This is a genomic window from Vibrio glycogenivorans (assembly GCF_051660965.1).
Lineage (GTDB): Bacteria > Pseudomonadota > Gammaproteobacteria > Enterobacterales > Vibrionaceae > Vibrio.
Window position 1 is genome coordinate 288,358 of sequence record NZ_JBPVIS010000006.1, and the last position, 109,899, is coordinate 398,256.

Genomic DNA, 109,899 nt, shown 5'->3' on the forward strand with positions numbered 1-109,899 from the left:
AAAACGAGCAGCAGGGCAACAATGATATGCGGGCGGACAATATGGGAGTCAAAATAGGTCTTGTCGAGCAACTCCCCCTTATCCGTCACGTTAAACTTACCTTTGTGTGGAAATAGGATAGTGATCAAGGTCGGAATAACGAGGTGTAATGACAGTGTGATGTCATAAATATCACCCCAAAAACTGTATCGATGCGGGCCATTGAGTCGCGACGTCACCACAATCGAGGTAATAAAGTGTGGCAATGCGTAGGCAAAAATCACCGGGGCCGAGGCGTGAATGATTTTTAAATCAAACAATAAATAGGCAAGCGGCGCAACCAAGTAGACGACTCTTGGCAATGGAAATAAAAAATACATCATCGCGCTGAGATAACACAGTCGCTGCTGGATGCTAAGCCCTTTACCAAACAAGGGATTATCCAGGCGAAATATTTGTATCATTCCTCTTGCCCAGCGGTTGCGCTGCACGACGTGAACGCCCAAACGCTCGGTGGCGAGTCCGGCGGAAATCCTGAGCGGCAGGTAGGCTGTGCTCCAGCCCAATCGCTGCATTTTTAGCGCGGTGTGGGCATCTTCGGTTACCGTTTCAACAGCAATGCCTCCAATTTCCTCAATCGCGGTGCGTCTTAATACCGCGCACGAACCACAGAAAAAGGCCGCATTCCACACATCATTACCTTGCTGAATTGGGCCATAGAAGAGTTCGCCTTCATTGGGAATATCTCGGCCACCATAGAGATTGCGCTCAAAAGGATCGGGCGAGTAGAAGTGGTGCGGCGTTTGGATCATGGCCAATTTGGGGTCTTTGACAAAGGCACCCACGGTCGACTGTAAAAAAATCCTGGTTGCGACGTGGTCACAGTCAAAGATACAGATCAAATCTCCGTTAGTGAGTTTTAATGCATTGTTAAGGTTACCGGCTTTAGCGTGGGTGTTGTCCGTGCGAGTGATATACCCCACCTCGGCACTGGCGGCGAAAATAGCAAACTCCTTGCGATTGCCGTCGTCAAGTAAGTAAATATTGAGTTTATCGCGTGGGTAATCGATACATTGCGCCGCTAGAACGGTGTCTTGTACCACATCCAGCTCTTCGTTGTAGGTTGGAATATACACATCCACCGTCGGCCAAAGTGAGGTGTCTTTGGGCAAAGGTTCGATTTTTCGCTCAAGCGGGAAGGTGGTTTGCAAGTAGCCAAGCAGCAACATTATCCATGAGTAAAGCTCGGCAATGAACAGTATCGTGCCTAAGATGGCTTCGAATTGCGTTTCAAAAAATAGGGTTTCAGTCACGCGGTAATAAAGATAGCGAGTTGATGTCAGGATGGAAAACACCACCAACACAATTGAGATCTTACGGCTTTTGTTGAAGTTCAGCAGCAATAATGCCGCGATACTGAACAGGGCAAATAAGTACTGCTTCTCGCCGTCCATCGGTGTCATGATCACCAACATCGCTACAGGAGCGACAACGACCAGGAGTAAAATCAGTCTAATAGTCTTCATAATAGATTCGCTATTGAAGTTCAGATTATTTTTATTAAGAGGTCACTCCATCGCCAATTTTAATACTTAAAATCTGGGCGACCTTATCGCTAATAATGTCAATGTCAAAAGCAGCTGAAGAGCTAGGGTTAAACTCATAGATAGATTTTTGTGAGGCGTTGGCCTCTACGACGCTCTCATCTTTATGGATTTGACCCAACAACTTATCTTGAAGACGGTTCTCACTGAATATGATCACCTCACTGCTCACCCTCTTTTTCAGATCAATTTGGTTAAGCAAAAAATAGTGCGGGCAGGGGGTGTTGTCTGCGATATGCTTTTCAATTTTAGGTAAAAGGTGTATCGAGGCAGTATCAGCAAGAAAAGGGATAAGACAGATATCAGCAATACTGGATATTGCATCGAGCGCCGCTAAATTGCCTCCAGGCACGTCGGCAATGATCACTAACTTAGGGTCTTGCAATAATGAGTTCAATCCCCTTGAAACGAACAGCGGGTCCTGAGCTAATCGAGTATCAAATGACGCGCTTTGTTGTTTGCTGATTTCGCCGTAAGGTAGCACAAAAATATTGTTTTTATACGACAGGGCCATCTCACCCCAGCTCGAACGCTCTTGACTTAATGCGACATAGCCGCGTTCATCTGAAATGGGCACCCCAAAGTGAAGTCGAAGGGCATTTTGGCGATCAAAATCAATGGCTAACACCTTAATGCCTTTATTAGATAGCGCATAACAAAGGTTAGCGACAAGGGTGGTACAACCCACTCCTCCCTTTGGTGAGGTTACGGATATTAAGGGCATGGCGCGACACTCTCTGTTGGTGAGGGGTGTGTATTGTCAGTCTTCTCTTGGCTTTGTTGACCGTCTATGTCAGCAGGCACCTCTGTGGCTAGGTTATGTGCAATCGACACCTTACTCAGACTGGATAAAATCGTCTGATCTTCGCTAAGGTGTTGGGGTGAGGAGACAAAAGGCTGCTGCTCATTGGCTTGAGCGCTGTTTATTGCCGCAACATCATCGCATCCTTCTACTGCTTCGATTGAGTCATGACAAGACTTTTGGTTGAGCTGATCTAACAAAGCGTAACTACGAGTGTTACTGTGACGGGTACGCCTTGGCATACTGACGAAGCTAGCAGCATCGTACCCGGTGGTGATTTCAAACTGCTTTAGGTCATCATAGACATCCATTGCTCATTAAACTCCCTAAACAAGACTTTAGATAAGTATCAATAATGAAACAATATTTATTGATAGGCACTATGGTTATTTACAGCGTTTACATAAGCGTAACATGCACTTAGCAGCATGTGAAGTATTGGTTGCATATTAGTTTGTTGCATAGCCGAAAGAGAGTCTCTAGTTCGCTCCGGTCATTGCTTAACAAAGGTGTAAGAGTTTTGTAGAAATTGATTAGATACCTGCTGTAGGGCTAGGGAAAAGATCGGCTTTAGAAATTTATGAAAATAATTATCATTTGCACTTGAAATAATGAGTGACATTTTTATAATTTACAGACATGAAATGTAACAGATGTTAACATTTGCCACCTTCAAGGATAGATGCAATGCCAGTTATCAAACAGAATACCAAGCTCGTTGCCTTGGCTTGTTGTGCCGCTCCTTTCGCCTTTGCCGAAACTACCGTTACCGAACAGCAAGTCGTAGAGCACTATGCCGACCTTGCACATGCTGTTTATCAAGACTCACGTATTACTGCACAAAGTCTTCGCCAGCAAATTGATAGCTTCGTCGCAGCCCCATCAGAGAAAACGTTTCAAGATGCTAAAACAGCGTGGTTGAGTGCGCGGGTCCACTATCAACAATCAGAAGTGTTCCGTTTTGGTAATGCGATCGTTGATGATTGGGAGGGTCAACTCAATGCATGGCCACTTGATGAGGGCCTGATTGACTATGTTGCGGCCGATTATCAATATGAGTTGGGTAATGAGGGTGCAACCGCGAACATTATCGCAAACACGCAGATACAAGTCGGGGGGGAGGTGATGGATGTCAGTGAAATCACTTCAGAGTTGATTGCCAGCCTTAACGAGGTGGGTGGCTCAGAGGCAAATGTCGCCTCGGGCTATCATGCGATTGAATTTTTGTTATGGGGGCAAGACCTCAATGGTACCGACCGTGGCGCGGGTGAGCGCCAGTACACAGACTATGTTATTGGTGAAGCGTGCACCAACGGAAACTGCGAGCGGCGGGGACAGTATCTCAAAGCAGCGGCTCAACTGTTGGTGGATGATCTAGAGTGGATGGAATCACAATGGGTACAAGGCGTCGCCAATAATTATCGCAGTGAACTTTTGGCTGAGCCATCACAGGAGGGGCTGCGCAAGATGTTATTTGGTATGGGCTCGTTATCCCTCGGTGAACTGGCGGGCGAGCGCATGAAGGTGGCCTTGGAAGCCAACTCGACAGAAGACGAGCACGACTGTTTCTCGGATAACACGCATAACTCTCACTACTACAATGAACAAGGTATTTACAATGTGTACTCTGGTTCGTATCGTCGCCATGATGGCACACAGCTTTCAGGCCCAAGCCTGCATGATTTAGTCATGCAAACGGACCCGAAAGCGGCCGAGGAGATCCAAGCCCAGTTTGAAGCGACTCGCAGCCAGGTTTATCAATTGGTCGATTCCGCAGCACAAGGGCTGTATTTTGATCAACTGATCGCAGCACAAAATTCAGCCGGTCATCAACTAGTCAACGAATCGATCATTGCCTTGGTTGCGCAAACCTCTTCGATTGAGCGCGCAGCAGGCTTGATTGGCGTCACTGATTTGAGCCCAGATACTGCTGATCATGAATTCTAATTGAGAACATTGCTCAGGTACAAAGGGCGCATGATGTGGCCACTTTACTGCTGTAAGGAAGCGGACTTTGAATGATAACGACCAAGTCTTCGCCGCCTACCCACGCCGAATCGTTCAAGACATCGTCGTGTTACTGAGCACGCTTTTTCTCAGCAGCACATGTTTTGGTTACGGTGTATTGTCGGGCGGTAAGACGACAACCGACAAAACAGGCCCTAACGCGTTCTCAATGCCAGCGAGCAACTTGCCGATGAGTGAGCGACTTAACTTTAGCGTCGGTAACAGCTTTTTCAGAAATCCTTGGGTAGAGGCACCGGCCTCAACCGATGCGCGCGATGGATTAGGGCCCTTGTTTAACACCAATGGATGTCAGAATTGTCACATCAAAGATGGGCGTGGGCATCCACCAGAGGAAGGGGAAACTCAAGCAGTATCACTACTGGTGCGATTGTCTGTTCCTGCCCTGAGTGAAGAAGATAGGCGTAAATTACGCACCATGAGCAACATTCCAGAGCCGAGTTATGGAACTCAACTCCAAGACTTCGCGATCCCCGGCGGCGTTCCTGAAGGGAAAATTGTCATTGATTACACAGCGGAGCAGGTGACCTTTACTGACGGCTATGTTGTTTCGCTTCGCAAGCCGAGGGTAAAAATTGATGACTTGGCCTATGGCCCGATGGCACACAATGTTGAGATGTCGGTACGCATTGCCCCGCCAATGATTGGCCTTGGCTTACTCGAAGCTATTCCACAGCAAACCTTGCTGGACTGGCAAGATATCGACGATCGCGATGGGGACGGTATTTCTGGCCGGGTGAATAAAGTTTGGGACCTCGATAGGCAACAAACGGTCATTGGTCGTTTTGGGTGGAAAGCTGGGATGCCGAGCTTGATGCAACAAAATGCGAGCGCGTTTAACGGAGATTTAGGCCTAACCAGTCGTCTGTTTCCCGAGGAAAACTGTACCGCTGACCAGCGTGTGTGTCACGAGCTCCCCAATGGTGGTAAGCATGAGGTGAGCGAGAAAATTCTCTCCTTTGTCGAGTTTTACACTCAACATCTTGCTGTGCCGAAGCGCAGAAATACGCAAGACCCCAACGTATTGCTCGGGCAAGAGTTATTTCAAAACACGGGCTGTGAGTCTTGCCATAAAGTAAACGTTAAGACTGCCAAAGTTGCACACAGACCAGCGCTGTCAGAGCAACTTATCCACCCGTATACAGATTTACTCTTGCATGATATGGGAGAGGGTTTAGCTGATCATCGTGGTGAGTATATTGCCAATGGTCGTGAATGGCGAACGTCGCCTCTTTGGGGCATTGGTTACACCCAAGAAGTCAACCAACATACCTACTTTTTGCATGATGGTCGCGCTCGTAATCTTATGGAGGCGGTATTGTGGCATGGGGGAGAAGCGGAAAACGCCAAACAGCAGGTATTGAAATTTAACGCCCAGGAGCGTGAAGCCTTGATTGCATTTCTTAACTCTCTTTGACACCACTGGGGATTAAACATGTCGATTGTTGCAGCCCATTCTATTTTGGCCAAGTCGCGCTCGATACGCTCGCTCGTTTTGCCGATTGCGCTCTTGCTATGGTGCTATCTGCTCTCTATTGATGCCAGCGCAAATGAGCAACCAAGTAGAGATGCTTTGCAGCGTTTAGCTGAAGAGACGTTACTACCACAGCCGACAGGGCATGAGAGTCAGTCCCTGTATTTATTGCAGTTTGAGCGTGCTAAGGCGCTTCTATCCGAGGCAGAGCAACTAGTTGGCATATCAGCGCTATGTGTGACTGACCGTGATGAATTAATTCAGCAGTGGCACACAGTAGTATCGCACTATATGGCGCTACAAGGTCAACAAAAGGGGCCGCCTTTGGCCCTTGAGCAAAGTTGGAACATGCTTTTTTGGCCAGATAAGAAAAATACCTTAGGCCGACAAATCCAGCGCCTCATTAGAGATTATCCAGCTATCTCTGTGGAGGAATTACGTGCAAAAAGTGTCACGGTTCAAGGATTAGGTGCGTATGAGTGGCTATTATTTGATTCTGCCACAAGTAAGCTAGATGCGAGTGTTCGATGTCACTGGCAAGCCGTTGTTGCGCAGAGCATCGCAATCAGTAGCAAGATCATAGCGAAGAGTTGGACAGAGAACCCTTGGGCGGCACTGAATACAGAACAGTGGCAGCAGGAGCGTTTTAGCCTGGTCAATAATCAGCTGGATTTTATGCTCAAAAAGCTCGCTTTGCCCTTAGGTAAAGTGGGCAAACCCAAGCCGTTTTTCGCCGAAGCATGGCGCTCACAAAGCTCTTATCGCAACCTGCACCACAACCTCAGGGCTATCAAGGATACATTGATGGTCGAAGGTGGGCTCTTAGCCAGTTTACAAGTCGAGGAGCCAAAGTTGGCTAGATTGATCCGAGAGTCACTTGCCGAGGCGATTGAAGCTTGGCCACTGCAAGTCAGTCTATTTTCGACGTTATCAACCGATGATGGTTACCGTAACGCGCTCAATGCCTACAACCGTCTAGATTACCTCAATTACTTAATTTCTGAGCAGGCTGCGCAGACTTTGGGTGTGCGCGTTGGTTTTAATTCAAGTGATGGTGATTGATTCATGCTTGAGGCGAGCTTATTAGACAACCCCCTAGGGCGACGGGATGTGCTCAAACTACTGCTCAGTGGCCTTGCGTTAAGTGTTTGGCCTGCAGGCGCGCAGCCGCGCATTAATCTGGCTGGCAATACACCGTCGTTGCTAGTTGGAGCAACACTTAGTCATGATGGCGTTTATGCTCTCACCGCTCTAAACGCCTCAGGTAAGATTAAATATCAACACCCGTTACCTGCAAGAGGCCATGGCCTTGCATACAATAAGCAGCAAGAGCAGATTGCGGTCTTTGCCCGTCGTCCCGGTGGTTTCTTTGATGTGCTTGATAAGGGAACGGGTCAGTTAATCAAACGTGTTTATGCCCAAGCGCCAAAATTCTTCTATGGTCACGGCTGCTATTCGAGTGATGGCGCATTATTGTTTGTGACGGAGAGTCGAGACTCAAGTTGCCGAGGTGTCATTGGCGTTTATAGCGCACTTCAAGGCTATGCAAGGCTCGCTGACTTCGAGGTAGGTGGAGTCGGCCCTCATCAAATTGAGTGTTTGTCGAGCGATGTACTGGTGTGTGCCGTAGGTGGTATCAAAACCCATCAGCGCAAAAAACTCAATCTTGATCGCATGCAGCCGAGCCTTCGCTACTTTTCATTTGATGGCCTATTGTTGCAGCATCATCAGCTGAATGACCCACAGTTATCGATACGACACTTGACAGTCACCCAGGATGACACCGTTTACTTTGCCCAGCAGCACCAAAGTCCACTGGGTGTGATTGAGCCTTTGGTGTATCAACATCGCTTGGGCAGTGCGCCAAAACCTTTAATCGCGAGTGAATCGCAGTGGCTTATGTTCGAGGGCTACATCGGCAGTGTGGTCGCGACACCGCAGTCGATATTTGCTAGCAGCCCTAAACGGGGCGTTGTCGGGGTGTTCAGCCGTGACAGTGGTGAGTTGAGTCATTTATTGTATGAAAACGATGTGTGTGGTATTGCAAGCCATGGTGAACAGCTCAGCTTTTCATCTGGGCTTGGAAAGGTCAATATAGCGGCATCCACTAAGATAGCGCAAAGCTCACAGCATCACTTCGATCTTGCCTGGGACAACCATTTATTGTGGGTGTAACAGTCGAAAGCAAGGCAGTACATAGAAGCGCATCTAGTCCCCAACAGGGGACTAGAAAAAAGAGGCCGAGGTATAAAGCTTAACTCAACAAGTTGATAAATTGAGCCTAGCTAACGCGTTTGAATAGCTTGGCAATAAACCTGACCATCGTAGCTTTACCCTTATCTCATAAGCTCATTGGGCCTTTCATAGCGACTGTATGCGCGCAAAGCCAGGTCACGGACAATGATCACTGCGAGTACGATGGCACTACCCCAAGCAATCACGTCTGGGACTAGGTGATGGCTTTGGCTTAGTTGGGTTTGAATGTCAATTGCCAACGTATCAACTAGCGAATTGGTCAGATAACCGAATAGGATGGCCACACCAATGACCCCGACCAGATAGCCGGCGAGCACCCGTTTACCTAATTGATGATACACGACGCCGAGGGTTGCCATATTGGTTGCCGGTCCCGCCAGTAAAAAAACCAGTACCGCGCCAGGCGATACGCCAGCCAGCATCAAACCAGCTGCAAGTGGGGTTGAGGCGGAGGCACAAATGTACATAGGGACTCCAATAACCGCCATGACCAACATCGCCGCTGGGCCACGGCTGATCTCTGCCAAGGCTTCTGGTGGAACAAAGGTAACGACAATAGCCGATATGGTCAGGCCGATGATCAGCCAAATAGACAGGTCAGCAATTAATTCGGTAAACGCAAACTGCTGTCCTTGCCAAAGGCGCTTGGTCCATGATTCTTTTGTGTCTTGAACGGGTTTCGACCCGCAACAACTCGAGGTACACCGACTAGTTTCAGATTGGCTTGGTCTCACGGCCAGACTCTCTTTATCAGTCAATAGAACCAAAATGGCGGCAACAATGGCGGAACTCATGGCAGCAATGGGGCGGATAATCGCCATAAAGGGCCCAAGTAAAGCGTAAGAGATGGAGACCGAGTCGACACCGGTTTCAGGTGTTGAGATCAAAAAAGCGACCGTCGAGCTTTTTGATGCCCCGGCGCGTCGCAGCCCCAAAGCGGCGGGAATAACACCACAAGAGCACAACGGCAGAGGTGCGCCTAATACGGTGGCTTTTACAGCAGGCCAAAGCCCTTCACCTTTAAAGAGTAAGCCCAGTTTATCGCTGTTCATCAGACTTTTTAGGATACCCGCGACAACCAGACCAATGATGATCCAAAAGGCGGCGTCTAGCCACAAGTCGAGCAATGTCATGAGGAAAGCGTCGAGTGTGTTCATGCTAATTTCCCTCTGGCTGTGTATGTGCAAGCGCCGTCAAAATGGTGCAGTTTTTCGCTGAATGTGCACCACCACAGCAACGCTGATTGATGACCTGGAGGGCATCATGCATATGTTGGAGGTGTTGGATCCGTTGCTCAATGTCTTGCAGTTTTGACTGCGCGATACTCTTTACCTCTTGGCAGGTATGTTGCTCAGGCTTGATATGAATTGAGAGTAATTCACGGATATCTTCCAGCGAGAAGCCCAAATCTTTGGCATGCAGAATAAACGACAGCTTAGCCACGCAGTCACTGTCGTATTGACGATATCCGTTCTCTGCCCGTTGTGGCACTAATAACGCTTGTTGTTCATAGAACCTAATTGCTTCAATTGATATACCCAGCTGTTTTGCCAACTGACCTCGGGTTAACGGTTTCATTTCCTTGTGCCTTGCTACTGATTTCGATTTCTCGATTATAAACCCTGTAGCCTACTACAGGGTCAAGTGGAAATCGCAGGCACTATTAACCTAATTTACAAAGCAGCGTCGTATATCCAGGCACAACAACGAAATAACCATCAAGTTCAAGTTACATCGACATTAGTCAGAGGAGTGGAGGCGATGAGGAAAGGGCGATTGGCCTGAGCCGAGACATCCATCACCAACTCAAATTTTAGGGAAATAAGATTCACATGCACCTTTTTGAAGGGGTATAAGCGTTGATGCGTTAGAGGGGACTAAAGCACTTTACCAATATTTGCAGATATCAGGTGACATTAGCTCACATTCTGGGTCAAGTAACTCGAGTTTTGTGCTCAGCAATAAGAGCTAGGTGAGGGGCGTTGATGCGGATTTAACGTCGAAAAGCGGTTATGAGCGTAAGTGAGTTCACTTAATCTGTTCTGCCACTCTTGGTTATGTTGCGATCGACACAATGCGTCCAGGTGCGATAGCAGTTGATTGGTGGTTTCTTCTATAACGGGGAAGGTCGCTTTGACTAATGGGATTTGCTCGAGTGCAAGGAACTGCATCAACGCATAGCTTTGGCGCAGTGTGTTGTAGGCCTGCTCAGGCTTACCAAGACTATTGAGAATTGTGGATTGATACATCGCGGCATCGCGTTGCCCTGCGACCAGGCAAACAAATTGACACGGACGAGTGTTTTTGCTCTCTAGTGCCTGATAAATGTGGGTTGGAAGATGATCAAGTACACGCTGAAACAAGGGTAGGGCACCTCGTCCATTGCCTTTCTTGAGTAATTTCTCTGCGGTAATGAAACAGTTCCAGCATTGTTGAATTTCCATAGCTTGAGCCTTCTAATCCGAAATTTGAATCTCCATTAAAGTCGAAATATCACCCAAATACAAGTGATTATCATTTGTATTAATTGTCTATGTAGCGTTTGCGACACTGTTCATATGAGAGAACTAGCGCAAGGAGCCGTCATTCTTCCTTCGTGGGCAATCGGTACAGAGGTTTCCTTCTTTACATTTGTACACCAGGCAGCAGCTGGTTCGAATTAACTCCGTCTTTCCAGTCTCTGAGTTAACATATAGTCCTGATATAGGTCGCTGAGGTAGCTCTAGTGCTTTAAACCATAGCTGTGCTTGTCCAAGAAGGTATTGGTGAGTGAGTGCTGGTGAATAGTGTTGAAGTTTTATGATACAGCTCAAAACAAGATCTGCTAGCAAGTGTTTGACAAAGCCAGGGCGGATTCTGATGCACTTGTTCATCGTGTTTCGATAGTGTTCAAAAAGCTCAATCAGCTCTTTTCCAGAACTCGTAATAAGAGCGGGCACTTCATCCTGCGTATGTTTTGTGGTAGAGAATTCGAAACCTGCGACAAAATTGCCACAGATCTTTTGTGACATATCACTGAACACAGGCTTAGTTTTGAGGGCATAAATAGAGATGAATGCAACATATATTGGTTGCCATGCAAGGAGGTCCCATGTGCGAGTCATCCAATATGCCGCACCGGCTTCCGGTGTTTCACCTGCGATAGAGTGATAGAGTTCATCTAGCTGTGGTGAAAAGTCGACCTCCAGTTTTATTGGGTATTCGGAGTCAGGGTTCAAATGTCCTTCCAAGTATGGAGAGACTTCCTTAGCCATCAAAAATAGCTGAGTATAAAATGAGTTGCTCATTATTCTAAAGCGCTGTCAACTGGGCCTCTTGGCAAACAAGATAAGTGTAGTTGTTTGCAAAAGCAATTAATTCTCATTTTAATATTTGCTAAACTGATATCTCATGATGAAGGTAGAGATTATGAGTATCAGCCATGACGAAGCGAGCAAGATCAACGGTCGCGAGCGAATAGCTCGTGTTCTTGCTTACATACATCAGCATATTTCAGAGCCGATTTCTCTGAATGATATCGCTGAGCATAGCTGTTGGTCTCGTTGGCAGTTACAGCGAGTATTTCAAAGTCAAACGGGTTTGAGTGTGGCCACTTACGTCAGAGAGCTTAAGCTCAGTGGTGCCGCTGAGCGTATTCTCGACACTCCAGACAAGCTGATCGATATTGCTTTTGACTACGGTTTCAATTCAGAAATTAGTTTTAGTCGAGCCTTCAAGCAGATGTTCGGTCTCAGCCCGAGGGCCTACAGAAAAGCGGGAGTCAGGACGGGTTTACGAAAGCCTCTACAGTATCACTCGATTAAACTTGGCTATGGAACACAAGGTTCTGCGTTAGCCGATGTTAGGATAGAAACACGGTCCGCCTTCACAATAGTTGGAGTAAAAGGGCAGATCCAAGGTTTGTTTTCACCACAACCAGATTTCGAACAGCGCGTCCCGGAAATCTGGCAGAGTCTTACTGACAAACTTGATTTGGCGAATGCTGAACACTTTGGGGTGTTCGATCTTACCTCTGTAGGTAATGAGAATTTGAGCCTCACTTATTGGGCAGGCATTCTTGGAGAGAAATTCGATTCAATATCGGATGCTCGCGCTCTAGAATCATTGACTGTTCCCCCTCAAACTTATGTGGTCATGAACCATAAAGGTTCCATTGAAACCTTATCTGCCTCTTTGGAATGGGTGCTGCTTAGTTGGTTACCCAAGTCTGGTTATCGAGCGATAGACGGCTATGAGTTTGAGCGCTATCCTCCGAACTATAACGCGACTCAAAATAATGATGGTAATAGTATGGAGTATTGGTTACCTATCGAGCGAGCGTGAGTGGCTCAAGACCTCGGTAAGATGAGTACAAAAGATGAGTTTTGAACACTTAACAGAACAAGAGATTTTGGCAATAGCAAACCCGATCATGGATAACCTAATGGATGCATCGAGCGAAATTAATCACGCGAAGCATGTCCAAGTTTTTACTGAGCGTTTGAAGGGTATCGTCACAGAGGATTATCTCAAACAAGTGTGTAAAACGTATCAATCCGAGAAAGGTAACTTCTTCAAACGAGAAGTAGTCGCGGTATTTAAGCGCCCTGAATCAGCAGCGGTAGTTTGGAGGCAATACTTTACAAAAGCACAAGGTGAATTTGTCGCCGAAATGGTGCTTGTCAAAGTAGACGGTCAATACCAGGGCGACCATGTCATGGTTTTCTAGTTCTATTCGTCTCCGGGTCAATAAACCATCTCAATCAATGTCTAAATAGTGTTTCAAAGTGTCCCTATTGCTTGTTAGGTCAAGATGCACCAAATTGTTAACTATTGAAAATATTAATGCGTAGAATCCAAACGATATTAATTATCATTTAGAAGCAGCATTGGTATAACACGATGGAAAGGCCTGAACTATTCAAACGCTCAACGCTTTCACTGGCTCTATTGGGTGCAATCGCATCACCAGTATTTGCCCAAGAGGAAGTATCAAATTTGGAAACGGATACGTTGACCGTTTTCGGTAAAGCTTATCGAAACACGGCAACCAAGACCGCACTGGAGCCAGAGGAAACCCCCCAAGGCATTACGGTTATCGATAATGAGCAGTTAGAGCAGCGCTCAGTGAAATCGCTGAACCAGGCCCTTCGTTATGCACCAGGTGTTGTAACAGAGACCAAAGGCTCTTCTGTCACAATGTACGATACTTTCACCATTCGTGGTTTTGGCGTCGATCAAAGTTATTATGATGGTTTGGTATTGCAATCACTAAAAGGCTGGAACCTACAACCCCAGATTGACCCGATTGCAATGCAGCAAGTCGAAGTATTTAAAGGACCAACGTCGGTCCTTTATGGTTCAATGCCACCTGGTGGTATGGTCAATATGATTGCTAAATCACCGCAGCTAGATCCGAGCACGACGGTTGGGGTAGCGACAGGTTCGCGTAACCTGATGGAAGCTTCCATTGATACGACCGGGCAGATTGGCGACAGTGATTTCTCTTATCGTTTTATTGGCCTTGCACGCAAACAAGATAGTCAAGTCGACAATGCTAAAGAAGAGCGTTACGTCATTGCACCTTCGATAGATTGGCAAGCAACTGACCGCACGTTAGTTAACTTCAATCTTTATTATCAGAATGATCCATCGATGGGAATTAACTCATCGCTGCCAGCGTCGGGTATGTTCATTGACAATCCAAACGGTTCGACATCACCTTCAACTTCTGCAGGGGATAAGAACTGGAGCAAGTTTGAACGTGAAGTACTAATGCTCGGCTATAAAATTAACCATGATTTCGGTAACGGGTGGTCATTGTTGCAAAATGCGCGTTTTACCGATGCAACGCTATACCAAGAAAACACTTATCACACGGCTGACCAGTTTGATCAGGGTACCGGAAATCTAGATCGTTACATCTACAGCACAGACGAGAGCTCGAAAGGCTTTGTAATTGATAACCAATTATCGGCGCAGATCCACGCAGCTAATATAGAGCACAACCTTCTATTTGGTTTGGATTATCAAAAACTCGATGGTGACTCGCGTTACCTGAGTTTTGGTACAACGTCACAGTTTGGCGACTTTAACATCTTCAATCCAAATAATGACATGATTGATCGTAGTCAACTTGAGAAAGATGCAGACTATTTAGACAAGGTTTCTGTTGAGCAGTTGGGTATTTATTTTCAAGACCAGATGCGAATTGACCGTTTAGTGCTTATCGCTGGTGGACGTTATGATTGGTACCGTTCAACCAGTGACTACACTGGCGAGTATGAATATGACGGTGACTGGTATGACTACGCACTCTATGAAGAGGCTAAGCAAGAGAAATTCTCTTATCGTCTTGGCGCACTGTATGAGTTTGACAACGGTATCTCACCATTTCTAAGCTATGCAACAAGCTTTGAGCCAGTAGCGGGCTTAGACCGCAACGGCAGTGCCTACAAGCCTGAGTTAGGTCAGCAAGTAGAGGGTGGCGTGAAGTATGTCTCCGCAGATATGTCGAAACAAGCAACGGCATCTCTATTTCATATCGTGAAAAGTGACGCATTGATGGCAGACCCAGAAGATCCTTGGGGGCCTCAACTCCAAGTCGGAGAGTTGACGTCTCAAGGGTTAGAGCTAGAAGGGCGCTGGTTTATGACTGAATCTATTGATTTGAATGCAAGCTATACGTACATCGATATTGAGATAACCGAAGATAGTGGTAACGATTTAAAGGGCACAACTCCAATCTATGTTCCCGAGCATGCCGCAAACTTGTGGGCTAACTACTACGTTTATGGTGGTCCCCTTGCAGGGGCGCGCTTAAGCGGTGGCGCAAGATATGTAGGTGAGATGCAGATGGATGCGACCAATACTCAAGGTAAGGTGCCGTCTTACACCGTGGTCGATCTTTCTTTGGGCTATGACCTTGGCTACCTAAGTGATTCACTTTCAGGGGCAACAGCAAACTTGATCGTGAATAACTTGTTTGATGAGGAATACTATACCTGTTATGACCAGGCGAACTGTTGGTATGGAGCTGAACAGTCGTTTGAGTTGAATATGAACTACAATTTCTAGTTTTGAACGCAAGCGCACCCCGTGGGATTGTGGTGCGCTTGCGTTTTACTATGCGTCCTTACGAACAAACGAAGGGAGAGTTAAAGTAAAAACAGACTATGTTTCGTCAACACCATTGGTTCTTTCTATGCTTGTTTACTTGTTTACTTGTTTACTTGTTTACTTGTTTACTTGTTTACTTAGCTAGCTTTTGCTTTTTCACTAGTGCTTTGACACCTGCCTCAGCGGCATCAATCGCGCCGGCAACATAGCCCGGAAATCTTTGAGACCACTCACTACCGATGCCAAAGATCTTGTTACTCCAAAGACCAACTTCAATAAACGCTGTTGGAGGCTGAATATGCTCTCCGCTATCTTGAGCGTCTAACTCTGTCGATGTCCAAACATCTTGCGACCAGTCTTTAATCACATCAACGATAGGGACAGCTTGTTCACCGTATAAGCGAATGATCTGCCCGCGACAAGCGTGTTTTAGCTCATCCTCAGTGACTGTCTTTCTTACCGCAGCTGGCACACCGAAAAAGCCGAGTAGGGCAGCTTTATCATCAGGGATAGATGCATCACGGATTTCAACCAGTGGTCCGACGGAACTGCGTGTATCACCAGATAGGTTCTGCTCGCGCCAAAATGGTTTATCAAAAATCGCAAAGTATTTTGCATGAGGAGCCATCCAAGTCGCTGTGGCTTGCCATTGCGAACTAACAGCGTCGGGCAAGCCTGGAGTGAACTCAATCGACTCCTCAACCAATCGAGGCGGCAGAGCAAATAACACATGCTCTGTTTCAACGCTGAAGTTCTTGGATGAATTGGTTGACTCACATTCAATGTGTACGAGGCGATCCACTGTTCGAGTGGTAACCTTTTTCACTGCACTATTGAGCAAAATATGGTCATTCGATTGCAGCCTATTCGCTAGAGCATTAACAATTTTCCCCATGCCACCAAGAATGCGTCGTGACTCTGGTGCAGCTTGATAAGCAGGGTATCTGGTAGGCTCTTGATTGGCAGAGCGTTCAATCAGCATATCGCCGAGTTCATATTGTGGGTAATGCTCGATATCTAACTCTGCGAGCAAATTGGTCAGGTCAGGTTGGAACTCTGGCCAAAACCATGATGGACCAAGGTCGAAAACACTATTTTTATCCTCGCCTTCAGCAAAGACAGGATAATCAACGATTCGCCCGCCAATCGAGTCTTTCGCTTCAAGGATCACATAATCTGTAATGCCGTATTTCTCTAATAGGAAACCAGCATAAACACCACTTAGACCTGCACCGATAATTGTTACTTGTTTTTTCATAGCTTAAACCATCAACTTTTGACTCAGTGGGATCATGCTCCGAGAGCGTTACCCCTACTACAGTTAGCCCTAAAAACTCAAAGCCCATCAAAATCGAGCTTTTCTTTACGATTTTGATGGGCGGATATTTTGCAAGAGTTACAATTGATCGTGAGCTTCTAGAACTCGCGCGCTGTAAGTCATCGCTGCGCCGGCATTAAGTGCAACTGCAACGCCAAGTGCTTCAGCAATCTCTTGCTTAGTCGCACCGTGCTCTACCGCTTTTTTTGTGTGCACAGCAATACAGCCATCACACCGTGTTGTTACGGCAACCGCTAAGGCAATAAGCTCATGAATTTTAGGCTCAAGATGACCTGTTTTTGCTGCGGCTGAGTCCATTGTCATCAAGCCTTTTACAACATCAGGGCTCTCTTTTGCGAACTCGCCTATTTTACCCATAAGCTGATCACGGTATTCATTCCAATCGTTATTCATTGTTTCTCTCTTTACTTTACTTCGATGATTGCGGTTTATTCAGATAGATGATTAGTTACGACCAGCCATTACGCCGCCATCAACATCCCACACTGCGCCCGTTACCCAGTCAGCTTTTTCAGACAATAGGAAGACGATTGAGTTGGCCACATCTTGCGGTGTACCGAAGCGACCGATTGGGTGGAATTCGTTGAAGCCTTGTAGTGCGGTATCTACTTCTTCTTTTGCAATGAAACCTTCGTAGATTGGCGTATGCACAACCGCTGGAGATACCGCATTCACACGAATGTTATGTTGTGCAAGCTCCATCGCTAAGTGTTGCGTTAAAGAGTGCAGACCCGCTTTCGCCATTGAGTAAGCAGACGATGGCGTTGCAGCAATGGCTTGTTTTGCCCACATGGAACCGACATTTACAATCGCACCTTGACGCTTATTTGCTACTAGATTTGCCGCCACTTTTTGTGTGATGAAGAACGTAGCGCGGTTGATGTCCATGTATTGGTCGTAATCATTCGCGTCATGCTCCAGGAACGGTTTAGGGAAAAAGACACCCGCTGCGTTGACTAGCATGTCGATATCGGAGTGTTTCTCATCAATCACATTGAGTAGGTTTTGCACGCCATCTTCTGATTTTAGATTCGCTGTCAGAGCTTCTACTGGACCGAACTCTGCGAGCGCTTTTTGCGCTGCTGCGGCTTTTTCTAGGCGGTTACCAACGATGACAGCTTCACCACCTTGTTGCAGAACCATCTTCGCGGTTTCGAAACCCATGCCGCTTGTGCCACCAATAACCAGAAGTTTTTTACCAGAAAATTGATTATTCATAATGCAATCTCTCTTAATCCGTTGTGATTGTTTGGATTGAACCCTCTGCCATCAGTTAGTGATGCCACGAGGTTCAACCTACAGTGTGATTGAAGTCAATACACTCACTGTTTCATGACACAAGCCGTTGAGGTGCCATGTCGTGTCAGGTGCATTTTTGTGGAATTTACTCAACTCTACAAACGAGTTAATCTGTATCGACGATAAAGAAAATATTTACCGACATGCAGATACCCGTTCATTTAAATGCACTTAAGGCGTTTGAAGCCAGTGCACGACATCGAAGTTTCTCTGGTGCAGCGGCTGAGTTGTACGTTACCCCGGCTGCGGTAGGGCAATTAGTTCGTTCATTGGAAGAGTGGTTGGGCGAGCCATTATTTATTCGCTCGAATAGTGGCAAGTACCGCTTAACATTAACGGAAGCCGCTGAAAGAGCACTGCCTGATATTCAATCTGGATTCGAGCAATTGGCGTTAGGGCTTGAGAAGATGAAACAGAGCCCAACTTGTGGCGTTTTAAACGTGACGGTTAGCCCCGCGTTTGCCGCCAAGTGGTTACTGCCAAAGCTGCATCGCTTCCAAAGTGCATACCCAGATACGGACGTGCGGCTTGATATGAGTCGGCACTCGATTGATTTCGTTACGCAGCATATTGATATCGGCGTGCGGTATGGTGTTGGACAGTGGGCCGGGCTGAGTGCTGAGAAGTTGATGGATGAAGAGGTATTCCCTGTCTGTTCCCCAACGTTACTCAAAGAGAAAAGCTTTGCAAAACCAGAGGATCTTTTGAATGAGACCTTGATTCACGATACCTCGATTGAAAAGCACCAAGCCTTTCCAACGTGGCAACAATGGCTCGAGAAAGCCGGGTCAGCTGAACACACTGCCGAGCATAATCTTAAAATCAATAACTCTGCAGGTGTGCTTCAATCTGCAATTGATGGTGCTGGTATTGCTCTGGCTCGTAGCGTAATGGCAAAAGATGACTTAGCTGCAGGCCGCTTGGTGCGCTTGTTCCCTGAAGTCTCTTTTGAATCATCGCTAGCGTATTACATTGTCTATAAACAAGAGGATGTTGAGCTAGTGAGAATACAGGTGTTTAAGGCGTGGTTACTGCAAGAGGTGGCTGATAATGCCGCACACTAAAGTTTTTCTATCCGACAATTAAAGATCTTCTTGTTTGTTGATGTGGGCTATCAGCATTAAGGTACACCTTCACTTAACGCAGAAATAAGAACCGAATCATGGCTGAAGCAGCGCAATTACAACTCGAACAAGAGCAAATAGTCTCTAAATATCACCGTTCTAATTTATGGCGATTGACGCTTTCTCAGGCATTGGCAGGAGCAAACTCGGTTGTCATTTATGCCACAGGCGCGATTGTCGGCAGCATGCTGGCGCCGAGCGCGATGTTAGCAACCTTACCGCTTTCTATTTTTGTAGTCGGTATGGCGGCGTGTGTTTTGCCAGCAGGTGAAATTGCACGACGCTTTGGCCGCCGAACGGCCTTTATGGTCGGGACATCCACCGGTGCATTGACTGGCATACTGGCAGCACTGGCTATCTACTTCGGCTGGTTTTGGCTGTTTTGTTTTTCTGCCTTTTTAGGTGGTGCTTATGCTTCGGTTACGGTGTCATTCCGATTTGCTGCCGCAGATGGTGTGCCTGCTGAAAAGAGAGCACAAGCCTTATCGTTTGTCATGGTTGGTGGTATTGCCGCCGGGGTGATTGGTCCTCAACTGGTCACACATACCATGCACCTGTTCCCAGAGAAAATCTACGTCGCAACTTTTATTGGCCAAGCAATGGTTGCGATGCTTTCTGGCTTTATTTTGTCGGGTGTTCGTGTGCCTGATATTAAGCAATCACAGGTAAAGATTGAACGGACTCTGACTGAAATCGCCACTCAGCCACGTTTTATATCAGCAGTGATTTGTGGCGCAGCTTCTTACCTGATTATGAACTTCCTAATGACGTCTGCACCACTGGCAATGCATATGCACGGTCATAGTCATGAATCTGCGAACCTAGGTATTCAATGGCATGTTATGGCGATGTATGTACCGAGCTTTTTTACTGGCAAATTGATTAGCCGCTTCGGCGCGACCTCGGTCTCTGCGGTTGGTATTGTCCTAACTGGCATTTCGGCAATGATTGGCCTGCTTGGTAGTGATGTATTGCACTTCTATACACTCCTCATTTTACTGGGTGTTGGCTGGAACTTTGGCTTTCTTGGTGCTTCAGCATTGGTCCTTGAATGCCATCGTCCTGAAGAAAAGAACCAAGTTCAATCGCTGAACGATTTTATTATCTTTGGCCTAATGGCGATCGGCTCATTCTCTTCTGGTGGCGTGTTAAGTGCTTATGGATGGGAAATTGTTCTGTGGCTATCGCTGATACCATTGGTTTTAGCTGCGGCAACTCTTACTGTGACAAAAGTAAAGTCTGCTTAACAACTTAAGCTAGAGTTTAAAGTAAACAACCAATCCATGTTTTTTACGCTAGATACCTCATGTTCAAGGGAAGTATCTAGCTTGGTTAGTGGTAAGCTCGTACAAGTCTTAGATCAATATCAATCAATGAGTTTACCTATGTAGGCAGTGCTTAAATCCGATGATTACCAACCCTACCGAGTTAGGGCATTTATTGATTTTTTGATGAAGTATTTTAAATCGGTTGAAAGAACCCTTTAATCACTGATGGAGTTAACTCACCTATATCAAGCAAATGATGACAACCACCTTGACAAAAACCGTTGTCATGTAGTTGATATACTGGGAATATTAACTGGGCGTGAGGCCCGTAATATAGTAACTTGTCAATCCAGATTGAGATATTCAACACATTGAAAAAGTCAGTAACTATGTTAAGAAAAGTGTTTCCTCTTGTAGCGCTTGTTTTTGTAAGCACCACAACTGCTGCGCCTAAAATCGACCAAAAGAAACTCGGCCGCATCCATGTTTGTCACTTGAGCCCATTTAGCGATGACTTTATTGATATCGGCCTTACTAAAGCGATTGCTCAGCAAAAAACCGCCAAATTGTGTGAAGCAAAACATGGCCAGTCGAGTATGTTCTGCCGACCGGAAAAGGCTGTGTGTAAGACTGCCTCACTGCTCTAGTTTAATTTGATAGATGAACAAAATAAATCACCACAGACAGATACAGTTAGGAACATAGAGTAGCGTTGATCATCAACGCTATTTACTCGTCGGGCCAAAGGAACAGGCAACATGCAAGACAAAAGCAAATTAGTTAAAATCCAGACGATTATTGATCAAAAAACCAAACCTGCCGGCGCTTTGGGACAAATAGAAGACGTGGCGAAACAACTAGCGCTACTGGGGCACAATGACACCGTTGAACAGATTTGTGTTGAAAGTCCAGCGTTACTCGTGTTCGCAGGTGATCATGGCATTGCCGAAGAAGGGATCAGCATTGCACCGAGCATTGTGACCACACAAATGGTGCAGAACTTTATTGCGGGCGGTGCGGCCATCAACTGCTTTTGCCGCTCAAACGCTATCCCTCTCACGATTGTCGATTGTGGAATTTTGACCGACATCGACCATTGCTCGCCAAACTTTGTCAAACAGCGATTGGGCACGGTGACGAAAAACTTCGCTTACCAGGCAGCGCTTGACCCGCTGCAGCTTGCCCATGGATTAGAGTTTGGCCAAGCCATCGTTGCTCAAAAGATTGAGCAAGGGTGTAACTTGATCATGTTTGGCGAGATGGGGATCGGCAATACCAGCAGCGCCTCGGCGTTATTTGCTGCCTTGAGTGGTCTTTCGGTCCGTGACTGTGTTGGCAAAGGCACCGGCATTGATGATGCTCAACTCGAGAAAAAAGTCAGAGTAATTGAAGCGGGGGTGGCGCGAGTACAGCAAGGGACTCCAGCAGTAAAAGAAATACTGCGCCAGTTAGGCGGCTTTGAGATAGTTCAGATGGTGGGTGGATTTATCGAGGCATCTCAACGTCGCGTGCCAGTGTTAGTCGATGGCTTTATTGTATCGGTTGCGGCTTATGTTGCGGTGCAAATCCACCCTAGTGTTCGTGAGGTGCTATTGTTTGCTCATCAGTCAGATGAACACGCGCACCAAAGCGTATTAAAGTCGTTGCACGCCCAGCCACTGTTATCGCTGAACATGCGTTTAGGCGAAGGGACAGGGGCAGCGTTGGCCTATCCACTGGTGAAAGCCGCCGCAGAATTTTACAACAATATGGCAAGCTTTGAAGATGCTGGTGTGACCGTGTAACTTCAGATGGAGCAAAAGCCATCGGCACCCGGTTAGTTTCGGCTTCGGGCTCGACTTCGTGATATTTATGTCACTACCATGGCATCAGTAAGCTATTGATGGCTTGAGCTATTCTAGAAAATAGGTATATTGTCCTTCAATAGATAGATTACCAATCAGGAGCAGTCACTGTTCACCTTGGTTAAGGGAGCCCATACAAAACGGCAATGGTAATGATGCATCGAAAAACGCCTCAGGATGTCTTGAGCGTTATGCGTCAACCCACTCATCCAGAGCAGAGAATACCTGAGCTTGGAATAAAACTGTATTTAGTGGCTGAATTCGTTCAGCCTCCAGTGAATCTGGTGAAAATCCAGAACTGTACCCGCAACTGTAAGCGAAACTCGTTTCGTAAGTCAGATCCTGCTAAATACATCAGCACCAACACCAAAACTACCTGGGCGGGAGCACTCAGCGTCGTTTATCTTTCGATATCGACACCTGCCCGCATAACTTTTTTTAGGCGGACTCAGTGCATGCGCTGAGCAGAAGTAACTTGTGGGCAAACTCAAACGTTCAACATCCAATCAAGACTTACGCGGTGGTTACACCACAGGCGCGTGCGCGGCAGCGGCGGCGCGTGCGGCGGTGCGCGGCTTGATTGATGGTCAAGTTTCTCACCAAGTCAGTATTCAAATTCCCAACCGAGAGTGGGTCAATTTTACCCTTGCTCGCACCGAAATTGTGGCCAATCAAAATGCGGCGAAAGACGCGGTTGCTGCACGCTCTGAGCGCTGCAATGTTAATCGGGCCGCTATCAATTCAGTGCTGTGCGGCGTGATTAAGGATGCGGGAGACGATCCAGATTGTACCCATGGACTGGAAATACAGTGCCAAGCCCGTTTAGTCAAAGCGCCAGGTATCCACCTTAAGGGGGGCTTGGGCGTCGCCGTGGTGACCAAGCCGGGCCTTGAACTGCCCGTGGGGGAGCCAGCGATTAACCCTGTGCCACGCGCCAACATCATCGAGATGGCCCGCCTGGAATGGCTAAACGCTAGCGAATTATGGCAAGACCACTATGGCGTAGAGCTAACCATTATCGTTCCCAGCGGCAGAGTCGCTGCCAAAGAGACCATCAATGAGCGCCTTGGGTTAATCGGCGGGATATCCATCTTGGGCACTCGAGGCACAGTCAAACCTTATTCAACCTCAGCCTTTGCCGCTTCTGTGCGTCAATCTATTCAAATAGCCCAGGCAAACGGCTTGTCACATGTGGCATTGACCACAGGCAGTCGCTCGGAAAAAGCCGCTCAGCAATTGTTACCGCGTCTAGAGCCGATGGCCTTGATCCAGGCTGGGGATTTTATTGGGGTTGGATTACGGGCAGCAAAGCGTTACGGGCTTGCAAGCGTCACCTTGGTGGTAATGATCGGCAAAATGGGCAAGCTGATTTCAGGGCGAATGATGACCCACGTTTCGGGCCATCGCATCGATTTCACGCGAATGGCCGTGCTAGCAGAGCAATCGGGCATGCCCAGCGAGCTTTGTCAGCAAATCGCCCAGGCCAATACCGGGCGACATGTCCTCGATTTGGTGCGCAAGCACAGCCCAGAGCATTATTTCAATCGCCTGTGCGATGAAGCCAAGGCGCACGCAAGCCACTACATAACAGATGCACTGGCCATCGATGTCGTGCTGGTCGACTTTAATGGTGAGCCGCTCGGGCGTAGTGCTTGTAGCCGTTCACATCTATAGGATTAATTTGGATCGAGTTATCGATTCTTTCACTACGGACTCACACAATGGATACTGTAAAAGCCCCCGTCAGCATGCAACAAATGACGGTGCAAGGTCATCAAATCGAAACTGATTCGTTTTCAATTATCGACCGTGAAATGGAGACGTTACACGGTGGGCATCGCTTTGAGCCAAAACAATGGCAGGTGGTGCGTCGCGCTATTCATACCACTGGCGATTTTGAATTTGCCACGCTCTATCAATTTAGTCGTGGCGCAGTCGATGCTGGGATAACGGCGCTGCAGCAGGGCTGCGCGATTGTCAGTGATGTCAGCATGATCATCAGCGGTATCAGCCCAATGCGAACTAAGGTGCATGGTAATCAAACCTACTGCTTTATAAGCGACCCAGAGGTGATCGCTAAAGCCAAGCAAACCGGAGAAACCCGCGCGATCTGGGCAATGCGCAAGGCGCGTGATCTCGGGCTATTAGATGGTGCGATTATTGGGGTTGGCAACGCACCGACCGCCTTATATGAAGTGCTGCGCATGGTCGATGCTGGGGAAATCACTCCAGCCTTGATCATTGGCATCCCGGTTGGCTTTGTCAAAGCGCAAGAGTCCAAGCAAGCGTTAATCGAGCAAAACAATGTGGATTACATTGCCAGTGTCGGTCGCAAGGGTGGCAGCTCGCTGGTGGTATCTACCATTCATGCCTTGCTCTATCAAACGGTGGAGGTGTCATGAACGCGATTGTCAATCGTCCTCAGCCCAACATCTATGTCGTAGGCGTTCCCGAGGACGGCTGCGTCAGCTTGACCAGTAAAGCGGTCAGTATCGTCAGTCAATCTCGCGTGGTTGCGGGCCATCCAAGGCACAGAGCGTGGTTTCCGCAGTTTGATGGTGTGTTTCTCGATATGACGCAAGGGTTCAGCACCTGGCTCAGTCAAGTGATTGATGAGAGCGAAGAGGGCGGTGTGGCGATTTTAGCCTCCGGAGACCCGCTATTTTTTGGTATCGGCTCGACTCTGTTAAAGCACTTACCGGCCGAAGAGCTTGGTTTTATCCCTACCTCAAGCTCTCCCCAATTGGCGTTTGCTCGCCTTGGCCTTGCGTGGCAACAGGCGCAATTTTTATCGGTGCACGGGCGAGCGCTTAACGGCATCGTGGCGAGGATGCAAACTGGCGACCTGTTTGCGATTCTGACCGACTATCAAAACACACCACAAATACTTGCTGCTCATTTGCTGCAATACGGCCAAGTGGACTGGACATTACATGTGTGTGAGCAGCTAGGGGGCATTGACGAAACCGTTCGGACATTTACCCCGCAAGAGCTTGCCCACAGCATGATAGCGTTCGATAAGCTGAACCTGGTCATTGCCCAGCGCCAGCCATCCACTGTTGGCGCGGCTCAGCGCTGGGGTGGGTGTGGACAGTTTGCATCGGACCAAGATTTTTCCAAACGCATGCCGAAAAACGGCCTGATCACCAAGCAATCGGTGCGCAACCTCGCCCTGACGCAGCTTAAAATCTCCGCCCAAGATGTGGTTTGGGACATTGGCGCAGGCTCTGGGTCGATTGCGATTGAGTCGGCCAAATTTGCCATCCAGGGGCAAGTGTTTGCGATTGAGTGTAACGCCGCCTGCTTTGAGGCGATTGAAGCCAACTGCTTCGCCCATGCGACCGACAATGTCCATTTAATAAAGCACAAAGCGCCGCAAGCGCTGGCAGAGCTTCCCGCGCCCAACGCCGTGTTTATTGGCGGATCACGCGGGCAGATGGCCGATATTCTCAATCACACATGGCAACGGCTACAACACCATGGACGGCTAGTGGTATCCGCAGTGACCGTGGATACCATAGGGGAAATTTATCACTGGGCCAAGCAGGCCAACGCGCCGTTTGAGGCTCAGCTGGTCAATGTTTCGTCGCTCAAACCCTTGGCCCATTACCACAGTTACCAAGGTGAAAACCCAATCCATCTATTCACCTTTACTAAAGCACCGTAAGCGACGTCAGTTTGACAAATCGGGGTCAACCGACCCGACATTATAAGGCTCATCAAAGCCAGGAGAAATTTCATGAGCAATACATCAAGTTGTCAATCAGGACCACAGGGGCAACTTTACGCGGTTGGCGTGGGCACGGGTGACAGTGAATTATTGACATTAAAAGCCGCGCGCCTGATCCAACAGGCCGATGTGATCGCTATTCCGGAAAAGAATAAAGGCACGGCCGATTCTTTTGCCTGGCAGATCGTCACCGGTGCCATCGCAGAGACTGACATCCCAGGCGAGCGCTGCTTTCTCCATTTTCCGATGACGCGCGACCCGTCAATTAATGTACCAGCATGGCAGGTGGCTACAGCGACTATCTACCAGTACTTACTGAGCGGCAAGTCGGTGGTGTTCATTACTGAAGGCGACCCCTCGGTGTTCAGTACATGGGCTTATATTCAAGAAGAGCTGGCAGTCCTGGCGCCGCAGATTGAGCCGGTTATTGTCCCAGGGGTTACCTCAATCACGGCCGTGCCAGCGGCGACGAAAATCCCGCTGGCCGACGGGAGAGAGCGTTTTTGTGTGGTGCCTGCCACCTATGGGATTGACTGTCTGGAAACTCTGGTCAAAGACTTCGATACCATCATGTTAATTAAAGTAGGGCGCACGATCCCAGCGCTGTCAGCCCAATTGAAAGCTCTGGGATTAGAGCATTGCGCCACTTACGTCTCACACGCCAGCTGCGATAAACAAGAGATCTACACCAATTTAGACCAGGTGCCACAGGAGCACCGTTACTTTTCGATGGTGCAACTGTCGATTCGTGAGCGCCGTGGCGTGCTGCGCGGCAAGCAGCCAGCCAAGCCAGAGTTGGTGGCTTAAGCGCGATAATGGAATACTAATATGAAAAAAATTGCGATATACGCGATTACCAAGCAAGGCGCAAAGCAGGGCCAGAGGTTAAAAAACAGCTTGCCGTTTGCCGAGCTGTTTGTCGCCCCTATAGGCTTGACGGATGACATGCACGCCACACCGCTGGTGCGGCCGCTGTCCTCCTTTATTGCCCCGCGTTTTGATCAATTTGACGCGCATATCTTTATCTGTGCCACTGGTATCGTGATGCGAACGATCGCACCACTTATCAAGGACAAGCGCACTGACCCTGCGGTGGTGTGCCTAGATGAGCAAGCCACCTTTGTCGTGTCGATGCTATCGGGCCATCGAGGCGGCGCGAATCAATTAACCCATCGGGTAGCACACATAGTCAAAGCCACTCCGGTCGTCACTACCGCGTCGGATGTGTCTGAAAACGTCTCGGCCGATATGCTGGGGGCCCGTTTTGGCTGGCAACTCGACGCCGCATGTGAGGATGCTGTGACTAAGGTGAGTGCGGCGATTGTTAATGATCAATCAGTGATCATTGCGCAGCAAACCGGAGAAAAAAATTGGTGGCAATATAACAAACGTATGCCGTCCAATATCTTGTGTCATCACACCCTTGATGGCATCGACCCGGCTGACTTTGACGCAGCGCTACTAATAACCGATCAAGCCAGGCCGAACCTCACTCAATGGCAGCAAAAGGTGGTGCTATGGCGACCAAAATCCCTAGTGATTGGGATTGGATGCGATCGTAATACCCCAATCTCGACCCTGTTAGCCGGGCTTGAGGCGTTCAGCGGCGAGTTCAACCTCTCAATCGACAGCATTAAGTCGATGACCAGTATTGACCTAAAGGCGGACGAAGTGGGGTTGCAGCAGCTTTCAAAGCTCAAACAATGGCCATTTACTACCTTTGCCCCCTCACAACTCGACAACCGTGAGGGCATCCAGAACCCATCGGAATACGTGAAAAAAGTGACAGGCAGTAACTCGGTTGCCGAGGCTGCAGCACTCGCGCTGAGCCAAACCAAGCAGTTGTTGGTGCCGAAATGGACGTTTAAAAAAGACGGCTACAACATGACTATCGCCTGTTGCCGCTTAGAGTTCGCCGAGCCGCTGGTAAAACACAAACGCAAAAACTGGTGGGGGGAGCGTCATGGAAATGCCATGCATAATACACAGCCAATTAAGGTCAATTTACACGGCAGTGAAGTGGTGGAGGGTTATCAATGTAAGCCCAAGCATGTCGATCTTGATCGTCCAATGCTGTTTCACACTCATCATGTCTTGCTGTGTGAGGGAACGCGCTGCGCCAAAGCCGGGGCAAAAAATTTAGCCCACGATCTGCGCGGCATTCTTAAAAGGCTTGGGCTTGGCGAGGGTGATAAGCGCATCAAGATCAGCCGCACTATGTGCGCGGGTGCGTGTCGCAATCGAGCCACAATGGTGATTTACCAAAGAGCGACGCCTGATGAAGGCCGTTTAACCAACCACGGGATTTGGCTGCGCGGTATTGACGAGTTCAGTGAGTCTCAATGGCGAGCGCTGTTTAAGGCGCTTGCCACCCACCAACCCCTTCGTGAGGTGATTGAGCCTCGCTATTTTGCACCATTTGAGGAAGCGAAAGCATGAAACGATTACGACACTACACTCAGGGCACGGCGATTGTATTGAGCTGTTTTGGCTCAGTCGTAGAGCAAAAAAGATACATAGAGCTGCAACGCCAAGTGCAAGCTCGTTACCCGGCTTGCGATGTTCGTTTGGCGGTGAGCTCACGTATGGTGATCAAAAAATTGGCGCAAGACGAGCAGCGTTATATGCACTTACCCGCTGTAATGGCGCAATTGGACCTGGAAGGCTATCAGCGCATTTTAGTCGTCTCATGCTACCTGTTTCCAACCGATGAGCATAAACAGGTTGAGATGATCACCGAGGGCTTCAAGCAATTTTCTTTGTCAGCCATAGAGCACACCCCAGCGATCATTCACCACACCCACAATGCCACGGCATTGCTGAGCGCCCTAAACGAACGCTTTAGCCAAGGCAGTGATGTGAACCTCTTTGTTCACCACGGTGCGCCCTATTTAGACAATGCCGGGCACCAGGCCATCACCTACTGCGACACTTTACTTGGGCAGTTGTCTGATAAAAATGTCTCTTGCTCGCTAGAGGGGGCGACGCCGTTTAATTTGGTCAAAGGCGTGTTGCGCAATTCACTGACCCAAAGTCGTAGGCCAACCGTGCGGGTTATTCCGTTGCTGCTGGTTTCTGGCAACCATTTTGTTAAAGATATGCACAGCATTAAGCAAGAACTAGAGGCGTTTTGCGATGTTGAGCTGGCGCAAAGTGACAGTGATGATGCCTTCAATCTATTGGCACTGACTGAGGTGACCGACATTATTGGTAAGCAGATCGACCAAGGCCTGATACGACTGCGAGCGCCGCAAGAGGAGAGGTCTCATGGCTAAGTTGTATCTCGTGGGTCTTGGCCCTGGTAGCCTCGATCTGATGTCCGTCAAAGCGCAGCAAGTCATCAAACAGGCTGATGTCGTGGTTGGTTACGGCCCATACGTAAAGCTCATTACTCCGCTGATTGACCAGCAGACGCTAGTGCGCACCGGTATGACTCAAGAGTGGCAACGCGCTGATGCGGCGATTGCCCATGTTCTGCAGGGTAAAAATGTGGCGCTGGTGTGCTCTGGTGATGCAGGGATGTACGCCATGGCGCCGCTGGTGTTTGAGCTGATTGCGGCGAACAACACCGCGATTGCGGTAGAAACCGTTCCGGGTATCACGGCCGCCAATGCCTGCGCCTCACTGGTAGGGGCACCGTTAGGACACGACAGCTGCACGATTTCACTGTCTGATTTGTTGACGCCGTGGGAGGTGATTACGCGGCGTATTGAAGCCGCAGCGATGGCCGATTTTGCGATTACTTTCTATAACCCGCGTTCTAAAAAGCGCCAGCAGCATATCATTGAAGCGCAGCATATCTTGCTCAAACATCGCCCGGCTGATACCCCCGTGGCGGTCGTCAATGCTGCTTATCGGCAAGAGCAGCGCGTTGAACTATCGACCTTGGCTGAGTTTACTCAGCTGGAGTTTGGCATGAACGCGGCAGTGATTGTTGGCAATGAAAGCAGCTATCGTTTTGATGATTGGATTGTGACCCCGCGAGGCTACAAAAACAAATATCGTCTTGAAGATGGCCAAGCCAAAACAGGCCAGACGCCCGGGCGCTCACTGATTGACACCTCAAAGCCTTTTGCAGCAAAGGCCCAAGCTGATAAGGAATTAGCATGACCGTCTATTTTATTGGCGCAGGACCGGGTGACCCAGATTTAATCACGGTCAAAGGTGCAAAACTGATAGAAACCTGTCCTGTGATCTTATACGCAGGGAGTCTGGTGCCCAAAGCGGTGATTGAACGCGCCAAGCCAGATGCCCAAGTGTTTAACTCGGCGAGCATGGATCTTGATGAGATCACTAAGGTGTATATTGACGCTCATGCCCAAGGGCAAGATGTGGCTCGCGTGCAAACCGGGGATCTGTCAATCTATTCATCACTCGCCGAGCAAACGCGTCGCCTAGATGATTTGGCTATCGACTACCAAGTGATCCCCGGCGTATCGTCGTTTCAGGCTTCGGCGGCCGCGCTAAAGCAAGAGTTGACGCTACCAGAGGAGTGTCAAACCATCATTCTGTCTCGCGCCTCGGGGCGCACGCCTGTGCCGGACAAAGAAACCCTCAAATCACTCGCCAGCCATGAAGCCACGCTGTGCCTGTTTTTGAGTGCCACCTTGATCCGTAAAGTCGTGCGTGAGTTGAGTGAGGTGTACCCACAAAACTGGCCGGTGTGTGTGGTCGAGAAAGCCTCACACCCAGAGCAGCGTATCCTGCGTGGCACCCTGGCAGACATCGCCGATAAAATGCATGCTGCTAATATTCGCTCTACCGCGATGATCATTGTCAGCAAGGTGTTTGCGATTGATGATTTCGTCGATTCTAAGCTGTATGACCCGAGCTTCTCTCATGCTTGCCGTAAGGCAAAAGTGGTGGAATCGAATGAGGCCTAAAGGAGTGACGATGAGCCGAGATAAGCTACTGTTGATGGGAACTGCCTTAGTTAGCCTTGGTGACGTTGTCACTAAGGTGAAAGGCTCACAATGCGAGTCGTCAGATGCTACTTGAACTTGGTACTTATTGGCTCAGTAGCGCCTTATCGTTACTCCTCGCGCTGCTTTTGGATCGCTGGTTAGGCGAGCCCAACCGGTTCCACCCTTTAGTGGGGTTTGGTTGGTTAGCCAATCAGATTGAGCGCAGGATAAGAAGCCTAAATCCCAATCCTTCATCATCTGCGCTGAGGCTGCAAGGGGGGATCGCATGGCTACTGGCGGTAGTGCCCATCACGGCGACAGTGGCAACCTTGACTGTGGTTGCGAGTCAAATCTCGATGTTACTGTTTTTTGTACTCAATACCTCTGTCTTGTATCTCACTATTGGTGGCCGCAGCTTAGTTGAGCATGCTGAGCGTATTTATCAGCCATTGGTGATGGGTGATATAGAGCAGGCACGTTTTGCGGTGTCGATGATCGTCAGTCGCAACACTGAGCGGATGGGCGAATATGACATTGCCTCAGCCGCCATTGAATCAGTGCTGGAAAATGGCAACGATGCTGTGTTTGCGCCGTTGTTTTGGTTTGCGCTACTTGGCGCGCCGGGAGCCGTCGCACTTCGTTTGTCCAATACCCTTGATGCGATGTGGGGCTACAAAAATCAGCGCTACCGCGATTTTGGTTTTTTCAGCGCCAAGCTGGACGATGTACTTGGCTATGTGCCTGCGCGCATTACCGCTGTGGTGTATGCACTCCAAGGACAGTCGAGAGCGGCACTGCACTGCTGGCGAACCCAAGCCAAGTCCTGCGCAAGCCCTAATGGTGGTGTGGTGATGACGGCGGGCGCGGGCGCACTGGGCATAACTATTGGCGGCCCGACCTATTACGACGGTGTTCTGCACGATAAAAAACCGATGGGGGTGGGAAAGCTTGCCCAAGCAGAGGCAATCAAAAAAGCCAACGCACTGGTGACATCAGGTAGCTTTGGCCTAGCGATTGTCTGGCTGTTGGTCTGTATCGGTTGCTACACACTGATCACGAGTTAAAAGGAAACGGTATGATTCATCACGGCGGTAAACTTCTCAACGCCATCGCCCAGTATGGGGGCAATCAAGAGACATGGGTGGACCTATCCACTGGGGTAAGTCCTTTTACTTATCCGATTCCAGACATTCCAGCACAGGTGTGGAACCGTCTGCCGCAAGAGCATGATGGATTAGAGACCGTCGCGCAGCGTTATTACGGTGCGGCTATTGAGCCGCTTGCGGTGGCGGGCTCTCAGGCGGCAATTATGTTACTGCCTGCCACACTCAGCGATGCTTTGGGTAGATGTGGGCGCGTATGCTTGCCCGCGGTGGGTTATAAAGAACATCAGCATGCGTGGCAGAGCTTTCAAGCTGATGGTCAGCGTTGGAGCGTAGAGTTTTATCATCAGTTCCCGACACCAGAGCAAATCGCCGCGTGTGATGTGGTGGTGCTGATCAATCCCAATAATCCGACCGGTGACGTGTGCAGCGCACTGCAATTACAAGGGTTGCAAGCGAGTTTGAGTCAGCGCGGTGGTTATTTGGTGATTGATGAAGCCTTTATGGATTGCACTCCACAGCACTCATTGCTGAGCCAAGCAGAACATGCCGACTCACTGATTGTGCTGCGCTCAATCGGTAAGTTCTTCGGCTTAGCCGGCGCGCGGGCCGGTTTTGTCTTTTGCAGCGCCAGTATTATGCAAGGGCTTAAGGAGCAACTCGGGCCTTGGACAGTGACAGGGCCGACTCGGTGGGTGGTTACTCGGGCCTTGCAAGATACCGATTGGCAGCAACAGACTCGAAGTAGAATCAGTGAGTCAATGCGTCGCTTGCGCTCGCTACTGCAGCAGTATTTCGATGCACCTCTTGCCTCGACTGATCTGTTCGTCACCTTACCGACACGCAATTTACCAACACGCAATGCGCCTTGGCTGCATCAGCAGCTGTGCCAGCAGCAGGTGTTCACCCGCCTGTGCGATGAGGGCGACGCGATACGTTTTGGTTTACCGCACACTGAGCAAGAGTGGGCTCAACTCCAACAGGCACTCAGTATCATCACAACAACCCAAGTGGAGGTGAGCCATGCCGAGTGAAGGTGTCAATAAGGTTGAGCTTGTGCTTGGAGGCGCACGCTCAGGAAAAAGCCGTTATGCCGAGGGCGTCGCGAGCGCATCGTGCAAGCCCGTGGTGTACATTGCCACGTCTGAGGTGCGAGACGACGAAATGGCGAAGCGAGTGCAATTGCATCAGCAGCAGCGCCCCAAAGAATGGACAGTGGTGGAAGAGCCCTATGGCTTAGCCGACGCGCTGCGCAAACACAGCCATGCTGACAATTGCGTCTTGGTGGATTGTCTCACTCTCTGGCTGTCCAACAGCTTATTTGGACAGTCACAGCAAGCCTGGGCCGATATTAGGCAAGATTTTCTGCAAGCGTTGGTAGAGGTCCCCGGACAGGTGTTGCTGGTAAGCAACGAAGTGGGCTGCGGTGTGGTGCCGATGGGCAAGGAAACGCGCCAGTTTGTTGATCAAGCGGGATGGCTGCACCAAGCCATCGCCCAGCAGGTGGCAAAAGTGACGCTGGTAACCGCAGGGTTACCAATGACACTGAAAGGCGGAGAATCATGAGTCGGTAGACTCACATTTAATCTTGCTGTGTGATAGAAGCCAATAAAGGAAAAACAGATGCAATCAAGCGCAAAAGTACTCATGGTACAGGGCACCACATCGGACGCGGGGAAAAGTGTCCTTGCCACAGGCTTGTGCCGAGTATTAACCCGCAAACAGATTGCAGTGGCCCCATTTAAGCCACAGAACATGGGGCTAAATAGTGCGGTCACCAGTGACGGCGGCGAGATTGGTCGAGCGCAAGCACTGCAAGCGTATGCGTGTGGCATTGAGCCGACTACGGATATGAATCCGATTTTGCTAAAGCCCAACACCAATACAGGCTCGCAGGTTATCGTGCAGGGTAAGGCGCTGCAGAACATGGACGCGGTGAGTTACCATGCCTTCAAGCCAAAGGTCATGAAATACGCCATTGAGTCATTTGAACGTCTCAAGCTGCAATACGACACTATCGTCGTTGAGGGTGCAGGCAGCCCTGCCGAGATTAATCTGCGTGACCATGACATCGCTAATATGGGTTTTGCGACAGCGGTGGATGCCCCCGTGATCATCGTGGCTGATATCGACAAAGGCGGCGTTTTTGCCCATCTGTTTGGCACCTTAGCTTTATTGAGTGAGTCAGAGCAGCAGCGAGTCGTAGGCTTTGTGATAAACCGCTTTCGTGGTGATGTTGCTCTGCTAAAAAGTGGCTTAGATTGGCTAGAGGAGAGAACGGGCAAGCCAGTGCTCGGCGTGTTGCCATTTTTGCATGGCTTGATGCTAGAGGCCGAAGATGCGATTAACGTCTCACAGTTAAAGTGTGGTGAGCCTAAATTGAAAGTCGTGGTGCCTATGCTGCCGCGCATCAGTAATCACACCGACTTTGACCCTCTGCGTATGCACCCCAATGTTGACCTGATATTTGCGCACAAGAATCAACCGTTGCCCCATGCAGATTTGATTATTCTACCGGGCTCTAAGAGTGTACGCAGCGATCTCGCGTTTCTTCGTGAGCAAGGGTGGGCAACGCAAATTGAGCGCCATTTGCGCTTGGGAGGCAAAGTGATGGGGATCTGCGGCGGGTATCAGATGCTGGGCGAATCGATCTCAGATCCACTTGGCATTGAGGGTTCACCCGGAGAGAGTCGCGGCTTGGGCTATCTTGCGATAACCACAGAACTGCACAATACCAAGCAGCTTAAGCGTAGCCAAGGCTCTTTGAGCATGCCTGACCAAGACAGTGTTGATGTGCATGGCTACGAAATCCACGCCGGGGTGACCCATGGCGTATCGAGCGACGCACCGCTGAAGCTAGAGTGTGGCCCTGATGGTGCTATTGGGCTCGATAATCAAGTATTTGGTTCATACCTACACGGTATTTTTGAGTCACAAGCGGCATGCGGCGCAATCTTAAAGTGGGCCGGCCTGGAAGAGGCGACAGGGGTTGATTTTGAGCAGATGCGCGAAGAGGGCATCAATCGCGTGGCCGACGCCATAGAGAAGCATTTGGACCTGAGTAAGCTATGGCCCGATTTGAAGGAGTTTGCCTAATGAGTAGGGTTCGTTGTCCAGCATTGGTGGTCGCCGCACCAAGCTCAGGGAGCGGCAAAACCACGGTGGTCGCGGCGCTAGCGCGCTATTTCACCCTACGGGGTAAGAAAGTGCGAGTGTTTAAAACCGGGCCTGACTTTATCGATCCGGCATTTTTAGCATTGGCCTCTAAGCATCCCGTCTATCAGCTCGATTTTTGGATGTGCGGAGAGGCACATTGTCACAACTTGGTTACGCAAGCGGCAGCAGAGGCGGATCTGATTTTGATCGAAGGCGTGATGGGCATGTTTGATGGTAAGTGTTCAAGCGCCGATATAGCGGCAGCGCTTGGCATACCGGTGTTGGCCGTGATTGATGCGGGCAAAATGGCCCAAACCTTTGGCGCGGTGGCGCATGGGCTCGCCACCTATAGAAGCGATGTTACTATGTTCGGTGTATTTGCCAACCGCGTCGCCTCGTCTGGCCATTCCGCTATGCTTGAAGCCTCGCTACCCGAATCACTGACTTATTTGGGCTACCTGCCCAAAGATGCCCAAGTATGTCTGCCAGAGCGCCATCTCGGGCTGGTGCAGGCTCAAGAGCTCAGCGATATCGAAGCGCGCCTTGATCAAGCGGCGAGGTTACTGGCGGAGCATACTGACATTGCTCTGCCACCCGTGGTTGAATTTGAGCTTTCGTCTCAAGCGCTAAACCCTACCAACCTAGCTGAAAAAAACATCGCAAATTCGCTAAAAGGTAAACGCATTGCTATCGCCAAAGATGCGGCTTTTAGCTTTATTTACCCTGCCAATAGCGAATTGCTACAGCAGTTAGGGGCGCAGCTATGCTATTTTTCACCGGTGCGAGGTGACCGTTTACCAGAGTGTGATGCCCTCTACCTACCGGGTGGTTACCCAGAGCTGTATTTGACGGAATTGGCTGACAACAGTGCCCTAAAGGAAGACATTCATCAGCATGTCAATGCTGACAAGCCCTTGTTAGCGGAGTGTGGCGGCATGCTCTATCTCAATCGCACCTTAACCGATACCCAAGGCAGTAGCGCTAAGATGTGTGGCATCTTAGCGGCCGACTCTGTGATGCAATCGCGTCTGGCGGCGCTGGGAATGGTTGAGGGGGAGTTGATGCCCGGCGAGACCTTACGCGGGCATACCTTCCATTATTCCACCACATGTTCGCAAGAGCGACAGCGTTGTCAGCCTATCTCACAGCGGGGCAAACCGCTTGACCCAGTATGGCAAAAAGGCAACCTTGTCGCCTCATATATCCATTGGTATTTTCCGTTTAACCCAGGCCTAGTGGCGAAACTGTTTTTAGGCCAAGGGGGCATAGCGTGAGGCTAGTGGTAATGCGACATGGTCAAACCGAATGGAATCGAGATCAGCGACTACAAGGATGGCAAGACAGCACGCTAACTTCGCAGGCGAAAGAGCATTTGGTGAAAATACCTTTGCCAATCATGGCAAACCCTGTAGTGATAAGTAGCGATCTGGGGCGAGCGGTACAAACTGCAGCGATTATTGCTCGTCGGCTTGAGTGTGATGTGATCACTGATCCTCGACTTCGCGAGCGTCAATTTGGCCTGTTTGAAGGCAAGGTGATTGATTGCCAGCAAGAGTTACCAGATTCAGCATGGCGCGATTACCATGCGCGGCATCGTATCCCTCTGGGGGATCGCTATCAGGTCGAGCCTGAGCCAATGTTTGAAGCGAGAATCGTTGAGTTCACAGCTTCGCTTAAGGCCCAATATCATCAGCAAGACGTTTTGTTAGTGTCTCACGGGGAGTGGATACGTGCTTTGCACAATATTCAATCGGGTACGCCATCGTGGAAATTGGGGCAGGGGATTGAAGCCAATGCTCGTCCGATAATCTTTGATTTAGGGTAGATTACATTCGCGAGAGTGAATAGCAGTAAGGCTTGCTGTAGGAGAGTACTGAGATCACCAAGTAAGCACTGATCAACTATATGAATTTATAAGGACAACTGATCCGCACCTACTATAAAGATGTGTAGTAGGTGCGGCGTTTTTTGCTTTACATCTTCAGATTCAAGAATGTAATGGTTGAGCTAGAATCAAAATCCTGGGTGATGTCGATCCCCAAGCCTAGCCACGTCTTGAAGTAATAAGTTGTGCCAATTGACGCACGACTTCTTAATTCCTCATCGACTAGCTCACCGATATAACCGCCACCTATTTCCCACTTTTGTGTAATCCCATGACGGTACTCTACAGAACCCCCATAGATTGGACCATGGTACTCATCATCGAAGAAGTCCCAGTCATCATATTCAAATTTGTAGCCACCATGCGCACCCAAAACAATGTCAGATGACTCGGTCACACCGAAACGGTATTTAATGCCTAAAATTGCTTCATTATCGTAGCGATCAAATCGATCATAGTCTTGTATACCACCATCGTACTTCAGAGCTAGTATCCAGTTTGCCGAGAGCATACCTTCCATAGCAAGCTTCCATCGTACATCACTAGAAAAATTATCATTACCAGACGTAGAACCAATTCCTAATTCATAGAAACTGTAGTTAACTGGGGCTGAGTGCCTTCTGTAGTTTCCTTCATCGGCAAATGCATTAGATGTACATACGCATGTTGTGAATAGCATTAATGTTTTTTTCATGAGTTCGACCTATCGAGGTATGTACAGCGCGTTGTATGGTTGGCCTGGCGGGTTGTTTTCGTGGTACATCGTTCTTATAACTAAATCAGCATTTGCACTGAACGCCCCCGCTTTGTCGCCGAAACCATTAAAATGATTGGCAGCACCAAGAGCATGCATAAGCTCGTGAACGGCAACGTCCTTCCCTGCATTTCCTATAATGAGTGGGCTGTCAGCGGAAGTCCTACCATCAATAGAAACCCACCCGAAACCGTTCCCTGAAGGTCTTAAAATCTCATTATCTTCAGACATAATAAAGCGTACAACATTCCAATTAAAAGGGTGTTCGTGGAAAGTGCCTCCACAATGAGTGCCACAGATGGTTGTGCCACGACCAAGAATTAGACCGTAATCAGTGTCAAGGTGGCTATAATCTATGTTGCTTGGATCGGAAATATCGAGTGCAACAGTACCTTTGATATCAAATAACTGCTTACCCACCATTTCTTCTAACTTGGCAAGGGCAAAAGTGAAACGTGGGTCTTCCTTGTCATAGAAGTAAATGGGAATCGGTTCAGCCCACACAGTTAACCCTTGATTTTCTGGCTCAGGGTGAGCTGAACCTTCAGGTAGACAGTAAACGTGATAATCGCATTGATTGGGCCCCCAGGTGTTGTCTGCCACTCCCCATGTGCCCAGTGAGTTTGGGGTGCTGCATTGACTACCGCTAGAGTCTTCATTAGTATTTGAACAGTATATCGCAGAGGATATTTGCTCATCCGTATAGCGCTCACTGTCATTACAGCCACCCAGTGCTACTACAGTTAGAATTGATAGGGTTTTAATATAATCCATTACTAGTCAATCTCTTATAGAGTTTTAGAGTAGCGACTATATGGTAATTCCGAATGACAAACCGTAACACTATGTATTAGCAAATGACAAACTGTAACATTATGTGTAAGATTGCATATCCACAAATCTGTAACTAGTCATCCGCGAGGTCTTGATACTAAAGTTATGTGATGACGTTAACTTGATCCCAGATTCAGTGAACTTGGCCGTTGAATTGAAAGACCAAGACTAGATAACCGTTCGTCACTTATTCAAGCACAGTTCGCCCAAAAGGCCGGAATCAGCCGGTCAACATAAAAAATAAAATAAAGGGTAAATCAACTCTAATATACGGTATCAAGGTACTCAGAGTGTTAAATTGATTGGAAGGCATTGAATCTTTCCTACAAGACTCTGGGATTAGCCCAGTACAGCTTCTCAAAATGAAAACACAGCAAAAGTCAGTATATTTGGTAAATATGTCGGCGCTCTTGCTGAAAAGACAGCGACCGGATTCGTTAGCTTTGAATATTGTGATTAGTGGCTAAAAACAGGGTTTGCCATTTCACAAGAACTCCTTCTTATTGATGGTTATTTTTAATTAATAATATCAAGTGATATAACCGCTTACATGTTCACCCTACAAGATGACTTCTAGGTCAATACATACATGATTTGATGAGTACTCTTCGATCAACAAAGATGTTCAATAATGAATTTAATAAGAATCGCAGGGCTTTCGCTCACGCTGATGCTATTAGGGTGTGAATCTGACCCCGACGATAAGAGTGATGACAACTCACAAGCTAAATTGCCTTGCATCACTAACGACCACAATTACTGCCATTTCGGTATGATACTTTTACTCAGTATGCATCTTAATTATTTGCATATGAGACTTTATTACTCTCCTGCACTTACTTAAACTGCGCGGTGATTTTGAGAAGCCACTTATGCCCTGCAGTCAAAGCGTTAACGCCATGAAAAAAGCCGCCCTAAAAAGGGCGGCAAACGGCTACAGCGAACTGAGTTTAAAGTCGATAGTGCAGGAGATAAAACACTACGTCAGTTTCTTGGGCTGATGGATTATGTGATCTACGTAGCCAATAATGACAGTTTAACTCGTCAAACTGTCGTACAGCTGTCAGCGATTTAGCTCATAACAAATAAAGGTATCGTTTGGTTAAATAACAGCTTTTTGGTTACCCCGCCAAACACTAATTTACGTAAGTTTCGATGAGCAAAAACGCCAGCAACGATCAAGTCAGCGGGTAATTTCTCAGCGTGTTCGAGCAGTGCTTGAGGTGTTTTCAGTCTGCCCGTTTCAAGCACGGAGTGAGAAACCTCAACCTCATGGGACTCCAAATAGTGTGCTAGAGCATATTGGTCCGGTTTGACCGCCAAGGAGCGTTCACTACTGACGATCACCACCTGCTTCGCTCGTTTCAGTAGGGGCAGGGCGGCATGAACGGACCTAGCCGCAGGGGCATCGCCATTCCAAGCAATCATGATGGTTTGTGGATTAAAATGATCTTGGGTGCGTGGCATCAGCAATACAGGCCTGGTGCTGTGTTTTATCGCCGCTTCAAAACTGACGCTGGTTTTGCCGTTTTCCGGCTTGGGAATAATGATCAGGTCGGACACTTTTCCGTGTTCGCTCACTACTTCGGCGCGATAACGAAAGATGTCATGCCACAGAGCGGTCGATTTATCGCGAATTGGCTCGGAAACTAACACTCTATGCTCATCACAAAGCCTGTCGAACATTTGCTTGGACTCAGAAATACTGTCCTCGATGTATTCATTGACCATTTGATCAATGCGTTGATAGAGGCTTTTGCTGATCAATCGATCTTCGCTGGGTAATAACTGCTTGGCGCCAACTTGCGCATGCATAACTTCCAAATGGGCCTGAAAGAAGTTGGTCACCTCGAGTGCCCCAGCAAGGCGCTCTTGCGCATTTTGTGTGGTGGCAAAGGGCATCAAAATAGTTCTAAATGACATAATTCACTCCTTTACATTATCCAATCGGCCATGGAAGACTGACGCTGTCTTGCAGAAGTCCGACCGGAAGATCCAAGACCATTAAGTGAGTCAAACCGAGCAAAAATCCCGAGGCAACCGCAGACATCGAGGCTGCGCGCCAGAGCGATAGACCGGCTTTATTAACCAGAAAGACGCAGAAGAACAGGGTGATGGCAATCATGTAACCCACGAAGTATGAGCCGATAATTAACCCAGCCAACCAGTACAAGTAATGCCATAGACTGGTTGTGTTGGCATCAAAGGCGTAGCCTTGCTCAATCTCATTATCGAAGTAGATAGGGTTGTGATCAGGGTCGGTAAACAATCGATAACTGATGACAGCTGACATGAGCCACATAAATGACGCGATAACAATGGTAAAGATGCCGCCTAAGAAGCTTTGCTGAAAACCATCGTAAACGGCATAGGCAAAGACCAAATTCACCGCGATGGCGAACAACTGCTGCGGACGTCTCAGACTTGGCTGAGCGCTAACAATAGGTTTAGGTGTGTCAGCAGCTTTTTTCTTCGAGTTTTGACGGATCATGAAGAATAATGAAATTAACGTAATGGCACCGATAATCATCACTCCTGGGCGAAGCAAGAACGCCGGCCCGTCAAACTGCACCGCTTGATAGAGGTAAGTCTCCATGCCACTGGCTAACACAAAACCGATCAAAAACGCTGGGCGCGGCCAGTCAAAGCGCTTCATTAATACGCCCAAAACACTGATGGCGAGTAGAGCAACTAGGTCGCCCAAATCTCGGGTGGCCTGATAGGCGGCAAAACAGATCACCATCACCATAAAGGGAGCAAGCAGCGTATAGCGAATCGTGGTCAGTTTCGCGACCCAAGGTGAAATCAACATGCAGGCACCGGCGCCAAACAGGTTGGCAATCGCAAGCGACCATACGATGGTGTAGGTGATGTCTAAATCGGTACTGACCATGGCAGGGCCGGGCTCAAGACCGACTAATACCATACCCCCTAGGAACACGGCCATACCGCCAGAGCCAGGGATGCCAAACAGCAAGGTGGGTACTAAACCACCGCCTTCTTTGGCGTTATTCGATGACTCTGGAGCAATGACGCCGCGAACATCGCCATGGCCAAAATCCGCGTCTTTCTTGGTTGTTTGTACGGCATGACCGTAAGCAATCCAGTCTACGACACTGCCGCCAAGGCCAGGCAGGGCGCCGACGACGCAACCAATGATACTGCAGCGCATTGCCAGCCATTTGTTCTTGAAGAAGTCCTGGATGCCACTGAGCCAACCACTGCCTAACTGACTGGCATTGGCGATCGGTTTGTTTTGACGCAGCAGATCGATGATCTCGGGCAAGGCAAAGATGCCCAAGCCCACGACAACCAGAGGTAAGCCATCCATCAGATAGAAGTTGTCGAAGGTCATGCGATACTCGCCTGTCGCTGGCGCGCTGCCAACACTGCCAAGCAGAACCCCAAGCCCACAGGCGGTCAGCCCTTTAATCAAGCTCTTTCCAGCCAGTGCACCGACCATGGTTAAACCAAGCAAGGTCAGCATGAAGAGCTCAGCAGAGCCAAAAGCGAGGATGACCGGGCGAGCCACCAGAACAAAGCCGGTGAGGATGACCGCGCCAAATAAACCGCCAAACAGAGAGGAGGTAAATGCGGCGGATAACGCTCGGGCCGCTTGACCTTTTTTGGCCATAGGAAATCCGTCTAGCACGGTGGCTTGCGAGCCGCTCGAGCCCGGTATCCCCATTAAAACAGATGTGAAAGTGTCAGAGGTAGGGATGACCGCGACCAGGCCGATCAGCATAGCGAGTGCAGAGATCGGGTCCATGCCATAGAGAAAGGGTAGAAGCAAAGATAAACCCGCAATACCCCCTAAACCTGGGAAGATACCGATGGCGAGCCCAAGGACAACGCCACCGAGCATAAATGCCATATGCTGAACACTGAGTATGGTGCCCAGTGCGATAAATAGTTCATCTAACATCACTGTTGCCTTTTTTTTGAAATCAGCGTTACTTGAAATGAGCAGCGAGTTACCAGAGCCACTCTTTTCAGCGACCGATAAAAATGAGAAAAAGGGAGCCCAACATGTCAGGCTCCGAAAGGGTGATTAGAATCGAGTGTTATAGTTATCAGATAGCCAAGTACGAACCCATTGAAGGTTGCGCTCTTCTAAGGAAAGCGCGGCTTCTAACGCTTTTACCGCTTCTTGACCGGTGAGCTGCGGATAGTCACCCAAGACTTGCAGCGATTGCTCGGAAAACTCTGGCGAGCTGATTGCATCAGAGGCGGCTTGGCGCCAGGCCTGAACTAGCTCTTCGGGGGTATTTTTAGGCACAAAAATCATCTTCTGAGCGGCAAAACCAGCGATAAAGAACGAACGCCATGCTTGGTAACCTTGGCTAGGCTCCTCGTCGGGGTGCAGCTGTGCATAGACCTCACTGAAATGAGGTAGGTCAGGGAAGTTCGGGTCACGCTCAAGTTGCCCCTCTTCATTGAGGACACCAAAGCTAAATAGCGGGATGGCTTTTCCTTCGTCAATCAATGGGGTAACTTTTTTCAGGTAAGCCGAGCTGGTTTGATAGTCGATATTGACCTCACCACGCTCAAAAGCGAGACGGCCCGCGCCACGACCCTTCATGCCAAACGTTGGCTGTACATCTAAGCCGAGTAAATCCATGGCTAAGATAGGCACAAGGTCAAGTGATGTAGCGCCTTGGCTGCCATACTTAAACTTGATTTGATCCCGTTTAGCGATGAGGTCGTCAACATTGTTGATGCCGGTAGAGGGAGAGACATACACGACGCCACCGGTTGGCGAGGCAAGGATGACGCTCCAATCTTTATAGTCGTATTTTACTCGGCGGTCTTTTAAGAGATAAGGAAACTGAGTTGATGCTGAGCTGGCGAAGATATTGAGTCCATTGTTTTTGCCGCGGCGAGCGAATTGGTTTGCGCCCTTGGTCGAGCCGCCGCCGGGGATGTTTCTGACCACGACGACAGGCTGACCTGGCAATGCCTCGCTCAGATAGGGCGCATAGAAGCGGCCCCAAGTGTCAGTGCCGCCACCTTCTTTATAAGGCATAAACAGCTCGACGCGCTCACCTGAGAAGGAGACGTCTTTTGCCTGAGTGGTTGTAGGTAGGGTTAGCGTGCCGAATGATACGATGAGCAGGGTTTGAAGCAAACGTCGCCCTGTCATTGCTTTGAGTTTGCTGCGAGATGTTATGTTAAGCATGTTGCCTCCATGGATACTTTCTCGTGAGTGATCGCTCTTGGTTACTCGGCGATTAACCTCAAACTAGAGCGTCAACCTGTCACTAAACTGACATGAGGCAAATGTTTATTAAAAAATGTTATCCCCTTCAAGATAAGGAAATCTAAATAAAAAAAAGCCACCTCATTGGTGGCTTAATCAGGTTAGGTCGCGGGGTAGACCAGGCCTTTAAACAATGGACGTGCGGTTCGCACCAGGGCGGCTTGTTTAACACTGGGTTCAGTGTCACCCTCTTCGATCTCTATTTGTACATCGATACGCCCGCTTGGGTGCTCTATGGTGACGCCGTTGTTATCTAGAGGGGTGCTTAACCGACTGGCTACGGTGCCCGGTATCGCGCAAGCGGCGGCGACAGCGATCGCACCCGTTACCGCGTGACTGGCATGACAGTTGTGCGGGACAAAATATCGCGAGCTAATCGTTCCGCCGTTTTTAGCGCGAGTTAAAAGAGACACCTTGGGCACAACGCTGCTTGCCACATCACCAAGGCCCATCAATTCTCCAGCGATGCAACGGAGCGACTCAATGCGCTCGAGTAGGGCGTGGTTGTTGTCGAGCTCATGTTTGGTTTCATGCCCCGTGACTCCCACAGATTCAGCGGCGATATGCAGCATAGGAACGGCAGCATCTATGCAGGTGACTTCCAAGCCGTCGATGATATCGGACTTCTTGCCTGTCGGGAAAAGACGACCCGTTTTAGCCCCACCCACATCCAAAAAATTAAGCATCACCGGAGAGCCAGTACCAGGAACGCCATCAATCTTCATCGAGCCCTGATATTGCACTTGGCCTTGAGGTGTTTCTCCAGAGACTTCAACGATGGTATTGGTGTTGGTGTTTTTAACTCGCAGTGTTGTGGTCGGTGACTCAAGGGGCACCAGCTTATTCTCGCTGGCAAAAGCCAAAATACCGGAAAGGATATTGCCACAGGAGGGTTTGGTATCGACGATTCTCTCCTCAATACCGACTTGAGCAAACAGGTATTCTAGGTCGATATCTGGCTCTTGAGACCTCGATACGATCGCCACTTTACTGGTTAGAGTAGTACCGCCTCCGATGCCATTGATTTGGCTGATATCACCGGAGCCCATCACACGCAGCAAGACGTCATCGCGCGCTTGAGTCTCCTTTGGCAGGTCATCGCCCAAGAAGTAGGCTCCCTTGGAGGTGCCCCCTCTGATCAGCATGCATGAAATTTGGCTTTGACTCGACATCACTTCACTCCTTTGTTTGACTTGCTGCTCTATGGCAGCCTGTGAAGTGAGGGTAAGAAATGAACCTGTCGCTAAGCTGACATGATGATTATTCGTAGTCTTTAAGTGCGTTTTCCCATTCGGAAATCACAATTTTCTTCTTACTTTGGTCGGAAATGACTAACAAGCTCACATCCAGTGGCAGGGGTTTGAGCTGTTCTGCGTAGCGATGCCTCATAAAATGCGCGGCATTTTCGCTCTCGATGTCGGTTCGAATTGGCGGCATGTTGGTTTGCTCTGCCATGACTTTTTGCCCCTGATAAGAGAGCAGATAATTGATAAATCGCTGGGCTTGATGCGCTTTGTCAGTAGTTCGGTTGATGAATACACTACGAATGATCACCGGGGTATAGTCTGAAGCCGAAACAATCACGACATTGTTATTGCTCTTGGCAAAGGTTTTGGCGTAGGACCCCACAATGTTATAGGCCATGGCTATGTCGCCGCGGCTCACGGCCTCAAGCATGGCGGCCGAGCTGTTGAACGTACGAGCGTCGTGAGAGTTAAATAGCTCAAGAAACTGACCATAGTTGGTGGCCTGGGCCCGCTCAAAGGACCAAAGCAGATACCCCATACCCACCTTACGGATATCAAACAGTCCAATTTTCGCCTGCAGCTCATCACTGTATCGACGAATAAAATGAATCAGTTCCACTCGGTTGGTTGGGGTACGTTTGCCGTCTAAAAATGTTTTGTTAAACACAATCACCGCGGGCTCGTAGCTGAATCCGTACAGCTCATCGCGCCAGTGCGTCCAGGGCGGGAGTACTTGTTGGTTAGGGTAGTGATAAGCTAGGGCAAAGCCATCATTGACTAGGCGAATTTGCTGATCCATTACTGAGCTGATCGTGACATCGGGTTGAGGGCTAGATTGCTCTCGAATGAGTTGCGTCAGCACATTACTGCTCAGCGCCGTGTAGTCAATTTTGATATCGGGATTGCGCCGCTCAAAATCGCTCAGTAAAGGTTGCATCTCAGACAAGTAAGCGGCAGCGTGCACCTTGAGTGTTGACGTGTTTAAAGGCTCACGCTTAAAGCTCGGTTTTGCTTGTACGTCGGAAAAGCAAACACAAACGCATAGAGTAAATAGCATTGGGAGAAAGCGCATCAGTTTTTCACCTCTTGCCAATAGGAGAAAGGAAACTGCAGCTGGACGGTGAGACCATGTGGCAAGGTGTCCAACAAGATTAATCTGCCATTGGTTTTTTCTGCCACATCCAGCGCGATACTCATGCCAAGCCCAGTTCCCCCAGCCGTCGCGTTCGGGCTGCGATAAAAACGCTCAAATACTAAGGGCTTATCTTGGTCAGCAATCCCCTCGCCATAATCACGAATGGTCAGGGTTGCCTTGGTACCTATCACCATGACTTCAACCTCAACACGGCCTCCTTTTGGCGAGTATTTGATCGCATTTTCGATTAGGTTATTGAGCATTTGCGACAGGGCAAACTCGTCGCCCCTTAGGGTAAATTCAACCGACTCGTCATAGTGAAGTTCAATGTTTCTTTGCAGGGCATTGATTGCCAGCTCTCGACAGCATTGCTTAACCAGTCGATTGAAATTAATCTCAACCGGTTCAACCCGACGATAGCGGTGCTTGATCGTCGCGTGGTTGAGCAACTGAAACACCGTACGCTCAAGGTGCTCGTTTGAGTGCGATATTTTTTGGATATAGGTTAGGGCCTCTGGATCAGTTACTTTATCCTGAGCAACATCAAGTTGGGCTTTGATACCTGCAATAGGCGTTTTGAGCTGGTGGGCCGCCTCACTGGTGAAGCTTTTGAGGTTATTCAATGTCCCGTCGAGTTGGGCCATAAAGACATTGATGGTTTCGATGAGATGGTTAATCTCTTGCGGGCCATCAACCGAGATAGGGGTTAGGTCGAGGTTGGATCGTTTGGCGATTTTGCGGTTGATTTCATTGACGGGTTTTAACACCTGCCAAATTAGCGCGGTGATCACCAGCAGTGAGCAGACAATCACTACTAGGAGCATTTTGAGGGCGTGACTGGATATCTCAGCTTCCCAGTCGATGCGCGATTGCAGAGTTTGTCCCAGAACCGCGTAAACGCTTACTTGTCCTTGCATGGTATTGATAGCGCGACTGACAAGGCTAAACCTGACGGACTCGCCCATAAAATCGAGATAGAAGTAATCGGGCTGTGGCTCGAGGCGAATTTTGTGCTGCGAGATTTGTTCTCTTACAGTAGGGTCGTCGAGGAGCTGCTCATAACCGGTCACGACTTGGAGATCATTGGTCGTCACTAAATAAAACACCCGATCATGTGGAGAGTCGGTCAGGCTTTTAAACGCTGAAAACGGAATGTCGACACTAAAGCTGAGATTATTAAAGTGAACGTGGTCGATGATCTGTAATGCCGCGCTACTGAGGCGTTGGTCAAAGGTCATTTGAGCGGCGTTATAGGCGTAGCGCTTGACTCCCATAAGCGCGAAGATCGCGACCACACATAAAGAAAGGGTGGCAGCGACTAACAGTTGAAATCTTAGTGAGCGAGTAGAGAAAAACATCACACCTCTGGCGTTCAACTGGCGTTGTTAAGCACGTAACCGAGCCCACGCAGTGTTTTGATCTCGACACTGCTCCCACTGAGGGATTTTCGTAAGCGACCGACATAGGTTTCGATTGCATTGAGGTTGGGCGCAGTGCTATAGCCGTAGAGATGCTCGATTAACTCCTCTTTGCTCATCACGCGATTCAAGTGGGTAATGAAGACTTCCAATAGTCGGAACTCTCGCTGCTTGAGCTCAATCGGTTGACCCTTCACCTTGACGGAGCAGCTGACGCTATCAAACTCAATATCACCATAAGTGATCACGTTGTGGTCACTGCCTTGGCGGCGGCGCACGATCGCTCGGCAGCGCGCTTCTAGCTCACCAAAATCAAAAGGCTTGGTCAGATAGTCATCTGCGCCGAGATCAAGCAGGTTGATCCTGTCAAAAACATCGCTTCTCGCCGTCAGAATTAAGGTGGGAGTATCGGAAATCTGACGAATTCGCTTGGTAATTTGCTCGCCAGATTTATAAGGCAAGTTCAGGTCAAGGATAATTAAGTCAAAGGGAGTATGACTGACCATCGCGTACGCGACATCACCGTCATAGGCGCAATCCACGCCATGGCCAAGGTCAGTAAAACGCTGCTCAATCGCTTGGCTGATCATTCGATCGTCTTCAACAACTAATACTCTCATCCAGCCTCCGTGTGTCGGTTGCGTGTTAATTTAAGACCTGTTGTTCACTAATGATGCGCTGTTAACGATTAGTTTACATTGTCGCAAACAGTTCCTCTGCCAAAACGCTCACGCTTATGATGAGTGATTTGATAACAAAGGTGATGAGACACAAAAAACGCCCCAAAAGTGGATTCATTTTGAGGCGTTGTTTTTTGAGGCACTGTATTTTGAGACGTAGCTAGGGCCAGTTTTCTAGACTGTTTGCTGCTCTGGCGTATCGGCGCCGACAATCGCAGCGTGACGCTCCTTTTCTACCACAAAAGTAATGATGGCGATGAGTCGATAAAATCCGTGAACAAACTTACCGTAGGGCATGGTTAAAAATAGCGTCAGAACGATGCCTAGGTGAAGAGTCAGTGTGATACCGACCCAGTCGGTGTCACGGACTAACATCAGACCAAGCCCCGAGACACTGGTCAGAAGCAGTAGCATCAAGAAGCTGGTGTCCATCCCTTTATTGGTCTTGCCTTTGGTGTCTGCAATCGCTTGGCGCTTTAATGTCATCAGTCCAATTGGGCCAACAATAAGGCCAATGCCACCCAAAACGCCAAACAGCTTAGGCAAGCTAATGTAATCATAAGGTGCGGGTAGCGCGAGTGCGTAGTGCATGACGGTAGCACTTGATGTGGCCGCAAAGCACAACATAAAGCCCCAGAACGTCATTTGATGGAAATAGCGACGTGCCATCGAAGGCTTTTCAGAAGGGTAAGAGCAGCCTTGGCCATTGCCACCATCTAGGTATTTGAGCGTCAGGGCATCTTTGACGCCTTTACCCACGATACGCCAATCAAGTCGCCACGGGGCAGGCAGGCGCATGACTTTCCAGAAGTTAATGATGGACATGGTCATTGCAATCGCAACAAACAGTGCCACTGTGCCGAACACCGCAACAAGGGCATTATGAGAAATGACGCCATAGAACGCATTTTCGTGCGCACTGAAAAAGCTGTCGCCAGTAAAAAATGCAGTAAGTAGTACAAAAGCACTGACCAAAAAGAGCAGCAAGGCGGTGACCCAAAGGCCATTGTTTTTAAACGCGACCCCCATAAAGTTCGGCCAAGCGTATTGGGCATAGGTCTCCTCTCTAAGCTCTGCCATGGCACCCGGTACATTCAATTCAAACTCGTGAGGCTGGGCGTATTGGCAGTTGTGATAGCATGCCCCGCAGTTGTGACAAAGATTAGACAGGTAGTCTAGGTTGTCTGAATTAAACTCCAGTCTCAGCTCCATGGCCTGAAACACGGCGCAATGTCCCTCGCAGTAGCGACACGCATTGCAGATGGTCATCACTCTATCGACTTCTTTTACTTTAATTGTTGATCGCATAATCGGCGGCCTCGCTTCCTGCTATTCGTCCAAATACATTCCCTATGGTCATTCCTATACCGGCTAAATACCCCTGGCCTAATACGTTACCCGCCATAATTTCACCTGCGGCGAAGAGATTGTCAGCCACCTTGCCATCGGACATTTTCATCTGGGCTTTGTCGTTCACTTCGACGCCGAGGTAGGTAAAGGTGATCCCAGGCTTGAGTGAGTAGGCATAAAAGGGTGGGGTGTCGATGGCGCGCGCCCAGTTGGTTTTATTAACTTCAAGCCCCTTGGTATGAACTTGGTCGAGCTCGGTATGGTCAAACTCACCCGGTTGAACTGCTTGATTGAACTGGCTTACCGTGTCAGTAAAGGTCTTAACATCCAACCCGACTTTTTCGGCTAACTCCTCAAGAGAGTTGGCGGTAACCGCAGGAAAAACCGGGGGCATAAAGGAGCCTTTCGCCTTGCTATCGATAATCACGTGGGCAATCTGATCTGGTTGGGCAGCCACAAGTCGGCCCCATATCGCGTAGCGCTTAGGCCAAAAATCCTCACCTTCATCATAAAAGCGCTTGGCGTGCTTATTCACTACGATTCCGAGCGAAACGCAGTCCACTCGGGTACAGATCCCGCCGTCAAATTGTGGGGCTCGACCATCGATAGCCACCGCATGACATTGGTTAGGCTCACCAATCGAATTCACCCCAGAGTTGAGTAGCATTTTTAGTAAGGTGCCTTTGTTGTATGGCGTCCCCCGAATTAGGAAGTTTTCAGCGATGTCCCCCCAAGCCTCTTTGAGCCATTCAACATTGGCTTCAAACCCGCCGGCCGCAGCAACAAAGGTTTTTCCCTTGAGAGTGCGCTCGCCAACAGCAACACTTTGAAACTGGCCATCGGTGATCTCAATGTCGGTGACCATGGCATCATAGTGGATTTCAATCCCGAGCTGCTCTGCATGTCGATACAAGGCGTTGGCTAGCTGTTTGCCTCCACCCATAAAAAAAGCATTGGTGCGGCCGAGATGAAGCGTACCACCAAGAGGAGGTTGAAACTGAACCCCACGCTGCTCAAGCCAATCAACGGCCTCTGTCGAGCGATGCAGGGTTAATCGCGCCAACTCTTCATTGGTTTTGCCTTTGGTAACCCGCATCAGATCTTGCCAATACTCTTCTTCATCATAGGTACCGCTCAAAACCGACATTGGTCCGTCATGCATGGGGCGTAAGTTACGCGTATGTCGCGTGTTACCACCACGATGGGTTTTCGGCGCGCCCTCTAGCACACACACCTTGGCCCCTTTTTCTGCCGCAACAATAGCCGCAACAATCCCGGCCTGACCGCCGCCAGCAACAATCACATCGTAATACTCTTTTGCAAAGCTCATTCGATACTTCCTTGTTCTTGGGTTTTATTGTGTACGATTGTATACAATTGTATATTTAGCTTGAAACTATTCGATTACTGTGTCAAGTTTGCAGTAACAAAATATTTACAACTGAGATCTGGCGCACTGCCAGATGAAGGCCGAGGTCGACATGGCACAAGAGAAAAAACATAATCAATCCCGATCAGAAGTTGCCTATCAAAAGCTATTGCACGCGATCCGTCATGGTGAGCTCACGCCAGGCACGAGAGTTAGAGAGATTGAGATTGCCGAAAAGCTCGGCATCAGCCGAACACCGGTAAGAGACGCCATTCGTCGCTTGGAAAGTGATGGGCTGTTGATCCACATGCCAAGGCAGGGCGCGGTGATCAAACAGCTCGAGCAAAAAGAGGTAGTCGAGCTGTATGAAGTGCGCGAAGTTCTCGAGGGCACAGCGGCGCGTTACGCTGCCAGACATGCCAATGAGATTGAACTTGCAGAGCTAGAAGACCTTAACGACATCATGCTCAGCCACGCCGATGACCCAGTCAAAGTCGCCGAAGCGAACCGCCTGTTTCACCAAGCCTTATACCGAGCGGCAAACAACCGATACTTAGTGGACGCTTTAAACTCGTTATCAAACGCCTTACCTCTGTTAGGCAAGACAACCTTGCAAGTCGATGACCGCACACAAACCGCCTATCAAGAGCACCAAGCCATTATCGATGCAATTCGATTGAGAGATGGGGATAAAGCTGAGCAAGCTGCTAGGTATCATATTCAGCAGTCGCAGAGGATTAGAATGCGGATGCAAAGGGCGGCTCAGGTTGAGTTTAGTTCTCTAGGGTGAGCACAAGCTAGGTTCGTCAGTGATAGGCGAAAGGAAATTGGTTTTACACCACGCCACTTAAGGATGACCATGCAATTTGTTGGTTTTTTAGCATGCTCTGGATAGTTAAGGTAATTTCATTGCTAAACGCACATATGTGAAGTAAAAATTCCCAAAAATTAGAATGTTACAAAGAAATATATATCGACCTTGAAGCACAGAACTCGAGGAAATTTGGGTTATATCTATTGAAAACAGTTTCTTAGCTACTCTACAAACGAAACCGGTGGCTTCATCGGTCGCATTAGCCAACTCCCACTCTATCCGAGTTTTAAGGTGTTGGTCGTCTTTTTTCATTTATACCACCCAAAAAATGAGTGACTTAATTTGCAATAGAGTTTCAAATAAGTGCTGATTCTCCAGCCTTCGTAGACCAACACTCTTGTTTACTCCCATTTTGTCGAAAACCTCATGTAATTCACCATGGAGCCGTACATATACAGTTGCATAAAAGCACTGTGAGTGACTCAAAAAGCCCATAAAACGGGTAACAAGCAAATTAAGTTGATGGTAGTCACGTTTTGTATGTTGACTATAAATTATTGGTTTTAAAATAAAAAATATTGAGATTATATGAAGGTGCTCATGGTGCACAGAATAAATTCTTCGGGGGATAGATGCAGAAATACAGTGTTCTCAGCTTAGATCTAGAAATTACCAAGGATGGGAAATACTGCCAACATATTGGAGCCGTTCTCGAGCGAAATGGTGAAGAGATAGAAACTCTCGATATCAAGCGAGATGATGCTTTGATGCTAGAAAAACTACTTCCCCTGGCCCATAAAGCAGATGTCTTACTGGGCCACAATATTCTAGACCATGATCTCTCTTGGTTGAAACATCGCTTTGGAGATAAAATTAAGGCGTTAGCAGATCTTCCAGTCATCGATACTTTATATTTAAGCCCACTCGCCTTTCCGAAAAACCCGTATCACCGCTTGATCAAAGATTACAAAATAGTCAAAGATAGCTATAACAACCCCGTTGAAGATGCACGCCTTACTCTGGCCGTATTCAAAGATCAAACATCTGAGTTCATCGAGCAATACAAGGCATCTCCCTCGCTGATAGAAACTTACCATGAGCTGTTTAAAATGGATGACAATATGCGAGGTGTTTGCTTATTGTTCGAGAGTATTTTTGCTCGTGAAGTACCTAAAGCTCAGCAAGACATCAAGTCGGGTTTGGCGGCCCCAATGAGTTCAAATAACTTGAGTATCACGATTGGGGAGCTTTGCTCAGACAAATGTTGCCCAAATCAGTACCAAAGCCTTATGAGTATGTCTGCTTCCAACATTGCTTTTGCTTATGTGCTCGCCTGGCTGCAGGTGAGTGGCGGTAACTCGGTTCTTCCACCATGGGTTTGGCGGCGTTTTCCTCAAGTCAAAGTGATTCTCGACCAGTTGCGCAATCGGCATTGCGGAGATGAGAGCTGCCCTTGGTGCGCTGAAAACCATAGCCCTGAACGTTGGCTTGAGCGTTACTTTGGATTTGATAGTTTTCGACCACTTCCAGATAATCGGCCATTGCAAAGACAGATTGTCAAAGCGGGCATGGAGGGGGAGTCAAGCTTAGGTATTTTGCCGACAGGAGGGGGTAAAAGCTTATGTTATCAGCTGCCCGCGTTAGTAAGAAATTGTCGCAATGGCTCACTGACGATAGTGATTTCGCCCCTGCAGTCTTTGATGAAAGATCAGGTTGATGGTTTAAAAAACAAAGTTGGCTTGGAAAATGTTGATGCCGTCTACGGTATGTTAACGATGCCAGAACGTGCTTATGCGTTGGAAAGGATCAGAATGGGCGATACTGCCATTTTGTATTTATCTCCAGAACAACTTAGAAACCGTAATGTTAAGAAAGCCTTGGAGATTCGCCAAATAGGTGCTTGGGTATTCGATGAGGCGCACTGTTTATCTAAGTGGGGGCATGATTTTCGACCGGATTATCAGTACTGCGCTAAAGTCATTAAGCGAATTGCCGACGAGCAGAATACTGCGCCTGCGCCAGTGTTTTGTTTTACAGCGACGGCCAAACTAGATGTGATTGAGGATATTTGTGACCATTTCAATCACCATCTTGATATTGAGTTAACTGAGTTTGATGGTGGTGCGGACCGGACCAATCTTCAGTATGAGGTAATTGAGACTCCTGGACATAGTAAGCTTGAACATATTCTTAACTTGCTAGAACAGTACTTTGCTGACGGCCAAAAAGGTTGCTGCGTCATTTTTTGTGCCACACGTAAACATACACAAGAGCTGTCAGATCTGTTAGAACAACATCAGGAGCTGACGGTTGAAGCCTTTCATGCTGGTCTAGATACAGTTGACAAAGTCTCGATCCTTGAGCGATTTTTGGCAAGTAAAACACGAGTTATCGTTGCGACCAATGCATTTGGTATGGGGATTGATAAAGAGGATGTCCGCTTAGTCATCCATTATGAGATACCTGGCTCGTTAGAAAATTACCTCCAAGAAGCTGGCAGGGCTGGCAGGGATACCCAAGCCGCTAACTGTGTTTTGCTGTTTGACCAGCAAGATATTGAACAGCAGTTCCATATGCTCAAGATGAGCGAAGTCCGTCATAGGGATATTAGCGCGATATTAAAGGAGCTCCGCGGCCGAGCTCGAGTCACGAACGGCACGGTCGTTGCGACGTCAAGAGAGCTGTTAGGCTCGGAGACCAACAGTATTGAGCTTGACGATAAGATGGCCGATACCAAAGTAAAAACCGCCATTGCTTCACTTGAGCGAGCCAACTTACTCTCAAGAGAGGATAATGTAACCAGTGTATTTCAGGGAAAGCCGAAGTACTCAAGTGTCGAGCAAGCAGTGGAGACTATTGAAAAACTTGGCCTCTCATACCCTGCAGCACAACGATGGGAACACATCGCACACGCTTTAATTAATACCGATGCTGACAAGGGCTTAAGCGCTGATGATTTGATGGTCGAGCTCTCACAACTCTACAAAGAGCGGAAAATAGCTTCCGACATTACCCCTGATGTTGTGATGAAAACCCTTTCTCAAATGGCTGATGTTGGATTAGTTAGTAAAGGCTTCCTACTGACCGCCTTTGTCTGCCCAAAGGGGCGCAATAATAGCCTCAGAGCCTTTGAGTTAGCCTGTCGTCTTGAGTTGATGGTGTTATCACATATTCAAGAACTAGCCCCGGACGCGAGTGACGATGGTGTTCAAATCGTTGACCTAAGACAATTAAATACGTGGGCAGAGAAGCACAACCAAAAGAGTTCGACACACCTATTACGACGTATTTTCTCGGAGTGGGCTGAGGATGGAAAAATAAGCCAAAAAAATGGCTCAGTCAGCTTTAAAACAATATCTCAAGATACATTGAGGGTCCAAGTTAACCGGCCTTGGTGCCTGATAAAACAGATCATTGAGCGTCGCCAACTCTATACCCAACGTGTGATCGAGGCTTTGTATTTGCGATTGCCGCCCGAGCAGGCGTCTGCACAAAAATTCATTTTGTGTGAGTTCTCAATTGAAGAGTTAATGCCGCAACTGAAAGAAGATCTGGAAATTACATCTAGCCTCGCTGACAAAACACCTGTTCGCCAGCGAGAAATTTTGGTTGATGGAATTCAACGAGCTCTATTGTTTCTCAATGCACTTGGGGCTATTCGTTTGCAAAATGGAATGGCTGTGTTTAAACAAGCTATGGAGATCAAGGTTTCTCTTGAGAACACGGATCGCTATTTAAAACGGGACTATAAAGATCTCTCACATCACTACGCGCAAAAAATTATACAAGTACATGTCATGCTGGAATACGCCAACGTTGCTCTGCGCAAATTATCCCAAGCTCAAGAGCTCGTAAAAGACTACTTTTCAAAAGAAAGTGAATCGTTTATTGGCCAATATTTCAAAAGTCGAAAGAAGATACTCGAACTTGCCTGTAGCCAGGAAGCATGGAAGCAGATAGTCACTTCGCTCAATAATAAGGCTCAAGAAAATATAGTTACCGCCAAAATTGATAGCAACCAATTGGTTTTAGCGGGCCCAGGTTCAGGAAAAACCAAGGTCATTGTCCATCGAATTGCTTACCTAATGCGGGTCGAGCAGGTGCCAGCAGATAAAATACTTGTGCTCTGCTACAACCACAATGCCGCTGCCAGTTTACACCAGCGTCTTATTGGCCTTATTGGCAAGCCTGCGCGGGTAATCCGTGTCCATACCTTTCATGGCTTAGCCATGCGTCTTGCTGGAATAAGCATTGAGCCAGATAAAGTCGATAACTTGAATTTTGATGATCTGATAACCAATGCCACTTCTTTACTTGAGGGGAAGGAAGTGACGCTGGGGGTAGAAGAGCACGCTCAGCGAACCGCTATCCTTGGCGGGCTTGAGCATGTTCTGGTTGATGAGTATCAAGATATCGATGACAAGCAATATAAAATGTTACTTGCATTGACTGGCAAACACTTAGAAGAAGAGAATGATAAGCTCGCGATTATGGCAGTCGGTGATGATGACCAGTCGATATATGGTTTTCGCGGTGCCAATATCGCGTGTATTCGTAGCTTCGAACGAGATTACTTAGCCACTCGCCATTATCTTACTGCAAACTACCGCTCGACTAAGCATGTGATTGAGAGCTCAAATGCGCTGATCTCACTAAACTCTGACAGAATGAAAGTCGAGCGTGATATTTGCATCGATGAGCGACGAAAAGGACAAGCCGCTGGAGGGGCACTTTCTGTTCTAGATAACTGCTATCGAGGAGAGGTCGTTAACGTTATTTGTGCAAATGCCGAGCAGCAGGCTAATGAGGTGGTGCGGTTCATCAACCATTTCGCAAATGTCGACCCTGAGTTCGACTATCGTCAAGTAGCGGTACTGGCACGTCATGGGATGCAGCGACCGGTGCTGATTAAAGTGCGCAGTGTTTTTGCGAAACACAATATCGCTTGTTGTTATGCGCTTGAAGGAAAAGATGGGATTAGTCTCTATAGGGTCCGAGAGGTCGTCGAATTTTTGAGGAAGCTTGAGGTGAGTGTTCGTGAGCGATTATCACCTGACAACATACGACAGTGGTTACCGGCTACGGAGTTAAGAAACAATTGGCATTGGTATCTTGATGAGTGTATTGATTCTTGGGAGTCACGATTTGGTTCAGGCTTGATTGAAGTACCACGTTACCTTCAATTATTCAAAGAGCAGCTTAGCGAAAATCAACGCCAAACACGATTTGGTGATGGGGTGTTACTCAGTACTGTTCATGGCGTAAAAGGTGAGGAGTTCAAATACGTATTTGTACTTGATGGTGACTGGCAAGCAAGTCGGGATATAGGAACTAGTGAGGATGAACGCAGATTATATTATGTGGCTATGACCCGTGCTGAGAAGCAGTTGGTTCTATTTCAACGCCAAGATTGCGATAACCCTCATATTATCGCAGTGCAAAGTCGAACAGAAGAAAAGGTACTGCACAAAGAATACAGTAATCAAAGTAAGTACTTGGAAAAACTGACTCTATTTTCTGTTTCGGGGCTTCAAAGCCTGGTATTGAGTTATCCATGCTGGCAGGCTGAGAATGCATTGATTCATGAGCGCTTGAGGAGGCTTAATGTAGGTGATCAGGTCAATTTAAAGCTTGAAGCCAATGGCGTATTTATCACCAGCGATGGTATAAAGGTGGCCAAATTATCCCAGAAAGCCACTGAGCACTTCAGCAACTTAAGTCGTCAACATTACACTGCTACCGTTATCGCTATGATCGAACGCCATCATGATCCTGAGAATGAGTATGAGAGGGGTGCAAAAGTTGAAACATGGTGGGTGCCAGTGGTTCAGGTGGAGTCTAATATCGTGCAGTCGATAAACGCCTAATTTGCGCAGAGAATCAGAATAGATCACAAATGAAGAAGAGTTAAATTAGAATTACTGGCTCTTTAGGGTACTTATATTTATTGCCTTCAGTTGTTTATATAAATTTCCGGAACTAATCACTTGGTTATGAAAGTCACATCCTCATTCTACAACGACAATGCAAAAGAGTTATCCGAGCAATACAATGCTCTCGATTTCGAATCGGTACACCAGTCTTGGCAACAATTTTGGCCAGAGTCAGGGGCTAATGTACTTGATATAGGTTCTGGCTCTGGGCGTGATGCTGCTTGGATGAGCCAGCGTGGCTGCGAGGTCATTGCCGTAGAGCCGAGTGAAGCTTTACGTAATATTGGCAGACTAAGTACCGGCGTCGAGGTAACTTGGTTGGATGACTCTTTACCAGCATTGAAAAATGTCCAGAGCTTGGGGATGCGTTTTAATCTTATTTTAGTCAGTGCGGTTTGGATGCATTTAGTCCCATCATCCCGTCGACGTGCGTTTAGAAAACTTGCAAATTTGCTAGCACCGAATGGGAAGTTAGTTATTAGTTTGCGCCATGGAGAGTTTCCTGATGGACGCAAAGCATATGCTGTCTCTGCTGATGAGCTTAAAACACTAGCAAAAGATCATGCTCTTCATGTTCAGAAGGTGTCAGATAGTGCAGACGTTCTTAATAGGTCAGATGTTGCATGGCAGACGGTAGTAATTAGTCTGCCTGACGATGGCACCGGTAATCTGAATACTGTTCGCAGGATTATCGTCAATGACAGCAAGTCAGCGACATATAAGCTTGCTTTATTAAGAACGCTTTTACGTATTGCTGATGCCCATCCCGGCGCCGTGCTCGACCGAAGTGATGGAAAGGTCGCGCTTCCTGCGGGTTTAATTGCTTTGTATTGGGTTCGACAGTTCAAGCGTTTAATCGACATTAATATTAACGGAACCGGAATTCAACAGAGTGCCAACTCAGAAAAAGGCCTAGGTTTTGTAAAAGCAGACGGGTGGGATAAGCTCAAACATCTCAGCGCAGATGATTATTCGATTGGAGCGCTCTTTGTCGGGGAAGAAGCCATTGCATTGCAAAAATTGCTTAGCCAGACGTTAGCTACCATCAAAGCGGGACCAGTCACTTATATCTATCAAGGCGAAAGACACAATCGATTGTTTGATTTGCAATCACCAGCCAAGCGCAGGAAGCGTTTGAGCACGGTAATATTGGACAATGACTTATTCTCTAGCTTCGGTCAGTTTGTTCTCGATGAGCGGCTTTGGGACTGTTTTCGACTTTACCATTCTTGGATTGAGCCTCTGGTAGTCAATCAATGGATTAAGGAGATGCAGCGCTTCGAACTGAATAGGGCACGTGATATAAAGCTTCAGACCTATTACGATTGCCTGGTTTGGATAGACCCTACGCGTGATACGAGGGAAGTTCGCACACGAGTTGGTGAATTGAGAGCAAATGGGATGGAGATAAATAGTGTTTGGAGTAATACGCAGCTAACCAGCCAGTTCGATGTAGATCATTGTCTTCCCTTTGCTCATTGGCCAAATAATGACAAGTGGAATTTGCTGCCAGCCACCACGGATGAAAACCGGCGTAAGAGTGACCGAGTCCCCAGGGCTAAGCGCCTTCACGAATCAAGAGCAAGAATCCTAGATTGGTGGCAGATGGCCTGGGGGAGTGACTCCCATTATCAGCAGAGGTTTTTTATCGAGGCAACACTCTCATTACCCAACTTAACAGCAGATTGTGATGACTTTGAGCAAGTGTTCGAGGCACTAGGTTTGCAAATACGAGGGGTAAAGAGCCGCTTACTTGTTTCTGAGTGGTGAGGAAATACTTTATGTTAATTGGTTCGGTCGTTGAGGGTCTCAGGTTAAGTAACTAGTGGTATAGATAGTGCTTAGTTTGGAGAATGAATAATTCCCCCTTATTGTCGTCTTTTGACTAATGAAACATTTGGGAGCAGAAGTAGGGTAGTCGGCTTTATATAGCGTAAGGTTTCTGTGTGCAAAAGCCCTAATTTGATAGCAGCGCCAAATACAACAAAGCCCGCTAAAAAGCGGGCTTTGTCATTGTTCTATAAGAACGAATATGGTGGATCCGGGCGAACTCGAATCGCCGACCCCCGCCATGTCAAGGCGGTACTCTAACCAACTGAGCTACGGATCCAGAATGTTGTTCCTGAATGACTATGCAACAAGAAGTGGTGGGTCCGGGCGAACTCGAATCGCCGACCCCTACCATGTCAAGGTAGTACTCTAACCAACTGAGCTACGGACCCACATTTTCTTGCGTTCAACTACTTAATAAGTAGTAGGAAATGGTGCGTCCGAGTGAACTCGAATCACCGACCCCCACCATGTCAAGGTGGTGCTCTAACCAACTGAGCTACGGACGCATTTCCTTGGGAACGAGATGAATATTAGCGATTGCTTGGGGGAGGCGCAAGTACAAAATTGCTTTTTTATGACTGTTTGCTTTGATTGTGAGCAAAGTGATGATTTTGTACGCTTTAGTGAGTAAAAAGGGCCGCTTTTGCGGCCCATTTAGATTTGAATTACTGTGATTACAGCACTTTACACGCAAAGCCTTTGAGGTAAAAACCTTCTGGGTAGGCGGTATCGGTCGGGTGATCGGCTGCTTGCTCAAAACGTTCAACAAATTTTACTGAGCGACCGGCATCGACTGCTGCATCAGCGATGATTTTTTGGAACAAGTTTTGGTCCATCAAGCCAGAGCAAGAGTAGGTCAGCAGTGTGCCGCCTGGTTTTAGGATTTGCATCGCCAGCATGTTGATGTCTTTGTAGCCGCGGCATGCACCGTTAAGCTGCGCCTTGGTGTCGGCGAACTTTGGTGGGTCCATCACGACAACATCAAATTTCGTGCCTTGGTCGCGGTATTCACGCAGTAGTTTGAAAACGTCTGCGTTAAGGAATACTGCGCGTTTCTTCGAGATGTCGAAACCGTTTTCGATGGCGTTCTGCTTGGCTTTATCCAGTGCTGGCTGTGAGACATCGGCGTTGATCACGCGCGCCGCGCCACCTTTCAATGCATAGAGGCCAAAACCACCGGTGTACGAGAAGCAGTTCAGTACTTCTTTGTCTTTGACGTACTTCATTGATTGCTGACGGCTATCGCGTTGGTCTAGGTAAAAACCGGTTTTGTGACCGTTTTGGATATCGACGCCAATCTTGATGCCATTTTCTTCAATCCATACGTTCTCTGGCGGCATGTCGCCGTGAAGTACGCCAGTGACTTCTTCAAGGCCTTCTTTTTTGCGGATTGCAACATCAGAGCGCTCATAGATATTGCACTCTGGGAAGACGCTTAGTAGTGCTTTGACTAGGGTATCGCGATGCAGGTCCGCACCGGCGCTGAGAAGCTGACACACTAGGTAGTTGTCGAACTTATCGATGGTAATACCCGGCAGGCCATCGTTTTCTGCCGCGATCAGGCGAAAACCGGTTAGGCCGTCGCGCTCAATCACATCTTCACGTAGAACCAGCGCATCACGAATGCGCTTCTCGAAGAAGCTCTGATCGATGGTGGTTTTCTCAAATGACCATACGCGCGCACGGATCTGCGAGTTTGGTGAGTACGCGGCTTTTGCCAGCCATTGACCCTTGTGGCTATACACATCAACCGTGTCGCCAAGTTGTGGTTCACCTTCGACGCGTTCGATGCCGCGCGAGAAGATCCATGGGTGACGGCGTTGCAGTGATTTTTCACGACCACGGGTAAGATAGATGGCTGGTTTCATAAATGAGCTCGTATCCAAACAGATGAGAAATGGGGCGTTATTTTGTATAAAGCGTAGAACAAAAGCAACAATTGCGAGTTAAGTTGCGAAAAATGAATGAGTAAGCGAAGTTTTTCTAGTCGTTCTACACTTATAGCCAAGTCATTATCGCCGCAAGCAAGGAGAGTAGGATGTCGCTAGTATCGAGAAAATTCATTGTATCTGGCCATGTACAGGGGGTGGGCTTTCGCTATCACACTTGCCATGAGGGGCTGAAACTGGGGTTGAATGGTTATGCTCGAAATCTGGCGGATGGCAATGTCGAGGTGATGGCGACCGGTGATGACGGCGCTGTGGAGCAGCTCGAGGTTTGGTTGAGCGACGGGCCAAGAACCGCGAGTGTTGATTCTGTGGTCAGTGAGCCTGTTGCTCTAGTAGAAATGCGCGGATTTGAGATCCAGTAATTGGAGACGGCCAGCGCAGCGGCTAGCCGTCGATGTTTACGGGCAAGGTTTTTTTACAAGCACTTAGCCGGTTTTGGTAAGCCGGCGAGCTTAGTTGCTTGCTTAGCAGGGCCTTGTTTAAACAGCTTGAACAGGTACTTGCTGTTGCCTTTTTCTGGGCCGTATTTCTTTTCCATCGCCTTAACCAGCATGCGCACAGCAGGGGATGTGTTGAACTCTTCATAAAAGGCGCGCACGAAGTGCACCACTTCAAGGTGGGCTTCAGTGAGCTCAATGCCTTCCATTTCTGCCAGGGTCTCGATCATCTCTGGCTCCCAATCTTTGTGATTTAGAAGGTAGCCCTGAGCATCGGTTTCGATTGATTTGTCTTTGTATACGAACATAGTCAGTTGCAGTGTTTGTGTTCCGTCTTGTCAGTGTAATCGCTATTGATACGGATGAAAACAAAAAGCCCGAGCTAGGCTCGGGCTTGGTAACAGTTTGATTAACATCCAATCAAAACAGACGAATTAGTCGTCGTTCATGATACCTAGAATGCTTAGTAGGCTGATGAAGATGTTGTAGATAGACACATAAAGGCTTACGGTCGCAGAGATGTAGTTAGTTTCACCACCGCGGATGATGGACTGAGTTGTCAGCAAGATCACGCCAACTGAGAACAGAATGAACATTGAGCTCACTGCTAGTTGCAGCATCGGCATCTGTATGAAGATGCTCGCAATCATACCCACAATCAGAACCACGAAACCTGCCATCAGCATGCCGTTTAGGAACGATAGGTCGCGTTTGGTGGTTAGGGCGTAAGCTGATGCACCCATAAAGGCTAGTGCAGTACCACCTAGCGCGGTGACAACGGTGTCGCCCATGCCAGCGCCAAGGTACAGGTTAAGGATTGGACCTGTGGTGTAGCCTAGGAAGCCAGTGAATAGGAATGTGAAAACTAGACCCATGCTGTTGTTACGGTTCTTCTCGGTTAGGAAAAGCAGGCCGTAGAAACCAACCAGCATCAGGATAAGACCTGGGCGAGGTAGGTTCATTGCCATAGAGAAGGCAGCAACCACTGCAGACCATAGCAGCGTCATTGATAGTAGGGCGTAGGTGTTGCGCAGGACCTTGTTGGTTTGCAGCGCACTCTCTTGTGTTGCCGTGCGGCTAAACATTGGGTTGTTCATAATCTTCCTCTTGAAAGAATGATAGTTATATTCCCTTTATGGGGGTAAAGCTGAAGAAAATCAAGCCCAAATCCATTAGGGATATTCATTAGTAGCATCAAAACGACACTAAGGATCAACTATTTAATCATAATAGATTTGGTCGCGAAGATATTTGTTCAGTTGTAACATTTTGTGTTGTTAATCCCTGATATATACAAGGTTTTGTTAGCGTGAAATGCACAAAGGGAGAGGCATTGCCTCTCCCTGATGTGAGTTCACTCGCTAGATTAGTGATGCAAAATCTGAGCAAGGAAGTTCTGGGTTCGATCCGATTGTGGGTTCTCAAAGAAATCAATGGGGTTGTTCTCTTCGATGATCTCCCCGGCATCCATAAAGATAACCCTATCCGCAACCTCTTTGGCAAAACCCATTTCATGGGTCACACACAGCATGGTCATGCCTTCTTCAGCAAGCTCGACCATAACATCGAGCACCTCACGCACCATTTCTGGGTCGAGCGCTGACGTTGGCTCATCAAACAGCATCACTTGTGGATTCATACACAGCGAGCGAGCAATCGCCACGCGCTGCTGCTGACCACCTGAGAGCTGGCCTGGGTACTTCTCGGCTTGGTCAGGGATTTTTACCCGCTCAAGGTATTTCATCGCAATCGCTTCGGCCTCTTCCTTGGGCATCTTTTTCACCCAGATTGGTGCCAAGGTGCAGTTCTCGAGCACCGTCAGGTGAGGGAAGAGGTTAAAGTGCTGGAAACACATACCCACTTCACGACGCACGGCTTCGATGTTTTTCAGATCTTCGGTCAGCTCGTTACCGGACACATAAATCTGACCTTTTTGGTGCTCTTCTAGACGGTTGATGCAGCGAATCATGGTTGATTTGCCTGAGCCAGAAGGCCCACAGATAACGATCTTCTCGCCTTTTTTTACTTTCAGATTGATATTTTTAAGGACATGAAACTCACCGTACCACTTGTTCATATCATTGATTTCAATCACTAATTCTTGTTGTGTCATAATACGTCCTTGATTTAATTCTATCGCTTGTGACCGGTGTGGAGTTTGTTCTCGAGCCAAATCGAGTATCTCGACATGCCAAAACAAAATACCCAGAACACTAACCCAACAAATACATAACTTTCTGTGGCAAAGCCGAGCCACTCGGGGTCGGTATTGGCCGCTTGTCCAATACCCAGCACGTCAAACATGCCAATGATCAACACCAGACTGGTGTCTTTAAACAGGCCGATAAAGGTGTTGACGATCGATGGAATGGTGATTTTTAGTGCTTGCGGCAAGATGATCAGGCCGGTTTTTTTCCAGTAGGATAATCCGAGCGCATCGGCCGCCTCATATTGTCCTTTCGGGATGGCTTGCAGACCACCGCGGACCACCTCTGCCATATAGGCCGCACTGAACATCACCACACCGATGAGGGCGCGCAGCAGTTTGTCAGTGTCAGCGCCTTGTGAAAGGAACAGTGGTAGCATGACAGACGCCATAAACAGCACAGTGATCAGTGGTACGCCACGCCACACCTCAATGTAGATGGTACAGATACTGCGAATAATCGGCATATCTGAGCGGCGACCGAGCGCGAGCGCCACGCCAATCGGTAAGGAAACAACAATACCGACCAGGGCGATAATCAAGGTGACCAGTAGGCCGCCCCAGCGGTGAGTTTCGACGACTTCCAAGCCAAATACGCCACCATACAGCAGAGCCGCAATGATAAATGGATAGATGTTAACGAAGAACAGGAATATCCAGGTGCGTTTTGGCGTTTTCTCGTAGGCCAGCAACACAGTGAAAATCGCCAGCGTGGCGTAGAACAGGCGAGGGCGCCACAGCTCAGCATCAGGATAAAACCCATACATAAACTGTTGCCAACGCACGCTAATAAACACCCAGCAGGCGCCGTCGCGTGTACAGGCATCGCGGGTTTCGCCCACCCAGTCAGCCTTAAGGATTGCCCAGTCAAACACGTTCCAGATCATAGTGATGGCTAGATAAGCCAGTACTATGGTCATTACGGAGTTGACCGGACCGTTAAATAGATTGCGTTTTAGCCACCCAACGAGTCCCACCGTATTGGCTGGCGGCGGCAGGTCGGGTTGAAATTGATGTACCTTCATATTACTTCTCCACCACTTTATCTCTCAACGAGAGCCACTTTACGGTTATAGATATTCATCAGCGCTGAGGTGACCAGGCTTAGGGTTAGGTAGACCGCCATGGTCATTGCGATAATCTCGATCGCTTGCCCAGTCTGGTTTAGGGTTGTGCCAGCGAACACCGAGACCAAGTCGGGATAACCAATCGCCATCGCGAGCGATGAGTTCTTGGTTAGGTTGAGGTATTGGCTGGTCAGTGGTGGAATGATGATCCGTAGAGCTTGAGGAATGACGATCAGCTTCAAGGTACGTGAGCGCGGCAGACCCAGCGACATCGCCGCTTCGGTTTGACCATGATTGACCGCGTTGATCCCAGAGCGAACGATCTCCGCGATAAATGAGGCGGTGTAAACGCTCAATGCAATCAGTAGGGCGGCTAGTTCAGGGATGATGCTGACACCACCTTGGAAGTTGAAGCCACGCAGAGCCGGCAGATCCCAGCTTAGCGGTTGACCCATAATAAAATAGACCAACAGCGGCAGGACAACACATAGCCCAAGTCCAATCCGTCCCATTGGTGTCTGCTGGCCAGTTAACTTTTGCTTGTTGTTGGCCCAGACATTAATCAAGGCCGTGGCTATGATACCCGCAATTAACACAGCAAAAACGATGCCGCTGCCTTGCTCAAATACTGGGGCAGGGAAATAAAGACCACGAACGTTGAGGAAAATGGCCTCACCAAGGCTCAAGCTTTGGCGCGCAGAAGGCAGTGCTTGAAGAACCGCAAAGTACCAAAAGAAGATCTGCAGCAATAGGGGAAGGTTGCGGAAAATCTCGATATAAACCGCAGCCAAGCGACTAACAAGCCAGTTTGAAGACAGGCGGGCAATACCAATGGTAAAGCCAAGCACCGTAGCAAGAATAATCCCTAGTACAGACACTAGTGCGGTATTGAGTAGGCCGACGAGAAAGGTGCGACCATAAGAAAAGGTTTCATCGTACTCAATCAAAGATAGGCCGATACCAAATCCGGCCTCTTGGCCCAGAAAGTCAAACCCGGTGGCGATACCACGCGCTTCAAGGTTAGTGAGCGCGTTGTTGACGATGGTGTAAAAAAAGAAAATCAGCCCGACAATAGCGATAATTTGAAACGCTGCCGAGCGAAAAGTGGGGTTGTAGAGAAGATTCGACTTTGATTTCGAATTCGACGCATTACTGGACGTCGAGCGATCGACTTGTGTGGTTTTCATACAGCTATAACCTCAGTCCATTCCTGTCATCACAAGAGCAGAAGCGCTTGTTAAAAGGGGTAGCCAAGCTACCCCAACTTTCCATTGCGTTATGCATACTTGATGTTATGCAAATTGATTAAAGCGTATTAGCGCAGTGGTGGCGCGTACATGAAGCCACCTTGATTCCATAGCGCATTCACACCACGAGAAATCTCAAGCGGAGAGTCCATACCAACGGTGCGCTCAAAGCTTTCAGCGTAGTTACCCACTTGCTTGATCACTTGATAGCCCCAATCGTCACGAATGCCTAGGCCTTTACCTTGTGGGCCATCAACACCTAGGATACGTTTGATGTTTGGATCGGTTGACTTAAGCATATCGTCGGCGTTAGCTGAGGTGATGCCGTATTCTTCAGCGTTTACCATTGCGCTCAGCGTCCACTTAGCGATGTTAAACCACTGGTCGTCACCTTGACGAACTACAGGGCCTAGCGGCTCTTTAGAAATGATCTCAGGTAATACAACCGCAGAGCTAGGATCTGATAGGTTTAGGCGTAGGCCATAGAGACCTGATTGGTCGGTTGTTAGGGCATCACAGCGGCCAGCGTCAAAGCCTTTTGCAGTTTGTGCCGCGGTATCAAAGACCACAGGTTTGTATGACATGCCTTGATTTCGGAAGTAGTCAGCTAGGTTGAGCTCGGTTGTGGTACCAGATTGTACACATACCGCAGCGCCGTCGAGTTCAGTTGCACTGGTGACACCCAGGTCTTTTTTGACCATAAAGCCTTGACCATCGTAGTAGTTCACCCCAACAAAGTTAAGACCCAGTGCAGTATCACGGTGCAGTGTCCATGTGGTGTTACGTGATAGCACGTCGATTTCACCAGACTGCAGTGCAGTAAAGCGCTCTTTCGCTGTCAGTGGGACGTACTTCACTTTCGTCTTGTCACCAAGAACCGCCGCCGCAACGGCTTGACAATACTCAACGTCAATACCTTCCCATTCACCTTTCGAGTTTGGGTTAGAGAAGCCCGGTAGACCGGTACTCACACCACAAGAGACGAAGCCCTGCTTGGTTACTTTGGCTAGTGTTGTCTCGTTTGCAAAAGCAGTAGACGACAGTAGCGCAGTTGATGCCACAACAGCTGACGCGATTAAGGAGAGTTTCTTAGTCATGTGTATCCTTCCTGTTAGTTCCGTTCTTTTCAGGTGCAAGCCTGAAATAATGTTCTGAATAAATGTATTGTTCAGCATTAAGTATTTTGTCAGGTGACGCTTAGTTGCATACAATGCACAAAGCCATTTAAGCGTAGGTAAGGTTTTGCGTTTTCTCAAACGGCTAATAATAAAAAGGTTTTTGAAGCAGCCTCACCAAAGCTGTGCAACTTAGAATGGACAATTGTTAGAGCTGTGTAAATAGTGCAACATTGAACCAACATGGTGCGTTGCGATCTTGTTCTGAACACACCTCACAGGCGTCATTTTGTGTTATCGAATAATTGTGAATTAGTCGTATTGGCTGGAAGGGCGGTTAAATTCAGAGCGAAATCTTTTTGATTTATGCTTTTGTAATGTAATGTGCACCAAAATGATGATTTGGGGTATTTTTATACTAAATAGGACTTTGAGTAAAAATGCAGTATTTCCCTCTATTTATGAAATTGACTAACAAGCCTGTATTGGTTGTTGGCGGTGGAGAAGTGGCTTGTCGAAAGGTTGAGGCGCTCTTGAAAGCTGGGGCTAACGTAACAATAGTCTCCCCAAAACTGCGTCCTTATCTGCAGGAGTGTGTGCAGAGTCAGCAGTGTGATTGGATTGCTAGTGACTACAAAAGTGAATATTTATCCAATAATTTGGTTCAGGTTTGGGCAACCACAGACGATAATTCAGTCAATCATCAAGTCTATAATGACGCTAAAATGCTCAATTTGATGGTGAATGTGGTCGATGATCAGCCCTATTGTGACTTTATTACTCCGTCGATGATTGAGCGGGGTGACATTCAGATAGCGATCTCTAGCGGCGGGGCATCGCCCGTGCTAGTGCGAAATATTCGTCAAATGATTGAGGCGAACTTGGCGCAAAACGTTGGCTTGCTCGCCAAGTTTGCCGCGAGCAAGCGTGATGATATTAAGCAACGACTGCCATCAGTCGATCGACGTCGTGATTACTGGCAGGTATTTTTTGAGCAGAGTGAGGTCGTGCAAGCAACGGAGCAGGCGCAGCTTGAGAAAATCTATCAGCGTTTGCTTAGCCAAGACGCCAAGAGCGAGCCAAGTATTACGCTGATCGAATTACCCTCAGCGGTTGACCTGCTAACATTACGTGCATTGCAGCAACTGCAACGCGCCGAGTTGGTGCTGTATCCAAGTGATTGTGATTATGAGTTAGTGGATATTGCTCGCCGAGATGCTGAGCGCGAACGCTACCATGATATCGAGCAGTTGATTTTGCAGGCAGAGCGGCATAATGAATTGCAGCTCTGTGTCTACGTTCGTTCTGATGAGTTATCAAAGGTTAAGGCCGCTCTCTCGAATGGTGTGGTTTGTCAGTGTGGAAAGTAATCACTGAAAACAAAAACGACAGCACAGTGCTGTCGTTTTTTTTCGCGCTATCTAGCGATTATTGAGGAAGAATCACCGCATCAATCACGTGAATCACGCCGTTTTTGGCTTTGACATCGGCTGCAATGACAGTCGCATTGTCGACCATTACGCTGTCACCTTCAGTTGTTACTGTGATTGCCTGTCCTTGCACTGTAGTGGCTTCGTCGATCCCCATTACATCGGCGGCCATGACTTTACCTGGGACGACATGGTAGGTCAGAATTGCGACCAGTTTGTCCTTGTTCTCTGGTAGCAACAGCATTTCAAGTGTTCCGTCAGGCAGTGCAGCAAAGGCTTCATCTGTCGGCGCAAACACTGTAAACGGGCCTTCTCCTTTGAGCGTGTCGACCAGATCAGCCGCTTGCACAGCCGTTACGAGCGTGGTAAATGACCCATTAGCCACCGCCGTATCGACGATATCCATCTTCTTCATTCCATGCTCATGCGCCGCGACGCCTGCAGAGAAGAGTAGAGCGGTAATCAAGCCAAAAGCAGTTGCGAGTAGTGATTTCATGATTGTGTTTCCTTTGTCTGTGGGAGCGAGAATAACTACGCGCGACGCGTTGATTGAGATCAACTGCTAAGGTTCGAGGTGCGGGGACGGGCTTCGCCCTTCGAGGAGCGAGGAGTTTGGTGAACTTGAAAGGGTATCGAGCGCTTGTAACGAGTAAAGAGGAGAGTGTGAAGTAATGTTGTTTGGAAAAGAGCCAGGAGAGCTATTTACGATCACCTCTAGCCGACCGTCTATCGCTTTTGGAAAAGGAGCGGGGAGTTTAGTTCACGCGATGTACTCCTCGCACCTCGGAACGAAGTGAAACTCGCACCTCGCCCCTAAAAGCTCGCCTCTCGCAGCAGAGCGATCTCGACTCTCGTCTCTTCCCGAAGGGAATAAAAAAGCAGCCTTTCAGCTGCTTTTTGAACTTAGTCGCGGAAGTTATTGAATTGGAACGGCTGTCCCAGTTCACCTTCACGCACAAGCTGCATGGTCGCTTGAAGGTCATCACGTTTCTTGCCAGTAACGCGCACCTTGTCGCCTTGGATAGCAACCTGGACCTTGATCTTTGAATCTTTCACCAGCTTGACAATCTTCTTCGCGATTGGCGTTTCAATGCCTTGCTTGAAGATGCAGGTTTGGCTCCACATCTTGCCAGATTGGCTCGCTGTTTGTGCTTCCATTGCGTTAACGTCAACGCCACGCTTGGTTAAGTTACCGCGTAACATGTCACGCATTTGCTTAAGCTGGAAGTCACCCTCAGCAGAGAGTTTAACCGTTTCTTCGATCATCTCGAAGCTGGCTTGTACATTGCGAAAATCAAAGCGAGTCGATAGCTCACGGTTAGAGTTATCAATCGCATTACGTAGCTCAACGCTATCAATTTCAGAAACAATATCAAAAGAAGGCATGGGTTATCCTTATTGGTGATTACGACGGGCTTTCACTGCCGCTGACAGCATATCAAGCATCTGATGCGTGTGATCCCAGCTCAGGCATGGGTCAGTGATCGATTTACCGTATTCCAGGTTATGGATATCAGCCATCGACTGATTGCCTTCCTCGATAAAGCTCTCCGCCATGATGCCAGCCACTTGATGACTGCCGCCAGCCATCTGTTCACAGATATCTTTTGCGACATCAAGCTGTTTGCGGTGCTGCTTTTCACAGTTGGCGTGGCTGAAGTCAACCACTAGACGCTCTGGAAGGTCGAACTCTTTCAGTTTGCCACAAGCCGCTGCAATTGAGGCTTGGTCGAAGTTAGGGCCAGTATCACCACCACGCAAGATCACGTGACCGTATGGGTTACCCGCGGTGCGATAAACCGTCATGCGACCATTTTTATCTGGCGAGTAGAAGTAGTGTTGGGCTTTTGAGGCGCGAATCGCATCGATCGAGATCTTCACATTACCATTGGTGCCGTTTTTAAAGCCAACCGGGCATGAAAGCGCTGATGCCATTTCACGGTGAATTTGCGACTCGGTGGTACGTGCACCAATCGCGCCCCATGAAATCAGGTCAGCAATATATTGACCGGTGATCATATCAAGGAACTCGGTCGCCGTAGCCAGGCCAAGCTTGTTGATGTCAAGGAGCAGTTTACGCGCTTTATTAAGACCCGCTTCAAGGGCGTATGAGCCATCGAGGTTTGGATCGGTGATTAGACCTTTCCAACCGACAACGGTACGCGGTTTTTCAAAGTAGGTGCGCATTACGATGAATAGCTCATCTTTGTACTGCTCTTGGATGGCCGCTAGGCGCTCAGCGTAATCAATCGCCGCTTTGGTGTCATGCACAGAGCAAGGTCCAACGATGCACAGAAGACGGTCGTCTTCGCCAGTTAGGATTTTCTCGATTTGACGGCGTGATAGTTCAATTCGCGCAGCCACATCTTCGGTAAGAGGATGTGCTTGGCTCAGCTCCGCAGGAGTAGGCATAGGCCCAAGCGGCTGAGTGCGCAGTTCATCAGTTTTTAGTGGCATAAAATCGCCTAATTATGATTATAAAAGTGCAAAGATAGCGAAAAATCGCGAGAGTTGAAACTGTTTAACTACAACTAAATCAATTTAGTGATATACCCAAGTAACCTCAAGATGCCGATTTCAGAGCCAATATACCGGCTCATATCAAGGAAAATGGCTGTGGAAATGGCATTCCCTTTCAAAGTCATTTGACGCGGAGATGAGCCGGTATATTGGCTCCCTTCGGGCGAGTTTGCTTGGCTCGCAGCCTGTGTTGGTCACTCTCGATTTAGAGCCACTAAATCTTCAAGTGACCGCCTTGGCTGCAAACCAAGCAAATCTCGCTGAAACGGCATCTTGAGGTCACTTGGGTATAAACATAATAAAATCAGCACGATTGATTGATTTTTGTGCGAGCTGTGCAGGTTGCCCCCTTGTATTCCCGTGGCGCACTCGGTAAGGTCTGTAAATACTATGAAAAAACTATAAAAAGTACCAAAGGGATAGCATGGAGCAATCAATCGTATCAGCCCAGCAAGAAGGGCAGTTCCTTCCTAGTGCACAACCAAGCACCGGCGCATTCTACTATTTTTCTCTCGGCGACTGGCTACAACAAGCCGAGAATATCAAGCATCTGCAAAGTGCTGAATCACTCGAGGCGAGCAAATCTTTGTTGATTGAGCGCATTATTGCTGAGGTTGCGAGTGTGGCCGCTAAAGAGGACGTGCTGCGTGTGAGTCTGGATAAACTGACCAGCGAGCAAATCATCGCAGCCAACGAAGAATCGGCAGCAAAAGAGGCTAACCCGCTGATGGGCGTGCGCGGCGTTGCACGTTATGCTGCCGCTGACTACCAGGCGTGGTTCCAGCTTGAGTGCGAACTGATCAAAGCACTGCGCGAGCAATTTGCCAATGTAACCATCGTGGTTCCATTTGTGCGCAGCCTCGCAGATGCGGCTCGAATCATCGACAAGTTAGCCGAACAGGGGTTGCCGCGCGGACTGAATGGACTCAAGGTACTGTTCTCAGTCAATGTCCCTTCATCAGCACTACTAGCCGAGCGTTTGCTACACTACTTTGACGGCTTAGTCATCGACAGCGAAGACCTAACTCAATTCACCCTCGGCGTCGACAAGCACAACCCAGACCACCAACACAGCTACGCACCAGACAATGAGTCTGTAGTGCAGTTGATAAGCATCGCCTATCAAGCCGCCCAAGCCTTCAAAAAGCCAGCCATATTGCTCACCGAGCAACTGGCAACCAATCGCGCCTACCAATTACTACTAAGCGAACAACCAGACCTAAATGCTGTAGTGACAGCTAGCGCTAACGCTTAAGGGGGCGGGGTCCGAGGACACTTCGTTCCGAGGAGCGAGTAACACATCTCACGTCTTGAACTCCTCGTACCCCGGAGGGCACAGCCCGTCCCCGCGCCTCGAACCTGTAATTAAGGTTCGAGGACACTTCGTTTCGAGGAGCGAGTAACACCTCTCACGTGTTGAACTCCTCGCACCCCGGAGGGTATAGCCCGTACTCGCACCTCGAACCTGTAATTAAGGTTCGAGGACACTTCGTTTCGGGGAGCGAGTAACACATCTCATGTGTTGAACTCCTCGCACCCCGGAGGGCTCAGCCCGTACTCGCACCTCGTACCTGCTCTTTTACGGGTATTTCTTCAATATCGACAATCTTGCTGCGATTCATGACTAGCTTCCAGCGGTAGTAGTGCGCATTTTGTTGGTCATCAATTTCGCGTACGATCAGGTTGAGTAGGTGGCGCTTTTCTACCGAGTCGCGTAGTACCTGTCCTTTTTGCAAGCGATAAACTCGGTTGGCGCCTTTATCCATTAGGCGAGTAATAAAGCGCAGGTTAATGTAGAGGTTTTCTCGTGTTTGCTCATACCCGCTAAGAAAACGCGAGGTGCTCATCTCGACATCGGCGCGATAGTGCAGGATCTGCTCCTCGCGCTGGGCAACGCGCTTTTTCCTGATCTGCTGAACGCGATCAGGCAATCTACTTAAGCTGGTAAACTCAAGCCACTCAAGTTTTTGGCCCACCGATGATTTGGTTGAGGGATCTTTGAACTTACGTCGCCATTTGGGCCGTCCTCGGCGCAGCCGACGCCAGAGAATATCGCGCAGGTCATCTTTAAAGATCTCACGCAGTGCATAGACAAACGACATGGCAATAATGAAAGACGCCGTGATCTCTCCCCAATAATCACGCGCCATGATGGCCGTGATGGTAACGAAAACCATCACAAACCCGGTCGCCACACCTTTCACAATCCGCTGTACGGTTGCTCCTAATGAGGTGAGCTCTTCATGAAGCACAATGGGGTACTCAATCAATCGGCGCAGCAGGCGCATCTTATTACTCATCCGCGTGGCAGACTTGCGCACATTGGTGGAGTTGTAATCGTGCAGCTTGCGGTGGGCAATCTCACGCTCGGCAATGGTGATCAGACGCTGCTTAATTGTTTTGTATTCGCCCTCACGGGGTAGATGCGCGACTAAAGAGAGAAAACGCTGCTCGGTATACCAAGAGACATAGTTGTCAATATTGGCATAGTAGCGCTTGAGCTCTTCTTCATAAGGAACGGCTCGGCGTAAGCGTTTAAGAATATCGAGCGCAAGCTCAATTACTTCATCGATGTGATCCTCGTTGACTGACTGCTCTTTATCGGCGAGTGCATTCAAGTCCGCAATCGACTTATCTAAAGCGACAACGTACTGATAAGCATAAAGGCTAAGACTCACTCGGTATTGGTTAGAAGAGACCTTGCCTCGTTTAGCTAGGCGACTGTGCACCAAGGGCAGCAGTGTCTTATCACTAAAATAGGTACGCTTTTGCTGCAAAGCGCTGAAATAAATCTCGCTTTCTTTGATGACGTCAGGCCCTAGCCCAAGCTCACCAGGCACAAATAGGTAGCAATCTAGCTGGCTGCGCTTACTGGCAGGCAGGACTTGAGAGAGTTTTAGAGTTATTGCGTCTTGTTTGTCGACCGTGACCAAATCATACCTCGAGGAGAAAAATATTTTACTTTAAGACTAAAACAATCGATAAGTTTGGGTATAATCAGCGCCAATTTCCTCTGGCAAAGACGATTTAGCTGCGAGAGAGCCAAACTTCTTGTTTCACACTATAGTTTGAATGAAACGACTAAAGTTTACAAAACCTTATCGCTACGACTGCTGAATACTTTTTGTTGCCAGAGTTCACTTATCAACCAGCCGCTTTTCTACAAAGCGCAAAGAGAGCATTATGATTCAAATCGGACGCATCAATTCACTTGAAGTTACCAAGAAAACTGACTTTGGTGTATTTCTCGACGCCGGAGATTACGGCAGCGCCTTGCTACCTAACAGACTATGCCCTGAGGGTATCGAGGTCGGTGAGCGTATTGATGCTTTCCTGTATTTTGATGCCGACAGCCAAGTTGTGGCGACCACCGAGCAGCCAATAGCCCAAGTAGGTGAGTGGGGCCTGATGAAAATAGAAGGGATCAATGCCACTGGCGCCTTTGCCAGTTGGGGTATTAAAAGCAAAGATCTACTGATCCCATTTAGTGAGCAGCGCACACGTTTTCGCGCTGGGCAGAGTGTCTTAGTTTATGTCTACACCGATAAGGCCTCTGGACGCATTGTCGGCACAACCAAGTTCAACAAGCTCCTGAACAAGACGCCAGCCAATTATCAGCGTAACCAACAGGTCGATTTGATCATTGCCGAGCGCAGTGACTTAGGCTTTAAGGCGATCGTCAATGGTCAACACTGGGGCATGCTATTCCCATCAGACGTAATCGGTAAGATTTTTGTCGGTAAAAAGCTCAAAGGCTTCATCAAAAACATTCGCCAAGACGGCAAAATCGACCTGGCTCTACAAAAAGTTGGTGTCGAGAAGATGGACGACCTAAGTGAAAAAATCCTCGCTCAACTGGCCAAGCGCGACGGTTTCTTACCCCTAAGCGACAAGTCAACCCCTGAAGCGATCTTCGATGTGTTCCGCACCAGTAAAGGCACGTTTAAGAAGAGTATTGGCGGTCTGTACAAGCAAGGCTTAATCCGCATCGAAAAAGACGGGATTCGACTCACCGAAAAATAAAGGGGCGAGTATCGAGTACGGGCTGCGCCCTTCGGGGAGCGAGTAGCTTATAACGCGTTGTGTTTTCCTCGCTCCTCGTAGCGAAGCGTACCCGCACCTCGAACCTGCTTTTTTTGAAAAAAAAAGCCCGAATCCGATCCTGATTTGGGCTTAGGGGAATGGGCTCTTATCTGAGCCTGCGCTAAGGTTAGAACGCTTACGAGTTACTATTGAGACTAGCTCAGAGTTGAGAAACTTCCAGTTTATAACAAGAAAGTGCTACTTAATCCTACTCTCTTCTATATGAATCAATAGGTTAAAGTAGCGTCTTGTCATGTATTCTATCAATTACCGGTTGAGCCTTTGGCTTAGAACAAGTTTTTGTCGCGTACCAGTTCGCGAGGTAAGCCGTTTTTGATTCGATTGCCGACCCATTTGCCAAGGCCCAAGATCATGCCTTGGTAGGCGACCAGGGTTTCACCGCTTTGGCCGGATAGAGCAGGGCGTACATCACGTCCCATGTACCACTCGCGGGCTTCCTCGCGGTTTAACTCGACCACTGGACCACCCTCGGCATTGAGTGCCATAGCGACTTGGTGGGTCCAGCGGTATCCCTTCTTGTGCGCTTCGGCGATCTTAATCCCCATTCGAGAGAACTTAAACTCGGTCAAAAGTGGCGCCAGGGTTTGGGGGAATAGCCAGATATCGTTATCACGTTGCCAAAGCTGCGTATCGGCAGGCAGTGTGATGCCAAGACTTTCTTTAAGGTGCTGCTCGATATCACTCGCTTGCTTGGCAGCGATCGGCGCAAAGGGGAATTTGCCGAGACGCTTTTTTACCTTTGGCGGCGTGACGCTCGCCAGTTTTTTAAACTTGGCAATAAAGAAGCCTTCACTGTCATAAACTTGCGGGAATACATGCAGGTAGCCTTCCTCAGTCAGCACTTTTTCTGCCCCCGGGAAGAGCGTTTCAAGGGTGAGGGTAGTGACGCTGTCACCAAAAGTATCCAGTAGGTGCTGACAAACTTGCTGGTTTTCCTCATGGCTTAACGTGCAGGTCGAGTAGACCAGTTCGCCGCCAGGTTTAAGCGCGTGAAACGCGCTCTCGATAAGCTGCTTTTGCGTGTCTGAGATGGCGTGTATCGAGGCCATGCTCCAGTTTTTTAAGGCGTCTTCATCTTTACGCACTGTGCCTTCACCACCGCAGGGCGCATCAATGAGTACGGCATCAAAGGTCTCTGGTAGCCATCCACCAAATACTTGGCCATCGTAATTACTTAAAGTGGCATTGCGCACGCCGCAGCGCTCAATGTTGGCATGGAGCACTTTGACCCGGCTTGAAGAGTACTCGTTAGCCACGAGTAAGCCTTGGTTATCCATCAACGCAGCCAGTTGAGTGGTTTTTGACCCAGGCGCTGCCGCCATATCGAGCACACGCTCATAGCCCGCACTATTTTGGTGATAAAGCGCAACGGGCGGTAGCATCGAGCTGGCTTCCTGGATATAGAACCAGCCCGCCATATGCTCAGCGGTATTGCCCAGCGGCACCTGTGACTCATCGGCATCAATCCAAAAACCTTCCTCACACCAAGGAACCGGCGTCAACGCCCAGCCATTAGCCTCAGCCACCGATTGAAACTGCTCAATACTCACTTTTAATGTGTTGATGCGAATACTTTTTCTCAGTGGACGTTGGCATGCAGCAATAAAGTCTTGCAAGCTCTCGCCTTTGGGCAAAATCGACTCAATATGCTGGAGAAATTCAGATGGAAGATAGACGTTTGGATGCACGGGAGATCTCAAAGAATGGGGGAAAACGGCGATTATATCAGAAGTCAGAGACGAGAGGCGAGCAAAGATACAGGGGGCGGGGAGCGGGTACGGGCTACCGCCCTACGAGGTGCGAGGGGGGAAAATACTCGCTACTCGAAGCGAAGCGTCCTCGCCCCTCGCACCCTGTGTTTAAGGTTTTGGTATCGCAGTGCGCCACTGTGACCATTCTGGTTTGGCTTCGTCGTGGAGAAAGTAGGTTTCTCCTGAGCGAGCCGATGGTTGTAGGGTGCCTTGTGGTGGTGTGGCGAAGGCGATGCCCCCTTTGACGATACTGTCTAGTGTGCCTGAGCGGACCTTGGCGCCAGTGAGGCCGATGGAGACGTCCAATCCGGACATGTTCCAAAATAGGCTGTTGCTGCGCACTAGGTAGCGGTATTCGGGGTCTATGGTGATGGTGGTGATCACGCGATCGGCAAACTCCCCCAGAGAGACACCAATCACGCTGCCAACGTGCATATCTCGGTAGGTGATTGGGGTGCCGACTTGAACGGAGCCGCGCTTTTCGCTTTGCAAAGTTAATATAAAATCGTAGCGCTCGATGACATTGTTTTGTAGTTCAAAGTCGGTTTGCACCGTTCCACTTCCAGGAATAACCGACACTTGAGGGCTGAGCGCTGAACGCAGGTTTCTCACCCCGGCCAGACTGACCTCGAGCGGAGCGATATAAAATTGGCTGTCGCTGCGGGCAATGTCATCAACGTATTGCGAGTAAATTCGAGCGCCAAAGGTAAAGGTGCCATCGTTAAAGTTTGGCGTGACGTCGATGATCTCACCCACATTCACCGCACCATAATGCACCTTGCTGCCGATACTTAGCTCATGAAACTGCGAGCCCTGAAGGGTGATGCGTTGGCCGTAGTTCTTCGCTTCATCATAGCTGTTGTACAGTTTCCAGTGTTGGTCGACCTTGTTGCTGATCCCCGGTACACGGTCAAAGGCGATGCCACCGCTAATCAATGATTTTAGCGGCGCGGCATTGACTTTAACACCAGCGAGACTTGCATCAATCACAACTCCGGAGCGATTCCAAAACACAGTATCTTTTTCAATCAGGTAGCGATAGCGCTTATCGATACTGACTTTGATATCGACGCCATTACTAGACAGAGAAAAGTCCTTCACACTACCGACTTCGATATTGCGATACAGCAGCGGAGCACCGATAGAAATAGAGGGAAGGGTCTCTGCAAACAAGGTAATGGTTTGTGCGCCTGATTGATTATGCTTGGCTAACTCAGAGTGGGATTGGCTCTTATACAGCGTATAGTCCGAACGCGCTGCAGCGCTACCTTCACTACTGAAGCTGATGCTGCCTTCCAGCAACTGTTTTGCCGGTGGGATGTGGACATCGAGACCTTGCTCATCAAACTGGACACTGGCGGTGCCGGCAATAAAAAAGCGATTATCTGAGCGGATCAAATTGGCATGCTGAGCATCGATCAACAGCTCAAACTTGACCGAATTTTTGGCTAAGCGGATGTCTGTAATACTGCCAACCTTTATCCCTCGATAGTTTACCGCCGCCCCGGCTTCAAGCCCGTACGCATCCTCGGCGGTCAAGGTCACTGTTAGGGCATCGCTGCGCTGGCGGTTAAACTCATCTTGGCGCAGGGCAACGAACTTGCGTGCGCGCTCACCAGCTTGCGGTTCGATGGTAAGAAAGTTACCGGTGACTAGGTTGCTGAGGTTTTCCACCCCAGATAGCGATAGCTTGGCTTCTTGCAGAACGAACTGGGTTTGATCAGTGAGCATATCAACGAAAACAGGTTGGATAGCGGCTCGCGCGATAATCTGTGCTCGATCGCGACTGAGTTCAACATTGGTGATCTGACCCACTTCGATACCACGATAGAGAATGTTGGTTCCATTGGGAGAAATATTATGATCGTCAGGCAAGGTGATTTGGATCGGGATACCACGACCAGCGGTTTTGACATCTTTATATAAACGAAACTCTCGATTGTTCTCTACCGCTTGTCCGCCATCGGGGGAGTCAACCGCGATAGCGCCATTGATCAGAGCACTGACGCTTTCCAGTCGCATATCCACACCCTCAAAACCAATACTTGCCCCGATTCCAGAAACATTCCAGAAACGGCTCTGATCGGTGATGATATTGCGATACTCGGGATTAATACTCGCATTGATCATGACGTTTTTAGTGCTCTCATCGAGATGAAAGTTGTACACCTCACCAATTGGGATCTTGCGGTAGACAATTTGTGAGCCAACTGAGATACCCCCTAGGTCACGGGCTTTAAGAACAATGTTTAGTCCCTCGTGAGCCCCTTGATCGGTCGGGGGGATATCGAGGGCGCGGAACGTGGTTTGAGGTTCACCGCCGGCCTCGCCAGGTTGAATAGCGATATAGTTGCCGGATACTAGCGCATCTAAGCCGGAGATCCCTGATAAGCTTGCTTGAGGCTTAACTAGCCAAAAGCGGGTAGTGTCGGTGAGAAGTTTCGCCGCTTGCGGGTAAATATCGACGTCCGCATAAATGGTTTCTAGGTCATCTGATAGGTTAATGTCGCGCACAACACCGACCTCAAGACCTTGATAACGCACCATTGTTCGCCCGGCAACCAATCCTTGTGCATCAGAAAATTGGACCTGTATGCGCTGACCTGCATCATGCACGGCCTTGAATACCAGCCAACCTGCAAGGACTAAAGTCAAAATCGGCAGCAGCCACAATGGCGAGATCCCGCGGTTTTTCCTCACTTCGGGTTGGTAGGCAGTGGGTGTCGATTGTTGTTTACTCATTCCTTTACTCTTAGTTGACTGACTCAGTTATTATTGAGCTTTTCTTCTGTCGACCTGGCTTTTAAAGACCATTTAAAAACGACAGACAAAACTCTTATTGTTGTTAATTGTGTTGCTCTACCGGCTCGGGATCTCGGTTATCAGACCAAAGCAGGCGAGGGTCAAGATTCTCTGCCGCCAGCATGGTCAGGACGACGACAGCCGCAAATGCGATTGCGCCAAAGCCTGGTGTGAAGTCGAGGATTTGTCCGCGGTCCACTAAGGTCATCATAATAGAAATAACGAACAGATCCATCATTGACCACTTGCCTATCCAACTGACAAAGAAGAATAATTTCATTCTGTGACGCTGAGAGCGTGGACACTGAGGTTTGCGATGCTTGAGGTGAATCGTGATCAGCAGATAAGCAAGCCCCATGATCTTACCGACGGGCACCACGATACTGGCGATAAAGATAATCGCAGCGATAAAAGGCATATCATTGACCACCAGTGAGGCAACGCCTGAAAAAATGGTGTCTTCCAGGCGCTCGCCATTGGTGATCAAAATGGAAATCGGCAACAGGTTCGCAGGCAAGACTGCGATACTGGCGGCAATCAGGTAGGCCCAGGTTTTCTGTAGAGAGTTGGCTTTGCGCTTTTCAAGGCCTGCGTGGCAGCGCACGCAGCGGTGCTCTGGGTTATCCGGCTGTGAGAGGTGACAGGAGTGACAATGTAACGATTCATCTGCGAAGTCATAGCTTGATTCATTACACCAAGCTTCCCAGTATCGGCGGATACTCACACGGCACAACAACATCACGGTAAATATCTGCAGCGCAATCAAGCCAATTAAACCAGGCTTAACATAGATATCGGAATAGTCTTGCAGTTTAAAGCAGGAGATGGCAACGCTGACCAAGAAAACGTCAATCATTACCCAGTGCTTAAGATGGTGGATACACCACAGAGAATACTTGACCGTGTTAAATGAGCGATACGTTAACCCGATATGGGTAAGGACCACCGACAGGCACATGATTAAGGGGGCGATAGAGCTGCAGAAAAAGACCAGGACTGCGAGTGAAACAAACCCTTCTTCGAATAGAGTAAAAATGCCGCTTGGTAGGGTGGCGGGAATCATCACGCCAAACAGGCGAATCGAGATAAAGTCAAAAAAGTGTGAGGGGATAAACAGCAACAAACAGGTTATCGCAATGGCTAAATTACCGTTAAGAGAAGGACTGCCTCCGCGGTAGAGCTGGGTACCACAACGGGGACAATAAGCGCTACGACCTGCGCTGACCTCAACACTGGCGATGTGCAGATCGCAGCCTTGACAAAGCTTGGTCTTAAGCGATTGTTGCTGTTCTGGCTCTAACGTTTGGCTCATCAGACTGATAGTTCCATAGTTGACGGTGCAGGGTTTTAATCATCAAAAGTTGAATTATGAATCGTCTTCGTCGCGCCCAACGCGATTCGCATAGCGCAATCCATAGAGATCGAGTGTCGGCTCATCCGAGACTTTGTCTGTCTTGAAAAGCATAGATTATGTCTTAAAGTGTCAATAAAAAGAACAGCTTGTTGTTTAGTAAGTGCTGTTTTTTGTGGGCAAATACCCAACCTTGTCTTGGTGCTAACATCAAGAGCGACGTTTTCACACTGAGAAGAGCTGCAAAAAACGCGAATATGTTGTCGGAAATTAACACTTTTTTATGAATTTTCGCTTGTGTTCTTTGACCAGAGTGGCTAAAAGTAATCGGATTGAAAGCCATGTCGCTGCAGCTGGACCAGTCTAAGGTCTTTCTCTGCGTCATATTAAGTAAAAAATAGATAGTCTATCCCCCTTGACTATCAAAGGAAGTATAAATGAATTTAGAACAATACCAGCGACTTACCAAACAAGCCGCTGCTTTGTTAGAGTCTGAACCCAGTTTAGTTGCCAATTTGTCGAACCTATCGGCACTGCTCAACATGGAGCTTGCTGACATTAATTGGGTTGGCTTTTATTTGATGGAAGAGGACCAACTGGTGCTAGGACCGTTCCAAGGCAAGCCAGCTTGCGTACGCATTCCGGTTGGACGAGGTGTTTGTGGCACGGCTGTAGCCGAGAATCGTGTTCAGCGCGTCTATGACGTACATCAGTTCGAGGGACACATTGCGTGTGATGCCGAGAGTAACTCAGAAATCGTTATTCCATTCTCGATTGATGGCAAAGTGGCGGGTGTGCTGGATATCGATAGTCCATTAATTGGTCGATTTAGCGAAACTGACCAACAAGGACTGACATTTTTGATGCAGGAAGTAGAACAGTTGCTTAATTCACATGCTATTGACCGATAAATTCGCTCTAGGCAGTGGTTTTTCGCTTTTAGGTCTCTATAATAGCCAACAATATTTATGTAACGCTCGCGGGCAGGCCGCACGAACCAGGAATTTTCATGGAAAACACTGAAAAGCTAAAAAACAGCAAAGAAGTTATCGCGTATATTGCTGAATGTTTCCCAAAGTGCTTTACTTTAGAAGGTGAAGCAAAGCCATTAAAAATTGGTATCTTTCAAGATCTTGCTGAACGTCTAGCAGAAGACGAGAAAGTAAGTAAAACACAACTACGTGCTGCACTGCGTCAGTACACTTCATCTTGGCGTTACCTACATGGTGTTAAACCTGGTGCTGTTCGTGTTGACCTTGATGGCAACGAGTGTGGTGTTCTAGAAGATGAGCACGTTGAACACGCTAAGACAACACTGGCAGAGAGCAAAGCTCGTGTGAATGCACGTCGTAAAGAGCAAGCTCAAAAGGCTAAGCAAGAAGCAAAGGCAAACAAGCCAAAAGCGAACAAGCCGAAACCACGTCGTAACCCGGCTAAAGCGAACAAGCCTCAACCTGTTGAGACTCGTCCACTGAACGCTGATGAGATGATCATCGGTAAACAGGTGAACGTAAACATGGGTAAAGGCAACATGGGTGCGACCATTGTTGAAATCAATAAGGAAGATGTGCGAGTTCAACTGGCAAACGGCCTTCAAATGGTCGTGAAAGCGGAGCACTTGCGCGCTTAAAGGAGATCCTCCTAAGCATGAAATGCCGTTCTAAAGTGACAATTATTGCTGCTAGCCTTTGGCTAGCAGCAACTCCCGCGTTGGCTCTCGATGCCGACATTTCTAAGGACGACCTACCGTCTCTCAACCCTGAGGCGCAACATGCGACAGCCAGTAAGCGGATCACCAAGCGCTTTACTCGCTCGCACTATAAGCACTTCACCCTCGATGATGAGTTTTCCCAAGCGATATTTGATCGCTACTTAGGAATGCTCGACTACAACCGCAACATCTTTACCCAAAAAGATATTGACGGTTTCTATCAGTCAGCGCGTGACCTTGACCAACAGCTTAAATCTGGTAGCAGCCAGGTGGCTTTTGACGTTTACAATCTTTCGATGGAAAAACGTTACGAGCGATTGAATTATGCGCTTACCCTGCTGGATGAAGAGATCAAGTTTGACACCGACGAGACGATTTTAGTTGATCGCTCTGAGGCGGACTGGCCAAAAGACGATGCTGAACTGGATGAGTTGTGGCGTAAGCGGGTTAAATATGATGCGCTTAACCTCAAGCTCACCGGTAAAGAGTGGCCTGAGATCAGCGAGATGTTGGGCAAGCGTTATAACAACGCTATCAAACGTCTGTCGCAAACCAAAAGTGAAGATGTTTTCCAGCTCTACATGAATGCGTTTGCTCGCGAAGTTGATCCTCACACCAGCTATCTTTCACCACGCAGTGCTGAGCAATTCCAATCTGAGATGAATCTGTCTCTTGAAGGGATTGGTGCGGTGTTGCAAATGACCGATGACTACACCGTGATCCGTTCACTGGTGGCAGGGGGTCCAGCCTCAAGTAGCAAGCAGCTATCTGAGGGGGATCGCATTATTGGTGTCGGCCAAGATGGCAAAGATATCGTTGATGTGATTGGTTGGCGTCTTGATGATGTGGTGCAGTTAATCAAAGGACCTAAGGGGACTAAGGTTAACCTGCAGATCTTGCCAGAAGGTAAAGATGCAAAAAGTCACGTTGTCACTATTGTCCGCGATAAGATCCGCCTTGAAGACCGTGCGGTCAAATCTGAGGTGATCGAGAAAGCGGGTAAGAAGATTGGTGTGCTTAATGTGCCAAGTTTTTACGTTGGTTTGGCGCAAGATACCGACAAGCTGATCACCGAGCTGCGACAGCAGAATGTGGATGGCATCGTAGTTGACCTGCGCAACAATGGCGGTGGTGCACTCACCGAAGCGACGGCGCTGACGGGCCTGTTTATTGAAAGCGGTCCTGTGGTGCAAGTCCGTGACGGTTACAATCGAGTCAATGTGAATGCGGACACAGATGGAGATATTTCTTACACCGGACCGTTAACAGTTTTAATTAACCGTTATAGTGCTTCGGCATCAGAAATTTTCGCTGCCGCACTGCAAGACTATGGTCGCGCTATCATCGTTGGTGAGAACTCGTTTGGTAAAGGCACGGTTCAGCAGCACCGCTCGCTCAATCATATCTATGATATTTTTGACAAAGAGTTGGGTTACGTCCAATACACAATTCAGAAGTTTTACCGTATCAACGGTGGCAGTACACAAAATAAAGGTGTAGTGCCGGATATTGCTTATCCAACCGCTATTGATGCCGATGAAACGGGTGAGAGTGTAGAGGATAACGCGCTGCCTTGGGATCAGATCCAGCCGGCGAAATACTCGGTGTTGAAAGACAAGTCTCCTCAGATCGCGAAATTGACCAACAAGCATATCAAGCGTGTATCAACCGATATGGAGTTTGGTTTTATCCTTGAGGATATTGAGCGTTACAAATTGGAAAAAGATGATAATGCACTCTCTTTGAATGAAGCGACACGTAAAGCTGAGTCAGAGAGAAACGAGCAGCGTCGTTTGGAGCGCATTAATCAGCGTCAAACCAGTCAAGGTTTGGAGCCGTTTAAGTCATTAGACGATGTGCCAAATGATTATGAAGCGCCAGATCCTTACTTGGATGAAACAGTCGCCATTATGGTTGACATGATTGGCTAGCCATTCATAGCGTGATTATCCTGACAAGAACCAAGCGAGCTCATTTGTGAGCTCGCTTTTCTTTTTGATTTCTCAAATATAACAACTGTGAACTAGATCGAATATTTCGCATAATTTCATATCTACTTCTATGCTCAAAGAGTAAAGGGGAGATGCTTATGAAGTGGATAACAATAATTCTTGCTGTATTTAGCTTGAGTGTGAATGCGAACGACGACGATCAATCAATCGATTTAACCCAATTTGACCAACCATTTTTACTCGGTGACTGGTATTTACTTAACCCAGATCCCGGCAATTCTGCCGAGAATTTTATAGCCATCAAACTGTCGCTTGATTCTGGCTACAACTTTTCAATCGATATCCAAAAGAAAGACTACTCCGTAGATCATTGGGAAGGTTTCTATCACGCCAGTGAAGACACCATTGTGCTTGGTAGTAACAGTGATGACCCACAGATTTACGAATACAACCTCAATCATAATGCGCTGCAACTTAACGGCGTGGTGTTTCGCAAGGCATTGTCCAACTCACTAGCGGGCAACTGGACTAGCGAACACTTGACCGGTGATGATATGGCGGCAAGTGATATTAATCAGATGGAACTGACACTGCGCCCCGACTTTGTATTCGATTTCCGCGTGACCAATGACGAGGGGGATGAGAAAAGTCATCAGGGGGTTTACATCACAGAGGGTGATCAGTTGATCCTGCTGTATAAAGATGGCGAGCAGTCGACGCGCTATACATTGGGTAGCGACGAGCTAACCCTCAAAGGTGAAGATGGCAGTACGTTTGCGGTGTTGTCGCGAGACAGCCACCAGCAATAATCAGGAGATATTTATAAATATCTTACTTTAATAAACCTGAGACGAAGGCCTTTTATCGACCTCTTGGTCAAAAGCCGTTCAGCTTTAAGGAGCACAGGTAAAAACGCCTCGCATTTTAGAATAAGACAGAGTAACGTTATGCTTTTGGCAAGTATGCCGAGCATAACGTTTTTTTATGTGAGTCAGTCTAACTATGGCTCACCACTGCCTTAATGATTGTCGAGAGGAACGAGACAATGACTCAATCAGCAACCGCACAACCCGTTGCAAAATATCGCAAAGATTATCAATCACCCAGTCATGCCACATCTGACATCGAGTTGTATTTTGATCTGCATGACAATCACACACTGGTTACTGCCACTTCAAAAGTTAAGCAGCTAAAGCAATCAACCACACTCGAGCTCGATGGTGAACAGCTTGAACTAAAAAGTATCAAGGTCGATGGTCAAGACTGGACAGACTACCAGCTGGTAGAGGGTGGTTTGCATATTCATCAGTTACCCGAGCAATTTGAGTTGACCGTGGTGACTGAGATTGATCCCGAGGGCAACACAGCGCTAGAGGGTTTGTATAAATCGGGCGGGGCGTTTTGTACTCAGTGTGAAGCCGAGGGCTTTCGCCGCATCACCTATTATCAAGACCGCCCAGATGTGTTGGCGCGCTTCACCACCACTGTCGAGGCCGACAAGTCTCAGTACCCGCATTTATTAAGTAATGGTAATCGCATCGATGCAGGTCTTGCGAGTGATGGCCGCCACTGGGTCAAATGGCAAGACCCGCATCCAAAGCCTGCTTATTTATTTGCTTTGGTCGCGGGTGATTTTGATGTCCTTACTGACCAATACACCACGCGCTCGGGTCGAGAAGTCGCCCTAGAAATCTTTGTTGATAAAGGCAATCTCAACCGAGCAGAGCACGCGATGACATCGCTGGTTAATTCGATGAAGTGGGATGAGGATCGTTTTGATCTTGAATATGATCTCGATATCTACATGATCGTCGCGGTCGATTTCTTCAATATGGGTGCGATGGAAAATAAAGGCCTGAACGTGTTTAACTCCAAATACGTCCTCGCTAATGATCAAACCGCGACCGACAGCGATTACTTAGGGATCGAAGCGGTGATCGGGCATGAGTATTTTCATAACTGGACCGGCAACCGAGTGACCTGCCAAGACTGGTTCCAATTGAGCCTCAAAGAGGGCCTGACCGTCTTTCGTGATCAAGAATTCTCTTCAGATCTTGGCTCGCGTGCGGTCAATAGGATCAATAATGTGCGCATTATTCGTGGGCCGCAATTTGCCGAAGACTCAAGCCCAATGTCACATCCGATTCGCCCAGAAAAAGTTATAGAAATGAATAACTTCTATACTTTGACTGTGTATGAAAAAGGTAGTGAAGTGATCCGTATGATGCACACACTGCTCGGCGAAGACAGCTTCCAAAAAGGCATGAAACTGTACTTTGAGCGCCACGATGGTACCGCGGCGACGTGTGAGAACTTTGTTGCGGCGATGGAGGATGCCAGTGGTGTTGACCTGAGTCAGTTCCGTTTGTGGTACAGCCAATCTGGCACACCCGAGCTGACGGTAAGCGGTGATTATGATCCATCGCAGCAAACCTTTACCCTGACCGTTGAGCAGTCGACGGAGCCCACTCAAGATCAGGCAGAAAAATCACCGCTGCATATCCCACTGGATATTGAACTGTATAAATATACAGGTGACGTAATTTCACTCATTTCTAACGGTCAAGCCGTGTCCAATGTGCTTAACGTTACTGAGGCCAAACAGACGTTTGTGTTTGAACAAGTCACTGAGCAGCCCGTGATCTCACTGCTTCGAGAGTTCTCAGCCCCAGTGAAACTCAACTTTGATTACAGCGATGATGAGCTGACCTTCTTGATGCGCCATGCAACCAACGCGTTTGCGCGCTGGGATGCAGGGCAGATGCTACTTGCTAAGTATATCAAGCAGTATGTTGACCAAGGCGTGAGTAAGGTAGAGTTGCCAGAGGCGGTGATTGATGCGTTTCGTGGTGCCTTGCTCGATGCGAGTCTTGAGCCTGCCTTTATTGCCGAGATGCTGACACTGCCTTCTGCCAATGAGGTAGCGGGTTGGTATAAACAGGTGGATGTTGATGCGATCTCTGCGGTGCTTAAAGCGATTAAAGTTGCGTTGTCACGTGCGCTTATCGATGAGCTCTCTGCGACTTATTACAGCCTGACCCAATCTGGTTACTCGATAGACCATGCGCAAATGGGCCAGCGTGCACTGCGTAACGTGTGTCTGTCTTTCCTTGCGTATAACGAGGGCGGTAATCAACTGGTTGAGAAGCAGTATCGCGACTCAAACAATATGACTGATACCATGGCGGCAATGACTGCGGCGAATATGGCTCAGTTAGCCTGTCGTGAGCGTTTGATGCAGGACTACAGCGACAAGTGGCAGCATGATGGCCTAGTGATGGATAAATGGTTCGCCTTGCAAGGCACCAATCCGGCAAGTAATGCGCTCGAGGTGATCCGCCAGACGATGTCGCACCCGGCATTTAGCCTGAAAAACCCAAACCGAATTCGCAGCTTGATTGGGGCGTTCTTAAACAATAACCCAGTGCAGTTCCATGCCAAATCGGGTGAGGGCTACGCGTTTGCCGGTGAGATCTTGCGCCAGCTTAACGAGAGCAATCCGCAAGTCGCGTCACGCTTGCTTGATCCGCTGCTGAAGTACCGTCGTTATGACGATGGACGTCAACAACTGCTCAAGAAAGAGCTAGAGACGCTTAAGTCAATGGACAACCTGGCCAAAGACCTGTTTGAAAAGGTGACTAAGGCGCTAGAGTCTTAATATCTCTGATGCCCTTTGCCAAAGCCACTATAGCTTGGTAAAGGGCCACTATTTTTAACGCTATTTTCTTTCGTTCATGAACCAGTATTTCTTTAGTCTTAACATTAGTTACCAGCAATTTATGCGTCATTACTCAGGTGCTGCCAGTAGTGTAGTAGTCACCACAAGCACAGGTGTCCGTATTCAGCTCCCTGCAGCGAGATTGAGACCTTTTCTTTCGCAACTAGGTTTAAAAGGGCGCTTTCGCCTGACCACTGATCAGCAAAATAAGTTTAAGCACTTAGAATCGCTCGGTTAGAGCGATTCCTTAAGCGCCGCATATGCGGCTCTTCTCCTTAGCGCTATAAATCCCTACAAGCGTGATTCTGTTCCCCACTGAATACACACATCAAAATTTCGCTCCTTATTTAAAATATTGCTATTAAATCGTTACCTAGAGCAGAGATAAATTTCACTATTACTTCCATTATTAAGTGGGAGATACCCTATGCTTATAGCGATCCTATAAAAATAATATTATGGAGTGATCTTATGTCTGAGCGAGAAACCATTGTCCCCGTACTGCTCGAGAAGGTGATCAAACTTATCCAAGATAAGGTGCAGGCGAATGATTGTCCGCTTGTCACTCAGTTGGCTGAGCATCTTTTTAGTAATGTCTCACACGATGACTTGATTAATCGAAACGAGTCGGACCTCTACGGCGCTCTGCTTAGCCTTTGGCATCACCTAGGCGAGACCAAATCGAAGCAAATTTCTGTCAGGGTGTTTAATCCAACCGTTAGTCGACGTGGATGGCAGTCGACTCATACCATTGTTGAGGTGGTGGTGGATGACGGCCCATTTCTGGTTGACTCGATTAAGATGGCACTCTCACGGCTTGGCCTGACGGCGCACCTGATGCTGCACGGCCCAGCTCGCGTTGAGCGCAGTGGCAAAAGACTTGAGAGCTTTAACACTGAGAAAGGCGATTTGGTTTCTCTGTTCCATATTGAGGTGGATAGGCTCAATACCGCCAAAGAGATGAAAGCCCTTGAATCTGAACTGAATAAGGTGCTCAAAGATACCGGCATGGTGGTGCGGGACTGGCAAGCCATGGCAGAAAAGCTCGAGCAGGTGACACAAGAGCTTGAGCAGCAAAAATCGAATCAGTTTATCGATGCTGACCACTATAAAGAAGCGATCCAGTTTCTTCGCTGGTTAGCTGACCATAATTTCACCTTTATGGGCTATAAAGAATACAAACTAGTCACAGATAATGATGATATTGAGCTGCAACCAGTAAAGGGCACCGGTCTCGGTCTATTTTCAGTACCCGCGCGCGCGCGCTCGGTGAAACTCTCTGACTTTCCCGACTCCGCTCGTTTAGAGGCGCAAAAGCCGTATTTATTGATCCTGACCAAGGGCAATGTTCAATCGCGGATCCATCGCCCGGCCTATACCGACTATATAGGGATCAAAAAGATCAATAATAAGGGTAAGGTGATCGGTGAACATCGTTTTACCGGTTTATATACCTCGGCGGTGTATAACCAAAGCGTGCAATCGATCCCGTTGGTCAATCATAAAGTCCAGCGAATACTGAATAATAGTGGTTATATGCGCGGCTCGTATGCGTATAAGGCGCTGAATAATATTTTAGAGAACTTTCCGCGTGATGAGTTGCTCCAGGCCAAAGAGAAGGAGCTGCTCGAGGTGGGGACTGGCGTGGTGCAAATGCAAGACCGGGATATGCTGCGACTGTTTGTGCGCAAAGATCCGTTCGGTCGCTTCTTTAGCTGTATGGTTTACGTCAATAAGGAGCGCTATAACACCGAACTGCGTCGTCAAACCCAACGGATCTTCCAACAGTACTTTGGATCCAAGCAGGAAGTCGATTTCACTACCTTCTTTTCTGAAAGTCCGTTGGCCCGCACTCACTATATTGTCCGAGTTGAGAATAATAATATCGATATAGACGTGAAAATGATCGAACAAAACCTTATGGAGGCCTCTTCAACCTGGGACGATCGCTTGTCCTCGACGATTATTGCCAATTTTGGTGAGAGTAAGGGGGTTCCTCTATCCAAGCAGTATTTCTATGCTTTCCCTCGCTCATATAAAGAGGATGTGCTGCCAGCTGCAGCGGTGAGTGATATTGAGCGGCTTGAAAAGATTGATGAAGACAACAAGCTTGGCATGCTGTTCTATCGTCCTCAAGAGCTGGCAGCGGATTCCAATGCGGTGAGACTCAAACTCTATCATGGTGATGAGCCTATCCATCTATCGGATGTGATGCCGATGCTTGAGAACTTAGGTTTGCGAGTGATTGGTGAGTCACCGTATGAGATCAACAAAACCAATGGTCAGACATTTTGGATCCTCGATTTCTCGATGCTGCATAAAGGCGGTGGTCGCGTGGATCTTCGCCAGGCGCGGGATCGTTTCCAGCAAGCGTTTGCTGCCATTTGGTCCGGGGATCTTGAGAATGATGGCTTCAATCGACTGGTACTAGGCGCAGGTTTGACGGGGAGAGAGACTTCCATCTTGCGAGCCTATGCCCGCTATATGCGTCAGGTTGGTTTTCCGTTTAGTCAAAGCTATATCGAAGATACCCTGAACAATCATCCGCAATTGGCGACTGCGCTGGTGGAGCTGTTTGTCCATCGCTTTAACCCGCACATGAAGGAGAGTCAGCGGGCTCAGCATGAGGTCTTGGCTAAGCTGACGGAACTACTCGAAAGCGTAGAGAGCTTGGACGATGATCGGATTGTGCGCCGCTATATGGACATGATGGTCGCGACGCTACGCACCAACTACTACCAGGTGGACGAGCATGGCACGCCTAAGCCTTGGTTATCACTCAAGATGCAGCCTAGCTTGATTCCTGAGATCCCACAACCTGTGCCTGCCTACGAGATCTTTGTTTATGCCCCAGATATCGAAGGGGTTCACTTGCGAGGCGGTAAGGTTGCGCGTGGCGGGCTGCGCTGGTCCGATCGCCAAGAGGATTTTCGCACAGAGATTCTTGGCTTGGTGAAAGCACAGCAGGTCAAGAACACCGTGATTGTGCCTGTCGGTGCCAAGGGTGGGTTTGTGTGTAAGAAGCAGCCCGGCCTAACCAGTCGCGATGAGATATTTGCCGAAGGGCAGCACTGCTATAAGCGCTTTATTCGCGCGCTGCTTGATGTCTCCGACAATATTGTCGATGGTGCGCTGGTGCCGCCTGCAAATGTGGTGCGCCATGATGAGGATGATGCCTATTTGGTGGTCGCAGCAGACAAGGGCACTGCCACGTTCTCTGATCTGGCTAACTCGGTGTCTGCCGAGTACCAATTTTGGCTTGGTGATGCCTTTGCCTCGGGTGGGTCAAACGGCTACGACCATAAGGCCATGGGTATTACTGCAAAAGGGGGGTGGGAGTCGGTCAAGCGTCATTTCCGTGAGCTTGGGGTCGACTGTCAATCCACCGATTTTACCGCAGCAGGGATTGGCGATATGGGCGGTGATGTGTTTGGTAATGGTATGTTGCTGTCAAAACACACGCGTTTGTTAGCGGCGTTTAATCACCTGCATATCTTTATTGATCCCAATCCCGATTCAGCTTCAAGCTGGCAAGAGCGTAAGCGTCTATTTGATCTACCGCGCTCGAGTTGGGAGGACTATGATCCTAAGTTGATCTCCAAAGGTGGTGGCGTCTTCTCGCGACGAGCAAAATCGATCGAATTGAGCAGCGAAATGCGTAAACTGCTAGATACGGATCATAAAACCCTTGCCCCCAATGATCTGATTAAGCTGATATTGCAGATGCGCGTGGATCTTTTGTGGAATGGCGGGATCGGCACCTATGTTAAATCAGCACAAGAGACGCATTCTGAGGTGGGCGACCGCGCTAATGACGCACTGCGCGTTGATGGCAACCAATTGCGGGCCAAAATCGTTGGTGAAGGGGGAAACCTTGGCTTGACTCAGCGCGGGCGGATTGAGTTTGCGCTGAATGGTGGCCATGTGAACACCGATTTTGTTGATAATGTCGGCGGGGTCGATTGTTCTGATAACGAGGTGAATATTAAGATTTTCCTCAATAACCTAGTGACAGCCGGCGATTTAACGGTTAAGCAGCGCAATGTCATCCTCGAATCGATGGAGGGTGAGGTCGGGGAGATTGTGTTAGATGATGCCTACCATCAATCCGAGGCGATCTCGGTTGCACAGCACCAAGGTGTGAGCACGGTGAAAGAGTTGGTGCGTTTTATCCATACCATAGAAAAATCCGGTCACTTGGATCGCGCTCTGGAGTACATTCCTGATGATGAGAGCCTATTCGAGCGAGAAAAACTCGGTCAGTCACTGACTCGCCCTGAGCTGTCGGTGCTGGTGGCCTACGCGAAAATGATGCTCAAAGAGCAGCTTGTTGATCCTGCGATATCGCAAGACCCGTTCCATAGCCAACAACTGGTCGATTACTTCCCTGCAGAGTTACGCCGTAACTATCTTGAGGCAATGGATTCTCATCCTTTGAAAGCGGAGATTATCGCCACTTCACTCGCCAATCAGATGGTGAACGAGATGGGCTGTAACTTTGTCACTCGATTGCAAGATGAAACGGGTGCGGACGTGATTGACGTGACCAATGCTTATGTCGCCGCTCGTGAGATATTTGATCTCGGTCGTATCTACGATCATATCCGAGAGCACGATAATCGCGCGCCAACCCAGGTGCAATACGAGATGATAGTGATCGTCAGACGCAGTATACGCCGTGTTGCGCGCTGGCTACTGCGCACTCATCATGGCAATTTACAAGTGGTGAGCGCGGTTGAGCGTTATAAACAAGATGCGCAGACGGCGATTTCAATCCTAGATAGCTGCCTGGTAGAGAGTGAGGTTGATGAGCACAATAACCTCGCCAAAGTGTGGATTGAGCGGGGCATTGATGACGGATTGGCCAATTTTGTCTCGCGTTTATCGAGTTTGTATTCAGTACTGGATATATCTACAGTGTCCAAAGAAACCGGCACCAGCGTTAAAGACTGCGCCACGCTCTACTTTAATCTCGGTAACCGTCTATCGCTACATTGGTTCTTACAGCAAATCAATAACCAGACCGTCGATAACAACTGGCAGGCCCTCGCACGAGCAGCGTTTCGCGAGGATCTCGATTGGCAACAACGCCAGTTGACACGTCAGGTGCTCGGCTGCGGTTGCAATAGTGACAAGGATAGTGTGATTGACAAATTAGAGCAGTGGATAGTGACCAATCAGCAGCCCTTGGTGCGTTGGAATAGCATCTTGAATGAGTTTAAGGTCGGCTCGGTGCATGAGTTTGCAAAATTTTCCGTCGCTTTGCGTGAATTGATGCTATTAAATTTGAATTGTTCGTCAAATGAGTAAATAATAGCGCCCCGTTTACTACGGGGCTTTTATCGGAGGCACAATGCTTTACCGTCTTGCCAGAACTGGCATTTTTCAACTCGATCCTGAGAAGGCGCACGATCTTGCGATTGACAATTTCAAGCGTTTTACAGGCACACCCATTGACCTTTTTTACCGTCAAAAACTTCCTAATCGTCCAGTAGAGTGTATGGGGATCACCTTCCCAAACCCTGTCGGTCTTGCTGCGGGGCTTGATAAAAATGGAGAGTGTATCGAAGCCTTTGATGCAATGGGCTTTGGTTTTGTCGAAGTGGGCACAGTGACCCCAAGGCCTCAACCAGGTAACGACAAACCGCGTCTATTCCGTCTTGTTGAGGCCGAAGGCATTATCAACCGCATGGGTTTCAACAATAAGGGCGTGGATTTCTTGGTTGAAAACGTCAAGAAGGCAAAGTTTAACTGCGTTCTTGGCATTAATATCGGCAAAAACAAGGATACGCCGATTGAAAAAGGGACCGAAGATTACCTGATCTGTATGGAAAAGGTTTATGAGCACGCCGGTTATATCGCCGCGAATATTTCCTCACCAAACACACCAGGGCTGCGCACGCTTCAGTATGGTGAAGCGCTTGATGAGCTGCTTTCTGCATTGAAAGACAAACAGGCTGAATTGGCTGAGAAGCATGGCAAATATGTACCTTTAGCCTTGAAGATTGCCCCAGATTTGAGCGATGACGAAATCGAACAGATTTGTCAGTCGCTGATCAAATACAAAATTGATGGTGTTATCGCCACCAACACCACACTCGATCGCTCTTTGGTCGAAGGCATGAAGCATGCGACAGAAATGGGGGGCTTGAGTGGTCGTCCCGTTCAGTCACGTAGCACGGAAGTCGTGCGTAAACTCAAACAGCAACTGGATGGTCACTTGCCAATCATCGGCGTTGGCGGAGTCGACTCTGTGATTGCGGCTAAAGAGAAGATGTCAGCGGGCGCTGAGTTGGTTCAAGTTTACTCTGGCTTTATTTATCACGGCCCAGGTCTCGTGCGTGACATTGTTAAAAATATTTAGGATCTTGTGACGTCGTCACTTTGTAAATAGTTGATCTTTAATCAATCCAACAAGAGGAAATGAGATTTCATTTCCTCTTTTTTTATTCCTATCCACTCATAAACTACAAGTCAGTGCACATGAAAACCTGCATCACCATGTGACCTTGAACACATGTGACCTCAAGTAAATGCGACTTAAATAACATGTGACTTTGAAAACTTGGAGCGATGAGAGAGTAGGACACATGCTTAAACCGAGAGACAATTGGACGTGGTATTTTGATGATATGGAAAATCACCTGATGCTCGATGTAGGTGACAACATAGTGTTCAAAACCAACCTATCACGCAAACTGCTGGTGGAGTACGCAATTGGCATTAATACCTTTTGCGTCGACGATGCCAGTGCCTATCAAACGTTTAAAGAGTCCTTGAGTCATCTTGACTTATCTGAGCCACGCCAAGCTGAGTTGGCGCTCTACTGTGTTGCTGCACGGCGGTTTCATAAGCCAGTCCAGCCCAAGAGCTGGTTCTTCTACGAAGGACGAGGGTCAAACTGTCGTCTGCACGAGGGTAACCTGGTCAAGCTGAGTAACGAGTTTGGCGAGGGGGTATTTATTATCCTTGAGGTGACCGATGCAGTGTGTCTTATCGCGCCTGTAGAGCTAGATGGCTTCACGCTAAGCGATAGTAAGCAGCTGGCCTTTGGCGAGCCGATTAAGGTCATGCACGACCGTATAGGCCCGACAATGCACGAGATCATGGATACGCCCAGTGTGGCCATGGCGGTTTAAAACCGCCAACGATTCTCCTTTCAATTAGACGTTTTCTTTTCTGTTATATTTCCCGCCGGCCTTGAGCCGGCTTTTTTTTGTTCCCTGTTGGGAGAGTCGAGAGGCGAGATCGCGGTGCTGCGAGAGGCGAGTGGCGGTCGGCGAGACGTGGTCGTGGGAGTATCTCGACAATGTTCTTTTTTGTTGGCTCACGTCTGTTCTGAGGTGAGGGTTTTTGCTTAAAAAGCGGCTTATTCTCTGTCTAAATTTCTATAGATGACGAATTTTTGCTCTCTGATGAGGCGAAATTATCTACACCGACTTCACGTTTTTTATTCTTCTTATGCTTTGATCCAACCGAATTAGGTTCGCTCTTAACCCTATTTATTCCCGTTTTTAGTGCGTTTTGTAGTTAAATTACCATTGCTTACTCGCTCTGGTATATACCAAATTAGCAGTGAATATGTATGCACTCACTCAGCTTTTGGCTGGATGTTTTGCGTGTAATGGAGATTCTTTTTGTGCTATTGGCGCGATTTAAGCCGGTTTTTATCCGAAAGTTGGTGATAAGAATTTGGTGTAATTTTTCTACGCTTAATTGTCACTGGAATTGGGCTGTGAGCCGTGTTGGATGGGGGATTTGCTTGTTTGGTAGGCAAGTAGACACAAATGTGCCAGTAAATTTATCAATCGTGACCATTGTCAGTTATAATCTGACAAATTTTCCTGTTAAGAATCTCTTATGCATCAATACCTCGCAGTCACATCAAACGGTCTTGAAAATCTTCTCGTTGACGAGTTGGCTAAACTGGGCATCGAAAACCCGAAACCGGTCCAAGCTGGCGTTAAATTTAAAGCCAGCCTCGAGCAGGTCTATCGCTGCTGCCTTTGGAGCCGTTTCGCATCGCGCTTTGTTCGAGTACTTTCTGAGTTCCGCTGTCAGGACGATATGGATCTTTACCTTTCGGTGAACGCTATTAATTGGGCAAACCATTTCCATGGCTCGAAGAAGATAGTGGTGGACTTCAACGGTACAAACCGTGAGATCCGCAACAGCCAGTACGGCGCCATGAAGGTAAAAGATGCGATTGTTGATTCATTCGAAAAGAAGAACCTCGCTCGCCCTTCTATCAGTAAAGAGCAGCCAGACCTACGTGTTCATGTGCGTTTGCATCGCGATAATGCCATTCTTGGTATCGATATGGTCGGTGGCGGTTTGCACCAGCGTGGTTACCGTCCAGAGTCGGGTCGTGCGCCTTTGCGTGAGACGCTGGCCAGTGCCATTGTTCAGCGCAGTGGCTGGCAATTGGATAAACCACTGCTTGACCCTATGTGTGGTTCGGGCACCTTGCTGATTGAAGCGGCGATGATGGCCGCCAACATGGCACCGGGTGTGATGCGCAAGTATTGGAGTTTTGAGGCTCTTGAGGACTTCGATGCACAGCTATGGGCTGAGATTAAGTCTGAGGCATCCGTGCAAGCGAGACGTGGGATCAAGAAAGTCACTGCGCGTTTCTACGGGTTTGATAATGACCCTCGCGTGCTGAAAACTGCTCGCGATAATGCGCGCCGTGCCGGTGTTGATTCTCTTATTGAGTTTGCCCAGGGTGATGCCGCGTTGGTTAAGCGCCCAGCCAATTTCGAACAGGGCACAATTGTGTCTAACCCGCCTTATGGTGAGCGTCTGGGTACTCATCCGGGTTTGATTGCGCTTTATACAGCGTTTGGCGCTCAGCTAAAGGCTGAGTTTGGTGGCTGCACCGCGTCGATTTTCTCAAGCTCAGATGATCTGTTGAGCTGTCTGCGCATGCGTGCCGACAAGCAGTTCAAACTGAACAACGGTGCGTTACCGTGTCACCAAAAGAACTACTCAATCACCGCGCGCGCTCAAGATGCGAGCGAGACCAATCAAGCGGAAGGCACTAAACAGGCCTCTTCGATTGCACCAGATTTTGCCAACCGTCTGAAGAAGAACATGGCAAAAATTGGTAAATGGGCCAAGCGTGAGCAACTTGATTGCTACCGTATTTATGATGCCGACCTGCCGGAATACAATGTGGCGATTGATGTCTACCTCGATCACTTGGTGATCCAAGAATACGCCGCGCCAAAAAACATTCCCGAAGAGAAGGCCAAGCGTCGTCTGACCGATATCATTCGTGCAGCGATTGACGTAACAGGAACCGATGCCAATAAGGTCATACTTAAAGTTCGTGCAAAACAGAAAGGCAGCTCTCAGTATGAGAAGCTTTCGCAGCAGTCAGATACCATGCACGTGAATGAGTATGGCGTGAAGCTGATTGTTAATCTGCAAGACTACCTGGACACGGGTTTGTTCCTTGACCATAAGATCACTCGTCGCCAGCTAGGCCAGATGGCGCAGGGTAAGAAGTTCCTCAACTTGTTTGCCTACACGGGCTCTGCAACAGTACACGCGGCTTGTGGCGGCGCAGCATCGACCACCACGGTCGATATGTCGAAGACCTATCTGCAGTGGGCGCGCGATAACATGGCACTGAACGGTCAGGTTGGTCGTCAGCACCAATACGTTCAGGCAGATTGTCTGCAGTGGCTTGAGCAAGCGAACGACAAGTACGATCTGATCTTTATCGATCCGCCGACGTTCTCTAACTCAAAGCGCATGGAGCAAACGTTTGACGTGCAACGCGACCATATTCAACTGATGAAAAACCTTAAGCGTTTGCTTGATGAACAGGGCACTATTGTGTTCTCCAACAACAAGCGCCACTTCAAAATGGATATGGAAGCCTTGGCAGAGCTTGGCTTAACGGCCCAGAACATCTCACACAAAACCTTGCCAATGGATTTCGCGCGTAATAAACATATCCACAACTGCTGGATCGTGACTCACGCATAGGTAAGTCGCTCACGTATAAATTGAGGCAGAAGGATAAATAAACCCTCAGGATAAGCATTAGGTAAGTTCAAGGATGAAGATTACATTATTCAGTACAGAAGGCTGCCACTTATGTGAGCAAGCCTTCTCTCTTTTACAACAGGTTGGTGTAGCTAATGAGGTCGACATTGTCGACATCGCCTTCGATGATCAGCTCTTTGCTCGTTACGGCGTCACCATTCCTGTGCTTAACTTCAATAATAATGAATTAAACTGGCCGTTTGATGCGTCTGGTTTAAGCAACTGGTTATCAGCTAATGGCATTACTCACAATTCATAATGGTTTGCTAGGTTTCGGCGACCACCCTCTGTTAGATCATGTTGACTTCGCACTGCAAGAAAATGAGCGTGTTTGTCTGGTTGGACGCAACGGTGCCGGTAAGTCAACCTTGATGAAGGTACTTAACGGTGACGTTTACCTCGACGACGGTAAGCTGCAAATTACTCAAGATGTGGTCGTTTCACGTCTAGAGCAAGATCCCCCTCGTAACGAGCAGGGCACCGTTTACGATTACGTTGCCAAAGGCTTGGCAGAAGTGGGCGAACAACTGAAGATCTACCAAGATCTTCTTGATCTCGTCGCCAAAGAGCCGACTGAGTCAAACATCAAACGTCTTGCTAACACCCAAGAGCAGCTTGAGCACTCAGGCGCTTGGCGCTTTGAGGATCGAATTAAGAACGTGCTTGGCGCGCTCAAACTGGACGGCCACACCAAGCTGACCGATCTCTCGGGTGGGTGGCAACGCAAAGCGGCCCTGGCGCGTGCGCTGGTACGTGATCCAGACGTTTTGCTGCTTGACGAGCCAACCAACCACTTGGATGTCACCACGATTGAGTGGCTAGAGAACTTCCTTAAAGATTTCCGTGGTTCGATCATCTTTATCTCGCACGACCGTGCGTTTATCAAATCGATGGCGACGCGCATTGTTGACCTAGACCGCGGCGCTCTGAGCTCTTTCCCTGGTGATTATGAAAACTACCTGGTAGAAAAAGAGGAGATGCTGCGCGTTGAAGAGATGCAGAACGCGGAGTTTGATAAGAAGCTGGCTCAAGAAGAGGTATGGATCCGCCAAGGCATCAAGGCGCGTCGTACCCGTAATGAAGGACGCGTTCGTGCGCTGAAAGCGCTGCGTGAGGAGCGTAAAGACCGTCGTGACGTACAAGGCAAGGCCAATATTCGTATCGATGATGCAGCGCGCTCAGGCAAGATTGTGTTTGAGGCGCAAAACCTTGGCTATGAGATCGACGGTAAGACGATTGTTAAAGACTTCAGCTTTAATATCATGCGTGGCGATCGTATCGCCCTGATTGGGCCAAACGGCTGCGGTAAGAGTACCTTGCTTAAGCTGTTGCTGGGAACACTGGAGCCGTTACGTGGTAACCTGCACTGCGGTACTAAGCTAGAGGTGGCGTATTTTGACCAATACCGTGAAATCCTCGACCCTGAGAAAACAGTGATCGATAACCTAGCTGATGGTAAGCAAGAGGTGATGGTCGGTGGCCGTCAGCGTCACGCGCTGAGCTACCTGCAAGACTTCTTGTTCTCACCAAAGCGAGCTCGCACACCGGTTAAGGCACTGTCTGGTGGTGAGAAAAACCGCCTATTGCTTGCGCGTATCTTCCTAAAATCGAACAACTTGCTGATCCTCGATGAGCCAACCAACGATCTTGATATCGAAACTTTGGAACTTTTAGAGGATTTGCTTGCCAATTATCAGGGTACCTTGCTCTTAGTCAGCCACGATCGTCAGTTTGTTGATAACACAGTCACCTCAAGCTGGATTTTTGAAGGCAATGGCATCATTGAAGAGTTCGTGGGTGGTTATCATGACGCGCAACAACAGCGTGCTCAGGTAATGGAAAGCCGCGGCGTGATGGAAAAGGCAGCAAAAGCCGAAAAGGTGGTTGACCCAACTCCCAAAACCGCAGTAAATAAAGGTAAGGGTAAGAAGTTATCTTATAAACTGCAGCGAGAGTTAGAGGCGTTGCCTGAAAAGCTTGAACAGCTTGAGACGGACATCGAACAGATGCAAGAGCAAGTGAACAACCCAGAGTTTTTCACTCAAGGAGTCGATGTGACTCAACCGGTTTTAGATAAGCTCGCGGAACTTGAACAAGAGCTGGAAATTGCCTTCGAACGCTGGGACGAGCTAGAAGCAATGCAACAGGATAGTTAATTGAATGAGTAGTAAGAATTTTAAGCTGAGCGTGGTGACAAGTGCGCTACTTTCAGCCTTTGCAGTCAATGCAGCCCCTATGTATCAAGTGGTACCTGTTGAGGTACCAAACGATTTAGTTGATAGTAGCTTTATTGAATCTCACGGTATTGCAATCCAACCATCTGCTATGGGTGACGAGCTAGGGTGTTTTGCTCCTGATGCAGACGAAGCACAGTGTACTGGCTACCTGCTGGGTGGCGAGACTCGCAACACAGTAGATGGTGTCAGCCTGAAAGATGAAGCCCCGTTCGGAATGGATGTCTCTTTCGGCTACATTGAAGAGCGCCGTGACTTCAGAAGTTATTGTTATCGCGAGCTTCTTTATGCGACCTGTGATGAGAGTTGGTCACGTGAGTACTGGAGTGCTTGGCAAGACGATCTGAACGGCGTGCAAAACTTGCAGAGCTTTGTTGAGGGTGACGATATCGTTTATGACAACACTGACTTTAATAACGTGATCACTCGACTGGATATCGATGGCAACCCGATTGGCATCCAGAGCACTAAAGCGGCGGATAGCGTATCTGCACCACGTAGGGAAATTGTTGCCGTCTCACCGTATGACCTGAGTGCGAGCTTAGACGGACTTGAGGATGAGGTTGAAGACTACCGTGCGTGGGCAACTTTGACTACAGATGATGGCACGGTTTATGTCGTCGGTAGTAGCTCGGTAGTACGTAACAATACCAACGGTAACCACTTCACATCAAAAGCGACGGTTTGGACGTCGACAGACGATGGCTTCGACTATACCGCAATCGCTTGGGAAAGTGGTAAAGGCAAGGATGGCGAGCGCCTAGCTCAGGGCAGCATGCGTGATATCGCCCAAGTGGGTGAGGAGATCTACGCGGTTGGTTACAACACCTGGGATAGCAGCGAGAACTACCTTGAAGCGTCGGTCTTTAAGCTTGGTGAAGACGGCTTTGAGAATGAAAGCGGTGTCTCTGGCGCGCGAATTGAGAACAGCAAAGACGAGCGAGTCAACAGTAACACTCAACTGGTCTCGCTAAACCAAAACGGTGTCGCGATTGGTGAGTCTAAGCTACGTGGTAGCCGTCCTGAAAATGGTGCGGCGGCTAATCGTCCGTTTGTGGTGTTAGATATCACTGATAGCCCAAGCGCCAAGTATCTACAGACGTATGATCAAGAGCTGTTCTTTTCTGGTATGGGCGCTGACCTAGGTGCGATCAACAATTACAACGAGATTGTGGGTGAAATTGATGCCTCACGCTTGCGCGAGAGCGATGGTCAGCCTCGTCGTCGCCGTGGGTTTATTTTCACTGTCCCTGGTCTAGATAGTCCTCGTGAAGATCTTTATCGCCAAAAAGCATGGCTGTTGGACGATCTTACTAATGACGGTGAGGTCGATGGGTTTAACAACCAGTATCGTATCATCAGTGCAAGTGACATCAACGACGCGGGCGTGATTGCTGCGACGGCAATCTTCTGTGAGGGTGGCTATGATGATACGGCACACAATGCTTACTGTGGTAACCGTCAAGGTGAAGAGAAAGTGGTTGCGGTTAAACTGGTACCAAATCAGTTAAGCGCGGATGATGAGATCCCAACGATCACGCCGCGTGAGTTGAATGATCCGCCGGTTGAGCGTCAAGGTGCAGGTTTTGGTTGGCTATTCCTTGCAGCTCTAGGTGTGTTTGGTTTGCGCCGCCGATAAAAGTTTTTTTCTGAACAGAGCACGCGCTCACATTATTGAGTGCGTGCTTTTTTTATACCTTGTGTCTGAGCGTTTTTTGTACGATGGTTATAAGGCAGTCACAAAAACTTCATCAAAGTTGATGCCAATGCCAAAGGGAGGTCATTTCACTTGGCAGGTGTGAGCAAGCTGTCGTGACTCAGCTGCGATTAATAGCCAACGCCAGGGTATGAAAGACACTCACAGACCTTTGGTTGTCATCTCAACGTGAACAACTTATACGTTTTAGAGGACGACACAATGAAGAGACAGAAACGAGATCGCAACGAAAGAGCACATTCACAAGGGTACAAGGCAGGGTTGAATGGACGCTCTTCGGAAGAATGTCCATATACACAAATGGAAGCGAAATCGTATTGGCTAGGTGGATGGCGAGACGCCAGGGATGATAAGAACGCAGGCTTATACAAATAACGACTTATACCAGTCTATTAACGAGAAACGAAGATTAACCGAATTGAGAGAGTCAAGGCCCCTGAAAAGGGGCCTTGGTGTTTTTCCTAATGAGAAAAGGGCTACTTGATTATTTTGTTAGGGTGTAGCTGGCTGACGATTATCTCAGGAAATCAACGGTTGAGCGCTAATTAGAATGCAGAGGTGTCCTGGAACAAGCCTACTTTAAGATCTTTTGCTACGTAGATCTCTTTGCCATCGACAAGCACACGGCCATCAGCAAGACCCATCACCAACTTGCGATTAACCACACGCTTCATATGAATCTCGTAAGTGACTTTTTTCGCTGTTGGCAGAATTTGACCGGTAAACTTCACTTCACCCACACCAAGGGCGCGGCCTTTACCTTTACCGCCGACCCAGCCGAGGAAAAAACCTACCAATTGCCACATCGCATCCAAACCTAGACAACCCGGCATCACAGGGTCACCTGGGAAGTGGCAATCAAAGAACCATAGGTCTGGGGTGATATCCAACTCCGCAAGGATAAGACCTTTACCAAAGTCGCCTTCCGTTTCCGACATTTTGGTAACGCGATCCATCATTAGCATGTTAGGTGCTGGTAATTGAGGATAACCAGGACCGAACAGTTCGCCTTGGCTTGACGCTAACAGCTCTTCACGATTGTAGGATTCTTTTTTGTTCTGCATTGTACTACTCCATATGATGTTAGCAGCATCTTAGAGAACACGTGTAAGCTAAACAACCCCGACCAGTGTAAAACTGTGAGGTTGAGGCCTAAAACAAACTCTTGATGCGGTCTAACCAAGTTTCAGGGTGAGCGTGGCGGTCAAAAGCTTGAATTCTTTCAGCAATTTTACCAAGTACCGTTTCCGTTTCTGACTCTTCTTGTTCAGGCTTATCACTGCGAAATGGGGTGTTCATTAGGATAGGCACCGCTTCATCGACACTAGAAACAGACCAAATGTGGAACTCGCCCTTGCGGATACTTTCTACCACGTCTCGAGTAAGTGCGAGATGCTTAAGATTAGACTTGGGCAAGATGACACCTTGATGACCGGTTAGGCCCTGATGCTGACAAACGTGATAAAACCCCTCAATTTTTTCGTTTAGGCCACCAACGGCTTGAACTCGGCCAAATTGATCCACCGCGCCTGTCACGGCGATCTGCTGGTTGATTGGACTTTCCGATAGTGCGCTGACAAAACAGCACAACTCAGCCAGCGAGGCGCTATCACCATCCACCTCACAATAAGACTGCTCAAAGACTAACGAGGCAGAATAGGGTAGCGGCTCATCGAGCTGCAAAGCACTGCTGACAAACGCCTGCATAATCATCATTCCCTTGGCGTGCAGGTTGCCCCCAAGGTCGGCCTTACGCTCGACATCGGAGATATCGCCATCGCCAAAGTGGATCACACAAGAGATACGCGCAGGCTCGCCATACGAGCGTGGGTGTCCTGGTACGTCAATCACCGTCAGGCCATTGACCTGACCAATCTGCTCACCCTCGGTTTCGATGATCACTTGCCCATCGCGAATATCGGACAAAGCGCGGTCAGGCAGGTAAGACTCGCGGTAGAGACGCTGCTGCAGTACCTGCTCGATATCGTCATCGGTAATGGTTTCACCATTGCTTTGCTGCGCGGCTTCTTCAAGCAGCGACATATGCCAGAGCAAACCAAGCGGCATATAGCGCTGATCTTCGGTCTCGCGCGCGCCGGCTATCATCAGTCGGTGAATGGCGGAGCTGGACAGCGTCGGCAGTTGGTATTGTTCTAGTAGGCCCTTAACAAAGCCCAAATAGCGTTCGGCGGACTCTTGATTGAGTCCCACTTCCAGCTCCAGCTCACTAAATAGCGCTAGTCCGGAATGAATTTCATCATCAAGGTACTCAAGCTCTGCAAACTGAGTTCGATCACCAACAATCACTACCTTAATATCAAATTGCTTCTTTGGCGCTGGAGACTTGCCAAAGCGGCGATCTGAACAAAGCGGCGAGATCGCTTGACCCAGCACCAGTGCTTTTACCGTCAACCATAAAGGCGGATTAGCTAATAGGAAGTTAGCGCTCAACACCAATACGCCGCAGCCCAGTTGATCAACTAGGCCAGGTTGCTCAATGACATCACCAGATTCTGAAATACGGTAACTACCAAACACATCAAAGCCATCTAAGCTTTCACCGGCCATCACGCTTTGAGAAGAGGTTTGCTTGATCTGCGCCACAATCTCACCGAAATAGATCGGATTGTCTGGTGCGTTGACCAGTAACATGCGCGACACTCCAGCTCCCTGACGCACCGCTGATGGCGATGTGAACGTGGCTAATGCCTGTGCAAATCGGTCTTGTAGCGCCATAAAAGAGTAGGGAGCAAGGCTATCAAAGCGCTCGATACTCGGTTGATATTGGTCATATTGCGGGCAGACAGCCTGCCATGTTTGTTGATTCATACGGTCCAGTCAGCGGTGTATTTCAGTGTGAAGGGCGCAATTATACCCGTATCTTCATAAAGATGCGCGCCTGATTCATTATCTGGCAACATTCGCTTGGGTATAATGAAAGCTTTCAAAATTGCACCAGAGAAATTGATCCTGGTCGCTGTTTTTATCACTGATGATTCACTTACTTACCGTTTTGGGTTACGCTGTCACCCATGCAACTTGGGGAATGACGAATGAAATACCAGCAATTAGAAAACCTTGAATGTGGATGGAAGTGGCAGTACCTGATCAAGAAGTGGAAGGACGGCGTCAACATCACTCGTCATATTGATACCAGCGAGCAGAAAACCGCGGTCGACCAGTTGCGTGAAATGGAATCGATTCCAACCCTTGTGCTTGAATGGATTGAAGAGCACATGTCACCGGAACTGGATGTCAAACTCAAACAGGCCATTCGAGCCAAACGTAAGCGTCACTACAATGCAGAGCAGCTGCATACGCGTAAGAAATCGATTGATCTCGATTACCGCGTGTGGGAAAAGCTCTCGTATCGCGCCAACGAACTTGGCTGTACCTTATCCGATGCAATTGAGTATCTGCTCTCAGAAGCGTCTCGCAGTGAGAAAGCGACACAAAAGGTTAGCACGCTGAAAGAAGACTTAAGTAAGCTCCTTACCGAATAGTGTGTGGACTTGGCCTACGTTTGCCACTCAACTTTTTTAGCCATACCTTTTAGTCCTCTCTTTTTTCTCGTCGTGCTCCGGCGTCTACACTCCACTGAACAATCAAGCCAATCACAAGCTTTGTGATTGGCTATGCATCGAATACATCTCACTTAAAAAGTTTCGCATAGCCTCCTGCCAATCATTTCCAAACCATTCATTTCCAAGTCATGCACTTTCAAGTGATGCATTTTCAGGCAATAGGCGGTGTGTTCATCTCGACAGGTCTCGTTTTATCGATATACTGTATAAATAAACAGTATATCGAGATTTCCTTATGTATCGAGCTATCCAAGTCGCAGCTTCCTATCGAATTGATAGGATCAACGCCAATGGTCCCGTGGGGAATAACCACAACAATGATGGCATGATCGAGGCTTACCTGCGCAGTGGCAGCACGTTCCGTGCGCCCTTTGGTGGCTTTATCGAGGCGGGAAACCTGGTTGGTCTGCAACGCGTTAAGTTGATCAATATTACCGTGGTTTGTGAGGATGAGAGGGCGGAAATACCAAGCTATCGTATTCCGAAAAATCATTATGTAGTAGGGGTTTACTTAGACAATCAGCTTTATGTCATGCTCAACAAGGGAGCGATCATTCATTTCGCTGACAAGTACCAAGAGAATGACGGAGATGGCACGGTTCACCCGATTTTCTAAAAAAAAAGCCAATCACAATGCGTGGTTGGCTGTATACAGATGGAACTATCTAAGTTCGCAAAATGTCAGTTGGCTAGGTGACTCTCGCCTGAGCCAGAGTCATTTATTACACTGCATTCAGCGTGCCAAAGATAGAAGGTAACCACTTTTCAATGCCTTACCCCAAAATCCTTTCTAATATGCTAAAAGTTGCATTGCAATTTAGTAATTGATTTGCAAACTGCGTGCTAGATGCTTGCAGTTTGCAAATATGAGAGGGAGATTTATTGATTAGCCGCACGCTATGACTTCTGCGCTTGATGAGTGCACCTATTCGCGAATAGCCTTTAGAATCTTGGAATACAACCTGAACACACAGGCAAGGACCAGCGTAGTGCCAAGTAAACCCATAATTACAAAAGAAACGAATAAAAACTGAGAGCGATGAGGGTTACGTTTTCTAAAAACGACATCCACCATTAGTGTAGAGCGATTTGGGTCATCAGCATAAATAATGTTTAACCGTCCATTTTGAGGCGGCTCCCAGTCCATTCTGACTTTTTCTTTGCCTGTATACTCAATGCCTTGTCGACTTATCCATGTGTAGGTCACGTATTGGTGGGTCTGACTTTCGCGCCGCTCTTTTGAACGCTTTTTTAGGCCTCTTGGCTCCATATAAACCTCAAACCCAGTAATAGTCGCCTGTGTCTCGATTCCGTGTAAGTCCATTGATTTGGTGTCTTGGAAGCCATAGACAGACAAAAGGGTGATAGCAATACCGAACACCAAAAACTTGAAAGTGGTCATTAATTGAACGCATGAATATAGAGTAACTGTGCGCAATATACGTGTTAGTAGCCATTGTGCAAGTTTAGGCTCACCGTTTGGTTTATTTTTGCTCGTTATCGATGTCTTGAGCCTGTGGAGCAGGCGAGTGGGGAGGGAGATTATCAGCAGCCAATAAGTAAACATGATTGGTTGCTGATAATCATCAACGCTTTGCAAGTATGTCGCTTATTCAACCGCCTCCCACGTGCGAACCCATTTGTATCGAGTCGCGCGATCAATGAGTGGTCGTGTCTCACCATTTTTTAGCATAAAGCCATCGGCTACATCGTCGCCACTCGGCCAGTTAAAGTCATAGGTTTCTATCGCCATCACAACGGCCATTGGGTCTTCAAAAGGCACTGATGGAACGATCTCGAACTGATACTCACCATCGACATAGAAATACAGCTCTGTTGGTGACTTCCAGTACAACCCGTAGACGTGGAAGTCAGCAGCGGGGTCAAAGTCTGTCGTATTGTCGCCTTTTTTGGCCGAGACATTGTGCGCTGGTCGGCACGATGTTTTTCGTTCACGCGCAGTGGGGTTGATACCGGTTGAAAATTCTACTGAAACAGGGTGGTACCAAGCATATTTCTTAGGATCTTCTCCCTCTGGGATAGGTTTGAATACACCAGAGCGGCGACCGATGCTCTCGGTAATATCCAGCTCTTTGTAGATATACTCATTACAGTCGACGCCGGGCATCATTAACCAAAATGTCCCAGACATAATCGTGTCGGTGGTTTTCATCGATGCTTCAATATAGACACCAGGCGTTGCCCGTCCATGAGAGCGAACAATTGCGCCGCCGTGAGTCCAGTCGTTTCGCTCGCCAAAGGCATCGGCTTTGGGCGCATCAAACTTTTCCGCTTCTAACCACAGTTCACCGTTTTGCACCGTGATATTGTCGTCATCAAACATGAATGGGTAGCGTCCAACCCAATAGAATTTACCAGGAATCACCCCACGATGATCCCACTTTGAGCCATCAAGCGAATCGGAGTCAAACTCGTCGGATAAGTTGTCTACCCGTTGCCAGTTCATTGATTTTACAAGGTTATCACGCTCACTCGAGCCGGTGATTGTCGGTGCTACGGCGGAATGTGCCTGAGCCGCTAAGGTCAGTAGAGTAGCCACAATGGTGGCTTTGATAGGTGTTTGCCTATGCATGCTGTGAACCCTTTATTGTTAGTTTAAATACCGGTCATTTAATGCATATTGGTAAACTTGTTTCTATGCATTGGTCGCCAAAGTAGGTTATTGATCAACCTTTAAGGGGTTCTATAAAGTTAAATTGAGTCGTTGGTCTAGTTTATGATTGGGTGCTTTTATTGACTAGTTAGCAATGAGTGAGCACAAGATATCTCTCAGGTGCAGGAGTCGAATATGTAATCAGTCATTGTGAGAGTCATCAATTAGGATAAACTCGCTGAGGTGATCATGACAATGGCACCGCTGGTAAATTTAAAGATTGCATCAAGAGCATTGTCGCTTAGAAGTCATCTGCATTTATCTGATGCCAAGTGTCTCCGTTAAGATTGGCAAGTGATGTTGTTCAATTGATTTTTCAGACACTAAACTCAATATCGATTTGATTATTGCTTGGCTTGATGTGTTTATGGAGGGCAAAACCAACAACAACGTGTAATCAACTCACTGATCGCTGAACGTGAGTAACGGAGTGAGAATCTCTTCAATATTTGCACAGACGGAGTTCACGAACATCACGAAGGACTTTAAAACCAGAGAATTCGTTAGCACTCACAGTTATCGATATCAGGAAATTTGTTATAGGCCATGTGTGGTACCAACAACTAGCCAAATAGGCTCACAAAGGAGCCATTTTAACCTGGTTCAAACCGGACATTACTAAATAGCTCTTACACCCCTTGTCAATCCCAGTTAAAAATGTCCTGTCTTCAGCAAAGTAGAAATGTCCCTTTGAGGGTGTCTTAACAGAGTAGGAGAGTTAGGTCTTCGAGTTGGATGACTGAAATGATTCTGGGTC

General features: G+C 48.3%; 87 protein-coding genes, 3 tRNA genes and 1 riboswitch (1 of these 91 only partly in view). Of the genes, 48 read left to right on the forward strand and 42 right to left on the reverse strand.

The window, feature by feature from the left end; translation table 11 throughout:
• The 3 genes in view from bcsA to bcsO are tightly spaced (at most 34 nt apart) and all read right to left on the reverse strand, a layout consistent with a single transcriptional unit that may run on beyond the window.
• On the reverse strand, positions 1–1,505 hold the 5' portion of the coding sequence (gene bcsA, locus ACSTTG_RS13965) for a UDP-forming cellulose synthase catalytic subunit (RefSeq protein WP_438459438.1). 595 nt of this gene lie to the left of the window's left edge; 1,505 of the gene's 2,100 nt are visible here — the first part of the coding sequence; its start codon is at positions 1,503–1,505; its stop codon lies off the left edge, out of view.
• 34 nt (positions 1,506–1,539) lie between these two features.
• Positions 1,540–2,307, reverse strand: a complete 768-nt coding sequence (bcsQ, locus tag ACSTTG_RS13970) for a cellulose biosynthesis protein BcsQ (RefSeq protein WP_438475261.1) — start codon at positions 2,305–2,307, stop codon at positions 1,540–1,542.
• Positions 2,298–2,696 carry a cellulose biosynthesis protein BcsO gene (gene bcsO / locus ACSTTG_RS13975; RefSeq protein ID WP_438475262.1) on the reverse strand — a complete coding sequence of 133 codons (399 nt, stop codon included), beginning with the start codon at positions 2,694–2,696 and terminating at the stop codon, positions 2,298–2,300. The genes bcsQ and bcsO overlap by 10 nt, the downstream gene beginning before the upstream one ends.
• Before the next feature lie 376 nt (positions 2,697–3,072).
• Between bcsO and ACSTTG_RS13980 the strand changes: the two genes are divergently transcribed.
• From ACSTTG_RS13980 to ACSTTG_RS13995, 4 genes are all read left to right on the forward strand, one after another.
• Complete coding sequence (locus ACSTTG_RS13980; protein ID WP_438459435.1) at positions 3,073–4,332, forward strand: imelysin family protein; 1,260 nt, start codon at positions 3,073–3,075, stop codon at positions 4,330–4,332.
• Positions 4,333–4,453: 121 nt separating this feature from the next.
• Positions 4,454–5,827 (forward strand): di-heme oxidoreductase family protein, encoded by a 1,374-nt coding sequence (locus tag ACSTTG_RS13985; RefSeq protein ID WP_438459633.1) that lies wholly within the window; start codon positions 4,454–4,456, stop codon positions 5,825–5,827.
• An 18-nt stretch (positions 5,828–5,845) separates the two neighbouring features.
• A complete protein-coding gene (locus ACSTTG_RS13990) occupies positions 5,846–6,946 on the forward strand; it encodes an imelysin family protein (RefSeq protein ID WP_438475263.1) in 1,101 nt (366 codons plus the stop codon).
• 48 nt (positions 6,947–6,994) lie between these two features.
• A complete protein-coding gene (locus tag ACSTTG_RS13995; protein WP_438459433.1) occupies positions 6,995–8,059 on the forward strand; it encodes a DUF1513 domain-containing protein in 1,065 nt (354 codons plus the stop codon).
• Positions 8,060–8,220: 161 nt separating this feature from the next.
• Here the strand turns inward: ACSTTG_RS13995 and ACSTTG_RS14000 are convergent, their stop codons facing one another.
• The 4 genes from ACSTTG_RS14000 to ACSTTG_RS14015 form a co-directional block, all read right to left on the reverse strand.
• Positions 8,221–9,297, reverse strand: a complete 1,077-nt coding sequence (locus ACSTTG_RS14000; RefSeq protein WP_438475264.1) for an SO_0444 family Cu/Zn efflux transporter — start codon at positions 9,295–9,297, stop codon at positions 8,221–8,223.
• 1 nt (position 9,298) lies between these two features.
• Entirely contained in the window at positions 9,299–9,718 is a 420-nt protein-coding gene (gene zntR / locus ACSTTG_RS14005; RefSeq protein ID WP_438459431.1) for a Zn(2+)-responsive transcriptional regulator, read from the reverse strand.
• A gap of 377 nt (positions 9,719–10,095) precedes the next feature.
• Entirely contained in the window at positions 10,096–10,584 is a 489-nt protein-coding gene (locus ACSTTG_RS14010; RefSeq protein ID WP_438475265.1) for a hypothetical protein, read from the reverse strand.
• A gap of 123 nt (positions 10,585–10,707) precedes the next feature.
• Positions 10,708–11,394 carry a siderophore ferric iron reductase gene (locus ACSTTG_RS14015; protein ID WP_438475266.1) on the reverse strand — a complete coding sequence of 229 codons (687 nt, stop codon included), beginning with the start codon at positions 11,392–11,394 and terminating at the stop codon, positions 10,708–10,710.
• 154 nt (positions 11,395–11,548) lie between these two features.
• On the opposite strand from ACSTTG_RS14015, the gene ACSTTG_RS14020 reads away from it, so the two are divergent.
• The 3 genes from ACSTTG_RS14020 to ACSTTG_RS14030 all read left to right on the forward strand — a co-directional run bounded on the left by ACSTTG_RS14020 (position 11,549) and on the right by ACSTTG_RS14030 (position 15,196).
• Positions 11,549–12,463, forward strand: coding sequence for a GyrI-like domain-containing protein (locus ACSTTG_RS14020; protein ID WP_438459428.1), 915 nt, complete (start codon positions 11,549–11,551; stop codon positions 12,461–12,463).
• Positions 12,464–12,497: 34 nt separating this feature from the next.
• Positions 12,498–12,848 (forward strand): hypothetical protein, encoded by a 351-nt coding sequence (locus tag ACSTTG_RS14025; protein ID WP_438475267.1) that lies wholly within the window; start codon positions 12,498–12,500, stop codon positions 12,846–12,848.
• 173 nt (positions 12,849–13,021) lie between these two features.
• Positions 13,022–15,196 carry a TonB-dependent siderophore receptor gene (locus ACSTTG_RS14030; RefSeq protein WP_438475268.1) on the forward strand — a complete coding sequence of 725 codons (2,175 nt, stop codon included), beginning with the start codon at positions 13,022–13,024 and terminating at the stop codon, positions 15,194–15,196.
• A gap of 175 nt (positions 15,197–15,371) precedes the next feature.
• Here ACSTTG_RS14030 and ACSTTG_RS14035 read toward each other — a convergent pair whose 3' ends face one another.
• From ACSTTG_RS14035 to ACSTTG_RS14045, 3 genes are all read right to left on the reverse strand, one after another.
• Positions 15,372–16,496 (reverse strand): flavin monoamine oxidase family protein, encoded by a 1,125-nt coding sequence (locus tag ACSTTG_RS14035; RefSeq protein WP_438475269.1) that lies wholly within the window; start codon positions 16,494–16,496, stop codon positions 15,372–15,374.
• Between the two features lie 138 nt (positions 16,497–16,634).
• Positions 16,635–16,970 carry a carboxymuconolactone decarboxylase family protein gene (locus ACSTTG_RS14040; RefSeq protein WP_438459424.1) on the reverse strand — a complete coding sequence of 112 codons (336 nt, stop codon included), beginning with the start codon at positions 16,968–16,970 and terminating at the stop codon, positions 16,635–16,637.
• Between the two features lie 51 nt (positions 16,971–17,021).
• Positions 17,022–17,795 (reverse strand): SDR family NAD(P)-dependent oxidoreductase, encoded by a 774-nt coding sequence (locus ACSTTG_RS14045; RefSeq protein ID WP_438475270.1) that lies wholly within the window; start codon positions 17,793–17,795, stop codon positions 17,022–17,024.
• A gap of 224 nt (positions 17,796–18,019) precedes the next feature.
• Here ACSTTG_RS14045 and gcvA point away from each other — a divergent pair, with 224 nt between their 5' ends.
• The 18 genes from gcvA (at position 18,020) to ACSTTG_RS14135 (ending at position 36,830) form a co-directional block, all read left to right on the forward strand.
• Positions 18,020–18,940: a transcriptional regulator GcvA gene (gcvA, locus tag ACSTTG_RS14050; protein WP_438459422.1), complete on the forward strand. Its 921-nt coding sequence runs from the start codon at positions 18,020–18,022 to the stop codon at positions 18,938–18,940.
• A 98-nt stretch (positions 18,941–19,038) separates the two neighbouring features.
• A complete protein-coding gene (locus ACSTTG_RS14055; RefSeq protein ID WP_438475271.1) occupies positions 19,039–20,247 on the forward strand; it encodes an MFS transporter in 1,209 nt (402 codons plus the stop codon).
• A 410-nt stretch (positions 20,248–20,657) separates the two neighbouring features.
• Positions 20,658–20,915 carry a hypothetical protein gene (locus tag ACSTTG_RS14060; RefSeq protein WP_438459420.1) on the forward strand — a complete coding sequence of 86 codons (258 nt, stop codon included), beginning with the start codon at positions 20,658–20,660 and terminating at the stop codon, positions 20,913–20,915.
• A 111-nt stretch (positions 20,916–21,026) separates the two neighbouring features.
• Positions 21,027–22,052, forward strand: a complete 1,026-nt coding sequence (cobT, locus tag ACSTTG_RS14065; protein ID WP_438475272.1) for a nicotinate-nucleotide--dimethylbenzimidazole phosphoribosyltransferase — start codon at positions 21,027–21,029, stop codon at positions 22,050–22,052.
• Positions 22,053–22,344: 292 nt separating this feature from the next.
• Positions 22,345–22,476: riboswitch (cobalamin riboswitch) on the forward strand.
• Between the two features lie 113 nt (positions 22,477–22,589).
• Positions 22,590–23,786: a cobalt-precorrin-5B (C(1))-methyltransferase gene (locus ACSTTG_RS14070; protein ID WP_438475273.1), complete on the forward strand. Its 1,197-nt coding sequence runs from the start codon at positions 22,590–22,592 to the stop codon at positions 23,784–23,786.
• 47 nt (positions 23,787–23,833) lie between these two features.
• A complete protein-coding gene (locus ACSTTG_RS14075) occupies positions 23,834–24,514 on the forward strand; it encodes a precorrin-8X methylmutase (RefSeq protein WP_438475274.1) in 681 nt (226 codons plus the stop codon).
• A complete protein-coding gene (cbiE, locus tag ACSTTG_RS14080) occupies positions 24,511–25,779 on the forward strand; it encodes a precorrin-6y C5,15-methyltransferase (decarboxylating) subunit CbiE (RefSeq protein WP_438475275.1) in 1,269 nt (422 codons plus the stop codon). Before ACSTTG_RS14075 ends, cbiE begins: the two co-directional genes overlap by 4 nt.
• A gap of 72 nt (positions 25,780–25,851) precedes the next feature.
• Positions 25,852–26,649, forward strand: a complete 798-nt coding sequence (cobI, locus tag ACSTTG_RS14085) for a precorrin-2 C(20)-methyltransferase (RefSeq protein ID WP_438475277.1) — start codon at positions 25,852–25,854, stop codon at positions 26,647–26,649.
• A gap of 21 nt (positions 26,650–26,670) precedes the next feature.
• On the forward strand, positions 26,671–28,281 hold the full coding sequence (locus tag ACSTTG_RS14090) for a cobalamin biosynthesis protein (RefSeq protein WP_438475278.1): 1,611 nt from the start codon (positions 26,671–26,673) through the stop codon (positions 28,279–28,281).
• A complete protein-coding gene (locus tag ACSTTG_RS14095; RefSeq protein WP_438459413.1) occupies positions 28,278–29,117 on the forward strand; it encodes a sirohydrochlorin cobaltochelatase in 840 nt (279 codons plus the stop codon). The genes ACSTTG_RS14090 and ACSTTG_RS14095 overlap by 4 nt, the downstream gene beginning before the upstream one ends.
• On the forward strand, positions 29,110–29,952 hold the full coding sequence (gene cobJ, locus ACSTTG_RS14100) for a precorrin-3B C(17)-methyltransferase (protein WP_438475279.1): 843 nt from the start codon (positions 29,110–29,112) through the stop codon (positions 29,950–29,952). Before ACSTTG_RS14095 ends, cobJ begins: the two co-directional genes overlap by 8 nt.
• On the forward strand, positions 29,949–30,725 hold the full coding sequence (gene cobM / locus ACSTTG_RS14105) for a precorrin-4 C(11)-methyltransferase (RefSeq protein WP_438475280.1): 777 nt from the start codon (positions 29,949–29,951) through the stop codon (positions 30,723–30,725). Before cobJ ends, cobM begins: the two co-directional genes overlap by 4 nt.
• Positions 30,726–30,829: 104 nt before the next feature.
• Positions 30,830–31,810, forward strand: coding sequence for an adenosylcobinamide-phosphate synthase CbiB (cbiB, locus tag ACSTTG_RS14110; protein ID WP_438475281.1), 981 nt, complete (start codon positions 30,830–30,832; stop codon positions 31,808–31,810).
• An 11-nt stretch (positions 31,811–31,821) separates the two neighbouring features.
• A complete protein-coding gene (gene cobD / locus ACSTTG_RS14115) occupies positions 31,822–32,883 on the forward strand; it encodes a threonine-phosphate decarboxylase CobD (RefSeq protein ID WP_438475282.1) in 1,062 nt (353 codons plus the stop codon).
• The gene (cobU, locus tag ACSTTG_RS14120; RefSeq protein ID WP_438475283.1) at positions 32,873–33,415 is read left to right on the forward strand and encodes a bifunctional adenosylcobinamide kinase/adenosylcobinamide-phosphate guanylyltransferase; all 543 of its coding nucleotides are present in this window, start codon (positions 32,873–32,875) and stop codon (positions 33,413–33,415) included. The genes cobD and cobU overlap by 11 nt, the downstream gene beginning before the upstream one ends.
• Before the next feature lie 57 nt (positions 33,416–33,472).
• On the forward strand, positions 33,473–34,945 hold the full coding sequence (locus tag ACSTTG_RS14125) for a cobyric acid synthase (protein WP_438475284.1): 1,473 nt from the start codon (positions 33,473–33,475) through the stop codon (positions 34,943–34,945).
• Positions 34,945–36,279 (forward strand): cobyrinic acid a,c-diamide synthase CobB, encoded by a 1,335-nt coding sequence (locus tag ACSTTG_RS14130; protein WP_438475285.1) that lies wholly within the window; start codon positions 34,945–34,947, stop codon positions 36,277–36,279. The genes ACSTTG_RS14125 and ACSTTG_RS14130 overlap by 1 nt, the downstream gene beginning before the upstream one ends.
• An 11-nt stretch (positions 36,280–36,290) precedes the next feature.
• A complete protein-coding gene (locus ACSTTG_RS14135; protein ID WP_438475286.1) occupies positions 36,291–36,830 on the forward strand; it encodes a histidine phosphatase family protein in 540 nt (179 codons plus the stop codon).
• Between the two features lie 148 nt (positions 36,831–36,978).
• Here ACSTTG_RS14135 and ACSTTG_RS14140 read toward each other — a convergent pair whose 3' ends face one another.
• The 11 genes from ACSTTG_RS14140 to tcuA form a co-directional block, all read right to left on the reverse strand.
• Positions 36,979–37,584, reverse strand: coding sequence for a hypothetical protein (locus ACSTTG_RS14140; protein ID WP_438459404.1), 606 nt, complete (start codon positions 37,582–37,584; stop codon positions 36,979–36,981).
• A gap of 9 nt (positions 37,585–37,593) precedes the next feature.
• The gene (locus ACSTTG_RS14145) at positions 37,594–38,418 is read right to left on the reverse strand and encodes a hypothetical protein (protein WP_438459403.1); all 825 of its coding nucleotides are present in this window, start codon (positions 38,416–38,418) and stop codon (positions 37,594–37,596) included.
• 1,131 nt (positions 38,419–39,549) lie between these two features.
• Positions 39,550–40,401: a universal stress protein gene (locus ACSTTG_RS14150; protein ID WP_438459402.1), complete on the reverse strand. Its 852-nt coding sequence runs from the start codon at positions 40,399–40,401 to the stop codon at positions 39,550–39,552.
• A 16-nt stretch (positions 40,402–40,417) separates the two neighbouring features.
• Positions 40,418–42,403 carry a tripartite tricarboxylate transporter permease gene (locus ACSTTG_RS14155; RefSeq protein ID WP_438475287.1) on the reverse strand — a complete coding sequence of 662 codons (1,986 nt, stop codon included), beginning with the start codon at positions 42,401–42,403 and terminating at the stop codon, positions 40,418–40,420.
• Positions 42,404–42,529: 126 nt separating this feature from the next.
• Positions 42,530–43,657 (reverse strand): Bug family tripartite tricarboxylate transporter substrate binding protein, encoded by a 1,128-nt coding sequence (locus tag ACSTTG_RS14160; RefSeq protein WP_438475288.1) that lies wholly within the window; start codon positions 43,655–43,657, stop codon positions 42,530–42,532.
• Between the two features lie 182 nt (positions 43,658–43,839).
• Entirely contained in the window at positions 43,840–44,910 is a 1,071-nt protein-coding gene (locus tag ACSTTG_RS14165) for a 4-oxalomesaconate tautomerase (protein ID WP_438475290.1), read from the reverse strand.
• Positions 44,911–44,998: 88 nt separating this feature from the next.
• Positions 44,999–46,057, reverse strand: coding sequence for an ABC transporter substrate-binding protein (locus tag ACSTTG_RS14170; protein WP_438475291.1), 1,059 nt, complete (start codon positions 46,055–46,057; stop codon positions 44,999–45,001).
• Positions 46,057–47,478 (reverse strand): sensor histidine kinase, encoded by a 1,422-nt coding sequence (locus ACSTTG_RS14175; RefSeq protein WP_438475292.1) that lies wholly within the window; start codon positions 47,476–47,478, stop codon positions 46,057–46,059. The genes ACSTTG_RS14170 and ACSTTG_RS14175 overlap by 1 nt, the downstream gene beginning before the upstream one ends.
• Before the next feature lie 14 nt (positions 47,479–47,492).
• Complete coding sequence (locus ACSTTG_RS14180; protein ID WP_438459396.1) at positions 47,493–48,158, reverse strand: response regulator transcription factor; 666 nt, start codon at positions 48,156–48,158, stop codon at positions 47,493–47,495.
• Between the two features lie 234 nt (positions 48,159–48,392).
• Positions 48,393–49,526 (reverse strand): tricarballylate utilization 4Fe-4S protein TcuB, encoded by a 1,134-nt coding sequence (tcuB, locus tag ACSTTG_RS14185; RefSeq protein ID WP_438475294.1) that lies wholly within the window; start codon positions 49,524–49,526, stop codon positions 48,393–48,395.
• A complete protein-coding gene (tcuA, locus tag ACSTTG_RS14190) occupies positions 49,510–50,898 on the reverse strand; it encodes an FAD-dependent tricarballylate dehydrogenase TcuA (RefSeq protein ID WP_438475295.1) in 1,389 nt (462 codons plus the stop codon). Before tcuA ends, tcuB begins: the two co-directional genes overlap by 17 nt.
• Before the next feature lie 133 nt (positions 50,899–51,031).
• Between tcuA and ACSTTG_RS14195 the strand changes: the two genes are divergently transcribed.
• The 3 genes from ACSTTG_RS14195 to ACSTTG_RS14205 all read left to right on the forward strand — a co-directional run bounded on the left by ACSTTG_RS14195 (position 51,032) and on the right by ACSTTG_RS14205 (position 59,454).
• Complete coding sequence (locus tag ACSTTG_RS14195) at positions 51,032–51,727, forward strand: GntR family transcriptional regulator (RefSeq protein WP_438459393.1); 696 nt, start codon at positions 51,032–51,034, stop codon at positions 51,725–51,727.
• A gap of 656 nt (positions 51,728–52,383) precedes the next feature.
• Positions 52,384–57,618, forward strand: coding sequence for a RecQ family ATP-dependent DNA helicase (locus ACSTTG_RS14200; RefSeq protein ID WP_438475296.1), 5,235 nt, complete (start codon positions 52,384–52,386; stop codon positions 57,616–57,618).
• Positions 57,619–57,744: 126 nt separating this feature from the next.
• A complete protein-coding gene (locus tag ACSTTG_RS14205; protein WP_438475297.1) occupies positions 57,745–59,454 on the forward strand; it encodes a class I SAM-dependent methyltransferase in 1,710 nt (569 codons plus the stop codon).
• Positions 59,455–59,717: 263 nt separating this feature from the next.
• On the opposite strand, the gene ACSTTG_RS14210 is transcribed toward ACSTTG_RS14205, so the two are convergent.
• From ACSTTG_RS14210 to ACSTTG_RS14225, 4 genes are all read right to left on the reverse strand, one after another.
• Positions 59,718–59,794 (reverse strand) — tRNA-Val (locus ACSTTG_RS14210).
• Between the two features lie 35 nt (positions 59,795–59,829).
• Positions 59,830–59,906 (reverse strand) — tRNA-Val (locus ACSTTG_RS14215).
• A gap of 40 nt (positions 59,907–59,946) precedes the next feature.
• Positions 59,947–60,023: transfer RNA gene (locus tag ACSTTG_RS14220), tRNA-Val, on the reverse strand.
• A 168-nt stretch (positions 60,024–60,191) separates the two neighbouring features.
• The gene (locus tag ACSTTG_RS14225) at positions 60,192–61,385 is read right to left on the reverse strand and encodes a class I SAM-dependent methyltransferase (protein WP_438475298.1); all 1,194 of its coding nucleotides are present in this window, start codon (positions 61,383–61,385) and stop codon (positions 60,192–60,194) included.
• Between the two features lie 170 nt (positions 61,386–61,555).
• Between ACSTTG_RS14225 and yccX the strand changes: the two genes are divergently transcribed.
• Positions 61,556–61,828 carry an acylphosphatase gene (yccX, locus tag ACSTTG_RS14230; protein WP_438459390.1) on the forward strand — a complete coding sequence of 91 codons (273 nt, stop codon included), beginning with the start codon at positions 61,556–61,558 and terminating at the stop codon, positions 61,826–61,828.
• A 53-nt stretch (positions 61,829–61,881) separates the two neighbouring features.
• Here yccX and ACSTTG_RS14235 read toward each other — a convergent pair whose 3' ends face one another.
• From ACSTTG_RS14235 to ACSTTG_RS14260, 6 genes are all read right to left on the reverse strand, one after another.
• Positions 61,882–62,211, reverse strand: coding sequence for a TusE/DsrC/DsvC family sulfur relay protein (locus tag ACSTTG_RS14235; RefSeq protein WP_438459389.1), 330 nt, complete (start codon positions 62,209–62,211; stop codon positions 61,882–61,884).
• 126 nt (positions 62,212–62,337) lie between these two features.
• Positions 62,338–63,000 carry a Bax inhibitor-1/YccA family protein gene (locus ACSTTG_RS14240; protein ID WP_438475299.1) on the reverse strand — a complete coding sequence of 221 codons (663 nt, stop codon included), beginning with the start codon at positions 62,998–63,000 and terminating at the stop codon, positions 62,338–62,340.
• Positions 63,001–63,269: 269 nt separating this feature from the next.
• The gene (locus tag ACSTTG_RS14245) at positions 63,270–64,016 is read right to left on the reverse strand and encodes an amino acid ABC transporter ATP-binding protein (RefSeq protein ID WP_438475300.1); all 747 of its coding nucleotides are present in this window, start codon (positions 64,014–64,016) and stop codon (positions 63,270–63,272) included.
• 20 nt (positions 64,017–64,036) lie between these two features.
• Positions 64,037–65,134: an amino acid ABC transporter permease gene (locus ACSTTG_RS14250; protein ID WP_438475301.1), complete on the reverse strand. Its 1,098-nt coding sequence runs from the start codon at positions 65,132–65,134 to the stop codon at positions 64,037–64,039.
• A gap of 17 nt (positions 65,135–65,151) precedes the next feature.
• The gene (locus ACSTTG_RS14255) at positions 65,152–66,363 is read right to left on the reverse strand and encodes an amino acid ABC transporter permease (protein ID WP_438475302.1); all 1,212 of its coding nucleotides are present in this window, start codon (positions 66,361–66,363) and stop codon (positions 65,152–65,154) included.
• A 128-nt stretch (positions 66,364–66,491) separates the two neighbouring features.
• Positions 66,492–67,520, reverse strand: coding sequence for an amino acid ABC transporter substrate-binding protein (locus tag ACSTTG_RS14260; RefSeq protein ID WP_438475303.1), 1,029 nt, complete (start codon positions 67,518–67,520; stop codon positions 66,492–66,494).
• A 458-nt stretch (positions 67,521–67,978) separates the two neighbouring features.
• Between ACSTTG_RS14260 and ACSTTG_RS14265 the strand changes: the two genes are divergently transcribed.
• Positions 67,979–68,908 carry a precorrin-2 dehydrogenase/sirohydrochlorin ferrochelatase family protein gene (locus ACSTTG_RS14265; RefSeq protein ID WP_438475304.1) on the forward strand — a complete coding sequence of 310 codons (930 nt, stop codon included), beginning with the start codon at positions 67,979–67,981 and terminating at the stop codon, positions 68,906–68,908.
• Positions 68,909–68,966: 58 nt separating this feature from the next.
• Here ACSTTG_RS14265 and ACSTTG_RS14270 read toward each other — a convergent pair whose 3' ends face one another.
• The 3 genes from ACSTTG_RS14270 to ACSTTG_RS14280 all read right to left on the reverse strand — a co-directional run bounded on the left by ACSTTG_RS14270 (position 68,967) and on the right by ACSTTG_RS14280 (position 71,425).
• The gene (locus ACSTTG_RS14270; protein WP_438459382.1) at positions 68,967–69,464 is read right to left on the reverse strand and encodes a fasciclin domain-containing protein; all 498 of its coding nucleotides are present in this window, start codon (positions 69,462–69,464) and stop codon (positions 68,967–68,969) included.
• A 407-nt stretch (positions 69,465–69,871) separates the two neighbouring features.
• On the reverse strand, positions 69,872–70,354 hold the full coding sequence (locus tag ACSTTG_RS14275; protein ID WP_438475305.1) for a YajQ family cyclic di-GMP-binding protein: 483 nt from the start codon (positions 70,352–70,354) through the stop codon (positions 69,872–69,874).
• Positions 70,355–70,363: 9 nt separating this feature from the next.
• On the reverse strand, positions 70,364–71,425 hold the full coding sequence (locus ACSTTG_RS14280) for a 3-deoxy-7-phosphoheptulonate synthase (RefSeq protein ID WP_438459380.1): 1,062 nt from the start codon (positions 71,423–71,425) through the stop codon (positions 70,364–70,366).
• A 487-nt stretch (positions 71,426–71,912) separates the two neighbouring features.
• On the opposite strand from ACSTTG_RS14280, the gene ACSTTG_RS14285 reads away from it, so the two are divergent.
• Positions 71,913–72,743 (forward strand): putative PEP-binding protein, encoded by an 831-nt coding sequence (locus tag ACSTTG_RS14285; RefSeq protein ID WP_438475306.1) that lies wholly within the window; start codon positions 71,913–71,915, stop codon positions 72,741–72,743.
• 292 nt (positions 72,744–73,035) lie between these two features.
• On the opposite strand, the gene ACSTTG_RS14290 is transcribed toward ACSTTG_RS14285, so the two are convergent.
• Positions 73,036–74,421 (reverse strand): hypothetical protein, encoded by a 1,386-nt coding sequence (locus ACSTTG_RS14290; RefSeq protein ID WP_438475307.1) that lies wholly within the window; start codon positions 74,419–74,421, stop codon positions 73,036–73,038.
• Positions 74,422–74,671: 250 nt separating this feature from the next.
• Here ACSTTG_RS14290 and ACSTTG_RS14295 point away from each other — a divergent pair, with 250 nt between their 5' ends.
• Positions 74,672–75,511 carry a CvfB family protein gene (locus tag ACSTTG_RS14295; protein WP_438475308.1) on the forward strand — a complete coding sequence of 280 codons (840 nt, stop codon included), beginning with the start codon at positions 74,672–74,674 and terminating at the stop codon, positions 75,509–75,511.
• A gap of 347 nt (positions 75,512–75,858) precedes the next feature.
• On the opposite strand, the gene rsmF is transcribed toward ACSTTG_RS14295, so the two are convergent.
• The 3 genes from rsmF to ACSTTG_RS14310 form a co-directional block, all read right to left on the reverse strand.
• Positions 75,859–77,280, reverse strand: a complete 1,422-nt coding sequence (rsmF, locus tag ACSTTG_RS14300; RefSeq protein ID WP_438475309.1) for a 16S rRNA (cytosine(1407)-C(5))-methyltransferase RsmF — start codon at positions 77,278–77,280, stop codon at positions 75,859–75,861.
• Positions 77,281–77,451: 171 nt separating this feature from the next.
• A complete protein-coding gene (locus ACSTTG_RS14305) occupies positions 77,452–80,085 on the reverse strand; it encodes a PqiB family protein (protein ID WP_438475310.1) in 2,634 nt (877 codons plus the stop codon).
• Positions 80,086–80,188: 103 nt separating this feature from the next.
• Entirely contained in the window at positions 80,189–81,457 is a 1,269-nt protein-coding gene (locus ACSTTG_RS14310; RefSeq protein WP_438475311.1) for a PqiA/YebS family transporter subunit, read from the reverse strand.
• Positions 81,458–81,933: 476 nt separating this feature from the next.
• Between ACSTTG_RS14310 and ACSTTG_RS14315 the strand changes: the two genes are divergently transcribed.
• From ACSTTG_RS14315 to rmf, 14 genes are all read left to right on the forward strand, one after another.
• Entirely contained in the window at positions 81,934–82,407 is a 474-nt protein-coding gene (locus ACSTTG_RS14315) for a GAF domain-containing protein (protein WP_438459373.1), read from the forward strand.
• A 98-nt stretch (positions 82,408–82,505) separates the two neighbouring features.
• Positions 82,506–83,126: an RNA chaperone ProQ gene (gene proQ, locus ACSTTG_RS14320; RefSeq protein ID WP_438459372.1), complete on the forward strand. Its 621-nt coding sequence runs from the start codon at positions 82,506–82,508 to the stop codon at positions 83,124–83,126.
• Positions 83,127–83,143: 17 nt separating this feature from the next.
• A complete protein-coding gene (gene prc, locus ACSTTG_RS14325; protein ID WP_438475312.1) occupies positions 83,144–85,138 on the forward strand; it encodes a carboxy terminal-processing peptidase in 1,995 nt (664 codons plus the stop codon).
• 158 nt (positions 85,139–85,296) lie between these two features.
• The gene (locus tag ACSTTG_RS14330) at positions 85,297–85,968 is read left to right on the forward strand and encodes a hypothetical protein (protein WP_438459370.1); all 672 of its coding nucleotides are present in this window, start codon (positions 85,297–85,299) and stop codon (positions 85,966–85,968) included.
• 236 nt (positions 85,969–86,204) lie between these two features.
• Positions 86,205–88,817 carry an aminopeptidase N gene (pepN, locus tag ACSTTG_RS14335; protein ID WP_438475313.1) on the forward strand — a complete coding sequence of 871 codons (2,613 nt, stop codon included), beginning with the start codon at positions 86,205–86,207 and terminating at the stop codon, positions 88,815–88,817.
• A gap of 76 nt (positions 88,818–88,893) precedes the next feature.
• The gene (locus ACSTTG_RS14340) at positions 88,894–89,115 is read left to right on the forward strand and encodes a DUF2835 domain-containing protein (protein WP_438475314.1); all 222 of its coding nucleotides are present in this window, start codon (positions 88,894–88,896) and stop codon (positions 89,113–89,115) included.
• Positions 89,116–89,348: 233 nt separating this feature from the next.
• Positions 89,349–94,187, forward strand: coding sequence for an NAD-glutamate dehydrogenase (locus tag ACSTTG_RS14345; protein WP_438475315.1), 4,839 nt, complete (start codon positions 89,349–89,351; stop codon positions 94,185–94,187).
• A 43-nt stretch (positions 94,188–94,230) separates the two neighbouring features.
• Positions 94,231–95,241, forward strand: a complete 1,011-nt coding sequence (gene pyrD / locus ACSTTG_RS14350; RefSeq protein WP_438459366.1) for a quinone-dependent dihydroorotate dehydrogenase — start codon at positions 94,231–94,233, stop codon at positions 95,239–95,241.
• A 226-nt stretch (positions 95,242–95,467) separates the two neighbouring features.
• Positions 95,468–96,016: a cell division protein ZapC gene (locus ACSTTG_RS14355; RefSeq protein ID WP_438475316.1), complete on the forward strand. Its 549-nt coding sequence runs from the start codon at positions 95,468–95,470 to the stop codon at positions 96,014–96,016.
• A 721-nt stretch (positions 96,017–96,737) separates the two neighbouring features.
• Positions 96,738–98,873, forward strand: a complete 2,136-nt coding sequence (gene rlmKL, locus ACSTTG_RS14360; RefSeq protein WP_438475317.1) for a bifunctional 23S rRNA (guanine(2069)-N(7))-methyltransferase RlmK/23S rRNA (guanine(2445)-N(2))-methyltransferase RlmL — start codon at positions 96,738–96,740, stop codon at positions 98,871–98,873.
• A gap of 73 nt (positions 98,874–98,946) precedes the next feature.
• Entirely contained in the window at positions 98,947–99,192 is a 246-nt protein-coding gene (locus ACSTTG_RS14365; protein ID WP_438459363.1) for a glutaredoxin family protein, read from the forward strand.
• The gene (locus ACSTTG_RS14370) at positions 99,170–101,089 is read left to right on the forward strand and encodes an ABC transporter ATP-binding protein (RefSeq protein ID WP_438475318.1); all 1,920 of its coding nucleotides are present in this window, start codon (positions 99,170–99,172) and stop codon (positions 101,087–101,089) included. Before ACSTTG_RS14365 ends, ACSTTG_RS14370 begins: the two co-directional genes overlap by 23 nt.
• Before the next feature lie 4 nt (positions 101,090–101,093).
• Positions 101,094–102,806, forward strand: a complete 1,713-nt coding sequence (locus ACSTTG_RS14375) for a DUF3466 family protein (protein ID WP_438475319.1) — start codon at positions 101,094–101,096, stop codon at positions 102,804–102,806.
• Between the two features lie 279 nt (positions 102,807–103,085).
• Positions 103,086–103,259, forward strand: a complete 174-nt coding sequence (gene rmf, locus ACSTTG_RS14380) for a ribosome modulation factor (protein ID WP_438459360.1) — start codon at positions 103,086–103,088, stop codon at positions 103,257–103,259.
• A gap of 170 nt (positions 103,260–103,429) precedes the next feature.
• On the opposite strand, the gene fabA is transcribed toward rmf, so the two are convergent.
• Positions 103,430–103,948 (reverse strand): bifunctional 3-hydroxydecanoyl-ACP dehydratase/trans-2-decenoyl-ACP isomerase, encoded by a 519-nt coding sequence (gene fabA / locus ACSTTG_RS14385; protein ID WP_438459359.1) that lies wholly within the window; start codon positions 103,946–103,948, stop codon positions 103,430–103,432.
• Positions 103,949–104,036: 88 nt separating this feature from the next.
• Complete coding sequence (locus tag ACSTTG_RS14390) at positions 104,037–105,713, reverse strand: S16 family serine protease (RefSeq protein ID WP_438475320.1); 1,677 nt, start codon at positions 105,711–105,713, stop codon at positions 104,037–104,039.
• Positions 105,714–105,937: 224 nt separating this feature from the next.
• Here ACSTTG_RS14390 and matP point away from each other — a divergent pair, with 224 nt between their 5' ends.
• A complete protein-coding gene (gene matP, locus ACSTTG_RS14395) occupies positions 105,938–106,387 on the forward strand; it encodes a macrodomain Ter protein MatP (protein WP_438475321.1) in 450 nt (149 codons plus the stop codon).
• A 316-nt stretch (positions 106,388–106,703) separates the two neighbouring features.
• On the forward strand, positions 106,704–107,084 hold the full coding sequence (locus tag ACSTTG_RS14400) for a hypothetical protein (RefSeq protein ID WP_438475322.1): 381 nt from the start codon (positions 106,704–106,706) through the stop codon (positions 107,082–107,084).
• A gap of 309 nt (positions 107,085–107,393) precedes the next feature.
• On the opposite strand, the gene ACSTTG_RS14405 is transcribed toward ACSTTG_RS14400, so the two are convergent.
• Both ACSTTG_RS14405 and ACSTTG_RS14410 read right to left on the reverse strand, forming a co-directional pair.
• Positions 107,394–107,870: a DUF3592 domain-containing protein gene (locus ACSTTG_RS14405; RefSeq protein ID WP_438475323.1), complete on the reverse strand. Its 477-nt coding sequence runs from the start codon at positions 107,868–107,870 to the stop codon at positions 107,394–107,396.
• 207 nt (positions 107,871–108,077) lie between these two features.
• Positions 108,078–109,061, reverse strand: coding sequence for a LamG domain-containing protein (locus ACSTTG_RS14410; protein WP_438475324.1), 984 nt, complete (start codon positions 109,059–109,061; stop codon positions 108,078–108,080).
• Positions 109,062–109,899: the final 838 nt, after the last annotated feature.

What these genes read in the sequence shown, in the direction of transcription:
- ACSTTG_RS14025 (WP_438475267.1), top strand. Translation starts at nt 12,498, where the DNA reads ATGAGTTTTGAACACTTAACAGAACAAGAGATTTTGGCAATAGCAAAC.
- cbiE (WP_438475275.1), top strand. Translation starts at nt 24,511, where the DNA reads ATGAACGCGATTGTCAATCGTCCTCAGCCCAACATCTATGTCGTAGGC.
- ACSTTG_RS14030 (WP_438475268.1), top strand. Translation starts at nt 13,022, where the DNA reads ATGGAAAGGCCTGAACTATTCAAACGCTCAACGCTTTCACTGGCTCTA.
- ACSTTG_RS14145 (WP_438459403.1), bottom strand. Translation starts at nt 38,418, where the DNA reads ATGGATTATATTAAAACCCTATCAATTCTAACTGTAGTAGCACTGGGT.
- bcsO (WP_438475262.1), bottom strand. Translation starts at nt 2,696, where the DNA reads ATGGATGTCTATGATGACCTAAAGCAGTTTGAAATCACCACCGGGTAC.
- yccX (WP_438459390.1), top strand. Translation starts at nt 61,556, where the DNA reads ATGTCGCTAGTATCGAGAAAATTCATTGTATCTGGCCATGTACAGGGG.
- ACSTTG_RS14390 (WP_438475320.1), bottom strand. Translation starts at nt 105,713, where the DNA reads ATGAATCAACAAACATGGCAGGCTGTCTGCCCGCAATATGACCAATAT.
- ACSTTG_RS14345 (WP_438475315.1), top strand. Translation starts at nt 89,349, where the DNA reads ATGTCTGAGCGAGAAACCATTGTCCCCGTACTGCTCGAGAAGGTGATC.
- ACSTTG_RS14205 (WP_438475297.1), top strand. Translation starts at nt 57,745, where the DNA reads ATGAAAGTCACATCCTCATTCTACAACGACAATGCAAAAGAGTTATCC.
- ACSTTG_RS14250 (WP_438475301.1), bottom strand. Translation starts at nt 65,134, where the DNA reads ATGAAGGTACATCAATTTCAACCCGACCTGCCGCCGCCAGCCAATACG.
- cobM (WP_438475280.1), top strand. Translation starts at nt 29,949, where the DNA reads ATGACCGTCTATTTTATTGGCGCAGGACCGGGTGACCCAGATTTAATC.
- tcuB (WP_438475294.1), bottom strand. Translation starts at nt 49,526, where the DNA reads ATGCGATCAACAATTAAAGTAAAAGAAGTCGATAGAGTGATGACCATC.
- proQ (WP_438459372.1), top strand. Translation starts at nt 82,506, where the DNA reads ATGGAAAACACTGAAAAGCTAAAAAACAGCAAAGAAGTTATCGCGTAT.
- ACSTTG_RS14375 (WP_438475319.1), top strand. Translation starts at nt 101,094, where the DNA reads ATGAGTAGTAAGAATTTTAAGCTGAGCGTGGTGACAAGTGCGCTACTT.
- ACSTTG_RS14090 (WP_438475278.1), top strand. Translation starts at nt 26,671, where the DNA reads ATGAAAAAAATTGCGATATACGCGATTACCAAGCAAGGCGCAAAGCAG.
- prc (WP_438475312.1), top strand. Translation starts at nt 83,144, where the DNA reads ATGAAATGCCGTTCTAAAGTGACAATTATTGCTGCTAGCCTTTGGCTA.
- ACSTTG_RS14180 (WP_438459396.1), bottom strand. Translation starts at nt 48,158, where the DNA reads ATGAGAGTATTAGTTGTTGAAGACGATCGAATGATCAGCCAAGCGATT.
- ACSTTG_RS14235 (WP_438459389.1), bottom strand. Translation starts at nt 62,211, where the DNA reads ATGTTCGTATACAAAGACAAATCAATCGAAACCGATGCTCAGGGCTAC.
- ACSTTG_RS14060 (WP_438459420.1), top strand. Translation starts at nt 20,658, where the DNA reads ATGTTAAGAAAAGTGTTTCCTCTTGTAGCGCTTGTTTTTGTAAGCACC.
- pyrD (WP_438459366.1), top strand. Translation starts at nt 94,231, where the DNA reads ATGCTTTACCGTCTTGCCAGAACTGGCATTTTTCAACTCGATCCTGAG.
- ACSTTG_RS14225 (WP_438475298.1), bottom strand. Translation starts at nt 61,385, where the DNA reads ATGAAACCAGCCATCTATCTTACCCGTGGTCGTGAAAAATCACTGCAA.
- matP (WP_438475321.1), top strand. Translation starts at nt 105,938, where the DNA reads ATGAAATACCAGCAATTAGAAAACCTTGAATGTGGATGGAAGTGGCAG.
- ACSTTG_RS14280 (WP_438459380.1), bottom strand. Translation starts at nt 71,425, where the DNA reads ATGCCACTAAAAACTGATGAACTGCGCACTCAGCCGCTTGGGCCTATG.
- ACSTTG_RS14175 (WP_438475292.1), bottom strand. Translation starts at nt 47,478, where the DNA reads ATGTTTTTCTCTACTCGCTCACTAAGATTTCAACTGTTAGTCGCTGCC.
- ACSTTG_RS14275 (WP_438475305.1), bottom strand. Translation starts at nt 70,354, where the DNA reads ATGCCTTCTTTTGATATTGTTTCTGAAATTGATAGCGTTGAGCTACGT.
- ACSTTG_RS14125 (WP_438475284.1), top strand. Translation starts at nt 33,473, where the DNA reads ATGCAATCAAGCGCAAAAGTACTCATGGTACAGGGCACCACATCGGAC.
- ACSTTG_RS14240 (WP_438475299.1), bottom strand. Translation starts at nt 63,000, where the DNA reads ATGAACAACCCAATGTTTAGCCGCACGGCAACACAAGAGAGTGCGCTG.
- fabA (WP_438459359.1), bottom strand. Translation starts at nt 103,948, where the DNA reads ATGCAGAACAAAAAAGAATCCTACAATCGTGAAGAGCTGTTAGCGTCA.
- ACSTTG_RS14000 (WP_438475264.1), bottom strand. Translation starts at nt 9,297, where the DNA reads ATGAACACACTCGACGCTTTCCTCATGACATTGCTCGACTTGTGGCTA.
- ACSTTG_RS14135 (WP_438475286.1), top strand. Translation starts at nt 36,291, where the DNA reads ATGCGACATGGTCAAACCGAATGGAATCGAGATCAGCGACTACAAGGA.
- ACSTTG_RS14410 (WP_438475324.1), bottom strand. Translation starts at nt 109,061, where the DNA reads ATGCATAGGCAAACACCTATCAAAGCCACCATTGTGGCTACTCTACTG.
- ACSTTG_RS14020 (WP_438459428.1), top strand. Translation starts at nt 11,549, where the DNA reads ATGAGTATCAGCCATGACGAAGCGAGCAAGATCAACGGTCGCGAGCGA.
- ACSTTG_RS14035 (WP_438475269.1), bottom strand. Translation starts at nt 16,496, where the DNA reads ATGAAAAAACAAGTAACAATTATCGGTGCAGGTCTAAGTGGTGTTTAT.
- ACSTTG_RS14195 (WP_438459393.1), top strand. Translation starts at nt 51,032, where the DNA reads ATGAAGGCCGAGGTCGACATGGCACAAGAGAAAAAACATAATCAATCC.
- ACSTTG_RS14015 (WP_438475266.1), bottom strand. Translation starts at nt 11,394, where the DNA reads ATGGCTAAGGAAGTCTCTCCATACTTGGAAGGACATTTGAACCCTGAC.
- ACSTTG_RS14265 (WP_438475304.1), top strand. Translation starts at nt 67,979, where the DNA reads ATGCAGTATTTCCCTCTATTTATGAAATTGACTAACAAGCCTGTATTG.
- pepN (WP_438475313.1), top strand. Translation starts at nt 86,205, where the DNA reads ATGACTCAATCAGCAACCGCACAACCCGTTGCAAAATATCGCAAAGAT.
- ACSTTG_RS14140 (WP_438459404.1), bottom strand. Translation starts at nt 37,584, where the DNA reads ATGAAAAAAACATTAATGCTATTCACAACATGCGTATGTACATCTAAT.
- ACSTTG_RS14155 (WP_438475287.1), bottom strand. Translation starts at nt 42,403, where the DNA reads ATGTTAGATGAACTATTTATCGCACTGGGCACCATACTCAGTGTTCAG.
- ACSTTG_RS14340 (WP_438475314.1), top strand. Translation starts at nt 88,894, where the DNA reads ATGAACCAGTATTTCTTTAGTCTTAACATTAGTTACCAGCAATTTATG.
- ACSTTG_RS14405 (WP_438475323.1), bottom strand. Translation starts at nt 107,870, where the DNA reads ATGACCACTTTCAAGTTTTTGGTGTTCGGTATTGCTATCACCCTTTTG.
- ACSTTG_RS14270 (WP_438459382.1), bottom strand. Translation starts at nt 69,464, where the DNA reads ATGAAATCACTACTCGCAACTGCTTTTGGCTTGATTACCGCTCTACTC.
- ACSTTG_RS14160 (WP_438475288.1), bottom strand. Translation starts at nt 43,657, where the DNA reads ATGCTTAACATAACATCTCGCAGCAAACTCAAAGCAATGACAGGGCGA.
- tcuA (WP_438475295.1), bottom strand. Translation starts at nt 50,898, where the DNA reads ATGAGCTTTGCAAAAGAGTATTACGATGTGATTGTTGCTGGCGGCGGT.
- ACSTTG_RS14365 (WP_438459363.1), top strand. Translation starts at nt 98,947, where the DNA reads ATGAAGATTACATTATTCAGTACAGAAGGCTGCCACTTATGTGAGCAA.
- ACSTTG_RS14170 (WP_438475291.1), bottom strand. Translation starts at nt 46,057, where the DNA reads ATGCGCTTTCTCCCAATGCTATTTACTCTATGCGTTTGTGTTTGCTTT.
- bcsQ (WP_438475261.1), bottom strand. Translation starts at nt 2,307, where the DNA reads ATGCCCTTAATATCCGTAACCTCACCAAAGGGAGGAGTGGGTTGTACC.
- ACSTTG_RS14040 (WP_438459424.1), bottom strand. Translation starts at nt 16,970, where the DNA reads ATGAATAACGATTGGAATGAATACCGTGATCAGCTTATGGGTAAAATA.
- ACSTTG_RS14150 (WP_438459402.1), bottom strand. Translation starts at nt 40,401, where the DNA reads ATGTCATTTAGAACTATTTTGATGCCCTTTGCCACCACACAAAATGCG.
- zntR (WP_438459431.1), bottom strand. Translation starts at nt 9,718, where the DNA reads ATGAAACCGTTAACCCGAGGTCAGTTGGCAAAACAGCTGGGTATATCA.
- cobT (WP_438475272.1), top strand. Translation starts at nt 21,027, where the DNA reads ATGCAAGACAAAAGCAAATTAGTTAAAATCCAGACGATTATTGATCAA.
- cobU (WP_438475283.1), top strand. Translation starts at nt 32,873, where the DNA reads ATGCCGAGTGAAGGTGTCAATAAGGTTGAGCTTGTGCTTGGAGGCGCA.
- ACSTTG_RS14045 (WP_438475270.1), bottom strand. Translation starts at nt 17,795, where the DNA reads ATGAATAATCAATTTTCTGGTAAAAAACTTCTGGTTATTGGTGGCACA.
- rmf (WP_438459360.1), top strand. Translation starts at nt 103,086, where the DNA reads ATGAAGAGACAGAAACGAGATCGCAACGAAAGAGCACATTCACAAGGG.
- ACSTTG_RS13980 (WP_438459435.1), top strand. Translation starts at nt 3,073, where the DNA reads ATGCCAGTTATCAAACAGAATACCAAGCTCGTTGCCTTGGCTTGTTGT.
- ACSTTG_RS14295 (WP_438475308.1), top strand. Translation starts at nt 74,672, where the DNA reads ATGATTCAAATCGGACGCATCAATTCACTTGAAGTTACCAAGAAAACT.
- ACSTTG_RS14400 (WP_438475322.1), top strand. Translation starts at nt 106,704, where the DNA reads ATGTATCGAGCTATCCAAGTCGCAGCTTCCTATCGAATTGATAGGATC.
- gcvA (WP_438459422.1), top strand. Translation starts at nt 18,020, where the DNA reads ATGCAGATACCCGTTCATTTAAATGCACTTAAGGCGTTTGAAGCCAGT.
- cobD (WP_438475282.1), top strand. Translation starts at nt 31,822, where the DNA reads ATGATTCATCACGGCGGTAAACTTCTCAACGCCATCGCCCAGTATGGG.
- ACSTTG_RS14370 (WP_438475318.1), top strand. Translation starts at nt 99,170, where the DNA reads ATGGCATTACTCACAATTCATAATGGTTTGCTAGGTTTCGGCGACCAC.
- cobJ (WP_438475279.1), top strand. Translation starts at nt 29,110, where the DNA reads ATGGCTAAGTTGTATCTCGTGGGTCTTGGCCCTGGTAGCCTCGATCTG.
- ACSTTG_RS14315 (WP_438459373.1), top strand. Translation starts at nt 81,934, where the DNA reads ATGAATTTAGAACAATACCAGCGACTTACCAAACAAGCCGCTGCTTTG.
- ACSTTG_RS14255 (WP_438475302.1), bottom strand. Translation starts at nt 66,363, where the DNA reads ATGAAAACCACACAAGTCGATCGCTCGACGTCCAGTAATGCGTCGAAT.
- ACSTTG_RS14310 (WP_438475311.1), bottom strand. Translation starts at nt 81,457, where the DNA reads ATGAGCCAAACGTTAGAGCCAGAACAGCAACAATCGCTTAAGACCAAG.
- ACSTTG_RS14355 (WP_438475316.1), top strand. Translation starts at nt 95,468, where the DNA reads ATGCTTAAACCGAGAGACAATTGGACGTGGTATTTTGATGATATGGAA.
- ACSTTG_RS14095 (WP_438459413.1), top strand. Translation starts at nt 28,278, where the DNA reads ATGAAACGATTACGACACTACACTCAGGGCACGGCGATTGTATTGAGC.
- ACSTTG_RS14200 (WP_438475296.1), top strand. Translation starts at nt 52,384, where the DNA reads ATGCAGAAATACAGTGTTCTCAGCTTAGATCTAGAAATTACCAAGGAT.
- ACSTTG_RS13990 (WP_438475263.1), top strand. Translation starts at nt 5,846, where the DNA reads ATGTCGATTGTTGCAGCCCATTCTATTTTGGCCAAGTCGCGCTCGATA.
- rlmKL (WP_438475317.1), top strand. Translation starts at nt 96,738, where the DNA reads ATGCATCAATACCTCGCAGTCACATCAAACGGTCTTGAAAATCTTCTC.
- ACSTTG_RS14245 (WP_438475300.1), bottom strand. Translation starts at nt 64,016, where the DNA reads ATGACACAACAAGAATTAGTGATTGAAATCAATGATATGAACAAGTGG.
- cobI (WP_438475277.1), top strand. Translation starts at nt 25,852, where the DNA reads ATGAGCAATACATCAAGTTGTCAATCAGGACCACAGGGGCAACTTTAC.
- ACSTTG_RS14055 (WP_438475271.1), top strand. Translation starts at nt 19,039, where the DNA reads ATGGCTGAAGCAGCGCAATTACAACTCGAACAAGAGCAAATAGTCTCT.
- ACSTTG_RS14010 (WP_438475265.1), bottom strand. Translation starts at nt 10,584, where the DNA reads ATGGAAATTCAACAATGCTGGAACTGTTTCATTACCGCAGAGAAATTA.
- ACSTTG_RS14305 (WP_438475310.1), bottom strand. Translation starts at nt 80,085, where the DNA reads ATGAGTAAACAACAATCGACACCCACTGCCTACCAACCCGAAGTGAGG.
- ACSTTG_RS14075 (WP_438475274.1), top strand. Translation starts at nt 23,834, where the DNA reads ATGGATACTGTAAAAGCCCCCGTCAGCATGCAACAAATGACGGTGCAA.
- ACSTTG_RS14285 (WP_438475306.1), top strand. Translation starts at nt 71,913, where the DNA reads ATGGAGCAATCAATCGTATCAGCCCAGCAAGAAGGGCAGTTCCTTCCT.
- ACSTTG_RS14330 (WP_438459370.1), top strand. Translation starts at nt 85,297, where the DNA reads ATGAAGTGGATAACAATAATTCTTGCTGTATTTAGCTTGAGTGTGAAT.
- ACSTTG_RS14130 (WP_438475285.1), top strand. Translation starts at nt 34,945, where the DNA reads ATGAGTAGGGTTCGTTGTCCAGCATTGGTGGTCGCCGCACCAAGCTCA.
- ACSTTG_RS14260 (WP_438475303.1), bottom strand. Translation starts at nt 67,520, where the DNA reads ATGACTAAGAAACTCTCCTTAATCGCGTCAGCTGTTGTGGCATCAACT.
- ACSTTG_RS14165 (WP_438475290.1), bottom strand. Translation starts at nt 44,910, where the DNA reads ATGTCGAGTCAAAGCCAAATTTCATGCATGCTGATCAGAGGGGGCACC.
- cbiB (WP_438475281.1), top strand. Translation starts at nt 30,830, where the DNA reads ATGCTACTTGAACTTGGTACTTATTGGCTCAGTAGCGCCTTATCGTTA.